The sequence below is a fragment of the Plantactinospora veratri genome, from assembly GCF_036421995.1.
GTDB lineage: Bacteria > Actinomycetota > Actinomycetes > Mycobacteriales > Micromonosporaceae > Plantactinospora > Plantactinospora veratri.
In genome coordinates, this window is the sequence record NZ_JAZGQL010000001.1 from 342559 (window position 1) to 456825 (window position 114267).

At 73.2% G+C, this 114267-nt stretch carries 101 protein-coding genes, 1 tRNA gene and 2 pseudogenes (1 of these 104 only partly in view); 54 read left to right on the forward strand and 50 right to left on the reverse strand.

Features of this window, described 5'->3' with window-relative positions:
* Positions 1-896 carry the 3' portion of a sensor histidine kinase gene (locus tag V1634_RS01550; RefSeq protein ID WP_331205900.1) on the forward strand. It extends 421 nt beyond the left edge of the window, so only the last 896 of its 1317 coding nucleotides appear in the window; its start codon lies off the left edge, out of view; its stop codon occupies positions 894-896.
* Complete coding sequence (locus V1634_RS01555) at positions 893-1567, forward strand: response regulator transcription factor (RefSeq protein WP_331205901.1); 675 nt, start codon at positions 893-895, stop codon at positions 1565-1567. The genes V1634_RS01550 and V1634_RS01555 overlap by 4 nt, the downstream gene beginning before the upstream one ends.
* Before the next feature lie 43 nt (positions 1568-1610).
* Here the strand turns inward: V1634_RS01555 and V1634_RS01560 are convergent, their stop codons facing one another.
* Positions 1611-2069, reverse strand: coding sequence for a MerR family transcriptional regulator (locus tag V1634_RS01560; protein ID WP_331205902.1), 459 nt, complete (start codon positions 2067-2069; stop codon positions 1611-1613).
* Between the two features lie 107 nt (positions 2070-2176).
* Here V1634_RS01560 and V1634_RS01565 point away from each other — a divergent pair, with 107 nt between their 5' ends.
* Positions 2177-3112, forward strand: coding sequence for an oxidoreductase (locus tag V1634_RS01565; RefSeq protein ID WP_331206105.1), 936 nt, complete (start codon positions 2177-2179; stop codon positions 3110-3112).
* Between the two features lie 259 nt (positions 3113-3371).
* Positions 3372-3447: transfer RNA gene (locus V1634_RS01570), tRNA-Arg, on the forward strand.
* 172 nt (positions 3448-3619) lie between these two features.
* Here the strand turns inward: V1634_RS01570 and V1634_RS01575 are convergent.
* Entirely contained in the window at positions 3620-4744 is a 1125-nt protein-coding gene (locus tag V1634_RS01575; RefSeq protein ID WP_331205903.1) for an FAD-dependent oxidoreductase, read from the reverse strand.
* Between the two features lie 139 nt (positions 4745-4883).
* On the opposite strand from V1634_RS01575, the gene V1634_RS01580 reads away from it, so the two are divergent.
* Entirely contained in the window at positions 4884-5516 is a 633-nt protein-coding gene (locus V1634_RS01580; RefSeq protein WP_331205904.1) for a TetR/AcrR family transcriptional regulator, read from the forward strand.
* A gap of 53 nt (positions 5517-5569) precedes the next feature.
* Here the strand turns inward: V1634_RS01580 and V1634_RS01585 are convergent, their stop codons facing one another.
* The 3 genes from V1634_RS01585 to V1634_RS01595 all read right to left on the reverse strand — a co-directional run bounded on the left by V1634_RS01585 (position 5570) and on the right by V1634_RS01595 (position 7511).
* Entirely contained in the window at positions 5570-6187 is a 618-nt protein-coding gene (locus V1634_RS01585) for a GNAT family N-acetyltransferase (RefSeq protein ID WP_331205905.1), read from the reverse strand.
* Positions 6188-6868: 681 nt separating this feature from the next.
* The gene (locus V1634_RS01590) at positions 6869-7072 is read right to left on the reverse strand and encodes a cold-shock protein (RefSeq protein ID WP_331205906.1); all 204 of its coding nucleotides are present in this window, start codon (positions 7070-7072) and stop codon (positions 6869-6871) included.
* A gap of 214 nt (positions 7073-7286) precedes the next feature.
* The gene (locus V1634_RS01595; protein WP_331205907.1) at positions 7287-7511 is read right to left on the reverse strand and encodes a hypothetical protein; all 225 of its coding nucleotides are present in this window, start codon (positions 7509-7511) and stop codon (positions 7287-7289) included.
* 512 nt (positions 7512-8023) lie between these two features.
* Here V1634_RS01595 and V1634_RS01600 point away from each other — a divergent pair.
* Positions 8024-8317 (forward strand): hypothetical protein, encoded by a 294-nt coding sequence (locus V1634_RS01600; protein ID WP_331205908.1) that lies wholly within the window; start codon positions 8024-8026, stop codon positions 8315-8317.
* Positions 8318-8577: 260 nt separating this feature from the next.
* Here V1634_RS01600 and V1634_RS01605 read toward each other — a convergent pair whose 3' ends face one another.
* Positions 8578-9900 carry a hypothetical protein gene (locus V1634_RS01605; protein ID WP_331205909.1) on the reverse strand — a complete coding sequence of 441 codons (1323 nt, stop codon included), beginning with the start codon at positions 9898-9900 and terminating at the stop codon, positions 8578-8580.
* Positions 9901-9909: 9 nt separating this feature from the next.
* Entirely contained in the window at positions 9910-10422 is a 513-nt protein-coding gene (locus tag V1634_RS01610) for a SigE family RNA polymerase sigma factor (RefSeq protein ID WP_331205910.1), read from the reverse strand.
* Between the two features lie 212 nt (positions 10423-10634).
* Between V1634_RS01610 and V1634_RS01615 the strand changes: the two genes are divergently transcribed.
* Positions 10635-14087 (forward strand): S8 family serine peptidase, encoded by a 3453-nt coding sequence (locus tag V1634_RS01615; protein ID WP_331205911.1) that lies wholly within the window; start codon positions 10635-10637, stop codon positions 14085-14087.
* A 76-nt stretch (positions 14088-14163) separates the two neighbouring features.
* Here V1634_RS01615 and V1634_RS01620 read toward each other — a convergent pair whose 3' ends face one another.
* From V1634_RS01620 to V1634_RS01645, 6 genes are all read right to left on the reverse strand, one after another.
* Complete coding sequence (locus tag V1634_RS01620) at positions 14164-14994, reverse strand: ABC transporter permease (protein WP_331205912.1); 831 nt, start codon at positions 14992-14994, stop codon at positions 14164-14166.
* Positions 14991-15950: an ATP-binding cassette domain-containing protein gene (locus V1634_RS01625; RefSeq protein WP_331205913.1), complete on the reverse strand. Its 960-nt coding sequence runs from the start codon at positions 15948-15950 to the stop codon at positions 14991-14993. Before V1634_RS01625 ends, V1634_RS01620 begins: the two co-directional genes overlap by 4 nt.
* Before the next feature lie 29 nt (positions 15951-15979).
* Entirely contained in the window at positions 15980-16825 is an 846-nt protein-coding gene (locus V1634_RS01630) for a DUF4097 family beta strand repeat-containing protein (RefSeq protein WP_331205914.1), read from the reverse strand.
* A gap of 77 nt (positions 16826-16902) precedes the next feature.
* Positions 16903-17436 carry a YlcI/YnfO family protein gene (locus V1634_RS01635; RefSeq protein ID WP_331205915.1) on the reverse strand — a complete coding sequence of 178 codons (534 nt, stop codon included), beginning with the start codon at positions 17434-17436 and terminating at the stop codon, positions 16903-16905.
* 118 nt (positions 17437-17554) lie between these two features.
* On the reverse strand, positions 17555-18475 hold the full coding sequence (locus V1634_RS01640; RefSeq protein ID WP_331205916.1) for a hypothetical protein: 921 nt from the start codon (positions 18473-18475) through the stop codon (positions 17555-17557).
* A 46-nt stretch (positions 18476-18521) separates the two neighbouring features.
* A complete protein-coding gene (locus V1634_RS01645) occupies positions 18522-19319 on the reverse strand; it encodes a MerR family transcriptional regulator (RefSeq protein ID WP_331205917.1) in 798 nt (265 codons plus the stop codon).
* Positions 19320-19500: 181 nt separating this feature from the next.
* Between V1634_RS01645 and V1634_RS01650 the strand changes: the two genes are divergently transcribed.
* Positions 19501-20328, forward strand: coding sequence for a DUF72 domain-containing protein (locus V1634_RS01650; protein WP_331206106.1), 828 nt, complete (start codon positions 19501-19503; stop codon positions 20326-20328).
* A gap of 36 nt (positions 20329-20364) precedes the next feature.
* Here V1634_RS01650 and V1634_RS01655 read toward each other — a convergent pair whose 3' ends face one another.
* From V1634_RS01655 to V1634_RS01665, 3 genes are all read right to left on the reverse strand, one after another.
* Entirely contained in the window at positions 20365-22170 is a 1806-nt protein-coding gene (locus V1634_RS01655) for an Hsp70 family protein (RefSeq protein WP_331205918.1), read from the reverse strand.
* Between the two features lie 131 nt (positions 22171-22301).
* Positions 22302-22907 carry a response regulator transcription factor gene (locus V1634_RS01660; protein ID WP_331205919.1) on the reverse strand — a complete coding sequence of 202 codons (606 nt, stop codon included), beginning with the start codon at positions 22905-22907 and terminating at the stop codon, positions 22302-22304.
* A 36-nt stretch (positions 22908-22943) separates the two neighbouring features.
* Complete coding sequence (locus V1634_RS01665; RefSeq protein WP_331205920.1) at positions 22944-24278, reverse strand: sensor histidine kinase; 1335 nt, start codon at positions 24276-24278, stop codon at positions 22944-22946.
* 621 nt (positions 24279-24899) lie between these two features.
* On the opposite strand from V1634_RS01665, the gene V1634_RS01670 reads away from it, so the two are divergent.
* From V1634_RS01670 to V1634_RS01700, 7 genes and pseudogenes are all read left to right on the forward strand, one after another.
* Positions 24900-26258: a glycoside hydrolase family 5 protein gene (locus V1634_RS01670; RefSeq protein ID WP_331205921.1), complete on the forward strand. Its 1359-nt coding sequence runs from the start codon at positions 24900-24902 to the stop codon at positions 26256-26258.
* A gap of 4 nt (positions 26259-26262) precedes the next feature.
* On the forward strand, positions 26263-28305 hold the full coding sequence (locus V1634_RS01675) for a 3-dehydroquinate synthase family protein (protein WP_331205922.1): 2043 nt from the start codon (positions 26263-26265) through the stop codon (positions 28303-28305).
* The gene (locus V1634_RS01680) at positions 28302-30716 is read left to right on the forward strand and encodes an ROK family protein (RefSeq protein WP_331205923.1); all 2415 of its coding nucleotides are present in this window, start codon (positions 28302-28304) and stop codon (positions 30714-30716) included. The genes V1634_RS01675 and V1634_RS01680 overlap by 4 nt, the downstream gene beginning before the upstream one ends.
* Positions 30713-32164: a hypothetical protein gene (locus V1634_RS01685; RefSeq protein WP_331205924.1), complete on the forward strand. Its 1452-nt coding sequence runs from the start codon at positions 30713-30715 to the stop codon at positions 32162-32164. The genes V1634_RS01680 and V1634_RS01685 overlap by 4 nt, the downstream gene beginning before the upstream one ends.
* Positions 32161-33171 carry a Gfo/Idh/MocA family protein gene (locus V1634_RS01690; protein WP_331205925.1) on the forward strand — a complete coding sequence of 337 codons (1011 nt, stop codon included), beginning with the start codon at positions 32161-32163 and terminating at the stop codon, positions 33169-33171. The genes V1634_RS01685 and V1634_RS01690 overlap by 4 nt, the downstream gene beginning before the upstream one ends.
* Positions 33168-34085, forward strand: coding sequence for a sugar phosphate isomerase/epimerase family protein (locus V1634_RS01695; RefSeq protein WP_331205926.1), 918 nt, complete (start codon positions 33168-33170; stop codon positions 34083-34085). Before V1634_RS01690 ends, V1634_RS01695 begins: the two co-directional genes overlap by 4 nt.
* A pseudogene (locus V1634_RS01700) lies at positions 34082-35083 on the forward strand (Gfo/Idh/MocA family protein); the annotation flags it as partial. The gene V1634_RS01695 and the pseudogene V1634_RS01700, both read left to right, overlap by 4 nt.
* An 87-nt stretch (positions 35084-35170) precedes the next feature.
* Here the strand turns inward: V1634_RS01700 and V1634_RS01705 are convergent.
* On the reverse strand, positions 35171-36115 hold the full coding sequence (locus tag V1634_RS01705) for a glycosyltransferase family 2 protein (RefSeq protein WP_331205927.1): 945 nt from the start codon (positions 36113-36115) through the stop codon (positions 35171-35173).
* Positions 36112-36876 (reverse strand): DUF6071 family protein, encoded by a 765-nt coding sequence (locus tag V1634_RS01710; RefSeq protein ID WP_331205928.1) that lies wholly within the window; start codon positions 36874-36876, stop codon positions 36112-36114. Before V1634_RS01710 ends, V1634_RS01705 begins: the two co-directional genes overlap by 4 nt.
* Positions 36877-37602: 726 nt before the next feature.
* On the opposite strand from V1634_RS01710, the gene V1634_RS01715 reads away from it, so the two are divergent.
* Entirely contained in the window at positions 37603-37803 is a 201-nt protein-coding gene (locus V1634_RS01715) for a DUF397 domain-containing protein (protein ID WP_407951690.1), read from the forward strand.
* On the opposite strand, the gene V1634_RS01720 is transcribed toward V1634_RS01715, so the two are convergent.
* Positions 37800-38669, reverse strand: a complete 870-nt coding sequence (locus V1634_RS01720; RefSeq protein ID WP_331205929.1) for a helix-turn-helix domain-containing protein — start codon at positions 38667-38669, stop codon at positions 37800-37802. The genes V1634_RS01715 and V1634_RS01720 overlap by 4 nt on opposite strands.
* 239 nt (positions 38670-38908) lie before the next feature.
* On the opposite strand from V1634_RS01720, the gene V1634_RS01725 reads away from it, so the two are divergent.
* Positions 38909-40009, forward strand: a complete 1101-nt coding sequence (locus V1634_RS01725; protein WP_331205930.1) for a winged helix DNA-binding domain-containing protein — start codon at positions 38909-38911, stop codon at positions 40007-40009.
* Here the strand turns inward: V1634_RS01725 and V1634_RS01730 are convergent.
* On the reverse strand, positions 39987-41273 hold the full coding sequence (locus V1634_RS01730; RefSeq protein WP_331205931.1) for an MFS transporter: 1287 nt from the start codon (positions 41271-41273) through the stop codon (positions 39987-39989). The two genes, V1634_RS01725 and V1634_RS01730, sit on opposite strands and share 23 nt — an antisense overlap.
* A gap of 43 nt (positions 41274-41316) precedes the next feature.
* Positions 41317-42105, reverse strand: a complete 789-nt coding sequence (locus tag V1634_RS01735; protein ID WP_331205932.1) for a TetR/AcrR family transcriptional regulator — start codon at positions 42103-42105, stop codon at positions 41317-41319.
* A gap of 88 nt (positions 42106-42193) precedes the next feature.
* On the opposite strand from V1634_RS01735, the gene V1634_RS01740 reads away from it, so the two are divergent.
* From V1634_RS01740 to V1634_RS01750, 3 genes are all read left to right on the forward strand, one after another.
* The gene (locus tag V1634_RS01740; RefSeq protein WP_331205933.1) at positions 42194-43213 is read left to right on the forward strand and encodes an ATP-binding cassette domain-containing protein; all 1020 of its coding nucleotides are present in this window, start codon (positions 42194-42196) and stop codon (positions 43211-43213) included.
* A complete protein-coding gene (locus tag V1634_RS01745; RefSeq protein ID WP_407951691.1) occupies positions 43210-44043 on the forward strand; it encodes an ABC transporter permease in 834 nt (277 codons plus the stop codon). Before V1634_RS01740 ends, V1634_RS01745 begins: the two co-directional genes overlap by 4 nt.
* 194 nt (positions 44044-44237) lie before the next feature.
* Complete coding sequence (locus V1634_RS01750; RefSeq protein WP_331205934.1) at positions 44238-45095, forward strand: alpha/beta hydrolase; 858 nt, start codon at positions 44238-44240, stop codon at positions 45093-45095.
* Between the two features lie 13 nt (positions 45096-45108).
* On the opposite strand, the gene V1634_RS01755 is transcribed toward V1634_RS01750, so the two are convergent.
* A complete protein-coding gene (locus V1634_RS01755) occupies positions 45109-45396 on the reverse strand; it encodes a YciI family protein (protein WP_331205935.1) in 288 nt (95 codons plus the stop codon).
* 104 nt (positions 45397-45500) lie between these two features.
* Here V1634_RS01755 and V1634_RS01760 point away from each other — a divergent pair, with 104 nt between their 5' ends.
* Complete coding sequence (locus tag V1634_RS01760) at positions 45501-46178, forward strand: Crp/Fnr family transcriptional regulator (RefSeq protein WP_331205936.1); 678 nt, start codon at positions 45501-45503, stop codon at positions 46176-46178.
* Positions 46179-46251: 73 nt separating this feature from the next.
* Here V1634_RS01760 and V1634_RS01765 read toward each other — a convergent pair whose 3' ends face one another.
* From V1634_RS01765 to V1634_RS01780, 4 genes and pseudogenes are all read right to left on the reverse strand, one after another.
* Positions 46252-47145, reverse strand: coding sequence for an NADP-dependent oxidoreductase (locus V1634_RS01765; RefSeq protein WP_331205937.1), 894 nt, complete (start codon positions 47143-47145; stop codon positions 46252-46254).
* Between the two features lie 232 nt (positions 47146-47377).
* Entirely contained in the window at positions 47378-48100 is a 723-nt protein-coding gene (locus tag V1634_RS01770; RefSeq protein WP_331205938.1) for a methyltransferase domain-containing protein, read from the reverse strand.
* 114 nt (positions 48101-48214) lie between these two features.
* Positions 48215-48463: pseudogene (locus V1634_RS01775) on the reverse strand (hypothetical protein); the annotation flags it as partial.
* A gap of 71 nt (positions 48464-48534) precedes the next feature.
* Positions 48535-48720 carry a hypothetical protein gene (locus V1634_RS01780; protein ID WP_331205939.1) on the reverse strand — a complete coding sequence of 62 codons (186 nt, stop codon included), beginning with the start codon at positions 48718-48720 and terminating at the stop codon, positions 48535-48537.
* Positions 48721-48727: 7 nt separating this feature from the next.
* On the opposite strand from V1634_RS01780, the gene V1634_RS35385 reads away from it, so the two are divergent.
* Positions 48728-48859, forward strand: a complete 132-nt coding sequence (locus tag V1634_RS35385; RefSeq protein WP_407951703.1) for a nuclear transport factor 2 family protein — start codon at positions 48728-48730, stop codon at positions 48857-48859.
* Between the two features lie 74 nt (positions 48860-48933).
* Here V1634_RS35385 and V1634_RS01785 read toward each other — a convergent pair whose 3' ends face one another.
* Positions 48934-50571, reverse strand: a complete 1638-nt coding sequence (locus V1634_RS01785) for an ABC-F family ATP-binding cassette domain-containing protein (protein WP_331205940.1) — start codon at positions 50569-50571, stop codon at positions 48934-48936.
* Between the two features lie 63 nt (positions 50572-50634).
* Between V1634_RS01785 and V1634_RS01790 the strand changes: the two genes are divergently transcribed.
* The 3 genes from V1634_RS01790 (at position 50635) to V1634_RS01800 (ending at position 52329) form a co-directional block, all read left to right on the forward strand.
* Positions 50635-51396, forward strand: a complete 762-nt coding sequence (locus V1634_RS01790; RefSeq protein WP_331205941.1) for an ROK family protein — start codon at positions 50635-50637, stop codon at positions 51394-51396.
* Between the two features lie 246 nt (positions 51397-51642).
* Positions 51643-52011, forward strand: coding sequence for a tetratricopeptide repeat protein (locus V1634_RS01795; RefSeq protein WP_331205942.1), 369 nt, complete (start codon positions 51643-51645; stop codon positions 52009-52011).
* Positions 52012-52074: 63 nt separating this feature from the next.
* Positions 52075-52329 carry a Smr/MutS family protein gene (locus V1634_RS01800; RefSeq protein WP_331205943.1) on the forward strand — a complete coding sequence of 85 codons (255 nt, stop codon included), beginning with the start codon at positions 52075-52077 and terminating at the stop codon, positions 52327-52329.
* A gap of 18 nt (positions 52330-52347) precedes the next feature.
* On the opposite strand, the gene V1634_RS01805 is transcribed toward V1634_RS01800, so the two are convergent.
* Positions 52348-52779 carry a GNAT family N-acetyltransferase gene (locus V1634_RS01805; protein ID WP_331205944.1) on the reverse strand — a complete coding sequence of 144 codons (432 nt, stop codon included), beginning with the start codon at positions 52777-52779 and terminating at the stop codon, positions 52348-52350.
* A gap of 155 nt (positions 52780-52934) precedes the next feature.
* Here V1634_RS01805 and V1634_RS01810 point away from each other — a divergent pair, with 155 nt between their 5' ends.
* A complete protein-coding gene (locus tag V1634_RS01810) occupies positions 52935-53504 on the forward strand; it encodes a dihydrofolate reductase family protein (RefSeq protein ID WP_331205945.1) in 570 nt (189 codons plus the stop codon).
* A 15-nt stretch (positions 53505-53519) separates the two neighbouring features.
* On the opposite strand, the gene V1634_RS01815 is transcribed toward V1634_RS01810, so the two are convergent.
* The 4 genes from V1634_RS01815 to V1634_RS01830 all read right to left on the reverse strand — a co-directional run bounded on the left by V1634_RS01815 (position 53520) and on the right by V1634_RS01830 (position 59200).
* Entirely contained in the window at positions 53520-56732 is a 3213-nt protein-coding gene (locus tag V1634_RS01815; protein WP_331205946.1) for a BTAD domain-containing putative transcriptional regulator, read from the reverse strand.
* Between the two features lie 73 nt (positions 56733-56805).
* Positions 56806-57462, reverse strand: a complete 657-nt coding sequence (locus tag V1634_RS01820; RefSeq protein WP_407951692.1) for an HNH endonuclease family protein — start codon at positions 57460-57462, stop codon at positions 56806-56808.
* 176 nt (positions 57463-57638) lie between these two features.
* On the reverse strand, positions 57639-58022 hold the full coding sequence (locus tag V1634_RS01825; protein ID WP_331205947.1) for a hypothetical protein: 384 nt from the start codon (positions 58020-58022) through the stop codon (positions 57639-57641).
* 221 nt (positions 58023-58243) lie between these two features.
* Positions 58244-59200, reverse strand: coding sequence for an FAD-dependent oxidoreductase (locus V1634_RS01830; RefSeq protein WP_331205948.1), 957 nt, complete (start codon positions 59198-59200; stop codon positions 58244-58246).
* A 587-nt stretch (positions 59201-59787) separates the two neighbouring features.
* Here V1634_RS01830 and V1634_RS01835 point away from each other — a divergent pair.
* Positions 59788-62079, forward strand: coding sequence for a glycoside hydrolase family 9 protein (locus V1634_RS01835; protein ID WP_407951693.1), 2292 nt, complete (start codon positions 59788-59790; stop codon positions 62077-62079).
* Positions 62080-62342: 263 nt separating this feature from the next.
* On the opposite strand, the gene V1634_RS01840 is transcribed toward V1634_RS01835, so the two are convergent.
* Positions 62343-64658, reverse strand: a complete 2316-nt coding sequence (locus V1634_RS01840; RefSeq protein WP_331206111.1) for a M28 family peptidase — start codon at positions 64656-64658, stop codon at positions 62343-62345.
* A gap of 180 nt (positions 64659-64838) precedes the next feature.
* On the opposite strand from V1634_RS01840, the gene V1634_RS01845 reads away from it, so the two are divergent.
* The 13 genes from V1634_RS01845 (at position 64839) to V1634_RS01905 (ending at position 79415) form a co-directional block, all read left to right on the forward strand.
* Positions 64839-65201, forward strand: a complete 363-nt coding sequence (locus tag V1634_RS01845) for a hypothetical protein (protein WP_331205949.1) — start codon at positions 64839-64841, stop codon at positions 65199-65201.
* Positions 65202-65379: 178 nt separating this feature from the next.
* Entirely contained in the window at positions 65380-66624 is a 1245-nt protein-coding gene (locus tag V1634_RS01850) for a PP2C family protein-serine/threonine phosphatase (protein WP_407951694.1), read from the forward strand.
* Positions 66621-68324, forward strand: a complete 1704-nt coding sequence (locus V1634_RS01855) for a sensor histidine kinase (RefSeq protein ID WP_331205951.1) — start codon at positions 66621-66623, stop codon at positions 68322-68324. The genes V1634_RS01850 and V1634_RS01855 overlap by 4 nt, the downstream gene beginning before the upstream one ends.
* Before the next feature lie 29 nt (positions 68325-68353).
* Positions 68354-68806, forward strand: a complete 453-nt coding sequence (locus V1634_RS01860; RefSeq protein ID WP_331206112.1) for a response regulator — start codon at positions 68354-68356, stop codon at positions 68804-68806.
* Entirely contained in the window at positions 68799-69620 is an 822-nt protein-coding gene (locus V1634_RS01865; RefSeq protein WP_331205952.1) for an inositol monophosphatase family protein, read from the forward strand. The genes V1634_RS01860 and V1634_RS01865 overlap by 8 nt, the downstream gene beginning before the upstream one ends.
* Before the next feature lie 324 nt (positions 69621-69944).
* Positions 69945-70988 (forward strand): coiled-coil domain-containing protein, encoded by a 1044-nt coding sequence (locus tag V1634_RS01870; RefSeq protein WP_407951695.1) that lies wholly within the window; start codon positions 69945-69947, stop codon positions 70986-70988.
* Between the two features lie 36 nt (positions 70989-71024).
* Positions 71025-72587: a fused MFS/spermidine synthase gene (locus V1634_RS01875; RefSeq protein WP_331205953.1), complete on the forward strand. Its 1563-nt coding sequence runs from the start codon at positions 71025-71027 to the stop codon at positions 72585-72587.
* Between the two features lie 115 nt (positions 72588-72702).
* Positions 72703-74433: a protein kinase domain-containing protein gene (locus V1634_RS01880; protein WP_331205954.1), complete on the forward strand. Its 1731-nt coding sequence runs from the start codon at positions 72703-72705 to the stop codon at positions 74431-74433.
* A 191-nt stretch (positions 74434-74624) separates the two neighbouring features.
* Positions 74625-75830 (forward strand): substrate-binding domain-containing protein, encoded by a 1206-nt coding sequence (locus V1634_RS01885; RefSeq protein ID WP_331205955.1) that lies wholly within the window; start codon positions 74625-74627, stop codon positions 75828-75830.
* A gap of 3 nt (positions 75831-75833) precedes the next feature.
* The gene (locus tag V1634_RS01890) at positions 75834-76577 is read left to right on the forward strand and encodes an ABC transporter ATP-binding protein (RefSeq protein ID WP_331205956.1); all 744 of its coding nucleotides are present in this window, start codon (positions 75834-75836) and stop codon (positions 76575-76577) included.
* The gene (locus V1634_RS01895; RefSeq protein ID WP_331205957.1) at positions 76574-77353 is read left to right on the forward strand and encodes an ABC transporter ATP-binding protein; all 780 of its coding nucleotides are present in this window, start codon (positions 76574-76576) and stop codon (positions 77351-77353) included. The genes V1634_RS01890 and V1634_RS01895 overlap by 4 nt, the downstream gene beginning before the upstream one ends.
* Positions 77350-78240: a branched-chain amino acid ABC transporter permease gene (locus V1634_RS01900; protein WP_331205958.1), complete on the forward strand. Its 891-nt coding sequence runs from the start codon at positions 77350-77352 to the stop codon at positions 78238-78240. Before V1634_RS01895 ends, V1634_RS01900 begins: the two co-directional genes overlap by 4 nt.
* Before the next feature lie 23 nt (positions 78241-78263).
* Entirely contained in the window at positions 78264-79415 is a 1152-nt protein-coding gene (locus V1634_RS01905) for a branched-chain amino acid ABC transporter permease (protein WP_331205959.1), read from the forward strand.
* A gap of 56 nt (positions 79416-79471) precedes the next feature.
* Here the strand turns inward: V1634_RS01905 and V1634_RS01910 are convergent, their stop codons facing one another.
* Positions 79472-80431 (reverse strand): hypothetical protein, encoded by a 960-nt coding sequence (locus V1634_RS01910; RefSeq protein ID WP_331205960.1) that lies wholly within the window; start codon positions 80429-80431, stop codon positions 79472-79474.
* A gap of 319 nt (positions 80432-80750) precedes the next feature.
* Between V1634_RS01910 and V1634_RS01915 the strand changes: the two genes are divergently transcribed.
* Complete coding sequence (locus V1634_RS01915; protein ID WP_331205961.1) at positions 80751-81497, forward strand: SDR family NAD(P)-dependent oxidoreductase; 747 nt, start codon at positions 80751-80753, stop codon at positions 81495-81497.
* A 122-nt stretch (positions 81498-81619) separates the two neighbouring features.
* Here V1634_RS01915 and V1634_RS01920 read toward each other — a convergent pair whose 3' ends face one another.
* A complete protein-coding gene (locus V1634_RS01920; RefSeq protein ID WP_331205962.1) occupies positions 81620-82420 on the reverse strand; it encodes a hypothetical protein in 801 nt (266 codons plus the stop codon).
* A 163-nt stretch (positions 82421-82583) separates the two neighbouring features.
* Here V1634_RS01920 and V1634_RS01925 point away from each other — a divergent pair, with 163 nt between their 5' ends.
* On the forward strand, positions 82584-84470 hold the full coding sequence (locus V1634_RS01925; RefSeq protein WP_331205963.1) for an AfsR/SARP family transcriptional regulator: 1887 nt from the start codon (positions 82584-82586) through the stop codon (positions 84468-84470).
* A 9-nt stretch (positions 84471-84479) separates the two neighbouring features.
* Here the strand turns inward: V1634_RS01925 and V1634_RS01930 are convergent, their stop codons facing one another.
* Positions 84480-87182, reverse strand: a complete 2703-nt coding sequence (locus V1634_RS01930) for a type 1 periplasmic-binding domain-containing protein (RefSeq protein WP_331205964.1) — start codon at positions 87180-87182, stop codon at positions 84480-84482.
* A 129-nt stretch (positions 87183-87311) separates the two neighbouring features.
* Between V1634_RS01930 and V1634_RS01935 the strand changes: the two genes are divergently transcribed.
* The gene (locus V1634_RS01935; protein ID WP_331205965.1) at positions 87312-89504 is read left to right on the forward strand and encodes a RecQ family ATP-dependent DNA helicase; all 2193 of its coding nucleotides are present in this window, start codon (positions 87312-87314) and stop codon (positions 89502-89504) included.
* Positions 89505-89545: 41 nt separating this feature from the next.
* Here V1634_RS01935 and V1634_RS01940 read toward each other — a convergent pair whose 3' ends face one another.
* Positions 89546-90508, reverse strand: a complete 963-nt coding sequence (locus V1634_RS01940; RefSeq protein WP_331205966.1) for a C40 family peptidase — start codon at positions 90506-90508, stop codon at positions 89546-89548.
* A 139-nt stretch (positions 90509-90647) separates the two neighbouring features.
* Here V1634_RS01940 and V1634_RS01945 point away from each other — a divergent pair, with 139 nt between their 5' ends.
* Positions 90648-91706: a hypothetical protein gene (locus tag V1634_RS01945; RefSeq protein WP_331205967.1), complete on the forward strand. Its 1059-nt coding sequence runs from the start codon at positions 90648-90650 to the stop codon at positions 91704-91706.
* Between the two features lie 44 nt (positions 91707-91750).
* On the opposite strand, the gene V1634_RS01950 is transcribed toward V1634_RS01945, so the two are convergent.
* The 3 genes from V1634_RS01950 to V1634_RS01960 form a co-directional block, all read right to left on the reverse strand.
* Entirely contained in the window at positions 91751-92173 is a 423-nt protein-coding gene (locus V1634_RS01950; RefSeq protein ID WP_331206114.1) for a helix-turn-helix domain-containing protein, read from the reverse strand.
* 221 nt (positions 92174-92394) lie between these two features.
* Positions 92395-93540, reverse strand: coding sequence for a class I SAM-dependent methyltransferase (locus V1634_RS01955; protein WP_331205968.1), 1146 nt, complete (start codon positions 93538-93540; stop codon positions 92395-92397).
* A complete protein-coding gene (locus tag V1634_RS01960) occupies positions 93541-95232 on the reverse strand; it encodes a DEAD/DEAH box helicase (RefSeq protein ID WP_331205969.1) in 1692 nt (563 codons plus the stop codon).
* 397 nt (positions 95233-95629) lie between these two features.
* On the opposite strand from V1634_RS01960, the gene V1634_RS01965 reads away from it, so the two are divergent.
* Entirely contained in the window at positions 95630-96334 is a 705-nt protein-coding gene (locus V1634_RS01965) for a ferritin-like fold-containing protein (protein ID WP_331205970.1), read from the forward strand.
* A gap of 113 nt (positions 96335-96447) precedes the next feature.
* On the opposite strand, the gene V1634_RS01970 is transcribed toward V1634_RS01965, so the two are convergent.
* On the reverse strand, positions 96448-96675 hold the full coding sequence (locus V1634_RS01970; protein WP_101368237.1) for a DUF3107 domain-containing protein: 228 nt from the start codon (positions 96673-96675) through the stop codon (positions 96448-96450).
* A gap of 66 nt (positions 96676-96741) precedes the next feature.
* Entirely contained in the window at positions 96742-97380 is a 639-nt protein-coding gene (locus V1634_RS01975) for a TetR/AcrR family transcriptional regulator (protein WP_107264262.1), read from the reverse strand.
* A gap of 979 nt (positions 97381-98359) precedes the next feature.
* Between V1634_RS01975 and V1634_RS01980 the strand changes: the two genes are divergently transcribed.
* The 8 genes from V1634_RS01980 to V1634_RS02015 all read left to right on the forward strand — a co-directional run bounded on the left by V1634_RS01980 (position 98360) and on the right by V1634_RS02015 (position 107061).
* On the forward strand, positions 98360-100468 hold the full coding sequence (locus V1634_RS01980) for a hypothetical protein (protein WP_407951704.1): 2109 nt from the start codon (positions 98360-98362) through the stop codon (positions 100466-100468).
* A gap of 165 nt (positions 100469-100633) precedes the next feature.
* Positions 100634-101599 carry an alpha/beta fold hydrolase gene (locus tag V1634_RS01985; RefSeq protein ID WP_331205972.1) on the forward strand — a complete coding sequence of 322 codons (966 nt, stop codon included), beginning with the start codon at positions 100634-100636 and terminating at the stop codon, positions 101597-101599.
* Between the two features lie 111 nt (positions 101600-101710).
* Complete coding sequence (locus V1634_RS01990) at positions 101711-102610, forward strand: DUF3152 domain-containing protein (protein ID WP_331205973.1); 900 nt, start codon at positions 101711-101713, stop codon at positions 102608-102610.
* 60 nt (positions 102611-102670) lie between these two features.
* Positions 102671-103522 (forward strand): DUF3152 domain-containing protein, encoded by an 852-nt coding sequence (locus tag V1634_RS01995; protein ID WP_331205974.1) that lies wholly within the window; start codon positions 102671-102673, stop codon positions 103520-103522.
* 127 nt (positions 103523-103649) lie between these two features.
* A complete protein-coding gene (gene moeZ, locus V1634_RS02000; protein WP_331206115.1) occupies positions 103650-104852 on the forward strand; it encodes an adenylyltransferase/sulfurtransferase MoeZ in 1203 nt (400 codons plus the stop codon).
* A 147-nt stretch (positions 104853-104999) separates the two neighbouring features.
* The gene (locus V1634_RS02005; RefSeq protein ID WP_407951696.1) at positions 105000-105971 is read left to right on the forward strand and encodes an ABC transporter ATP-binding protein; all 972 of its coding nucleotides are present in this window, start codon (positions 105000-105002) and stop codon (positions 105969-105971) included.
* The gene (locus tag V1634_RS02010) at positions 105968-106819 is read left to right on the forward strand and encodes an ABC transporter permease (protein ID WP_331205975.1); all 852 of its coding nucleotides are present in this window, start codon (positions 105968-105970) and stop codon (positions 106817-106819) included. Before V1634_RS02005 ends, V1634_RS02010 begins: the two co-directional genes overlap by 4 nt.
* Positions 106819-107061, forward strand: coding sequence for a helix-turn-helix transcriptional regulator (locus V1634_RS02015; protein ID WP_107261056.1), 243 nt, complete (start codon positions 106819-106821; stop codon positions 107059-107061). Before V1634_RS02010 ends, V1634_RS02015 begins: the two co-directional genes overlap by 1 nt.
* A gap of 58 nt (positions 107062-107119) precedes the next feature.
* Here the strand turns inward: V1634_RS02015 and proB are convergent, their stop codons facing one another.
* Positions 107120-108310: a glutamate 5-kinase gene (proB, locus tag V1634_RS02020; RefSeq protein ID WP_331205976.1), complete on the reverse strand. Its 1191-nt coding sequence runs from the start codon at positions 108308-108310 to the stop codon at positions 107120-107122.
* Positions 108311-108381: 71 nt separating this feature from the next.
* Between proB and V1634_RS02025 the strand changes: the two genes are divergently transcribed.
* Positions 108382-108735, forward strand: coding sequence for an MGMT family protein (locus tag V1634_RS02025; protein WP_331205977.1), 354 nt, complete (start codon positions 108382-108384; stop codon positions 108733-108735).
* A gap of 41 nt (positions 108736-108776) precedes the next feature.
* On the opposite strand, the gene V1634_RS02030 is transcribed toward V1634_RS02025, so the two are convergent.
* The 7 genes from V1634_RS02030 to V1634_RS02060 all read right to left on the reverse strand — a co-directional run bounded on the left by V1634_RS02030 (position 108777) and on the right by V1634_RS02060 (position 114176).
* Positions 108777-108953 carry a hypothetical protein gene (locus tag V1634_RS02030; RefSeq protein ID WP_331205978.1) on the reverse strand — a complete coding sequence of 59 codons (177 nt, stop codon included), beginning with the start codon at positions 108951-108953 and terminating at the stop codon, positions 108777-108779.
* Positions 108954-108957: 4 nt separating this feature from the next.
* On the reverse strand, positions 108958-109992 hold the full coding sequence (locus V1634_RS02035; RefSeq protein WP_331205979.1) for a WXG100 family type VII secretion target: 1035 nt from the start codon (positions 109990-109992) through the stop codon (positions 108958-108960).
* Positions 109989-110291 (reverse strand): hypothetical protein, encoded by a 303-nt coding sequence (locus tag V1634_RS02040; protein WP_331205980.1) that lies wholly within the window; start codon positions 110289-110291, stop codon positions 109989-109991. The genes V1634_RS02035 and V1634_RS02040 overlap by 4 nt, the downstream gene beginning before the upstream one ends.
* A gap of 218 nt (positions 110292-110509) precedes the next feature.
* The gene (locus V1634_RS02045; RefSeq protein WP_331205981.1) at positions 110510-111166 is read right to left on the reverse strand and encodes a response regulator transcription factor; all 657 of its coding nucleotides are present in this window, start codon (positions 111164-111166) and stop codon (positions 110510-110512) included.
* On the reverse strand, positions 111148-112281 hold the full coding sequence (locus V1634_RS02050; protein WP_331205982.1) for a hypothetical protein: 1134 nt from the start codon (positions 112279-112281) through the stop codon (positions 111148-111150). Before V1634_RS02050 ends, V1634_RS02045 begins: the two co-directional genes overlap by 19 nt.
* Positions 112274-113506 (reverse strand): sensor histidine kinase, encoded by a 1233-nt coding sequence (locus V1634_RS02055; RefSeq protein ID WP_331205983.1) that lies wholly within the window; start codon positions 113504-113506, stop codon positions 112274-112276. The genes V1634_RS02050 and V1634_RS02055 overlap by 8 nt, the downstream gene beginning before the upstream one ends.
* A gap of 22 nt (positions 113507-113528) precedes the next feature.
* Entirely contained in the window at positions 113529-114176 is a 648-nt protein-coding gene (locus V1634_RS02060) for a hypothetical protein (protein ID WP_331205984.1), read from the reverse strand.
* Positions 114177-114267 lie beyond the last annotated feature (91 nt).

The window sequence follows — 114267 nt, forward strand, 5'->3', positions numbered from 1 at the left end:
TCGCGTTCCGCACCGCCGAGCTGTACGCCGGGGAGGCCGAAGCCCGGCTTGCCGCCGAGCAGGCGGAGCGGGCCCGGGAGTCGGCCCGGCTCGTCCTCGCCGAACGGATCCGGATCGCCCGCGAACTGCACGACGTCACCGCGCACACCGTCGCGGTGGTCGGGATCCAGCTCAACCTGGCCCGGGAACTCCTCGGGCGGGACCCGGACGCCGCACGGGACCTGCTGGACGGCGCCCGTCAGGTCAACGTGGACGCGATCGACGAACTGCACCGGGCGGTACGCCTGCTGCGCGAGCCCGGCGCCGCGACCGCGCCGGAGCTGCGCTCCCCGCCGGACGAGACGCAGCTCGGCACGCTGCTCGAACGGGCGGCCGAGGCCGGCCTGACCACGGCGTTCGAGCGCGAGGGGGAGCCCCGGCCGCTGCCGCCGACGGTCGGGCTGACCCTGTACCGGATCGCCCAGGAGTCCGTCACCAACGTGCTACGGCACGCGGACGCCCGCTCGGTGACGTTGACCCTCCGGTACGCCCCGGACGGCGTCGGCCTCGACATCCGCGACGACGGCACCGGCTCGGACGTCGGTTTCGACGGCACCGGCGGTGGTTCCGCATCGGCACCCACCGTCGGACACGGCCTGACCGGGATGCGGGAACGGGCGACCGGACTGGGCGGCACCCTGCACGCCGGTCCGCTGCCCGACGGCGGGTACGCGGTCAGCGCCTGGTTGCCCCGGACGGTCGCCGCCACCGGCGGCGGGACGTCGGTCGATGCTGACGGTCGGAGCCGGATGGTCGACCCGGACCGGGCGGCGGAGGTCAAGCCGGTGCGGGTGGCGGGGGTCGACTCCGAGCGGGTGGCGGGGGCGACCGGGGAGCCGGGCGGGATGCGACGATGACGATCCGGGTGCTGCTCGCCGACGACCAGCCGCTCGTCCGGGCGGGACTGCGTGGCCTGCTCGGCCTGGACGGCGACATCGAGGTGGTGGCGGAGGCTGCCGACGGTGCGGAGGCGCTGAGACTGGTCCGGCAGATCCGACCGGACGTCGCGCTGCTGGACATCCGCATGCCGGGGCTGGACGGTCTGACCGCCACCGCGCGGATCACCGCGGATCCGGCCACCGCCGGGGTACGGATCATCGTGCTGACCACGTACGAGATCGACGAGTACATCTTCTCCGCGTTGCAGGCCGGGGCGAGCGGCTTCCTGGCCAAAACTGTCAACCGGGAGGAGCTGTGTCACGCGGTCCGGGTCGTCGCGGCCGGCGAGGCGCTGCTGAGCCCGAGCGTGACCCGGCGGGTGATCGAGGAGTTCGGCCGGCGGCCAGGACCGCCTGCGGATGCGGCGGAGCGGCTCGCCGGGTTGACCGAGCGGGAACGCGAGGTGCTGGTACTGGTGGCGGGCGGGCTGAGCAACGCCGAGATCGGCCGGACGCTGCGGATGAGCCCGCTGACCGCGAAGACCCACGTCAGCCGGACCATCACCAAGCTGGGTGTCCGGGACCGCGCCCAGCTGGTGATGCTGGCGTACGAGTCGGGGCTGGTCGCGCCCGGCGGAGCCGCCGGCTGAGTCGCCGTCGATGTGGGTTTGCCGGCGTCCCGGGCCGGTGGGGTCACCGGCGTCCGTCGGCGTCGGGGGCCGGGGCGGTGTCAGGGCCGGTCGACGGGGTGACCCAGAGGCGGTCGGCGTTGCCCTGCCGGACGGCCTCCTCGTAGGCGCTGACCTTGTTGCTGATCAGTTCGAGGCAGTCGTGGAGTTCGGCGATCCGGTTCAGTACCCGCTGCCGGTGCGCCCGGAGCAGTTCGAGGCGCTCGGCCTCGTTGCCCGGGCCCTCGCCGACCAGTTCGGCGAGTCGGCGGATCGTGGCCAGCGGCATTCCGGAGGCCCGGAACTTCGTACAGTTGTCGAGCCACTGCACGTCCCATTCGCTGTAGACGCGACGGCCGCCGCTGCTACGGCGTGGCCGCGAGGCCAGCAGCCCTTCCCGCTCGTACAGCCGGAGGGTGTGCACGCTCAGGCCGGTGCGTTCGGCCACCTGCCCGATGCTGAATTCCACAGGAGTGTCGAGCATGGCCCGGAGCATACGCGCGCGTTGACCTAGACCACGGTCTAGCGAATAGCTTCGCTCGCATGGCAGTGACAGCAGGCAATTGGCATCAAGGTTTCGATGTCCGGGGCGTGATCGGGGCCAGGATAGGAGCTGGGGGGACGGCCGAGTTTGGTGCGCGGAGTACCGCCGAGGAGGTGGTGCGGGGGATCGACCTCTCCGGCCGGCTCGCGCTCGTCACCGGCGGGTACTCCGGACTCGGCCGGGAGGCGACGGCCGCGCTCGCCCGCGCGGGTGCCCAGGTGGTCGTACCCGCGCGGCGACCGGCGGTGGCCCGCGCCGCGCTGACCGGGATCGACGGGGTGGAGGTGGACGAACTCGACCTGGCCGACCTGGGCAGCGTACGGGCCTTCGCGGACCGGTTCCTGGCCTCCGGCAGGGGCATCGACATCATGATGAACAACGCCGGCATCATGGCCTGCCCCGAGACCCGGGTCGGCCCGGGCTGGGAGGCGCAGTTCGGCGTCAACCACCTCGGGCACTACGCGCTGGTCAACCATTTGTGGCCGGCGATCAGGCGGGGTGGGGGAGCCCGGGTCGTGGTGCTCACCTCACGGGCCCAGCACCCGGCGGCGATCCGCTGGTCCGATCCGCACTTCAGCCGGGGCTACGACAAGTGGCAGGCATACGCCCAGGCGAAGCGGGCGAACGTGCTGTTCGCGGAACGGCTCGACACGCTCGGCCGGGAGGTGGGGGTACGGGCGTTCTCGGTGCACCCCGGTCACATCCTCACCCCGCTCCAGCGGCACCTGAGCCGGCAGGAGATGGTCACCGCCGGGTGGGTGGACAAGGACGGCAACCTGTTGGACGCCGAATTCAAGACACCGGAGCAGGGAGCGGCGACCCAGGTCTGGGCGGCCACCTCCCCCCGGCTCGCCGGAACCGGCGGGCGGTACTGCGAGGACTGTGCCGTCGTCGACCAGGAGCTGGACGCGGACGGGGCGGCGCGGTTGTGGGTACTGTCGGCCGAGTTGACCGGCGTCGACGCGTTCGGGACCCGGTCTTGACCTTGGCGCATCTTGAGGGCTCGCTCCGTACCGGTGGGCAGGCGGTGGCTCAGGGGTGCGCGGATCGTCCGGCGCATCATCGGAGACTTGTCCGCCTGCCCCTCGGGCGACCCTCGCCTGTCCGGACCGCTTGATGTCGGGTACGCCTGGCGTGGCGTACCCGACGTGGACGGGGTCGTCGACGGCACGGCCAGTGTTGATCGGGTGCAAGCTCCCTGCGGTACGCTGACAGCCGCCGCCAGGTCGCCTGGCGTCGCCCGCCCTCGTAGCTCAGGGGATAGAGCAACGGTTTCCTAAACCGTGTGTCGCAGGTTCGAATCCTGCCGGGGGCACCAGCACGGGGCCCTGAGTTGCCCCCGAACCCCCCGCAAGCACCTAGACGATCGCATCGGCTGGGTTGTCTGCGGCGACGACGGTCCAGGACATCAGCATTTCGACCCCACCACCGCACGGCGGCTGGCCGGGGTACTGACCATCGTCTCCCTGCGGCTACGGCACCCGTGAGGTCTACTTGTCGTCTGGGTCGAGGCCGAGCATGACGTAGGGCGTGCCCTCGCCGAACAGGAGCTTGTGACCTTCGGTGCCTTCGGCGGCAGCCTCGGTGCTGCGCGGAAACATGGCCTGCTCGTAGGCGGCGATGGCGGCTTCGACGTCGTCGGGGTGGGCGGCGATTGCCTTGGCGAGTTCGGAGCCGTCGTACATGGTCAGGTTGGCGCCCTCGCCGTTCGGGGCCGTGAGGTGGGCGGCGTCGCCGAGCAGGGTCACTCCCGGCACCCGATCCCACCGGTGTCCGATCGGCAGGGTGTAGAGGGGGCGCAGGACCGGCGGAGTGTCGCTGTGGGTGATCAGCGCGGTGAGCTCGGGGGCCCACCCCTCGAACTCCTGCGCGATCCGTGCGGCGGCTGCGGCGGCATCGGTGAAGTCGATGGTGGCGAACCAGGACTGCGGCGCGGTGACGAACACGTAGTTGTGCAGGGTGCCGCCCCTCTCGCGGTGCGCCAGAAGGCCCTTTCCCGGCGCGAGGGCGTACATCGCTCCCTGGCCGACCGCCTTCGCGGTGGTCGGGTGCCGGCGCTCGCTGTCGAACAGGTGGGTTTCGATGGCCGACATGCCGGTGTACTCGGGGGTGGCGTCGGACAACAGCGACCGGACCCGTGACCAGGCGCCGTCCGCGCCGACCAGCAGGCTGGTGACAATTGTGGTGCCGTCATCGAAGGTCACCTCATGGCGGCCTTCGCCGAGGGGAGCCACGCCGCTGACCCGGTTGCCCCACTTGACGCTGCCGGCAGGGAGGGAGTCGAGCAGGATCCGGCGCAGGTCGCCGCGGAGGATCTCGGGGCGCCCGCCCGTGCCGTCGTCGGGCTGGTCGGCCAGGACGGTCCCGTCGGGGAGGAGGAACCGGCTCGCCTGGCGGCCCGCCAGGACGAGACTGCGGAACTCCTCGATCAGGCCGGCCTCCTGCAGAGCCAGTTGGCCGTTGTAGTCGTGGATGTCGAGCAAGCCGCCCTGGGTGCGCGAGGTCGGGGAAGTCTCTCCCTCGTAGACCGTTGCCGGGATGCCGTGAACGTGCAGGACGCGGGCCAGCATGAGGCCGCCGAGGCCGGCGCCGATGATCGTGACGGGAGTGGACATGGTGCACCTCCAGGGTCAAGCGCGCGCGACGACGGACGCCGGGTCGAGGCGTACCCCTTAGTCTCTTCACGAAGCTTACCCGGTCTCTTTACCAGGTAAGCTTACCCAGTAAAGTTAACACGTCGAGGAGTCGCTGCACATGCCCAATCGAGGTGACCGTGGTGGGTCGAAGACCCGGGCGCACATCGCTGACGTCGCGACCGGGCTGTTCCTGGATCGTGGCTTCGACAACGTCACGCTGGTCGAGGTCGCCCGCGCGGCGGGGGTGTCGAAGATGACCGTTCTCACACACTTCGATCGGAAAGAGGACCTTCTGCTCGACCGTCTTCCCGACGTGGTCGAGATCGCGCGGGCCACCGTCCGCGAGCGGGCGGACGATGTCGGCCCTGTCGAAGCGATCCGTCGGACCCTCCTCGCCCTCACCGAGGAACGGCACGGCCTGTCCGTGCTGGAGGAGGGGATCGAACCGTTCATGCGGGTCGTCATGGAGGCGCCGACGGTGATCGCACGCCTTCGCGTGTTCGAGCACGAGATCGAGGCGGCGCTGGCCGAGGAACTCGAATCCGACAAGCGCTTCTCCGGGGACAGCGCGCTCATCGCCGCGCTCGTGGTCGCCGCCTACCGCGTCGTCGCCGTCGCGACCGTCCGACGCCGGCTCGCCGGCGATGACCTCGCCGACATCGCGACGGCCCATCGACAACGATTGAACCAAGCGTTCGACGCGATCGAACACGGCATCTCGGCCGCACCCCGACCCATAGCTCGGCTATGACCCCGGATTCGCTCAGGGGCTGCTACTCCACTCCGTGGCCACGCATCCCTGCCTCAGCAGGCGCCGCGAAGCTCCTCCCACATCGCCCGGGTCATCTCGTACTCGACCTCGCCGAGGTCGGCTCCCGGTGGCGGGGCATCCCAGGTGGGGAAGTAGGTGCGGACGTAGCGCATACCGACGGCGTTCATCACGCCTTGGGACCCGACGTTCACGGTCATGGTCTGCGCGATCACCCGGTGCTGCCCGACGACGTCGAAGGCGTGCCGCAGCAAGGCGCGGGATGCCTCGCTGGCCAGCCCTTTCCGCCAGTACCGGCGGACGAGGCGGTAGCCCAGGTCGGCAACGGTCGGGTCGTCGGGTTGGTCGGGGCCGTGCGCCGGTGGAAGCATCATGAGTCCGACGAAATCGCCCTCGTCCTCACCTGTCGGCGACGTGGAGTCACGCGCGCCGCCGTCAGACCCGAACGCCATCCAAAATCCCAAGCCGTCCACCTTGCGTGCCAGCGCCATCCTCTGCGCGTGGGACGCGACCACCTCGTCCCTGGAGCGCGCCCGGCCACCGAGGTAGCGAAGCACCTCCGGGTCGGAGTCGAGCTGGATCTCCAGCTCGAGATGCCGGTCGACAAGGGGGACCAGCAGCAGGCGGTCGGTGCGCAAGATCGGTTGAGGCACGCGGCAACGATTCCATCATGTGGCCAGCAACGCGACCCGATTTAACGTAGGTCACGCGCGTCCACCGATCGCGACAAGCGTCCACCGATCGCAACAAATTGCGTCTGACCGTCCGTGGCTTGTCTTCCTGCCGACACGGCTGGTGCGACCAGAAGACACTGGGGGAACGAGATTCCGCCTGTGGTTGCAGGTCGGCAATGACTGCGCTTACCGCCGGCTGGTTGGTTCTGAATTCACCCTACCTGGGTGGCCATCGCCGCAGTCGTTCGATGTGGCGTCGCGTCGGCGGTGATGGTGAACGGGTGGCGCAATCGACGCATCGCCACCTCACCGCAGTCGGATACCCGAGGCGCGGGCTTCTCTTCCGCTGCGGTGGACGGAGCGAGAAACTGTGCCGCGCCGTAGGCGACAGCAGGGGTCGGGCCCGGGAAACGCGGGACGCCGGCAACCGGGTGCCGGTCGTCGCTGAATCCGCCGGAGACCGGCCTCGGGTGTGTGTTGGGTGTGCGCGGTGACGTGGTGATCACGGTTGTGCGATGCCTTCCTCGAACGGCACGTCGCAACGAAGGCAGGGGCCGCAGGCCACGGGACATCGCAAGAACGAACCTGGACAAATGATCGGGCTGAAACGCCGAACGGTGGCCCGCTGAACCAGTCGGGCCGCCGCGGTCGAAGCGTGGATCAGAGCGAACGGATATCCGTCGCCTGCAGGCCCTTCGGCCCCTGGGTGATGTCGAACTCCACCCGCTGGTTCTCCTCAAGGCTGCGGAAGCCGCTCGCCGAGATCGCCGAGAAATGGGCGAAAACGTCGGCGCCGCCGTCGTCCTGGCTGATGAAGCCGAAGCCCTTGTCGCCGTTGAACCACTTCACGGTACCTGTAGCCATGTCTGCTCCTTCGCAGGCTGTTGGAGACCGCACTGTGCGGACTCGCACGCCGCCGCGTTGATCACCCGCGTCGGAAACGACACGAAAACGAAAAGCGCCCGATGGGTTTGGATAACCCATCAGGCGCCGAAACGTCTACGGAAATCAAAACTGCAACCGGGTAACCATAGCACACAATCTCTCCCTCGCCGCCGGACCCATGCGCGCGGCTCGCTCACAGCACCGCGCCGCGAGGCGCAACCTCGATCGCTGCGACGCCTCGGCCGTAGAGTACGACGAGCCGATCACCGTGTGTCGTGTGCAGCACTCCCGAATCCTGCGCCAGGGTCGAGATCGCGTGTTCCACCAGCTCGTCCTCGTCGGAGACCTCCGGTTTGTCGTACGTGATGTCCATGCGGTCGCCGCCGATGAGCCGGACGCGTAGCACCGTGGTTGCCATGTCCTAGAAGCTAGTCGAGTGGGGAAGCCAGGGGCAGTGCCGAGGGGAGCCACCTTCGCCGGGATTCAGCCCCCGAGCTGGCGGCGGCACCGCCGCGGGTGGTGCGGGTAGGATGGGTGGTGGATCAGTCCGTCAACATCGTTGGCGGGCCAGCGCCTACCGGGCGTGCTGCCCAGGTCTCGGCAGTGTCCACGGGACAACCTCCAGGTTTGAGGGCCGAGCGTTGGCAGACCATCCGATCGCCATCGACACTTCAGTGTGCTGACGGGCAACGCCGCGTCCGTTGCCGGCGGCGACCAGCGACGGCGTGCGGCAAATCGTCGTGCGCGAAGACATGCCGCGCGTCCAGTGGCTGGTCATCCCCTTCGGGCGGCCCTTCGGAAGACCCTCGGTCCAGGCACAACGCTCCGGCGTCCGTCAGTGATCCTGCCCGGGGCTTGCGGCGCGACTGCGGCAGGTGGGCGCCGACCTGCCTGGCCGAACGAGCAACACCCACACCACAGGAGAAGGACATGACCTTCGTGTTAGCCCCGCCCGCGGTCTCGCCGGCACCCTTGCGCCAGCCCACCAAGACCCTCCGGGAAAAAGGGGCAGACAGTTTTCACGCCGTGCTCGCCGGGGTCCTGGCCGCCGGGCTCGAGGATGCTCTCGAAGCGGGTGACCACCCGAGAGCGATCAGCTTCATCAACCGCGGCTTCGCGGAAGGAAGTCCGCAGCTTGGCTGCGACCTTCTCTGCCGGGCCATTTCGGTTGTCGGGACAGCCCGGACCTGGACCGTGCAGCTCGCGCCCCTGCGGTCACGGTAGCTGCCCCGGTCAGAAGGTCCGTTGCGCCACGAATCGCTGCCACGCGTCTACCGCCCGGCCTTCCGCGACGCATCTGCCGGCGTACGGCCTACCTGACCGGGCCGGAGGGCCCGACACGGTGCCGGTGATTCGCGTACGCACCAGGTCACCTACCTGTCGCCGGCCAGCGGATCGGGGCGCCGACAACGGTGACGCCCCGATCCCCGACCTCCCGACCGGTACGTGGCGGAGCCCGGTCCACCACCGCTATCCAGGTCCCGTCACCGGCAACGCCACACCACAGCCTGGATCTTGCCCTTCGCATCGTCCGACTGTCCGGCGATGACCCGCCCGTCGTCGCTCAACGTGCTCGCGATGGTGGCGAGCCCGCCCGGCGGTTGGCCGGCGAGGTCCGGCAGGACCACCGTGGCGGTGTCGGTGCGGAGTACCGCACGGCCCTGCCGGTTCGTGCCGACCTGCCAGCCGTGCGCGTTCGTCGTCTCGGCTCCGAAGCGCAGTTCGGCGAAGACCCGCACCTCGCCGGTGCGGACGTTCCACCGGACCGCCCGAGCCACGCCTGCCTCGCCGGTGTCGCCGGTGTCGCCGGCACCCTGCAACCCGATCGCCGCTGTCTCGACGCTCGCCACGCCGGCCGCCCAGCCGTTGCGGACACTGAAAACGCTCGCGCTCACCGCCGGCTTGCCGTCGAGGGTCGGCATCGGCAGCGGGCGGTGGGTGCCGTCCGGGAACCAGACGTACGGTACGACCGGCGCGATCCCCGCCGCAGACGGCGCAGCTGTCCCGGCCACCGACATGGTGCCCACCACCGTGCCGTCCTCGTCGATGTCCCGGGCCGTCGCCTTCGACGCGCCGGGCGGCAGCGGCAGCCGGCTCGGCTCGGCGGTCGCCGATGGCCAGACCAGCGCGGCGTCGCTGGAGTCGTCGCCGGCGATTGCTCCGGCGTTGTTGATCGCGTAGGCCGACCCGCGCCGTACGCCGGGCAGCTTGGACACCTTGCCGTCGTGGTAGACGTACGGGACCGGGCCGGTGTCCGCCTCGCCGTCACCCGCGAAGCTCCAGCCGACCGCCGTGCCCGTCGAGTTGACGTCCTGCAACGACTCTTCCAGGTCGCCGGGGAGCATCACCTTGTCGGCCCTGCCGTCGTGCCAGATGACCGCCTGGTAGCCGCCGGCCCCCGGATACGAGCGTCCGACGAGGTACCGGCCGGTGGGGTCGGCGCCGGAGACCAGTGCCGCCGGGGCGTTGTCCGGCGTGGGTAGCCGGTCGAGCGTGCAACTGCCGGGCGGGGTTGCCGCCGGTACGCTCCAGCCGGCGGTGCCGGGAGCCGCGTACGGGGCGGCGACAGCGGTGCCGGAGGTACCGGTCGCCGTGGTCTGTGCCGCGGGGGAGTGCCGGAGCGCTCCCGTCGCGACGGACGCACCGGCGAGGGCGAGCGCGGTCACCGCGGCGGCACCGGTGTACCCGATGCCGCGACGGACACGGCGGCGCCGCCGCCCGTCGGCGATCGCACGCCGGACGTCCACGCTGGACGGACCCGGCGGCTCCCCGTCCAGCGACATCAGCAGGTCAGTATCGTTCGACATGTCGACTCCTCAGTTCAGGGCGGGATGACGTACGAACCCCCGCTCGTCGAGCAGGCGTCGCAGCGTCGCCAACCCTCGGGAGGTCTGGCTCTTGACGGTGCCGGACGAGCAGCCGAGCATTCTGGCCACCTCGTCGACCGGCAGGTCGTAGAAGAACCGCAGCACCAGTACGGCCCGCTGCCGGCGGGGCACCCGGGCCAGCTCCGCCCGGATGACCTGACGGTCCTCGATGCCGTGCTCCTGCGCCGGCTCGGGCTCCGGCACCTTCTGGAACAGCCGGACCCGGGCCCAGGCCAGCCGCCGTTCGTCCAGGTACGTCCGCACCAGCATGGTCCGGACGTACGCGTCGAGATGGTCGGCCGCCTGCGCGCGCTTCCACTTCACGTACAGCGTGGTGATGGTCTGCTGGACCAGGTCGTCAGCGCGGTGCTCGTCTCCGACCAGGAGGTACGCCAGCCGTCGCAGCGCGGGAATCCGCCCCGTGACGTAGTCGACGTACTCCCGCTCCGAGGCATCCCGCATCGTCCGTTCCCCTCCGTTGGGTCATCCCCCCTCAGACGGGTGCGGATGGCCACCCGGTTGTCCGGCCGACGAATATGCCCGGGTGATTTTCCGCATCCACCCGGCCGGGCAACCCCGCGACGGTCCGAACCCTTCTAAGGGACGTGAATCTCTCGATGGATGGTGTGTGGCTGCGCAGGCGCAGGCGCCAACTTACGGTCGGGCTACCCACCGTGGCAGTGTTGCTGGCGGCGTCCGGAGCGGCCCTTCCCGGCACCGCGGACGCAGGCCAGGGCGGTACCCGGGACGCGGCGACCCTCGGCACCCCGGCCTCGCTGCTGGCGGCCGGGCGGACGTACACGGTGACGCTGTTGACCGGGGATGTGGTGACCGTCCGGGGCACCTCGTCGGGCTGTCCCACGGTGAGCGTGCGCCCCGCCGAGCCGAGCGGCGTACTGACCCGCAGTTGCGGCCCGGACGGGCACGTACGGGTGGTACCGGCCCGGGTCGCCCCGCTGCTCGACACGGTGCTGGACCCGGCGCTGTTCGACGTGACCACGTTGATCCTCAACGGCTACGACGACGCCCGTACCCGGGAACTGCCGCTGATCGTCCGTCCCGGCGGGCAGGCCCGGCAGGCGAAGGCCGACCCCCTGGTCGCCGGCCTCAGCGGGCTCCGGGAGCTGCCGAGCATCGCGGCGGTCTCGGGCCGGCGCTCGAAGGCGGCGAGCGCGGCGTTCGTCAGGTCGCTGGCCGCCACCCGCCCGGCCGCGCTCCGCTCGTCCGACTCGTCGCCGAAGGTGTGGCTGGACCGGCGGGTGCGGGCGACCGTCACCGCCCCGGCGACCGCGAACGGAACCGGCACAGCCACCGCGAACGGCACCGGCACCGCGACCGCGAACGCCCCCGTGAACGGGCGGTGGGACCGGAATCTGCGCCAGATCGCCGCGCCGCAGGCGTGGGACGCCGGCTACACCGGCAAGGGCACCCGGGTCGCGGTGCTGGACAGCGGGATCGACGCCACCCACCCGGACCTCGCGGGACAGGTCGCGGAGAAGAAGGACTTCACGGCCGACGGCGGTGACGCGGGCGACCGCCTCGGCCACGGCACCCACGTGGCGGCCACGATCGCGGGTACCGGCGCGGCCTCGAACGGTGCCCGGCGGGGCGTGGCGCCCGACGCGCGCCTCGTCGTCGGCAAGGTCCTCGACGACAACGGCGAAGGCACCGACTCACAGGTGATCGCCGGAATGGAGTGGGCGGCGAGCCGTGCCGACGTGGTGAACATGAGCCTCGGCGGCTGGGAGCCGAGCGACGGCACCGACCCGATGTCGCTCGCGCTCGACACCCTCACCACGCGGACCGGGGCGCTCTTCGTGGTCGCGGCCGGCAACTCCGGACCGCTCTACGGTACGGTCGCCGCACCGGCTGCCGCCGCCAGCGCGCTCACGGTGGGCGCGGTGGACGGCGACGACGTACTCGCCGACTTCTCCAGCCGGGGGCCGCTGGTCAACACCGGTGCCGCCAAGCCTGAACTGGTCGCGCCGGGCGTGGACATCGTCGCCGCCCGGGCCGCCGGGACCACCCTGGGCCGGCTGCTCGACCCGCAGTACGTCTTCATGTCCGGTACCTCGATGGCCGCCCCGCACGTCGCCGGAGCGGCCGCCGTACTGGCCCAGCGCCACCCCGGATGGAGCGGCGGGCGGCTCAAGGCGGCGCTGACCGGTGCGACCGTCCCGGTCACCGACGGCGACACCTACACCAGCGGCAGCGGGCGGCTCGACGTGGTCCGGCCACTGTCCGGAGTGGTCAGCGCCGAGCCGGTGGTCAACCTCGGCACCTTCGGCCATCCGCAGTCCGGTACGACCGAGGCGAAGCTGTCCTGGGCCAACACCGGGACCGGCCCGACCACGGTCGACCTCTCCGTGGCGGTCGCCGACCAGAACGGTGTCGCCGCGCCGGCCGGTGCCGCCGTGCTCTCCGCCCGTCAGCTGAACCTCGCCGCGGGGGCGAGTGGCGGCGTCACGCTGCGCGTGGACCGCGCCGCGTTCGCGGCCCGGCCCGGTCGCTACACCGCGGTGGTCACGGCCGGCACCGGCGGCCGGGTGGCATCGCGTACGCCGGTGACCTTCCACGTGGAGGCACCCAGCCACGACCTCACCGTCGAGACGACCGCCATCCCCGGTGCGCCGGACGGGGCGTCGGGGTGGGCCACGGTGGTGGTGGTCAACCTCGACGACCAGGCCCGCTACACCCAGGTCGACGGCGGTGAACCCGGTGCCACGCTGACCTTCCGGGTGCCCGCCGGCCGGTACAGCGTGATGGCGACTTTCATGTCCTGGTCACCCGAGGACGAGCGTGCGGTCCTGGCCGGCGACCCGGATTTGACGGTCGCGGGCGACACGTCGCTGCGACTCGACCTGACCAGGGCCCGCCCGGTTTCGGCGACCGTGGACGGCGTCGCCACCGAGGCGGCCTCGCTCGGCCTGACCTATCTCCAGTACCCCCGGCGGGGCGTCGGTTGGTACGACTTCGCCTTCGCCTGGGGCGAGGCGGCCAGGGCCGGGAACGTGTCGGCGGTACCGAACGACGGGACCGGCATCGGGACGTTCGACGCGTACGCGGCCTTCGGCCTGGTCGCGCCGGGCGGCGGGCAGAGTCCCTATCTCTACGACCTGATCCACCGGTTCGACAACCGCATCCCGGACAACCCCGTCTACCGGGTCGACGCTGCCGAGCAGGCCACCCTGGCCCGGATCGACCAGCGCTTCCACAGGCTGGACCGCCCGGACTCGGCCACCGGGCACAAGCGGTACGGCTTCGGCCCGGAGGGGGTGTACATCGCCGAGACCTACACCGAGTCGCTCTCCGGCGACCGCGTCGACTACGTCTCACCCGGCCTCGACTGGCTGGACGAGGCGTTCTGGGACGGGATCGTCACCCAGGAGGCGCCGAGGCGGTACGCGCCGGGCAGCCGGCAGTCGAAGGTCTGGGTCCGGCAGCCGCTGCGCTCCGACTGGTACGACGAGCCGGCGGTCTCGCCGAGCGCCTGCGCGCCCCGGGCACCGAGCCGTACCAGTGGCAACCTGCACATCGAGGTCGTCACGCTGACCGACCAGCACGGGCGGTTCGACTGCCTCGCCGACGGTTGGGACCTCGACATCCCGCGTACGCTCACCCTGCAACGTGACGGGCGGACCGTGGGCCAGGTCAACGGCTCGATCGCCGACTTCACGGTGCCACGGCAGGCCGCCGACTACCGGCTGAGTTACGACATCGACGCCAGCGCCGCCCTGCCGGTCTCCAGCCGGGTCAGCACCTCCTGGACCTTCCGGTCCAGCGGGCCGTCCGGCACCGGGAGCGTGCCCCTGCCGCTGCTGGCGGTCGACTACGAGCTGCCGCTGGACGGGGCGAACCGGCCGATCGCGTCCGGCACGGCGACCTTCACCGTCCGCCAGGCACACGGCGTGCCGGCACAGGCCATCACCGCCTTCACCCTCGCCGCCTCCCTGGACAGCGGCGCCACCTGGCAGTCCGTCCGGGCCGACCGGTCGGGCGACGGCAGCTACCGGGCCCAACTGCCGCAGCCCGCCGCCGGCCAGACGGTGTCGTTGCGGGTGACGGCGCAGGGCAGGGCCGGTAGCGGCATCGAGCAGACCATCCTGGACGCCTACCGGGCCGGATGATCCTTCCGGTACCAACAGCCGAGGCCCGCGGACAGCAGTTGTCCGCGGGCCTCGGGCCGGGCGAGGTGGTGCCTGGTCAGGACTCGCGGTTGAAGAGCCGCTTCGACCAGAGGTACCCGCCGAGCGCGATGGCGGCGCACCAGGCCAGGGCGATCCAGGCGTTGTTCCCGATCGGCCCGCCCAGCAGCAGGCCGCGCAGGGTTTCGATGATCGGCGTGAACGGCTGGTACTCGGCGAACCAGCGCAGCCCGGCCGGCATGGAGTCGGTGGGGACGAAGCCGCTGCCGAGGAAGGGCAGCAGCACGAGCGGCATGGGCAGGTTGCTCGCGGTCTCGACGGACTTGCTCACCTGGCCGAGCGCGACGGACAGCCACACGAGTGCGAAGGTCACCGCCAGCAGGAAGCCGGCCGCGGCCAGCCAGCCGCCCAGCCCGGCGGTGGGCCGGAAGCCGACCAGTACCGCCACGCCGATCACGACCGCCAGGCTGAACACCGTCTGGATCATGCTGCCCAGGACGTGTCCGGTCAGTACCGAGACCCGGGCGATGTGCATGGTGCGAAACCGGGTGATGATGCCCTCGGTCATGTCCATGGCGATCGAGATCGCGGTTCCCTGGACCGTGGCGGTCACGGTCATCAGGATGATCGCCGGGGCCACGTAGTTGGCGTACGCGGCCCGCCCGCCGGCCGAGCCGCTCACCGCCCCGCCGAGTCCGGCGCCCAGCGTGCCGCCGAGTACGTAGACGAAGAGCAGCAGGAAGACGACGGGCATCCCGACGAGCATCAGGGTCATCGACGGGTACCGGAGCATGCGCCTGAGGTTGCGGCGCAGCATCGTCGCCGAGTCGCGCAGCGGATGGAGCCGGAGACTCGCCGGGGCGGGGCCGGCGAGGGCGGGGGTACTCATCGAGCGGTCACCTTCTCGTTCGTGGGGTTGCCGGTGAGGGCGAGGAAGACGTCGTCGAGGTCGGGAGTGTGCACGGAGAGTTCGTCGACCTCGACGGCCCGGTCGTCGAGCCGGCCGATCAGGGTCTTCAGCGAGCGCAGGCTGCCGTCGCTGGGCACCCGCAGGGCGAGCGCGTCGGCCTCGCGTGCGGCCTGACCCAGTACGCCCAGCGCGGCATCCAGGTTCTGCGGGTCGGCGAAGCGCAGCCGAACGTGTCCACCGGGGATGCGCCGCTTCAGTTCCTCCGCGGTTCCCTCGGCGACCACCCGACCGTGGTCGAGGACGGCGATCCGGTCGGCCAGTTCGTCGGCTTCCTCCAGGTACTGGGTGGTCAGGAAGATGGTGACGCCGCTGGCCACCAGGTCCCGGACGATCTGCCACATGTTCCGGCGGCTGCGCGGGTCCAGCCCGGTGGTCGGCTCGTCGAGGAAGATCACTTGTGGGTTGCCGACCAGGGTCATCGCCAGGTCGAGCCGTCGCCGCATCCCTCCGGAGTAGGTCGCCGCCGGTTTCCGGCCCGCGTCGGTCAGGTCGAACTGTTCGAGGAGTTGGGCGCTGCGTCGCCGGCCCTCGCCCCGGCCGAGGTGGTGCAGATCCGCCATCAGCAGCAGGTTCTCCTCACCGGTGAGCAGGTTGTCCACCGCCGAGAACTGCCCGGTGACGCCGATCGCGGCGCGTACCGCGTCCGGCTCGCGGGCGAGGTCGTGCCCGGCGACCGATGCGGCACCGGCGTCGGCGTGCAGCAGGGTGGACAGAATCTTGACCGTGGTGGTCTTTCCGGCACCGTTCGCGCCGAGCAGCGAGAAGACCGTTCCCCGTCGTACGTTCAGGTCGAGACCGTCGAGCACGACGTGGTCGCCGAAGGACTTGCGTAGTCCGGTCGCGACGATCGCCGGCCGGGATTGCCTGCTGGTCATGGTTTCCTCTCTCTGGGGCCAGAGGTGGATCAGGAGCGGTGGACGGTGATGTCGCCGTAGGAGGTGCGGCCGCGCACCTGCACGGTCTCGTCGGTCTCGCCCGGGCGGGTGGTCTGCTCCATCAGGTTGCGCACCTGCCCGAATCCGGTGTTCACCTCCAGCCAGGCGGCGGTGCCCTCGGCGACGCCGACCTCCAGGTCGCCCATGGCGGTCTCGAGTACGACCGAGCCGCGGACCACCTCGCCGAGCCGGATGGTGCCGTTGGAGGACTTCGCGTCGACGCCGGCACCGGCCCGCTCGATCCGGATGTCACCGTTGGCCGCGCGCACCCGTACGTCGCCGGTGACCGAGTCGACCGTGGTCTCGCCGTTCGAGTTCTTGATCACTGCGGTGCCCTCGATCTCGCCGATCCGGACCTTGCCGGAGCCGGTGGAGATCTCGGCGTTGCCGGTGATGCCGTCGGCGGTTACGTGACCGGCCGCCGTCTCCAGCCGGAGCGGGCCGGTTCGTTCGAGCCAGACGTTCCCGGCGGAGGTCTTGACCCGGCACTCCCCGAGTCGGCCGGCACAGCGGATGTCGCCGACCTGCATCTCGGCGGAGATCTGCGAACCGCTGGGCAGGGCGATCGAGACGTCGACCGACCTGGACCTGCGGGAGAAGTCGAAGGGACGCGACTTCGGGCCGATCACCCGGAGTATCCCGTTGGTGTAGTCGACGCGTACCTGTGCGGCGGCCTTCACGTCCGACTCGTCGGCCTCGTCGGTCGGGCGGACCTCGACCACGGTGTCGGTCCGGTCGCTGGCGGTGATCCGCACGGCGCCGACGCCGAGTTCGAGCGTGACGGAGATCGATTCGGGCGTCTCGAAATTAGGCATGGTTGTCCCCACATCGTCGGTAGCTGAGTCGTCCCCGCAGGTCGGGGGACGTGGAAGGAAGGAGAAGCGTGGTGTGGCTAGCGCACCCAGCCGCTGAAGCGCTGCTGGGTCCGTTTCCCGCTGGTGTGTGTCTCGGGCCGCGGGGCGCGGTCGGAGCGTTGCAGGCCGGTGGCGGCCGCCCGGACCAGCCAGGCGTTGACCGAGCGGCCCTCCTTGGCCGCCGCCTCCTCGATCGCGGCCTTGAGCTGCTCCGGCAGGCGTACGTTGATCCGCGCGGCGGGACCTTCCTCGGCGATCAGCGGGTCGGTCTCCGGGCCGCCGTCTACCGGTGCCGTGACGTCCTTGGCGGCGGACTCGAGTGGCTCGGCGGGTGGCGGGGTCACGACGAAGCTCGGATCGCGTCCGCGCAGCCGCAGCTCCACCGAGCCGGGCGCCAGGTCCCGGGTGATCTCGTCGGCGGCGGCCGAGAGCGCGTCCAGCAGCGTCATCCGGATCGCCGATTCGAGCGAACCGGTCAGGCGCTCGACCAGCACCCGCGACTCCTCGCCGCCGGCTTCGGCGAGCGTGGCGAACTCACGTCCGAGGTTGCTCACGTACGAGGTCAAATCCATGGTGCCATCATGGCACACGGATGGCACCACTGCCTAGCCATCTTGGCTCAGTCTGGTGCCATGCGTGGTGCCATTCGATGTGTCGAGCCGGATAAGCGCAGCTCAGAGCCCCTATTACTCAGTCGAGGGCGGCGCGCAGCCGGTCGTACGTCGGGGCGAGTTCCCGGAGTGCGGCGGCCGCCGCCGGAAGATCCCCGACCACCATCGGGTACTGCATCGAGCCCACCAGCCGGGCCTGGAGCGCGGCGATCCCGGCAGCGTCGGCATACCCGGCCCGCAGCAGGCAGTCGGCGGTGTCGCTCAGCCGCCGCGCCCCGACCCGGATCGCGAAGTAGACCAGGTGCTCCCGCAGCCCACCGCCCGCACCCGCCTCGATCAGCTCGGCGACCCGCTCCGCCGCCTCGCCGTTGCCGAGACTGCCGGGCGGCATCGCCACCTCGGGCTCCATGGCGAGCCGCTTGATCGCGATCGGGACGATCGACCGGATCGCCTCGGCGTCGGGCACCTCCGCGACCTGCCGGAAGTCGGTACGCATCGTGTACGGGTCGCCGTAGTCCACCGTCTCGGCCCGCCACGCGGCCAGGAAGTCCCCGACCGGCACCTGGGCGTACGGGTAGCCGTGCGGGTCGTGCACGAGCACCCGGTCGTCGACCACGTCGAGGACGACCACGTAGTGATCGACGCCGATCGGCCCGGTCATCTCCGGATGGTGCCGCAGGTGACCCATCTCCAGCGGGCCGACCCAGACCGGCCCCGTCGCAGCCGCCCCGGCGAGCCGGGCCAGCGCCTCGTCGGCGGTACCGCCCCGGCTGACCGTCGACCGCCAGCCGATCGCCGTCAGCGCCTGGTCGAAGCCGAGGTCGGGTTTCCAGCCGTACGCGTCGAAGAACACCGTCCGACCGCCGATCAGTTGCATGCCGAACGGGCCACCGGTGGCGACCTCGATGACGGCGGTCGACGGGGCCCGCTCGCCGAGCAGCATCGCGAACGAGTTGGCGTAGCAGTACGGGCCGCTGCCGACATAGCGGGTGTGGCGCACGGGGAGCCCTTTCGTTGGGGACGGGACCGGAAAATCGGAGGCGAGACTAGGCAGTGACCGGGTACGCGACGTCGAAGAGCGCGTCCGTGCCCGGATGGATCTCGTACGGGTGGCCGACGCAGGTGAGCCCCGGACGCGCGTCGGTCCACGCCTCCACCGCGTCGTACACCCGCAGGATCAGCGGAAAGTCCTGGTATTCCGCCGGTACCGGCAGGTACGCCTCGGTGTGCGCGGGCACCAGGCGGATGTAGAGGTCGTCGGTGGGTTCGACACTTCCGTCGTACGGGACCGCCACCTCGACGGGTCCCTCGCTGTCCGGAGTGACGAGGTCCTGGAAGTACACGAGGGTCGGGCCGCCGTCGGTCAGCCCCGAACGTCGCAGGTGCGCGCGGATGTCGTGCCCGGCCGTCCGGACGAGGTCGTCCAGCACCCGGGTGTCGACGTGGCGGCTCCGGCAGAGGACCTTCGTCGCCGGCACCTCCCGCAGCGCGACGGCGTCGACCAGTGCGGCGTCCCCGCCGTACCACTGCATCGCCGCCACCGCCGCGGTCCGCTCGTCGAGCAGCGTGCGCTGGCCGCGCAGCCAGCCGCGCAGCTCGACCGCCCGGGCCTCGGGGGCGAGGTCGGCGAGCTGGCCGATCCGGGCCAGCGGCAGCCCGAGCCGACGCAGCCGGGCGATCAGCCGGGCCCGGGGCAGCTGGTCCCGGCTGTAGTAGCGGTAACCGGTGGCCGGATCGACGCTGGCGGGCCGGAGCAGACCCTGCTCGGCGTAGAGGCGCAGGGCCTTCGGCGACAGCCGCCCGGCCGCGCCGAACTCGCCGGCCCGCAGGTACTTTCGCTGCACGCCCCGAAGTCTGCGCCGCGCCCCTGGGGCGAGGTCAAGGCGCGAGCGGACCGCCCGGCGGCGGCCGTATACGGTTGCCGTGGCACGGCCGACGACCCGACGGGTGACCCCGGGCGGGCCGGACCGGGTGTGCTCAGATCGGCGGGAGGGATCCGGGATGCGGCTGGCCGTGGGATGTGCGATGTGGACGCACAAGTCCTGGCAGGGACGGTTCCTGGCGCATCCCCTGCCGGCCGCCGAACGGCTGCGCGGCTACGCCGGTTGGTGCGACGCGGTCGAGGGGAACACCACGTTCTACGCGACCCCGACCAGGGAGACGGTGGCGTCCTGGGCACGCCAGACCGATCCCGACTTCCGGTTCGTGGTCAAGATCCCGAAGCTGATCACGCACGAACACCGGCTCACCGACGTCGACGAGCCGCTCCGGGCCTTCCTGGACGCGGTCGAGCCGCTCGGCCCCCGGGCACACGCGCTCTGGATCCAGTTGCCGGGCTCCTTCGCCCCCGGCGACGTCGCGGTGCTCGCCCGATTCCTGCGCCGGCTGCCCGACTCGCACCGCTACGCCGTCGAGGTCCGCGACCCGGCGTTCTTCACCGACCCGGGCGCGACGCGGCTGCTCGAAGGGATACTCGCCGACGCCGCCGCCGAGTGGATCCCGTTCGACACCACCGCGTTCTTCCAGAGCCCGCCGACCAGCGACGCGGAACGGGACGCCTGGACCAAGAAGCCCCGGATGCCGCTCCGGACGGTCGCGCTGACCGACCGGCCGATCGTCCGGTACCTCGGGCGCGACGATCCGGACCGGACCGTGCGGGGTTGGCGGCACTGGGTCGACGTCACCGTCGACTGGCTGCGCGAGGGCCGCTCGCCGACCGTCTTCGTCCACACCCCGGACAACGCCGACGCGCCGATGCTCGCCCGCCGCTTCCACGACGAGGTACGGGCCCGGGTACCCGGACTCGCCGCGCTGCCGGAACCGACCCCGGCCGAACCGCTGACCCTCTTCTGACCCGCGCGGCGCGACCCCTGCCGGGGCGGCGGTCGGTCAGCGGACCCGGATCCACTCGCTGGGACCGTTGCCGAAGAGTCGCATCGTGTCGCCGGTGCAGATGTATTCGGTCGGTTCCAGCAGCAGCGACAGCGGAATGCTGGCGTTGCGGCTGCTGCCCCGGTAGAGCACGATCGTCCCCTTGGCCCGTACGCCGCTGACGTACTCCACGCCGTTGCGGTGGTAGACGTTGGCCGACGCGGTACCCCGGGTCCGCTCCCGCCACCGCACACCCTTGTAGGTCGCGGTCTCGTCCGTGGTCTTGTTGAAGTCCAGCGTCACCCTGCCGTCCGCCGCGTAGGTCTGTATGGTGCCGGCACCGCCGCTGAACTGGACGGTCTGGTTGTCGATCTTCTTGTCCGACTGGCCGCCGAGGCTGCGCCAGGTGCCGACCATGCAGGCGTCCACCCCGGCGGCGGTCACCGTCGGCGTCGCGGACGGCCGGGGCGACGCGCTGCCGCCGGGCGTCGCGGAGGCGCTGGACCCGGCGGCACCGGTCAACTCCGCACCCCGGTTCGGCTCGCCGTCCCCGGCGACGGCGGCGGCTACGGTGGCGGCGGCCAGTACGGCGGCGACCGCCCCGGCCGCACCCGCGACCCGGACCCGCCGGGACCGGGACAGCGCCGGCCACCCGCCGAACCGCCCGCCGGGGGCAGCCGCGCCGGTGCCGACCGTCGCGGGCTCGGCGGCCGGCAGCGGCACCGTCACCCCGACCGCGGCCGGACCGCCGGAGCCGGCCGGGACCCGCAGGCTGCCCTCGGCGACCACCAGTTCCGGCTGCTCCACGACGCTGGGGGCGATGTCCAGGGCCCGGTGCAGCGCGGTCGCCACCGCCGGCATCCGGCTGGACCCGCCGGAGAGGAAGACCGCCGCGACCGCCGACCTCCCGTCGTCGAGCCGGTCGAGCAGGGCACGGGTGGTCGCCACGGTACGCGCGACGACCGGGGCGGCCAGCTCCTCCAGCTCCTCGCGGCCGAGCGGCATGTCCACATCGAAGAGCGGTACGTGCACCAGCGTCGTGGTGCTCCGGGTCAGCATCTCCTTGCCGGCCCGGGCGTTGGCCCAGAGCTGCTGGCTGGCCCGCCGGTCGGAGGTGCTCTCCGGGCTGGTCAGCCGGGTCCACAGCGACTCGTCCCGGCTGCCGATCGTGGCACCGATCCGCTGCACGATCGCGGCATCGACGTCGAGCCCGCCACAGTCGGCCAGTCCCTCGGTGGCCAGCACCTCGAACCCGTCGCCGGTACGGCGTACCACGGTGACGTCGAAGGTGCCGGCGCCGAAGTCGTAGACCACCGCGTAGCGCCCGACCGGCAGCTCCCGGCCGGCCACCTCGACGAAGAAGTTGGCGGCGGCGACCGGCTCGGCGACCAGGCGTACGGTCGGCAGCACCCGGTTCGCCGCGGCCAGCAGGGTGCCCCGGCGGTGCGTACCCCAGGCGGCCGGACAGGTCAGCACCGCCTCGGTGACCGGTTCGGCGGTGATCAGGCGTACCTCGCTGGCCACCCGGCGCAGCGGTGCGGCGAACAGCTCCTCGACCGACATCTCCCGGCCGCCGAGCAGCACGGTGCCCTCGTCGACGCAGCGCTTCGGATAGGGCTCGTAGGACTGTGGCAGCGAGAGCGCGGTGTGCAGGGCGTCCTGGCCGACCAGCAGCCGCTCGCCGGTGTCGGCACAGACCGCCGAGCGCAGCAGCGGCGAGCCGTCGAAGAGCAGGGGCCGGGGTTCCCGGCCCGGCAGCGCCAGCACCGCGACCGTGTTGTAGGTGCCGAAGTCGATGCCGAGTCTCGCGCCCACGCCACGCACAGCCATCACGGTACGGGAGCCGCGCCCCCGCACGCTCGCCCGTTCGGCGCTTCCTCGCCCCGGCGACGACGCCGGCCCGACCGGAGGCCGGCGGGACCCGGTGGGGGAGAAGGCCGGTCGTCGGCGGCCGCTCAGAGCCAGCCGTTGTCGACGGCGATCCGGTACGCCTCCGCCCGGCTGCCGGCGCCGAGCTTGCCGACCACGGCGGCCAGGTGGTTGCGTACCGTGCCCTGCGACAGGGAGGTGCGCCGGGCCACTGCCGAGACGGGCGCGTCCGCGCCGGCCAGCCGGAGCACCTCCAGTTCGCGCGGGGTCAGCGGGCACTCGGGTGCGATCAGCGCCTCCGCCGCGAGCGCCGGGTCGACGTACCGTGCCCCGGCGTGCACCCGCCGGACGACGTCGGCCAGCGCGCCGCCGGGGGCGCCTTTGGCCAGGAAGCCCCGGGCGCCGGTGCCCAGTGCCCGGCGCAGGTGCGCGGGCCGGCCGCGACCGGTGAGGATCACCACCGCGCAGGACGGCAGGGCCCGGGCCAGTTCGGCGGCGACACCCATCCCGTCCAGCGCCGGCATCTCCAGGTCGACCACCGCGACGTCCGGCCGGTGCGCCAACGCCGCCTGTACCGCCGCCCGGCCGTCGGCGGCCTGCGCCACCACCTCCAGGTCGGGCTCCAGGTCGAGCAGGGCGGCGACGGCGACCCGGATCAGTTCCTCGTCGTCGGCGAGCAGTACCCGGATCACGGCCGGTCCACCCTGGCCGGTCCCGGTACGCCCGGCTCACCCGGCACGTTCACCGCCGCCGTCGTGCCCACCGCCGCTGCTGTCACGCCCACCACCGTCGCTCTCCTCCCCGCCACCGTCAACTCCCGTCCGTGCACCCGGAACCCGTGGCCGCACCGCCGCCGACCGTGTTCCCGGATCGCCCCCGTCGGTCACCGCCGGGGCGGGCGCGACGGTCACCGCCGGGGCGGGCACGACGGCCTCGACCGTGAAGACCCCGTCGCGGTGCTCGGTCCGGAGCATCCCGTCGGCGTCGGCGAGCCGGTCGGCGAGACCGCGCAGTCCCGAGCTGTGCCGGTCCGGCGCGGCCGGCCCCGCCCCGTCGTTGGCGACGGTCAGCCGGAACCGGTCGCCGTCCCGACCGACCTCGATGGTGCACCAGGTGGCCCGGCTGTGCCGCAGCAGGTTGGTACTCGCCTCGCGCAGTACCGGCGCCAGGTGGGCGGCGACCTGTTCCGGTACGTCTCCATCCGGCTGGACGACCGCGCAGCGTACGCCGGAGGAGCGCAGTACCTCGGCGGTGGCCACCAGTTGTTCCCGCAGGTCGACCGCGCGGTAGCCGTGCACCGCCTCGCGTACCTCGGCCAGGGCCGCGACGGCCAGCCGCTGCACCTCGGCGGCCTCCCGCCCGGCCCGTTCCGGGTCGACCGACGCGAGTCGGGACGCGAGTTCCGCCTTGAGCGCGATCACCGAGAGGTGGTGTCCGAGCAGGTCGTGCACGTCCCGGGCAAACCGGAGCCGCTCCTGGGTGGCGGCCAGCCGGGCCTGGGCGGCCCGGCCCCGCTGCGCCTGCACCAGCAGGTCCCAGAACCACACCTGGAACCAGCCGATCGCCGCGACGGAGAGCCCGATGCCGCCGGTGATCAGGAGGTGGTCCGACAGCTCGCCTCCGGTCCACCGGGCCACCACGACCGCGACGCCGACGGTCGCCGCCACGACCAGGGTCGCGGTACGACGGCCGAGCAGCAGCGGCGCGGTACCGACGATGGAGGCGCCGAGCCAGGCCCAGGTGGGCCAGTCGCCGCCGGCCACCGGGGCGACCAGCGGTACGGCGGCGACGGCGGTTCCGGCGTACCCGGCCAGTGCCCGGCGCCGGGCCGAGGCGGTCAGCCAGGGTGTGAGCAGGACGTACAGCGCGACGATCTGGGCGGTGGCGACGGCGACGATGCCGACCGAGCCGAGCGCTATCCAGACCGGATCCGACTCGCGGGCCAGCCCGACCCCGGGCATCATCAGCGCGGTCAGCAGCGTGCTGAGCAGCGCGACCAGGGTGGCGATCCGGGGCCGGCGCAGCCGGGGATCACGCCCGGGTGGATCGAGAGGGCTGGCCATCCGGCCGATGCTATGTCCCCGGGGCGGTCGATGCCGACTGCCCGGAGCCCGGTCCCGGGCCGGCCGAACCCGGTGCGCCGGGCGATTCGGCGAATCGCGTGCTAGCTCACTTGTAGAGAAACGGGTCGCGAGGGTTGCGCCGTCGGCGCCGCCTCATCAGGCGACGTACGGCGGATAGGAGCGACCTCAACGCGCTCGGCCAAACCATTTTCCCCCCGAGGGGTGCGGCGGGGACCCGGTGGGTGGGATCGCTAACATCCCCGCCGAAAAATATCGCCTCGGATCGTTCTCGGCAACAACCTGGACCGGTCGACCCCGCCGACTCCTCGGGGTTGCGCTCCCCGCTCCTGGCTCGGCAGGTACGCCGTGGGAGCGCGTCCATTTGATCATGCTGGACCCCTTGACGATTGTCGTTCCATCGTATTGAGTCGATATCGATCCGAACGGGCAATGCACCCGACGACGGGAAAGGCAGGGGGTGGCATGTCCGTGTCCCGGTTTGCTTTGACATGCCCCGGAGGATTTCTCCGGACCAATGGCGATCAAATAGTTGACGGCGACGGACGGCCGGTTATCTGGCGGGGGATTGGCCTCGCCGGTTGGCTCAACTTCGAGAACTGGATGACCGGTTTCCCGGCGTACGAGCAGGGCATGCGGGCCGCCGTGCGGGACGTGCTCGGGCCGGAGCGGGCGGCGTTCTTCTTCGACCGCTTCCTGGAACACTTCTTCACCGCCGACGACGCCCGGTTCATCGCCGGGCTGGGATGCAACGTCGTCCGGATCCCGGTCAACTACCGGCACCTGGAGGACGACCGGCGACCGTTCGAGATCGTGGAGTCCGGCTTCCACCACCTGGACCGGGCCATCGAACTGCTCGCCGCGTGCGGGGTACGCACCATCATCGACCTGCACGCGCTGCCCGGCTGGCAGAACCAGGACTGGCACAGCGACAACCCCACCCACGTCGCCCAGTTCTGGCAGCACCCGCACTTCCAGGACCGGGTCGTGCACCTCTGGCGCGCGATCGCCGGCCGCTACCGGGACGAGCCGTGGGTCGCCGCGTACAACCCGGTCAACGAGCCGGCCGACCCGAGCGGAGAGGTGATCGGGCCGTACTCGCGCCGGCTGGTCGAGGCGATCCGCGAGGTCGACCCGGAGCACATCGTGATCCTGGAGGGCAACCGCTACTCCAACGACTTCGACGTCTACGGCGAACCGCTGCCCAACGTCATCTACTCGCACCACGACTACGCGCCGCCCGGCTACGTACCGGACGGCCGCTACCCCGGAGTGGCCCACCTGACCCACGTCTGGGAGTCACCGGACGGCATCGGCTACGAGCACGGCATCCTGCTGCCCGACCAGTCCCGCGACCAGTACTTCGACGCGAGCGTGCTGGAGCGGACCTACCTCAAGCGCAGCGAGTACATGCTCCGTACCGGCACCCCGGTCTACGTCGGCGAGTTCAACGCGGTCTTCACCGGCGACGCCGAGCAGGACCGGATGCGGCTGGACCTGCTCGCCGACCAGTTCGAGATCTACACCCGGCACCGGGCCAACTGGGCGTTCTGGCCCTACAAGGACATCGGGATCGCGGCCCCGTTGACCGTCGACCCGGACAGCCCGTGGATGCGCCGGCTCCGGCCGGTGCTGGAGAAGAAGGCCCGGCTCGGCGTCGACCTCTGGGGCGGCCGGCACGACCACATCCAGCAGGTGATGCGACCGCTCAGGGAACTCTTCGCCCGGGAGTTCCCCGACTATCTGCCGTTCCCGTTCGGCAGCGAGTTCCTGATCGGCCGGCTGGTGCCGCAGATCCTCTTCGCCGAGGCGCTGCTGCCGGAGTTCGGCGAGCTGTTCCGGGGGATGGGCGAGACGGCGATCGACGACATGATGCGCTCGTTCCGGTTCGACCAGTGCCGGCAGCGCGAGCCGCTGGTCGAGCTGCTGCGCCGGGCCTGCGCCCAGCAAGCGCCGGTGTGAGGCGATGTCGTCGACCTCCGGGGCTCCGGCCCTGGCCCGCCCCCGCGACCTGCCCAGGCCGGCGGCGTACCCGCCCGGGCGCAAGGACGCGCTCCGGGTGAACCTGATCGACACCTTCGAGCTGCGGATGCGGCGCGACCTGTGGCGGCCCGGCGACACCACGCTGCTGCGCACACTCGGCGGCGCGCGTCGGATCCTCGCGGTCTGCGACCGGCCGGAGCAGGGCCGCCGGCTCGACGCCTACCTCGGATACTGGCGGGAACGCGGTGCGCTCGACCAGCACCGGACGGTCGAGGCCGCCGACCTCGCCGCACCGGACGACCCCGATCCGGTACGCGCGGTGGTGCGGGCCGCCGTCGCCACCGGACTCGGCCGGCGGGACGCCTTCGTCTGCCTCGCCGGCCCGTCGACGACCGCGGCCACCGTGCTGGCCGCCGCCATGTACCGCCGGTACGCCCACGCGGTCCGGGTGCACGACGACCTGCCGTCGCTGCTCGCCTCCCTGCACTGGAGCGCCCGGGTGGTGGCCGGCGAGCCCGCACTCGCCGCCGAGACGCGCGATCCCGTACTCCTGGTCGACGTGGACACCCTGCTCGCCGACCCCACCCCGGTACGCCCCGAGGAGGAGGCGGCGATCCGGCACCTCGTCGGCTACGACGACGTACTCGCCGGCCAGCTCGACCGGGTCGCGGAGCCGGCCCTGATCCGGCAGGCGGCCCTGGACGCGGTGGCCCGGCTGCTGCACCGACACGGCCCCGGCGACGAGCGGATCTGGCCGGCACCCCCACCGGCGGCCGCCGCGCCTGCGGTGCTCTCGGCGCCCGCCACCACCGGACCGGGGTGGCGGCCGTCGGTGCCGGCGCCGGTGCGGGCGCACCGGATCCGGGAGCTGGGCTATCCGGTCACCTTCACCGCCGGGGTCCTCGCCCCGGACAACGCGGTGCTCTCCGCCCACCTGCCGGCCGGCGCCCGGGTGCTGGCGGTGGTGGACGACTACTCGCCGACCGTCACCGCCGCCGTCCGGGACGGGCTCGCCCGGCGCTGCCGGCAGGGTCGGCTCGCCGGCTACACCGTGCTGCCGGTACGCAGCTCGCCCCGGGGCAAGACCTTCGACGCCGCCGGGCGACTGCTGCGCCGGGTACGCGAACTGGGCCTCGGGCCCGCCGACCGGATTCTCGCGGTCGGCGGCGGCACCGTGCTCGACCTGGTCGGCTACGTCGCCGCCTGCCATCCCGGCGGTACCCCCTACCTGCGCGTCCCGACCACCCTGGTCGGACTGGTCGACGCGGGCGTCGGGCTGAAGGTCGGCGTCGACCTCGACGGCCGGAAGAACCTGCTCGGCGCCTACCACCCGCCGCTGGCCTGCCTCTGCGACGCCGGGTTCCTGACGACCCTGCCGGAGCCCGAGTTCCGGTGCGGACTGGCCGAGATCGTCAAGATCGCCCTGGTCCGGGACGCCCGCCTCTTCGCCCTGGTCGAGCAGCACCACGCCGGGCTGCGCGACCCCGCCACCGCCCCGGTGCTCGACGAGGTGCTCCGGCGCGCGGTCGCCGCGATGCTGGTCGAACTGGAGGAGAACCCCTGGGAGCGGCGGCTGCGCCGGCTGGCCGACTTCGGCCACGAGTTCGGGCACGTCCTGGAGGAACGCTCCGGCTACCGGCTCCGGCACGGCGAGGCGGTGGCGGTCGGGATGGCGCTCTCCTGCCGGCTGGGCGTGGCCGCGGGGCGGCTGCCGGAACGCCTCGCCGACCGTGCCGAGACGCTGCTGCGCCGGATCGGGCTGCCGACGTACGACGACTGCTGTGACGCCGCCGAACTGTGGCGGGCGCTGCACACCCACGTACTGCCGCACAAGGGCGGCGAACTGCATCTGGCCGTACCGGTCGGGATCGGGGTCGGCGGATTCGTCGACTCGATCGAGGAAATCGGCGCGGCTGACCTGGACCGGGCCTGGTCGGCGCTGCGCCACCGGGCCGGTACCCCGGTCCGGACCACCGGGGGCGGTGGTGAGCCGGTGCTGCCGGCCCGGGCGTGGAGCACTTCGTGACCGGAGGCACCGGACAGGACGGGCAGGCGCGGGTGACGGGGCAGCAGCGGCAGCCGGCCGGGACAGCCGGCACCGGCCGGGACGACGCACCCGGCGCCGCCACCACGGCGGGGAGCGGGCCGGACGGGTGGCCCGAGGCGGCGGCGGAGCGGGGCGTGGTGGTCGACGTCGGCGGCACCTGGACCCGGTTGGCGCTGGCCGAGCGGGGACGGCTGGTCGGCGAGGTCGTGCGGTTCGCCACCCCGACCCGGCGGGACCGGCCGGACCTCCCGCTGGCCGTCGTCCGGGACAACCTGCTGGACCGGATCGCCGCCGAGGCCGACCGGCTGCACCGGGCCGCCGAGCCCGCCGGCCGGCGCGAGGTCGGGGTCGCCTTCGGCGCGGTGGTCACCGCCGAGGGGGTGGTCCGGGACGCCAGCGTGCTCTGGCAGGCGCGATCGGCCGGCTACGACGTACGGGCCGCGCTGCGGGCCCGGCTGCCGTGGGCCCGGGTCACCGTACTCAACGACGTCGCCGCGGCGGCCTGGCACTACCGGCGGCTCGGCCGGTTCGCCCTGCTCACCGTCAGCACCGGCGTGGCGGTCAAGGTCTTCGACGACCGGCTGCCCGGCACCGCCAAGGTGCTCGCCGACCCGGCCGGGCTGGGCGGGGAGATCGGGCACGTGCCGGTGGAGCCGAGCCGGCTCGACGCGGTGCCCGGTGGACCGGCCGCCGCCGCCCGGCTCGGCCGGGCCGCCGCCGCCGGAGACCGGGCCGCCCGCGAGGAACTGGCCACCCTGGGCCTGCCGTGGTGCGACTGCGGTGCGGTGGCCGACCTCTGCGCGTACAGCTCCGGGCCGGCGGTGGTGCGGGCGGCGGCCCGGCGCGCCCGGCAGGATCCGGCCGACTTCGCCGGTTCGGTACTGCACCGGCTGGTCGGCGGCGACCCGGACCGGATCGACGCCGGGGCGCTCGCCGAGGCCGCCCGGGCCGGCGACGCGTTCGTCACCGACCTGATACAGGCGGCGACCCGGCACCTCGCGGTGGCGCTGTTGCAGGTCTGCGCCCAGCTCGGGCTCTGCCGCGTGGTGGTGGTCGGCGGCTTCGCGCACGGCGTCGGCGCACCCTGGTTCGCCGCCCTGCGCGGATGGTTGGCGCAGCTCTGCGTCGACGCCGGCTGGTTCGCCGGCTGGACGGCCGCCGAGCGGGACGGGCTGCTGCACGTCCCCGACGACGCGCGGTCGGCCACCCTGGCCGGGATGGCCGGCTACCTCGCCGCGCGGCAGGCCGAGATCCGCGAGGTGGTCAAGCCGGTCGGCGAGTCGCGGCTGCTCCTGACCACCGGCCGCCGGCCGCGCTGCGGCCGCGAGCAACTGCTGCTCCGACCGAGGTACGCCGGCCTCTGCGGCACCGACCTGGAGATCCTGCGCGGCGAACGGGGCCTGGAACCGGGGGTACTCGGACACGAGTGCGTGGCCGAGGTGGTCGAGGTGGGTACGGCGGTCCCCGGCCCGCGCCCCGGCGACCTGGTGACGCTCAACCCCAACCACCCGACCGACGACTACCTCAAGCTCGGCCACAACCTGCCCGGGGTGTTCCGGGACCTCCTCGTCAGCGACCTGGGTGCGCTGGCCCAGGGGCAGCTCGTCGAGGTGCCCCCGGGCTGCGGCCCGGAGTGGGTGCTGCTGGAACCGCTGGCGGCGGTACTGCGGGCACACCGGGCCCTCGCCGGGGACTGGGCCGGCCGGGACGTCCTCGTCGTCGGTGCCGGCGTACTCGGCCTGCTGCACGTCGCGGTCGCCCGCGCCCGTGGCGCCCGTACCGTGACCGTCGCCGGCCGGAGCGACCGCAGGCTGCACGCCGCCGTCCACCGTGGACTGCCGGCCCCGGACGCGGTGCTGCCGCTCGGGCCGGGACTCGCCGCCGGGGTACGGTCGGCCACCGGCGGCCGGGGCGCCGAGCTGGCCGTGCTGGCGGTGGCCGGTGACAGCGGGCCGGCAGCCGCCGAACTCACCTGGCCGGCGCTGGCCGACGGGGCCGGCCTGCACCTCTTCGGCGGCTTCCGGGCCGGCCGGCCGCTCCGGGTCGGCGACGGCGCGGCCCTGGACCCGGGACCGGTGCGGGCCGGTGAGCGCCGGATCGTGACCAACCCGGCCGGTGGCCGGTGCACCGTGGTCGGCACCCGGGGCGGGCGCGCCGACGACTTCGCCGCCGCCCGTGAACTGCTCACCGAGGGTGGCGCCGCCCCGGCCGGGCTCGACCTGGCGCCGCTGGTCAGCCACCTCGTCTCGCTGCCCGCGCTGCCGGGCGTGGCGACCGAACTCCTCGACCACGGTACGGTCGGCGGCGGCGCGCCACTGCGGGTCGTGGTCGACTTCCGGCTCGACGGCACGGTGGTCTCCCCGGTGCCGGCCCGACGGGGTACGCCGTGACCGGGCGGCACTGGGCGGTCGAGCCGAGCGGCGCCGAACTCTGGGCGTACGTGCGGGCGGCCGCCAGCGGCGAACGGCACGGTCCGGCCGGTACGGTCGCCGCGCTCGCCAGCCTCGCCGGGGTGCCCCGACTCGGCTGGGTACACCCGCCGGCCTGGCCGAGGGTCTCCCGGCTCACCGCCGAGCGGGGCGGCGGTACGCTGCTGCGCGGCTGTCGGCGGGCGGTCTTCGTCGGCACCGGCGGCTGGGCCTTCGGGCTGCGGGCGATCGCCGAGGCGGTGCCGGGGCAGTCCGCGATCCGGGTACTGGACTCGCTCGACCCGGAGACGGTGCGCCGGACGCTGCACGAGTGGCCGGGGCGGGGCGCCGTCGCCGGGTTCGCGGTCAGCGCCTCCGGGCGTACCCGGGAGACCCGGCTGCTGGCCGCCACCCTCGCGCTGGCCCGGCACCGGACCGGCGGGGCGGCCCCGGCCTGGCTCTGCGAGCGCGGCGGGACCCTGTCGGTGGGCGGCGGGCCCGACCAGGTGGCCCTCTACCACGCCCCGCTCTCGGTGCCGGCGCTGCTCGCCGCCCGGATGCTGAGCTGGCCGCACTTCGACGACGCCTACCGGGCGTTCGCCGGCGCGGCCCGGACGATCGGCGAGTGGGCCGGCGAGGAGTCGGGCCGGCTGCCGGCGACCGGCCGGCCCCGGGTGCTGTTCCGGCTGCCGCCCGGCGCCGGCCCGGGGCTGCGGCTCTGGACCCTCCAGGCGGCCCGGCAGGGCTGGGGCGGCAAGTCCGAACTGTTCCGGCCGTGGCCGGACGTGGCGGCCGGGCCGGCCCCCGGTGCGGTACTGGTCGACGTCGCGGCGGGCATCTCCGGGCTGCGCCGGCCCGGTGGACCGGCCGGCGCGGTCGCCGCCGCGATGGCCGCCTGCTACGCGGTCGCCGCCCTGGTCGCCTGCGTCGCGGTACGGCACGGGCTGCGGTTCGCCACCCATGACGCGGTGGACCACTACAAGCGGCTGCTCCCGGTGGCCCCGACCGCCGCCGACCGGCCCACCGGGGCCGACCCGGTCGCCGGTACCGACGAACTCGCCCGGGTACTCGCCGGCTGGCTGGCCCGTCGGCCCGACCTCACCGCCGTGCACGTCGTCGGCTACGGCGCCGGCCCGGCCGGCGCGGTCGGTGCGGAGCGGCTGGCGCAGCGGCTCGGCCGCCCCGTCGAGGTGCACGAGGGCAGCGGCTGGAACCACCACTCCTACCAACTGGTCTGGCACACCCGCTCGGTCGGGGTGGCGGTGCTGATCGACCCGGACCGGCCGGTCGGGACCGGCGACCCGGCCCTGGACGGCGCGCTGGCGGCCCAACGGCACACCCTGGACGCGATCGCCGCAGCCACGCACCGTTCGCTGGCGCCGCGCAGCCTGCTGCTGCACTGGCGCGGTGGACCGGAGCCGGTCCGATGACGTTCCGGATCGGCATCGTCGGCGCCGGCTTCCTGACCCGCCGGGCGCTGCTGCCGGCGATCGCCGCCGCCGACGACCTGCGGCTGGTCGCCGTACTCGACAACGACGAGGCGGCGCTGCGGGCGGTCGCCGCCGAGGTGCCGGGGATCTGGTCCGGTACGGACGTGCGGGACTTCCTGCGTACGCCGCTGGACGGGGTGCACGTGGCCACGCCCAACCGGCGGCACGCCGAGTACGCCTGCCGGGCGCTGGCCCGGGGCGTCCCGACCCTGGTGGAGAAGCCGCTCGCCGACACCGTCGCCGGAGGACAGTGGATCCTGCGCGCCGCGACGGCCTCCGGCGCACCGGCGATGGTCGGCTACATGTCCCGGTACAACGCCTACAACCGGGCGGTGGTCGAGCTGGTCCGCTCCGGGTGGCTCGGCGCGCCCCGGTCGATCGCCGCCTGCCACCTCGGGCACCGGCAGGGGGACTGGCGCAACCGGCGGGCGGAGAGCGGTCTCGGCTGCCTCGGCGACCTGGCGATCTATCCGTTGCTGACCGCGGCCGACATCTTCGACGCCGCCCCGACCGCCTGCCGGGCCACCGGCTATCCCGCCGGTGACCGGGAGCAGACCGAGATCTTCGTCGAGGCGACGGTGTGGTTCGGCGAGGAGCGGCGGCTCCAGGTCGAGTCCTCCTTCACCGAGCCACCGGAGACCGGCGTCTCGCGCTACACGGTCGTCTGCGAGCGGGGCCTGCTGGTGGTCCGGAACTCGTGGGCGATGGACTCCGGCGGCTCGGTGCTGGTCTGCGACGAGCGGGGACGGCGCTGGCTGCGCCCCGAACCGGTGGATCCGTACCTCGCCCAGTACCGGGCGTTCGCGGCCAGCGCGGCGGGGCAGCCGGTGCCGGTCGAGGTGGGTGTCACCCGCGGACTGCGGGACCTGCGGGTGCTGCACGCACTCGAACGAAGCGTCGCCAACGGCGGAGTGCGGTTGGCGTTGACCGGAGGGCAGAACCCATGAAGCTCGTCCTGCACAGCTACACCTTCCGCCGGTACCCCCTGCGGCACGTCTTCGCGGTCGCCGCCCGGCACGGCTGGGACGGCATCGAACTGGTCCACTTCCACTTCGACCCGTCCCGGGTCGAGAGCGAGGTCGCGGCGGCGGCGGCGCTCGGCCGGCGCTACGGGGTCGGCGTGCACTGCGTCGGCTACACCGGGGACTTCGTCGGCGACGACCGGTCGGCCCGGGCCACCTCGCTGGCCCTGGTCGAGCGGACCATCGACGCCGCCGCGGCCGCCGGGATCGAGATGGTCAACGGCTGGTCCGGGACGCTGGAGCGGGATCCGGACGACTGGCGGGTCAACGGCAGCGCCCTGGCCGAGCAGGCGCACTACGAGCGGGCCGCCGAGGGCTACCGCCGGCTCGGCGACTACGCGGCCCGGCACGGCGTACGGGTGGGGGTGGAGGTGTACCCCGGTTCGGTGCACGACACGGTGGCCGGCACCGCGAAGCTGCTGGCGATGGTGGACCACCCGGCCGTGGTCGCCACCGCCGACCCCGGCAACGCCTACGTGATCAGCGAGGCGGACCGGAATCCCGCCGTGCTCGACCAGCTCGCCGGCCGGCTCGGCTACTTCCACCTGAAGAACCTGCACCCCGACGGCGGGCGGGCCGACTTCAACGTGGACACCGCCGACGGGGTGCTGGACAACTACGCCTGGATCACCAAGGCGGACTCGCTCGGCGTACCGGCGATCTGTGTCGAGTACTGCGGTGACGGTGACCCGCACCCGCCGATCGCCCGGGCCGGCGACTACGTACGCGACTGTCTCGCGCTCCGCGACGACCTCGCCTGCCGGCACGCGGCGGCCGAGGCGGAGGCGGTCGGGGAACTGGCCAGCGGGGCTGCGGCGCTGGCGGGGTCCGGCCGGTGACCGGGGCGCGGCCGCCGGTCCGTCCCGCCGACCGGCCGGTCCGGTGGGGTGTGCTCGGCACCGGCTGGATGGCCGGGCGCTTCGTCGAGGACCTGCTGCGGCTGCCGGACGCCGAGGTGGTGGCGGTCGGCTCGCGTACCGGGGAGGCGGCCGAGCGGTTCGCCACCCGGTACGCGATCCCGCGCGCCCACGGCAGTTGGGCCGGTCTCGCCGCCGACGACCGGGTCGACGTGGTCTACGTGGCGACCCCGCACGCGAGCCACCACGCCGCCACCGCGCTCTGCCTCGACGCCGGCCGGCCGGTGCTCTGCGAGAAGCCGTTCACCCTCAACGCCGGCCAGGCCGTCGACCTGGTGGCCCGGGCCCGCTCCGCCGGCCTCTTCCTGATGGAGGCGATGTGGATGCGCTGCGTACCGGCGATCCGCCGGCTGGTGACCCTGGTCCGGGACGGTGCGGTCGGGGTACCCCGGCTGGTGCAGGCGGACTTCGGTCTGGTGGGGCCGGTCGACCCCGGCCACCGGCTGCGGGATCCGGCGCTCGGCGGCGGTGCCCTGCTGGACCTCGGGGTCTATCCGGTGACCCTGGCCCAGTTGCTGCTCGGTGTGCCGGAGTCGGTCACCGGGGTCGCCACGCTGAGCCCGTACGGCGTCGACGAGACCACCGCGCTGGTGCTGGGCTATCCGGACGGCGCGCTGGCCAGCCTCTCCTGTTCGATCGTCGCCGACACGCCGTGGACGGCGACGGTCTGCGGCAGCGCCGGCCGGATCGAGCTGGACCGGGGGTTCTTCCGGCCCGGCCGGCTGACCCTGCGCCAGGGTGACGCCGAGACCCGGGTCGTCGAGGTGCCCTACCAGGGGGAGGGGTTCGTGCACGAGGCGGTCGAGGTGATGCGCTGCCTGCGGGCCGGGCTGACCGAGAGCCCGCTCGCCACCCTGGCCGACACCGTGGCGGTGCTGCGGATCCTGGACGCCGCCCGGGCCCGGACCGGGGTGCGCTATCCGGCCGACGACGACTGGGCTGATCCGGGCGGTCATCTGCCCGGGACGGACGGCGGGCCGGCCCGGGTCGACGCCCGCCCGGCCGGGCTACGGGAAGAGGACGCGGTTGCGCAGGCTGCCGACGATCCGGCCGCAGCGCATCGCGCACCGGGTCACCCAGACGGCGCGGGCCCGGCGGGAGCGGACCAGGTCGGGCAGGTGGCGCAGTAGCCAGCGCCACTCCCGGGCGGCCGGCCGGACCGAGCGGGGTAGCCCGGCGGCGGCGAAGTCGCGGTAGAGCCGGGGATGGCTGAGGCCGTACGAGTAGTACTGCCGGGCCATCTCCGGGAGCCGGCGACGCAGCCGGTAGTGCACCACCGCGTCCGGCAGCGCCCCGATCGGGTACCCGGCGAGCTGTGCCCGCCAGAAGAAGCTGACCTCGTCCGAGCCGTACCGGTAGGCGGGGTCGAAGCCGCCCAGCTCCTCGAAGACGGCCCGGTGCACCCCGCAGTTGGCGCCGAGGGCGTACGGGAGGAAGTCGAATCCGGACTGGAGCGAGCCGGCCGGCTTCTCCGGGCGGGTGGCGAGCGAGACGTCGTCGTTGAGCAGCCGGCGTTCGACGTGTCCGCCGACGGCGGGGAACTCGGCGAGTCCGCGCACCATCCCGGCCACCCAGCCGGGCGCGACGATGTCGTCCTGGTCGCAGAAGAGCAGCAGCTCGCCCCGGCTCACCCGGCAGCCCTCGTTGCGGGCGTAGCTGGTGCCAGCCCGGGCGTCCGCCCGGTGCAGCCGGAGCCCGGGCAGCCGGTCGGCGAAGGCGGCGACGAGTTCCGGCGTACCGTCGGTGGAGCCGTTGTCGACCACGACGAGTTCCCAGCGTCCGGGGTAGGTCTGCCGGGCCAGCGCCGCGAGCTGGGCGCCGATCGTCGCCGCGCCGTTGCGGGCCGGCATGATCACCGAGACCAGCCCCGGCCCGGTCCGGGCCGGCGGATCGGCCGCCGTCTCCGCCGCCGCCGAGGTCGTCGCCTGTACGGTCGTCGCTTGTACGGTCATCGCCGGCTCCGTCCGGTGTGTGGGAAGCGCAGTCGCTCGTCACCGCCGAGCCAGTGCGCCATCGCGGCGGCGAAGTGCTGGTGCCCCTCCCGGAGCGGGTGGTCCCAGTCGCCGAACGGCACCCGGCCGAAGACCATCTCCCGGAAGGTCTGCTCCGGCTTGGGCGGCAACGCTCCGAAGACCAGGTCGGCGCGGAGTGCGCGCATCACCGGTACCGCCTCGGCCGGTACCGGGTCGGGCAGGATCTCCCAGGCGAACGCGAACCGGCTCGGCACGCCGCGACCGGTGAGGTGGTGTTCCAGCAGCAGCCAGTCGACGAAGAAGTTGACCGTTTCTCCGGTGGGGTTGAACAGGTGCCGCAGGTACGCCTTCGACGGCTTGTCTCCCTCGGCGGCCTTCCAGTCGGCGACCCGCTGCCAGTGCAGCTCGCCGGGGAGCGCCGGGCGTACCCCGAGGTCGGGGCGGACCGGACCGTCCTCGATCCCGCTGTCGTAGTACTCGTTGCGGCTCAGCGCGGTCCACATGTTGACGAAGAGGATCTGGTCGTAGTCGATCCCGTGCGCCGCCCGGATCGACTCCAGGTGCTGCACGGTGGTGCGGACGGCCCGCCGGTTGGAGCCGCCGTCGCAGGCCAGGTTGACCACGTCGATCCCGAGCCGCCGCCCGAGTACGGCCGGCCAGGCGTCCCGGTCCGGCTCGGCCAGTTCGGCGCCCCGGGCGAAGCTGCAACCGTTGGCCACGAGCAGCCGGATCGTGCTCATGCGGCCGACCTCCCCCGTTCCGTACCCCGCGGACGTACGGCATGGGAACGCTCCCACGCGATGATGGAGGTAAATATATCCAGTACCGCCGGGGTGGGCAACGAGGCTTGGACGTCATTCGGGAGGGTCGGATGTCCAGGGGTCTCGCCAGCGCCGGGGTTGACCCGACCGCAGCGACCGAAATCTCGTTGTGGACACCGCAAAGCGCCAGGTGGCAGGTAAGGCTACGCAGAACGCTGCATCTGATGGTCTTGCACGGCGGTGCCCGCATATGGGCAGAAAAGACGGGTTAGATGCGATATTGTCGCGTTGTCGTGTCGCGGACCACGAGTTCACCATGTCGTTGAGGCAGTCACTGCCGGGCGCATCTCGGTAGAGCCCTGGCTCCTCGGGTCTCGTCCGTTCGTACAGCGGTTGGAGGTGAATATGGTACGCCGGCCAAGGGTCAGCTGTGGTGCCTTCCTCGAGGAGGGACGGGCTGTCGACTTCCGCCTCTCCGTGGTCCTCTTGCTGGTCCTGATCGTCGTCGCACTCCGGGGCGATTCCGGGCTCGCTGACGTTGTCGCGGTCCTGGGGGCTTACGCAGCTCTCTACCAGTGCGTCTGTCACGTGTCGGCATCGTCGCGTCCCGCGTCGCGGCCTAACGCATCCTGAAACTCGGAACGGTCGGCCTCGCCTGGGGCCGACCGTTCCAGGACGAGACCACTTGGAAAGTCGAGGATTGACTTGAAGGCAATAACCGGCTCCGCCCCACACTGGGTTCGGAGCACGAAGAGTATCGAGGGGAACTGCATCGAAGTGGCGGTTACGTCAGGGGGCGTCCTTGTGCGTGACTCGAAGGACGAACAGGGACCCACGCTCTATTTCCGACGAGGGATGTGGCAGGGGTTCATCGGCGGGGTCCGAGCCGGCGGAACCGCCACCTAGACGTCGGTCATTCCGGCCCAGGTCTGCTCCAGGAACGCACCGAGTTGGTCCGCCGGTGCCGCGACGTCCTCGAGCATGAGGAAGATCTCGAGGAGACGTCTGGTGTCGTCGAGCGAATCGCGGATCACGCTGCCGCCGTGGCTGTTCTCCAGGTGCACCAAGTCGTCGTCGCCGGGGCCGGGGAACTCCAGGTAGACGAAGGGCGTGCCCATCCCGATGTATTCGCCGACGTTGAACGGCACGATCCGCAGGGTGACGTTGGGCCGCTCCGCCACTGTCCGGAGTCGATCGAACTGGCGCCGCATCAGTCTCCGAGAACGCCCGACTCTGCGGTGTAACGCAGCCTCATCGATGATGAACGAGAACTTGCGTTCGAGGCGGTCCAGCGACTCTTGGCGCTCCAGTCGGACCTGTACCATGCGTTCCGCCGCCGAATCCGGCGCCGGGAGTCCCCGGGCACCGCAGATGACCGCCGTAGCGTACTCCTCCGTCTGCAGCAGGCCGGGTATCACGCTGGACTCGTAGGTGCGTAGGACAGACGCGGTAGCCTCGAGCCCCAGGTAGTTGATGAAGGACCGGGGGAGGATGTCCCGATACGGTGTGAGTAGTTGTCGGCGGCTCATCCGGGCCAATTTGACAAGTGCGTCGACCTCGGTCTCGTCAGTCACGCCGTAGTGACTGAGAAGTGCCTTCAGGTCGTTTGTGGAGATTCCCGTTTCGCCATTCTCGATCCTTACGAACTTCGAAACTGACCAGTCGAGAGCCACCGCCACCTCTTTCTGGGTGAGCCCGGCCTGGGATCGGGCTGTCCGGAGCACTGACCGTAGGCGCCGAGCCTGGACGGCTGGATCTTCGCTCTCGTCCACGATCGTGTTCCTCCTGTCGCGACCGCGAGAATTCGGGGAAGAAAACCATAAAGTACGCCGACGCGTAGGGTATACACATCAATCGATCATATTCATCTGTTGCGCGATCCGGTGACCCTGTCACGGTCCTGATCCAGCTGCGGGTGCCCGCGCCCCCCGATACGTTGGCCATCGGTCCTGGCGGAACCCGTCGATAGAGTTCGTGCGGGCCAGGACGTCGAGCAGGGAGCGGGCGAGTCATGACATTGCTGACGCGTAGGGCGCTGAACCGGGCAACCCTGCACCGTCAGCTCCTGCTGGCCCGCTCGGACCGGCGGCCGGCCGAGCTGCTGGAGCACCTGGTCGGCATGCAGGCCCAGACCCCGCACACCTGGTACGTCGGCTTCTGGAGCCGACTGCGCGACTGCCGCCCCGAGGCGGTGGCAGAGCTGCTGACCACCCGGGAGGCGGTCCGGATCGCGCTGATGCGCTCGACCATCCACCTGGTCACCGCCACCGACGCGCTGGCGCTGCGGCCCCTGCTGCAACCCGTGATCGAGCGCGGCACGGCGCACACCTACGGGCGGCGGCTGGCCGGCCTGTCCCGGGACGAGGTCGTCGCCGCTGGTCGCGAACTGCTCGACGAGCGGCCGCTGACCTTCGGGCAGCTCGGCTCGGCACTGGGGCGGCGGTGGCCGGACCGCGATCCGGCCGCGCTCGCGCAGGCGGTCCGGGCCTGGGTGCCGCTGGTCCAGGTGCCGCCCCGGGGTGTCTGGGGGCGCAGCGGACTCGCCGCGCACCAGAGCGTCGAGCGCTGGCTCGGCGCCACGCCACCCCGGGAGGACTCCGTCGAGGAGCTGGTCCTGCGCTACCTGGCCGCCTTCGGCCCGGCCAGCGTGCGCGACGTGCAGGTCTGGTCCGGGCTGACCCGGCTCGCCGAGGTGCTGGAGCGGCTGCGCCCGAGCCTGGTCACCTTCCGCGACGACAGCGGTACCGAGCTGTTCGACCTGCCCGACGCCGTACGCCCGGACCCGGACGTTCCAGCGCCGCCCCGGTTCCTCTACGACTTCGACAACCTGCTGCTCTCGTACGCCGACCGGTCCCGGGTGCTCACCGACGAGTTCCGGGCCCGGTCGGCCGTCCGCAACGGCCAACTGCCCCGGGGCGTCCTGCTCGACGGCGTCACCGCTGGCATCTGGACGACCGCCATCGAGCGGGACAGCGCTCTGCTCACCGTCGAGCCGTTCGTCCGGCTCTCCGCTCCGGACGCCGAGGCGCTGACCGTCGAGGGGGTGGGCCTGCTCCGCTTCCTGGCTGGCCCGGAGCGCCGGCCCGAGGTCAGGATCGTGGCCCCGAGCTGACCGGCTCGGCGGGGCGCGGCCGGTCCGGACGGGGCCGGACCGCTCCGGCGGCCAGCGCGACGAAGAGCGCGAGCAGGGCGGGGATCGTCAGGGCGCGGGGCAGCCCGGAGAGTTCGGCGACGCCGCCGATCACCACCGGCCCGACCAGGAAGCCCAGGTAGCCGAGGCCGGCGACCCGGGCCAGTGCCCGACCGGCCTGGCTCGGGTCCCGGTTGCCGGCAGCCGAGAAGACCTGCGGTGCGATGCAGGACAGCCCGGCACCGAGGCAGCCGAATCCGAGCAACCCGGCGACCGGGTGGTCGAGCACGAGCGCGCCGCCGAGCCCGACCGCGGCGAGGAGCCCACAGCCGCGTACCAGGACGACCGGGCCCAGGGCGGCGGCCAGCCGGTCGCCGACGAGCCGGCCGGCGGTCATCATGATCGAGAAGGCCGCGAACGCGGCGGCGGCGAAGCCGGGGCCGCTGCCCAGGTTGTCGCGCAGATACACGGTGCTCCAGTCGGCGGCGGCGCCCTCGCCGACCAGGCAACAGAACGCCAGTACGCCGAGGAACAGCACCCCCGACGGCTCCCGCCGCTCCCCGGCCGGCCGGGCGTCGACCCGCTCCACGGGTTCGTTCTCGGCGGAGGTGTCGGCGGTGGGCGCGGCGGTCGGCGGTGTCCCGGCCCGGCCGGGGCGGGGCAGGGCCCAGCGGGCGCCCCAGGTGGCGAGACCGAGCGCGACCAGCGCGGTCGTCCACAACGTGGCGACGACGCTGGCGTCGGCGCGGGCGAAGAGCCCACCGAGCGCCGCACCGAGGAAACCGCCGATGCTGTAGACCGCGTGGCACGACGAGAGCATCGGGCGACCCCGCGCGCGCTCCACCTCGACCGCGTTGGCGTTCATCGCGATGTTGAGGGTGCCGTGCACCGTGCCGAAGACGAAGAGCGCCAGGGTCAGCGTGCCGAGGTTGCCGGCGTAGCCGGGCAGCAGCAGGCAGCCGCCCTCGGCGAAGGCCACCGGCACCATCACCCGGACGCTGCCGTACCGGTCGACCAGGCGCCCGGTGAGCTGCATGCCGGTGATGGCGCCGGCGGCGAGCCCGAGCAGGCCCACGCTGAGCCGGCCGTCGCTGAGTCCCAGGTCCTCCTTGACCGCCGGGATCCGGGACGTCCAGGTGCCGATGGCCATCCCGAAGAGCAGGAAGAGCAGCGACACCGCGACCCGGCCACGGCGCAGCGCGGCGGGGTCGTCGAGGGACGGCGGCACGTCACCCCCAGCGGACACGTCGCCCCAGCGGCGAACTGGAAAGGATCTCAGCCAACACCCGTCAGGCGCGCTCGGCAAGCCCCTGCTGCGCGGCCCGGCTCCGGACGAACGACTCGATCCCGTCCAGCACCCGTTGCAACCCGAACTCGAACGACCGGGCCGGGTCGGCCGGGGCGTCGTGCTCGGCACCGGCCGCCGCGCCGACCCGGGCCGCCAGGGGATAGCGCTCGGGGTCGAAGACCTGCTCCAGCAGGGGCGCGAAGCGCTCCCACCACTCCTGGACGGTCATCCCGGTGCGCCGCTGCATCTGGGCGGCCTCCACGGCGCCGCGTACCGCGCCGTGCACATAGTCGGAGACGAGGCCGACCAGGAGGTCCATCTCGATGTCGGTCAGGCCGAGCCCGGCGACGGCGGTGAGTTCCCGGTCGTACTTTGCCACCGAGTTGGGGCCGAGCACCGGAAGGCTGGTCGCGACCTGGAGCAGCCAGGGGTGCCGGCGGTAGCGGTCCCAGTTCTCCCGGGCCAGCCGTTCGAGCCGGCTCCGCCAGTCACCCTGGTCGTCGTCGGGCATGGCGGTCCGGGCGTGCACGGTGTCGAGCATCACGTCGAGCAGCTCGGCCTTGCCCGGCACGTACGTGTAGAGGGACATCGCGGTGACCCCGAGTTCGTCGGCGACCCGCCGCATGGAGAGCGCGGCCAGCCCCTCGGCGTCGGCGATCCCGATCGCCGCCTGGACGATCTGGTCCACCGTGAGCTTGGGTTTCGGCCCTCGGCGGGGGCGTTCCGGCCCGCCCCAGAGCAGCTCCATGCTCCGCTTCGGGTCGCCACTGCCGCTGTACTCGGTCGTCACCTCGCCATTCTCCCCGGACTTGAATTCCTTACAGCGTACGCTATAGTTGCGCGTCAACTCTGTACGGCGTACATGGTTTGGGGTGGTCATGCACGACAACGCTCTGGCGATCCGGACCGAGGGGCTGCGCAAGCGGTACGGCGACCGGCTCGCCCTGGACGGACTCGACCTGCACGTCCCCACCGGTACCGTGCACGGCCTGCTCGGGCCGAACGGCGCCGGCAAGACCACGGCGGTACGCATCCTCGCCACCCTGCTCCGGTTCGACGCCGGACGGGCCGAGGTGGCCGGCTACGACGTGGCCCGCCAGCCCGACCAGGTCCGCTACCGGATCGGGCTGGTCGGCCAGCACGCGGCGGTGGACGAGATCCTCTCCGGCCGGCAGAACCTGGCGATGTTCGGCCGGCTCTACCACCTGCCCGGCGCCGTCGCCGACCGTCGGGCTGACGAACTGCTGCACCGGTTCGGCCTGGCCGACACCGGTGACCGGCCGGTCGGTCGATACTCGGGCGGGATGCGACGCCGGCTCGACCTGGCCGCCGGGCTGATCCTCGCCCCGCCGGTGCTCTTCCTCGACGAGCCGACAACCGGGCTGGACCCGCGCGGACGCAACGAGGTCTGGGAGGCGGTACGCGCCCTGGTCGGCGCCGGCACGACCGTGCTGCTCACCACCCAGTACCTCGACGAGGCAGACCAGCTCGCCGATCGGATCTCGGTCGTCGACGCGGGCCGGATCGTCGCCGACGGTACGCCGGACGCCCTGAAGAGCCGGCTCGGCGGCGACCGGATCGACGTACTGCTGCACCGGCTCGACGACCTGCCGGCGGCGGCCACGCTGCTCGGCCGGATCGCCGACGGACCCGTCGAACGCGACGACGACGACCGGCGGATCAGCGCGCCGGTACGGGACCGGATCGGCACCCTCACCGCGCTGGTACGCGGCCTCGACGAGCACGGCATCGCGGCCGAGGACATCGCGCTGCGCCGGCCGACCCTGGACGAGGTCTTCCTGCACCTCACCGGCAGCCGGTCCGGCACCGGACCCGATCCGCTCCACACCGGACCCGACGGGCGGGTCGACGACGAGCGGCGGAAGGTGGCACCTTGACCACGACGACGATGATCCCGTCCCCGCCCCGGCACGCCCGGCACCGGCTGCGCTGGGCGGTCGCGGACGGTTGGACGATCACCCGCCGCGACCTGGCGCACTGGGCCGGGCAACCGGTGCAGGTCGTGCTCGGACTGCTCTTCCCGATCATGGTGGTACTGATGTTCGGCTACCTGTTCGGCGGCGGCATGGTGCTGCCGGGCGGTGGCGACTACCGGGAGTTCCTGATGCCGGGCATGTTCGCGATGACCATGCTCTTCGGCATCGAGTCCACCTACACCGCGGTCGCCACCGACGCCTCCCGGGGGATCACCGACCGTTTCCGGGCGATGCCGATGGCCCGCTCGGCGGTGGTGGTCGGCCGCTGCGTAGCCGACCTGCTCAACGCCGCCCTCGGCCTGGCGGTGATGGTCGGCTGCGGACTGGCGGTCGGCTGGCGCTGGCACGGTGGTCCGGGCGCCGCGCTGGCCGCCTTCGGACTGCTCCTGCTGCTCCGGTTCGCGGTGCTCTGGGCCGGCATCTACCTCGCGCTGCTGTTGCGCAACCCGGAGGCCGTGGTCGCGATGCAGATCCTGGTCTGGCCGGTGCTGTTCCTCTCCAACGCACTCGTCTCGCCGGAGACCATGCCGGGCTGGCTCGGGACGGTGGCGGAGGCGAACCCGCTCTCGGCGACGATCTCCGCCACCCGGGAACTCTTCGCCAACCCGGGCTGGGGCAGTGACTCCTGGACCGGTCGGCACGCCGTCGCGCTGGCGCTGGGCTGGCCGGTACTGCTGACGGCGATCTTCCTGCCGCTCTCGGTACGTCGCTACCGGCGGCTCGACCACTGACCGTGGCCCGCCGGCCGTACGGTCCGCCGCTCGCGGGCGTACGGCCGGCCGGGCCGGGGTTGGGGTAGCCGGTCAGGGGTATCCGGCAGCGGACGGTCGAGCCACGGCGAGATCGCAAACCGCCGTCACCCGGCGGCAGGTGCCGGAAACCCAGGCCGGAAGCGAAGCGGCCACCGAACGCGGAAGAGGACATCATGCCCCTTCTCCCCGCCGAACCGAGCCGACCCGACACCGTCGTGCTGATCCACGGCCTCTGGCTGACCTCCCGGAGTTGGGAGCACTGGGCCGACCGGTACCGCCGTGCCGGGTTCCAGGTGCTGACGCCGGCCTGGCCCGGCATGGACTCCGACGTCGAGGCGTTGCGCCGCGACTCCGCGTCGATCGCCGAGCTGACCTCGGACCAGATAGTCGAGCACCACGAGCGGATCATCCGGGATCTGCCCACCCCGCCGATCATCATGGGGCACTCGTTCGGCGGCGCGTTCGCCCAGATGCTGCTGGACCGGGGACTGGGCGCGGCCGGAGTCGCGATCGACTCGGCGCCGGTCAAGGGAGTGGTCCGGCTGCCGCTCTCCACGCTCCGGGCCAGCCTGCCGGTACTGCGCAACCCGGCGAACCGGCACCGGGCCGTACCGCTGAGTCTGGACGAGTTCCACTACGCCTTCACCAACACGATGTCCCGGGCCGAGGCGGAAGAGGTCTACCGGCGCTATCACGTACCGGCCGCCGGAGGCGTGCTCTTCGAAGCGGCACTGGCGAACCTGAACCCCCGGGCCGCGATGCGGGTGGACTTCGGCAACGAGCGGCGGGCGCCGCTGCTGCTGATCGCCGGCGGCGCCGACCGGGTGGTACCGCCGTCGATCACCAAGGCGACCGCCGGCCGCTACCGGAAGTCCACCGCGGTCACCGGGTACAAGGAGTTTCCCGGCCGTCCGCACTACACGGTGGGCCAGCCCGGCTGGGAGGAGGTCGCCGACTACGCGCTCAACTGGGCCGTGTCGGCCGCACAGCCGAGGCAGCCCCAGTCCGGCCAGCCGCGTTCCGGCCGGTAGTGGAGGGCGTGGTTCAGGCCGCACCCCCCAGGCTCGCCGGGCCGCCGACGACCGGCGTCCAGGGCCGTACCGCGACCACGCTGACGCCGGGCGCCCGGTAGTAGGGGTCGGCGTCCAGAGCCTCCCGTACCGCCGGTTCGTCCGCGTCGAAGATCAGCAGGGCGCCGGAGTCGTCCGCCCACGGGCCGGCCGCCAGCAGTCCGCCCTCGGCGTGCAGCCGGGCCAGCAGTTCCCGGTGGGCCGGCCGGGCCGCCAGTCGGGCGGAGGGGTCTCCGGTGAAGCGCAGTTCCACAACGATCATGTGCAGACCCTACGGCCGCCCGAGGGATGGCCGCAGTAAACGCTGATACAGCCGCTTCGGACCGGGCCGGGCGGCCGCCCTGGCCCGTCCGGAACAATCCAGGGATGGAAGCGACGGAGCTGCGCCGGCTCGCCGACGTACCCCTCTTCGCCGGGCTCGGGCCGGCACAGCTACGCCGGCTGCTCGACCGTTCGGTACCCCGGACCGTCGAGCCCGGCGTGGTTCTGGCGGTACGCGGGCAACCCGCCGAGCACGTGATCGTGGTGGAGGCGGGCACCCTGACCGGGGTGCACGAGACGGCCGACGGGAAGCGGCTGCGGCTCGGCGACTTCGCCGGCCCGTGCGCGGTCGACAAGAGCGCGGTGCTGGACGGCGGCGGGTACACCGCGACCTGGCTGGCCGCCACCGTGTTGCGCTACCGGCTGGTGCCGGCCGGCGAGCTGCTCCGGCTGATCGACGACGTACCGGCGGTGCGGCGGCACGTACTCGGACACCTGGCCGGGCGGCTGCGGGACGGGCAGGCGGAGCTGGTGCGTACCTCGTACGCCGATGCCGGGACCCGGGTGGCGGCCTGGCTGGTCGCGGCGGCCGGCCGGAGCGGGCGCCGGGTGCCGCTCCCCGGCGCGCAGCAGGGGCTGGCAGAGGCGGTCGGGATGACCCGGGTGACGGTCAACCGGGCGCTGCGCACCCTCGCCGACGCCGGGCTGGTCCGGGTCGAGCCGGGTGCGGTGGTGGTGCTGGCACCCGAACTCCTGGCGGCGCGCGCCACGACGGCGATCTGACGGGTGCGGCGATCTGACGGGTGCGGCTAGCCAGCCCGGCCGGTCAGCGCCGCGTCGCCGCCCGGCCGCGCCGCTATCCGGCCGAGCCGATCGCCACGGCGAGCTTGCCGACGGTACCGCTGTTGTTGAAGTCGGCGAAGGCCTGCGGAACCTCGTCCAGCAGATAGGTGCGGGCGATGGAGGGGCGCAGCCGGTCGGCTGCGGCCTCGGTGGCGAGGTGGTCGAGCACGATCCGGTCCGGGATCGCCTCGATGGCGGTGACGTTCAGCGCGCGGTCGCCGAGCTGCTCGGAACTCACCCCCAGGCTGGAGGAGAACTTGCCGTCCGGGGTGACCAGGTCGGCGATCAGTTCCGGGTCGCCGGCCAGGTGCACCGCGCTGTCCACGCCGTTCGGGGCGAGCTGCCGGACCTGCGCGGCCAGGTCGGCCCGGTGGTCCACGGTGTGCGCGGCCCCGAGTTCGTGCAGCAGGTCGGCGGCGGGGCCGGCCTCGGCGGTGGCGATCACCGTGGCTCCCCGTGCGGCGGCGAGCTGGACGGCGTAGTGGCCCACCCCGCCGGTGGCCCCGGAGATCAGCACCGTCTCGCCGTGCCCCGGTGCGACCGCGTCCACGCTGGCCAGCGCGGCGACCCCGGCCAGGCCGAGCACACCGGCGGCCCGGTAGTCGACCCCGGCCGGCAGCGGCGCGAGGCCGATCTCCTCCGGTACGACCACGTACTCGCCGAACGAGCCGTCGCCGAGCCCGGGCTTGGCCACCACCCCGAACACCTTCTCGCCGGGCATGAACCCGCTGACGCCCGGACCGACCTCGGTCACGATGCCGGCGAAGTCCCGACCGAGCACGACCGGGAACTGGTGCTCGACCTCGCCCGACAGGAAACCTCCGGCGAGCTTGGCGTCGAAACCGTTCAGGGACGAGGACTGTACCTCGATCTTCACCTCGCCGTCCCCGGGCGTCGGCTCCGGCATTTCCCGGACCTCCGGCATGGCCCCAAAAGACTCAGACATCACGGCACGCATCTACCGGCCTCCCCCGAACGCTCACCCGCTCCGACACCGGTGCTTTCCCGCCGGGCCCCGCGACATGCCTTCCAGCTCGGCCCGTCACCGGGGCGCTGCGGGCCGGAGACGACCACGGTTCGGCCGGCCGCGACCGGCAGCGGCGTCTACCGGTTCGGCCGAACAGACGGACAAGGTGGGCTCAGTCGAAGAACCGGGCCAGGTGGCCGGGGTCCGGGCCGGGGTCGTCCGGGCCCAGCGGAGTCAGGTCGGCGAAGATCGACGCGCCGTCGCAGCCGGCGTGCAGCGGGTACCACCGGGGCGCACCGGGGTGGCGCTGGCACATGTGCTTGATCGTCTGCACGTCCAGCAGGCGTACGTGGGTCGGGTCGGCGACCGCGTTGACATGCCCCCACCACGGGCTCATCACGTGCAGTACGCCACCGGGCCGGAGTACCCGGTGGCACTCGTCGACCAGGGTCAGGAAGTCGATCAGGTGCTCCAGGATGTGCACCGTGAAGATCACGTCGACCGAGTCGCCGGCCAGCGGCAGCGGGCCGGAGAGGTCGGCCTGGGCGTCCACCCCCGGAGCTACCCGCAGGTCGAGGCCGAGGTTGCCGGGGTACTGCTTCGCGGCGCCACAGCCGAGATCCATCACCACCGGGTCCCGGCCGGCCACCCGTACCCGGGACCAGACGGCCAGTACGCCGTCGAGCCGGCCGACGAGTCGCCGGATCAGCGCCAGCTCCTCCCGGTCGGCCACCTCGCCGGTCAGGTGGGCGACGCCCCGGTCGAACCGTACCTCCACCGCCGTGCCGCGCAGCCGGTCGTCGTGCTTGACGAGGTCGGCGTAGGCCATGCCGAGGAACTCGTCGATCGCCCGCAACCGTTCGCCGGAGGGCGCCCTGTGCAGTTGCGCGACCATCACCACCTCCCGGACGGGGCTACCCGGAATCGTCCGGTCTACGCCTCACCCGGTGGTGGCGCGTCGGGCGGCCCGCCCCAGGTTGCGCATCCTCGGCCGGGACGCGACCGCCCGGAGTACCCGTTTGAGGTGGTAGCGGTGCAGTTCGGCGCTGCCCTGCATGTTGCTGTCCTCGGTCACCGAGACCAGCTCCCAACCCTGGGCGCCGGCCCGGTTGAGGTGGGCGAGCGCGGTGTCCCCGTACGGGGAGACGTCGAGCACGGCGCCGTCCGGGCCGTACCAGGTGTAAGCGAGTTCCCAGCCGGTGTCGTCGAGCCGGGGCTGGCGCCGGCGCACCAACAGGGCGTACTCCCATCTGAGCATGGAGTAGTTCTTGCCCAGCCGGGCAGCGACAGAAACGGGGGTCGATGGGCGGGCTTCGCCGGGACCCCGGTTCAGCGGCGGCGCCGCCGTTCGGCGGTGGTGCGGCGGATCTCTTCGGTGGCCCGGGTGAAGGCGGGGGCGGCCCGGGCGAAGTAGTCGAAGAGCACCGCCAGCTGCTCCGGGGCGTAGCGGGGTCGGTGACCCGGCACCCGGCTGGCCGACGAGATCGAGCGGATCCGGTTCCTCGGCCCCGACACGGCGGTACTGACCGGGCGCGGCGACACCTACAAGGGCCGTCGGCCCAGGCGGCTCGGCAAGGTGCAGACCTACCTGCTGGTCCGCGAGGAGGACGGCCGGTGGCGGATCGCCGCGTTCCACAACACGAAGCGCCGTTGATGGAGGCGATCATGTTCCGTACCGAGCCGCGTACCCTGCCGGGCGGCGACCGGGCCCGTCGCTGACCGGCCGGGTCAGGCTTCGCTGACCCGGCCGCCGTCGACCCGGACGTGCCGGTTGGCCCGGAGCGTCTCCAGCATCCGGCGGTCGTGGGTGACCAGCAGCAGCGTTCCCGGGTACGACTCCAGCGCCGATTCGAGCTGCTCGATCGCCGGCAGGTCGAGGTGGTTGGTCGGCTCGTCCAGGACCAGGAGGTTCACTCCCCGGGCCTGGAGCAGGGCCAGCGCCGCCCGGGTCCGCTCGCCCGGCGAGAGGGTGTCGGCGGGCCGCAGCACGTGCGCCGCGCGCAGCCCGAACTTGGCCAGCAGGGTCCGCACGTCGGCCGGGTTCAGCTCCGGTACGGCGGCACCGAAGGCGTCCAGCAGCGGCTCACCGCCGACGAAGAGTCCCCGCGCCTGGTCGACCTCGCCGACCACCACCCCCGGGCCGAGCGAGCTGTGCCCGTCGTCGAGCGGCAGCCGGCCCAGCAGGGCGGCGAGCAGCGTCGACTTCCCCGAGCCGTTGGCGCCGGTGATCACCACCCGGTCGGCCCAGTCCACCTGGAGGTCGACCGGGCCGAGGGTGAAGTCGCCGAGCCGGACGAGGGCGCCACGCAGCGCCGCCACCACCGCACCGGCCCGGGGCGCGGCGGCGATCTCCATCTTGAGCTGCCACTCCTTGCGCGGCTCCTCGACCGCGTCCAACCGCTCGATCAGCCGTTCGGTCTGCCGGGCCTTGGCGGCCTGCTTCTCGGTCGCCTCGGTCCGGAACTTCCGGCCGATCTTGTCGTTGTCGGTCGCCTTCCGCCGGGCGTTCTTGACGCCCTTCTCCATCCAGGCCCGCTGGGACCGGGCCCGGGCCTCCAGCGCGGCGCGGGTGTCGGCGTACTCCTCGTAGTCGGCGCGGGCGTGCCGGCGCGCCACCTCGCGCTCCTCCAGGTAGGCCGCGTAGCCGCCGCCGTAGTGCCGTACCTGCTGCTGGTGCAGGTCGAGTTCGAGGACCCGGGTCACCGTCCGGGTCAGGAACTCGCGGTCGTGGCTGACCAGCACCGTGCCGGCGCGCAGCCCGGTGACGAACTCCTCCAGCCGGTCCAGGCCGGCCAGGTCGAGATCGTTGGTCGGCTCGTCGAGCAGGAAGATGTCGTAGCGGCTGAGCAGCAGCGACGCCAGTCCCGCCCGGGCCGCCTGACCGCCGGAGAGCGAGGTCATCGGCTGCTCCAGGTCGACCGCCAGACCCAGCTCGGCGGCGATCTGGTCGGCCCGCTCGGCCAGGTCGGCGCCGCCGAGGGCGAGCCAGCGCTCCAGCGCGGTCGCGTACCGGTCGTCGGCTCCGGCGACGCCGTCGGTCAGCGCCTCGGTCGCGGCGTCGAGTTCGGCCTGCGCGGCGGTCACCCCGGTACGCCGGCCGAGGAAGGCCCGGACCGTCTCGCCGGGGCGCCGGTCGGGTTCCTGCGGCAGGTGTCCGACGCTCGCCGACGGCGGGTTGAGGGCCAGGGTGCCGTGTTCGAGCGGTTGCAGCCCGGCCAGGGTACGCAGCAGCGTGGACTTGCCCGCGCCGTTGGCTCCGACGACCCCGATCACGTCACCGGGGGCGACGACGAGTTCGAGATCGGCGAAGAGGACCCGGTCGCCGTGCCCGGCGGCGAGGTCCTTGGCGATCAGTGTGGCGCTCATGAGACTTCAGATGCTATCCGCCCGGGCAGGTGCGAGTCGGCGGTGGAGGAGCAGACTGATCCTGTGATGACCACGTTGGCGATCGACTGCGGCGGCGGCGGCATCAAGGCGTCCGTACTCGACGACGCCGGCACGATGCGTACCCGGCCGTTGCGGGTGCCGACCCCGTACCCGTTGCCGACCGCGCTCTTCGTCAAGACCCTGCTCGCGCTCGGCGGCCGGCTGCCGGCGGCGGACCGGGTCACCGTGGGGATGCCCGGGATGCTCCGGCACGGCGTCGTGGTGGCCACCCCGCACTACGTCACCCGGGCCGGGCCACGGACCAGGCCGGACCCGGAGCTGGTCGCCGAGTGGTCGGGCTTCGACGTGCGCAGCGCGCTCACCGACGCGTTCGGGCTGCCGACGCTGGTGCTCAACGACGCCGAGGTGCACGGCGCCGGGGTGGTCGCCGGTACCGGCCTGGAACTGGTGCTGACCCTCGGCACCGGGCTGGGCTGCGCGCTCTTCGACGGCGGGCAGCTCGCCCCGCACCTGGAGCTGTCGCAGGCGCCGGTCCGGTGGGGGATGAGCTACGACACCTACATCGGCGAGCACGAGCGGCGCCGGCTCGGCGACGCGTTCTGGTCCCGCCGGGTCCGGGGCGTGGTGGACGGGCTGCGCCCGGTCTTCCTCTGGGACCGGCTCTATCTGGGCGGCGGCAACTCCCGGCTGGTCCGCCCCGAGCAGGTGGCCCGGATGGGCGACGACGTGGTGGTGGTGCCGAACAGCGCCGGCATCATCGGCGGGGTACGCGCCTGGGAGCTGCGCCGCCCCGGGTGGGGCTGACTCCGACACCGGCGACGGCCCGGCGAGGTCACCGGCTTCGCGGGGTGCTTCCACCGGTACGGACCTGGACGGCAGAGGCGTCACCCGACGGCGGTAGCGCACCTGCTGTCCAGGTCGACGGCGTGCGGGAGTACGCCGGAACCGGACACCGTGCTCTCGCGATCTCGCCCGTCGGAACAGTCGCGGTACTGGCGGTGTTGTGCCAGCGTCGGGGGAAAGTAGTCGCGACACGAGGAGGTGGGTCTAGTGGATCTTCTGGCCGAGTACCGGCGGGCGACCATGTACTTCGAGACCGGGGACCCGTCCGAAGCTGCCCGGTTGCTGGAACCCATCGTCGAGGCCGAGCCCGACAACGCCTCCGTACGCCAGTTGCTCGCCCGGGCGTACTTCCAGACGGCGCAGCTCGCCCGCGCCGAGGAGCAGTTGCGCACCCTGGTGCAGCGCGACCCGAGCGACCACTACGCGCACCACGTGCTGGGCCGCACCCTGGAGCGGGTCGGCCGCCCGGAGGAGGCCCTGCGGCACCTCCGGATCGCCGCCGCGATGTACGCGGAGAACGACGACTACCGGATCGCCCTGGAGCGGGTCGAGACCCGGGTCGGTGGCCGGCGGTGACCGCCGACCGGCTGCTGCGCCTACCATCGGGGGCATGGACGCTGCCCGGCCGGTGACCCGCCGATGAAGCTCAAGCTCGACCTGCACGACATCTTCAACCGTGGCCAGGACATCGACCGGGCGTTGCGCGGGATCATGGACGAGGCGGTGGCCAAGAAGGCGACCATGGTCGAGATCATCCCGGGCAAGGGGTCGGGGCAGCTCAAGAAGCGGGTACTGCGCTTCCTCGACCAGAAGGAGATCAAGCAGCTCTACCACCGGGTGGAGAAGGACTCCAAGAACTTCGGCCGCCTCTTCGTACACTTCCGCTGGAAGTAGCGCGCGGCGAGGCTGAGGTCACCCGGTCGACAGTGGCTTGACCCAGCGCGACCACTCGGCCTGCGGCTGGTAGCCCAGCGCCCGCCAGGCCCGGTGTGCCAGCGCGTTGTCGTCGAGCACCATGGCGTCGACCCGACTCCCGCCGAGCTGCCGGAACCGTTCCTCCGCCGCCTCCACCAGCAGCCGCCCGACGCCCTGGCCACGGCACTCCGGCGCCACCGCCAGCCGGTAGAGGTGACACCGCCACCCGTCCCACCCCGCGACGACCGAGCCCACCAGCACCGAGTCGCGTACGGCGAGGATCAGCGCCCCGGGATCGCGCGCGACGAGCCCCCGCACGGCCGCCGCCGTGTCAGCGGGCCGGTGCGCGTCCTCCGCCGCCCTTCGCCACAGATCGAGTACGCCAGGAACGTCGGCGGCATCTGCCGTCCGAAGGGTCACGTCAGCCACGGAAAGCACCGTAGGCCACGGCCCGCAGCACCGTAAGCGCGGCCTGCGGCACCGTAGGGCCGGCGGAAGGAAACCGTAAGGAGACGGCGGCAGAGTGAGGTCATCGGGCGGGCGGCAACGGGAAGCGCCGGCACGGACCACAGGGAGCAGAGACCATGCGCAAGATCATCGAGTCGACCTTCGTTTCGCTGGACGGGATCATCGACGACACCCGCCCGTCCACCGCGTCCCGGGCGCAGCCGCAGCACTGGGGCCAGCCGTACTGGGACGACGCCCACGCCGGCTACGCGCAGAAGCTGATGGACTCGGGGGACGCCATGCTGCTGGGCCGGCTGACGTACGAGGGGTTCGCCGAGGCGTGGTCGTCCCGGGCCGGCGACCCGCACGCCGACGTGATGAACGCGATGCCGAAGTACGTCGCCTCGCGCACCCTCACCGAGACCACCTGGAACGCCACTTTGCTACAGGGTGACGTGGCCGAGGAGGTCGCCAAGCTGAAGGAGCAGCCGGGCCGGAACATCCTGAAGTGGGGCACCGGCGAGCTGGACCGCACGCTGGTGCGGCACGGCCTGGTCGACGAGTTCCACTTCTGGTATTTCCCGGTGGTCGTCGGCGCCGGCAAGCACCTCTTCGAGGGCGCCGGATTCGACACCACCCACCTGAAGCTCGCCGACGTCGAGCGGTTCGACTCCGGCATCGTCGTGCACGTCTACGTACCCAAGTAGGCCCGGCAGCCGACGTCAGGCCCGGTCCCCGTCCACCAGGGACCGGGCCTGAGCCGTCGTGAGACCGCCACCATCGGCGAAGAGCGTGTCGAAGTCCGGGCCGGTGGCGGCCCGGACCGTCGCCGTGAGCCGGTCCAGTTCGGCCCGGTCCGGGTCGGAGAGCCGGTAGTCGGACTTCCGGCGGGCGGCGTCGGCGGCGCCGAGCAGTTGCCCGGCCAGCTCCGCCCGCCCGGCCCGGACCAGCGCGTCGGCCATGCCCGCCAGCGCGGACGCCATCTCCGGCCCCGAATCCTGCGCCCGGGCCACCTCGAACGCCTCCCGGTGCCAGGCCAGCGCCGCCGCCGGATCGCCGCGCTCCCCGGCCAACAGACCCAGCTCGATCAGCACCATCGCCAGGTACGGCGGGTGCCCGTCCCCGCTCTGCTGTTGCCGGCCCGTGGCGAGCAGCCAGCGCAGGTGCCGCTCGGCCAGGTCGAGCCGGCCGTCGCGGCGGGCGGCGAAGGCCAGCGTGATGGTGGCGAAGACCTCGCCGGAGAGTTGCCCCTGCTCGGCGGAGAACCGCCGTGCCTGCTCGGCGTACTCGATCGCCCGCGGGTGGTCCCCGAGCCGCGTCGAGATCCAGCCGAGCCAGCCGAGCCGACCGGCCACATCGGACCAGAGTCCCAACTCCTCGGCGATCCGCAGGCCCTGCTGGCTCAGCCGGGCCGCCTCGGCCCGGTCGCCGGTCAGGTCGGCGAGGCCGATCAGCCAGTCGGTCGCCTGGAGTACTCCCCAGTCGTCACCGATCTCGCCGAAGAGTTCGGCGCCGCGCCGGGCGTCCGATTCCAGCGCGGCCGGGTCGGCCCGGATGTGCCCGAGCATCGCCCGGTTGCTCAACACCGCCGCCTCGCCCCACCGGTCCCCGGCGGCCCGGAACGTCTCCAGCGCCCGGCCGAGCAGCTCGGCGGTGGCGACCAGGTCCCCGAAGTCGATCGTGGACATGGCGAGGAACCATTCCGCCCGGGCCCGGCCGAGCGGGTCCGCCACCTTGTCGTAGCCGCGGAGCACCTCCGCCGCCAGCTCCGGACCGGCCTGACCCTGCCGGATCGCCAGCCCGGCGTGCCACGCTTCGGCGCCGGTCCGGACCACCTCCGGCACCTCACCGGGTACGCCGAGCGCGCCGGCCAGCGCCCGGCGGGCCTCGGTGAGCCGGCCACGCAGGAACCGGTACCAGACCAGGGCCGTGGCCAGCCGCAGTGCCGGCTCGGCCGCACCCGTGCGCCGGAACGTCTCCCCGGCGGCCCGCAGGTTCGCGGCCTCGGCGTCCAGCCGGCGCAGCCACTCCCGCTGCCCGGGGCCGCGCAGCTCCGGGTCGGCCCGCTCGGCCAGTGCCAGGTAGTGCTCGGCGTGCCGGCGTCGCAGCGGCTCCTCGTCGCCGGCCTCCCGGAGCCGGACCAGGCAGTACGCGGAGACCGACTCCAGCAGCCGGAACCGGGGCCCGTCGCCGGCGGACGGCGCGGTGGCGCGTACCACCAGCGAACGGTCGACCAGCCCGGCCAGCAGGTCCAGCACCGCACCGGCCGGCGTACCGTCCCCGGCGCAGACCGCTTCGGCGGCGGTCAGCGTGCAGCCGCCGGAGTGCACCGCCAGCCCGCGCAGTACCGCCCGCTCCGGCTCGGTCAGCAGTTGCCAGCTCCAGTCGATCACGGCGGCCAGGGTGCGCTGCCGGGCCGGTGCGTCGCGCGGGCCGGTGGCCAGCAGCCCGAACCGGTCCTGTGGCACCTGCAAGCGGGCCGCCAGCTCGGCCACGCCGAGCACTGGTACCCGGGTCGCGGCCAGCTCCAGCGCCAGCGGGATGCCGTCCAGCCGCCGGCACACCTCGGCCACTCCGGCCACCGTCTCCGGTGCCGGTTCCAGGCCGGCGCGGGCCAGGAAGAGCCGCACCGCGGCCGACCGGGCCAGCCGGTCCGGGTCGTCGGTGTCGGGGAGGTCGAGCGGCGGCAGCTCCCAGCGGGTCTCGCCGCGCAGCCGCAGCGGCTCCCGGCTGGTCGCCAGCACCCGCAGCCCGGGTGCGGCCGGCAACAGCTCGCCGACCAGCCCGGCCACCGGCTCGACGACGTGTTCGCAGTTGTCCAGCACCAGCAGCGTCCGCCGCTCCCGCAGGGCGGTCGCCAGCCGTTCGCCCGGCGGCTCCGCCCCGCCGGGGCCGTCCGGAATGGCGAGTACGGCGAGGAGCGGCTCGGCCGGCTCGCCCGACCCGTCCCAGGTGGTCAGGTCGACCAGCCAGATCCCGTCCGGGTACGCCTCGGTCAGCGTCCGGGCGACCTCGGTCGCCACGCTGGTCTTGCCCACCCCGCCCGGTCCGGTCAACGTGACCAGCCGGCCGGCGCTGAGCAGTTCGCGTACCCGCCGCACGGCGTGTTCGCGGCCGATCAGCTCGGTCACCGGCGCCGGCAGGGCCGGGCCGGCCCGCAACCGCCGCCGGACCGGTGCGGGCGGGTCCTCGGCCGGGTCACCGGCCAGGATCGCCCGGTGCAGCGCCGCCAGCTCCGGCCCCGGATCCAGTCCCAGCTCGTCGGCGAGGCCGCGCCGCAGCTCCTGGAAACTCTCCAGCGCCTCGCCGGTCCGGCCGGCCCGGTGCAGCGCCCGGATGTGCGCCGCGCGCAGCCGTTCCCGGTACGGGTGCCGGGCCACCTGCTCGGTCAGCTCGCCGACGAGTCCGGCGTGCTCGCCGAGTTCGAGCCGCACCTCCGCGTACGCCTCCACGGCGGTGGCCCGTTGCTCCTCCCAGCGGGCCACGGCGGTACGGGCGAACTCCTCGTCGGCGAAGTCGGCCAGCGCGTTCCCCCGCCACAGTGCCAGCGCGTCGGCGAGCAGTCCGGCCCGGGTACCCGGATCGTCGGCCGCCTGTGCCTGTCCGAGCAGTGCCGTGAAGGTCGTCGCGTCGACCGCGTCGGGGCCGGCCCGCAGTTCGTACCCGGGTGCCTGCGAGACCACCAGGTCCCGGGCGTCCGGCTCGGCGCCGGCCAGTGCCCGGCGCAGTTGCGAGACCCGTACGTGCAGCGCGGCGGTCGGGTCGGCCGGTGCGGCCGTACCCCAGAGGTCCTCGACCAGCCGGTCGACCGAGACCGGTCGTCCCGGCGAGATCAGCAGGTCGGCCAGGAGGGTTCGCACCTTCCGGCCGGGGATGGTGACCGGCGCACCGTGGTCGGTCCAGACGGCCAGCGGCCCCAACACCCCGAATCGCACCGACCCAGGCTACGGAAGTCGTGGGCGAACGTCGCCACCACGGCGGCGACGTTCGCCCCGATCGTCGGGCCGGTCAGGACGAGCAGGTGTTCAACATGGTCTGCAGGGCGCTCTTCTCCGCCGACTGCAACCGCAGGCCCCAGTTGTACTTGGTCCGGATCCACATCTTGGCGTACGTGCAGTGGTAGGCGGTGCGGCTCGGCTTCCAGGTGGACGGGTCCTGGTCGCCCTTGGCCTGGTTCACGTTGTCGGTGACCGCGATCAGTTGTGGCCCGTTGAGGTCGTTGGCGAAGGACTGCCGGCGGCTGGTGGCCCACGAGCTGGCCCCGGAGCGCCACGCCTCGGCGAGCGGCACGATGTGGTCGATGTCGACGTCGGCCGGGTTCGTCCAGGTCGCCCCGTCGTACGGGCTGAACCAACTGCCCGAGGTCGGGTAGCAGGAAGTGTCCACACCCACCCCGCTGCCGTCGCGCCGCAGTACCGTCTCCCGGGTGTTGCAGGCACCGCTGGTGGTGATCCAGTGTGGGAAGAGGTCGCGGCTGTAGCCGGTCATCGACCCCTGGGCGGCGACGGTGAGCGCGTTCAGGTTGGACTGGGCGGTGGCCTTGGCCGGGATGCCGGGTGGGGTGGCGCCGGCCGGGGTGGCGACCAGCAGGGACGCGGTGATCGCCGCGATGGCGGCGGTGGCGGTGAGGATGGGCCGGATGCGGCGACGTCGGACGTGCGGCACGGATGCCTCCCGAAGGCTCTGGGGGTACGGGAGGGATCAACGTAACTGATCATCGTGACCGGAGCGCCACCGTCACGTAACGGAGCATCGACGCGGGCCGTAATCCCGGGCGACCGGTGCCGGGCGGCGGGCCCGTCCGGTCCAGGACGGGCCGCGCCCGGCGCCGACCTGGTCGGTCAGGCCGGCTGGCTGCTGGCGGGGGTGGGCTGGCGGGGCGTCGAGTTGCTGGTCCCGTTGTTGGAGGTGGCCGGAGCCGCGCCGACGCCGAGCACGGTCAGCGCGGCCAGCAGCAGCGCGATCCACTCGTTGGAGTCCAGTCCACCGAGGATCACCGTGGCCAACACCTGGAGCACGCTCAGCACCACGGCGACGGCTGTCTTGCCCCACCGGTACTGCGGGGTCAGCGGCACCAGGTAGACCCCGACCGCGGTGGCGGCGGCGATGGCGATCTGCACCGCCTCGTCCGGCTCGACGCGCTGGTCGCCGGAGAGCGCGCCGTACGCGACCGTGAGCGCCGCCCCGGCGACGGCGGCGAGAGCCTTGCCGTACTTGCGGATCATGGGTTTCGCACCGTGCCTCTCCGGTGGCGGACCGTGGTCCTGCGGGTGGTGGGTCAACCGGGCGCGGACCTCGCCGGCTGTCGTGCCGTCATCGTGTTACAGCCCGCCGCCGCATGTCAGTCGGATATCGGCAGCTCTGCGGTCGACTTCCCGCCGGACGGCACCGGGCGACCGCCATTTCCGCGGTCCATTCCGAACCGGGGGTGAATTGGCGGCCCCGGTCAGGCCAACTCGCTCAGCGCCAGCACCTCGTCGGCGCATCCCCAGGAAAGGGCGAGCCCGGAGCCGCCGTGACCGTAGTTGTGGATGAGGACATTGCCGTCGACCTGGTCACGTTCGATCCGTACGCTCGGCCGGCTCGGCCGGAGCCCGACCAGGATGCGCCGGATCGGGGCGTCGCGGAGCAGCGGCTCGACGGCCGCGCACCGTTCGACGATCGCCGCTGCCCGGGCGGGGTCCGGGGTGAGGTCCTCCGAGCCGGGCGTCGCGCTGCCGCCGAGTACGACGTGGTTGCCGTGCGGCAGGATGTAGGTCATGTCCTCGTGCTCGGCCCAGTCCTGGAAGAACGTCTCTATTCCCGGATTGTCGACGACCACCAATTGTCCCCGAGTGGGATAGACCTGGTCGTCCGGGACCAGATAGCGGGCACCGAGTCCGGTGCAATTCACCAGCACTCCGGCGGCCCCGGCGAGTTCCTTGAAAGAGCCGACCGTGCCGATTTCGATATCGCCGCCCTGGCCGATGAGGCGCTCGGTGAGATATCCCAGATAGGTCGGCATGTTCACCAGTGGACTGGTGTAGCGCCAGCCGTTGACGTAACCGGGCGGCAGTTCGTCGGGGCTGCACAGTTCGAAGTCGCTCAGCTCGCGGACGCAGGCCGGCGGCTCCAGTGGAAATGGTGCCACCTCCAGGCCACGGACGAGCCGTACTCCGGCGGACGGGTCCTCGGCGATCTTCTCCAGGGTCAGCCGGGTCTGTTCGCTCCAGTGCAGTACGCGTTCGTCGGTCAGTTCGTACGGCCCCCAGCTCGCCCCGGCGGAGGCGGAGGTGGTCTCCTGCGGCGGCCGGGCGGCCCGGATCTGGACCGAGAGCCCCGCGTCGGCGAGTCGGACCGCGGTGGACAGTCCGATGACGCCCGCGCCGATAACCAGAACGTCGGGCCGTCGGGATGTTGCCATTAGGCCATATTAACGGAGGTCTTACCCGTCGAGCGGTCGCCTGCTGCCGGATACCTGGTTGCGCGGGCGCCGCTGGACAGCTCGACGCGTCATTACGGATTCGCCGGCCGGCGCGGAAGCTGGAAATTGCGGGCGTGAATTACCGTCGGTGGTGAAACTCCGGGGCGAGCGGTCGGTCGAATTCGCGAAGACCAGGGAGTTCATTCGACTGCGACCTCCATTGACTACTGTCAGTAATTGCAGGGCTTCGTGTGGTTGCGATGCCGGGTCCGGCTCCGGGGTGGTGTGCGGGTCGGCCGGTGCGCCGGTCGCCCTCGCTGCCGGTCCGCCGGTTCCGGTCGGTGGGTGGCCGGTGGGCCGATCGGTCGATCGTCCGGGGTGGACGGGGCCGGGCTGTCCCGCTTCGGCGGGATTTATCGCGGTCATCCGCCGCGGTGGGCGCGCCGAGCCGGTTGACAGGCCGGAAACTCGATGTCAATCTCCCGGTATTCTCGGACTGGGAGCGCTTCCATAGATCTTGGTCCACGTCGTACCACCCCGCCCGGCGGTGCCGGCCACCGGTCACCGCGCCCACCGGAAGGAATGACGTGCTCAGACCCCGCTCGCCGCGTACCGTTCCACTCGCCGCCGCCACCGTCGCGGCCCTGGCCGCCACCGTGCTGACCGCACCCGTCGTCTCCGTCGCCGCCCCGGCCGACGAGGCGCCGGAGCAGATCGTCAACGGCACCTTCGACGACGGCCACGCCCCCTGGTGGGGCACGGCCAACCTCACCCTCGACTCCAGCACCGGCCAGCTCTGCGCCGGGATACCGGGTGGCACGATCAACCCCTGGGACGCGATCATCGGCCAGGACAACGTCGCGCTGGTCGCCGGTGAGTCGTACGAGTTCCGGTTCTTCGGCCAGGCCACCCCGAACAAGGTCGGTCGGGCACTGGTCCAGTTGCCGGTCGACCCGTACACCCAGTACCTGTCGGCCAGCCCCGAGCTGAGCGTCTCCGGCAACGAGTACCGCTACACCTTCACCTCCCCGGTCGACCTGCCGAACGCCCAGGTCGTCTTCCAGCTCGGCGGCAGCGCCGAACCCTGGACGGTCTGCCTGGACAACGTCTCGCTGACCGGCGGCGCCGAGCCGGACGTCTACGTCCCGGACACCGGCCCGAGGGTCCGGGTCAACCAGGTCGGCTACCTGCCGAAGGGGCCGAAGAACGCCACCGTGGTCACCGAGGCGACCAGCCCGCTGCCCTACCAGCTCCGCGACGGCGCCGGCCGGCTCGTCAAGCAGGGCCGGACGACGCCGCGCGGCCTGGACCGCTCCTCCGGGCAGAACGTGCACACCATCGACTTCGGGCACTTCACCCGCGCCGGCACCGGCTACACGCTGACCGCCGACGGCGAGACCAGCCGGCCGTTCGACATCAGCGCCGACTTCTACGAGCAGCTCCGCACCGACGCGCTGAAGTTCTACTACACCCAGCGCAGCGGCATCGAGATCTCCGACGCGCTCCGCCCCGGCTACGGCCGTCCGGCCGGACACGTCGGGGTGGCACCCAACCAGGGCGACACGGCCGTACCCTGCCAGCCCGGTGTCTGCGACTACACCCTGGACGTCTCCGGCGGCTGGTACGACGCCGGCGACCACGGCAAGTACGTGGTCAACGGCGGCATCTCGGTGCACCAGCTGATGAGCGAGTACGAGCGCTCGACCCGGGCCCGCACCGGGCAGCCGTGGCGGCTCGGCGACCGGACCCTGGCCCTGCCGGAGAGCGGCAACCGGGTGCCGGACATCCTCGACGAGGCACGCTGGGAGCAGGAGTTCCTGCTCAGCATGCAGGTGCCGGCCGGAAAGCCGCTGGCCGGAATGGCCCACCACAAGATCCACGACGACTCGTGGACCGGGCTGCCGCTGCTGCCGCACCTCGACGAAAAGCGGCGCGAACTGCACCCGCCGTCCACCGCCGCCACGCTCAACCTGGCCGCCACCGCCGCGCAGGCCGCCCGGGTCTTCAAGCCGTACGACCGGAGGTTCGCCGAGCGGAACCTCGCCGCCGCCAGGACGGCCTGGGCCGCCGCGCTGGCCAACCCCGAGCGGTACGCCGACCCGGCCGACGCCAACGGCGGCGGTGCCTACAACGACGCCGACGTCACCGACGAGTTCTACTGGGCCGCCGCCGAGCTGTACCTGAGCACCGGGGCGAAGGAGTACCGCGACTTCGTGCTCGCCTCGCCGCACCACACCGGCGACGTCTGGCGGGAGCGCGGGATGGACTGGGGCAACACCGCCGCGCTCGGCCGGCTGCAACTGGCCACCATCCCGAACAACCTGCCGGACCGGGCCCGGGTACGCGCCTCGGTCGCCCAGGGCGCCGACCGCTACCTGGCGACCCTCCAGGCCCACCCGTACGGCATCCCGTACAACCCGTCGGACAACCTCTTCGACTGGGGCTCCAACAACCTGATCGTGAACAACGCGATCGTGCTGGCCACCGCCTTCGACCTGACCGGCAAGGACCGCTACCGGGACGGCGTGCTGGAGACGATGGACTACATCTTCGGCCGCAACGCCCTGAACCAGTCCTACGTGACCGGGTACGGCGAGGTGGCCTCGCGCAACCAGCACAGCCGCTGGTACGCCCGCCAGCTCAACCCCGACCTGCCCAACCCGCCCCGGGGCACCCTCTCCGGCGGCCCGAACTCGGCCATCCAGGACCCGGTCGCCCAGCAGAAGTTGCGCGGCTGCGCGCCGCAGTTCTGCTACATCGACGACATCGAGTCCTGGGCGACGAACGAGCTGACCATCAACTGGAACGCCCCGCTGGCCTGGATCGCGGCCTTCATCGCCGACCAGGACAACGGCGACGCCGGCAACCGCCGGCACTGACCGCCCGACGGGCGAAGCCCCCGGTCGGCGGGTGACCGCCGGCCGGGGACCGCCCCACCGCACCTGGCCCGTTGTGGGTCGGTGGGTCCTCGACCCGGCCGGCCGGCGTCTCGGCGACCCGGCCGGATCGCAAACCTGGGTGCGGCCGGAACCGCCCGCCGCAGGGCAGGCGTTCGTCGGTGGACGGTTCCGGCCGCTGACCTTTCATCTCGTGTAGTACAGCGCCGGACCCGCCTCCGGCGTCACATCCGCGCGGCACCGCCTCAGAGCGGGTACGTCCGGGCCACCGCGACCAGTTCCGAGCTGTGCGATCCGACGACGCCGACGCCGGGCGGGCGGGGCTGGAAGCCGGGCAGTCCGGCGAGGCCGTCGCTGCCGTCCATCGCCCGCAGCCGCACCGGACCGCCCCCGGCCGGGCGCAACCGCAGCTCGATCTCGATCCCCTCGGCCGGCGGGGCGTGGAACACCACACCGAACGGCTCCGGACCGTCGACCCGGACCTCCCGGCCGGCGACCTGGGCCGAGACGACCTCGGCGGTCGCGGGGTCGACGTGCAGCGCGGCGAACCGTACCGGCCGTTGCGGTACCAGCCGGAGGCGCACGGTACGCAGCCCGGCCTCGGTGACGTCGCCGAGCGGGTCGAGCCGGGGCGGGGGCAGGGTGGCCGGTTCGGCCGGGCCGGCGCGCAGCTCCTCGTCGCCGAAGAACGGGAAGGTGTCGCCGATCCGGGTCGGGCCGTCGACGTACCGGTCGGTCCACGGCTGCGGGTCGGTCTCCTCGCTGAGCCAGCGGGCGGTGCCGGTGTCGGCGTCCAGCGCGTACATCAGGTGGGTCGGCACCGGGTGCCCGGCGTCGAACCGGTCGACCGCCAGGCCGGTACCGGCGCAGAGCACGGCGCCGAGCAGCGCGGCCAGCGCGGGCAGCGCGCCGCGCCGCCGGGCCCGGAGCGCGGCCATCCCGCGCTGACCGCCGGCCGCCGGGTGCAGCAGGTCCACCACCGGCAGCGCGGCCAGCCCGAGCAGCACCGCGAAGAGCGCGCCGACCCCGGCCATCGTCATCCCGAGCGCCGGGAAGAGCAGCACGACGGTGGGGAGCAGCACGAGTACCCCGACCGCCGCGCCGGTGGTCACCGCGACCACCGGCCACGGGCCGTTCCGGGGTACGGCCAGCGCCGCCAGCCCGGCCAGCACGCCGGCCAGGGCCGGCAGGGTGGCCAGGTACGCCCCGCCGGGCGCCACGGCGGCGAGCAGCACCCCGAGTACGGCCAGCCAGCCCAGCCCGCCGACGGCGAGTGCCGCCGGGCCGACACGTCGACGGGTCAGCGCGTACCAGCCGAAGAGCACCGCGGCGGCGAGCGCCAGCACCGCCAGCCGATACCACAGTGGACGGTACGGGTCGAGCAGCGTCGCGTAGCCGGGCCGGATCGCGGTGATCCCGGCCCAGAGCAGTTGCGCCCCGACCGGGGCGAGCACGATCGGCAGCAGCGCCAGCCCGAACCCGGCGGCCAGCCGGGGCCACGAGGCGCGTCCCGTCCGCCGGACGGCCCAGCCGAGTACGCCGACCCCGGCCAGGGCCAGCAGCGCGAGCGGCAGGGTGAGCCAGCCGGGATACCGGGCCAGCCCGCCGGGCAGCGGGAAGTAGGTGGCGTCCCCGTCGGCGTCCAGCCGGGTCAGGTCGACCGCGCCGAACTCCCGGGCCAGCCCGAGCGCGTTCGCCCCGTGCTGTTGCAGGCTGCCCCGGTCGACGTTGGCCGGGGTGTCCAGCGGGGTGTGGTAGAGCGCGGCGCCGTCGATGTAGGCGGCGTTCAGCCCCGTGAAGCCGTGGTCCAGGAAGGCGGTGAAGTCGGTGTCGTTCGGCAGCAGCCGGTAGACCTCGACCGCGAACGAGGTACCCACCGGGTACGGCGCGGCCCGGCCGAAGACCTCCACCAGGCCGGCATTGCGCAGCGAGGTCTCGAACATGATCACCGGACCGGTGCTGCCCCGCGCCTCCAGGTTGAGCACCACGCCCCCGTCGGCGGCCAGCGGATGGTCGGCGGCGAAGGCCGAGGCACCGCAGAGGCAGGCCTCCTCGGCGTCGGTGAAGACCAGTACGACGTCGTTGCGGGGGCGCTCGCCCACGGTCAGCGCGCGGGCCACCTCCAGCAGCGCCGAGGTGCCGGCCCCGTCGTCGTTGCCGCCCGGCCCGACCTGCACCGAGTCGTAGTGGGCGACCAGGAAGACCCGGCCGGTGGGATCGGTGCCGGGGATCCGGGCGATCACGTTGCGTACCCGGGTCAGCGTCGCACCGCCCGAGCCGCCGCTGAGCTGCCCCGCCTCTCCGGCGACGGTGTCCTGCGACTCCGGGCTGAGACCGAGATCACGCAGGGTGCTCTCCAGGTGGCTCCGTACCCGCTCCGCGGCCGGGCTGCCGGCGGGGTGCGTCTCCGCCGCCACCGTCCGCAGGTGCTGGTACGCCCGGTCCGCGCTGAACTCGTCGGCCGGCGCGTCGAGGCCGGCCGGGTCGGGCGTACCCACGCCGAGCACGGTGAGCGCGCCGACCGCCGCCAGCGCGGCCAGGGCGGCCAGCGCCGCCGCCATCCGGCGCCGGGGCCGGGCCAGTGCCCGTTCGGCAGCGGGCAGATCGACGGGGGAGTGGGAGGTGTCGGGGGTGGGCACGGGTGCCTCCAGGGGTCGGCAGCGACTGTCATCATCGCGGTTCGGTCGTCGCCCGCCCGGCCGGGTCACCCTGCTGGCGGCCGGTCGCATAGCGTGATACCCATGTCCACGTACCGAGTGACCGATCCCGTCGCCGTACTGCGCGATTTCGTCGCCCGGGTGGCGCCGTACGACCCCGACCCGGCGGCGGAACCGGTCGGCGTCGTCGACGTCCGCTCCGGCGGCGAGGCCGGGACGATCACGCTCACCCCGCATCTGGCCCGGGCCCTTGCCGAGGCGCTGGCCGGCTACCGGGACCGGGCCGACCGGGGCAGTTGCGCGAGCTGCGGGAGCCGGCGGCTGGACGAGAACCTGCACTGCCTCGACTGCGGCCGGTTACACGGTGTGCTCGGTCAGGTGATCGCGGACCAGGCGGAACGGGTGCGTCGGCGGGACGCTCCCGGATCGGCGGAAGCCCCGAGGTGACGTCCGGGCACCGTGTCGGCGCTACCTGTGTTGTGTGGCAGCGTTGGGTGGTACAGGATCGGCGCGGATTGTCGTCGTGGGCGTGGGCCGGACACGACCCCACGGGAGGCGGAGGACCCCGTGCCGGAGCGGGACGGTCGGGGCGGCGAGGAACGGAGCGAGGAGGCGTCGTGACCGGATGGGTGGGGGCGGCCCGGTGACCGGGTCGTCCGTCGTGCCCGCGCCGTCGTACCCGCACGGCGGGCTCGGGCGGCACGCCAAACTGCCGCCCCGGGAGCGGCTGCGGGTGCTGCTGATCGAGGACGACGACGCCGACGCCTTCCTGGTCGGAGAACTGCTCGCCGAGACCGGCGAGGGGATCGACCTGCTCGTCGCGAACAGCCTGAACGGTGCCCGGTCCAAGATTGCCGGCGTCGACTGCGTACTTCTCGACCTCGGTCTGCCGGACGCGCAGGGCCTGGACGGGCTCCGTCAGGTGCTCGGGATGTCCAGCAACGCCGCCGTCTGCGTGCTGACCGGCCGTTCCGACGAGCACCTCGGCATCGGCGCGGTTGCCGAGGGTGCCCAGGACTACCTGGTCAAGGGCCAGGTCGACGGGGTGCTGCTGGCCCGGGCGCTGCGCTACGCGGTGGAGCGCAAGCGGGCCGACGAGAACACCCGCCGGCTGCGGGAGGTGGAGCTGCGCCAGGCCGAGTCCGCCCGGTTGGAGCGCGGCCTGCTGCCCCAGCCGTTGATCGACACCGACCTGGTGCAGGTGCACCCCTTCTACCGTCCCGGCCGGCACGAGGCGCTGATCGGCGGCGACTTCTACGACGTGGTGCAGACCTCCGCGGACCGGATCGACCTGATCGTCGGCGACGTCTGCGGGCACGGTGTCGACGAGGCGGCGCTCGGCGTCGAGCTGCGGGTCGCCTGGCGGGCCCTGGTGCTCGCCGGGGTGCCCGACGAGCAGGTGCTGCCGGCGCTGGAGCAGGTGCTGATGAGCGAGCGGTCGCGACGGGAGATCTTCGCCACCGTCGCCGCCGTCCGGTTGGACCTGGCCGGCAACCGGGCCACCGTCCGGCTCGCCGGACACCCGCCGCCGCTGCTGCTCGCCGGGGGCCGGGTGGCACCGGTACCGGCCCCGCACGGGCTGCTGCTCGGCGTACGGCCCCGGCCGCCGGTCGCCCACGAGTTCAGCTTCGACACCGAGGACTGGTCATTGTTGATGTACACGGACGGGCTCATCGAGGGCCGGATCGGCGACGGCGACGAGCGGCTGGACGTGCCCGGGCTGAGCGGGCTGGTGGGTGATCCGCGGGCCCGTGGGGTGGGCCTGGGGGAGCTGCCAGGCTGGCTGGTGGAGCGGGCCGAGGAGCACAACGGCGGCCCGCTCTCCGACGACGTGGCGATGCTGCTGGTCAGCCGGGGGGAGGGGCGGTGAAGGCACGGGTTCGGTGGACGCTGCGGCGCCGGGTCGCCGTACTCTGCGTGGTCGTCGGGGTGGTGCTCGGCCTGCTGGCGGTCAGCGCGGCGGTCGTCGCCACCAGCAACCGGCAACACCTGGACACCCTGCTCACCAAGACCGGCCCGCTGCGCACCGACGGTCAGGCGCTGCTCAGCGCACTGGTCGACCAGCAGACCGGGGTACGCGGCTACGCCGTCACCGCGAACGACGCCGACCTGGCGCCGTACCGGGACGGGCTGAAGCGGGAGACGGCGCTGATCGCCTCGATGGACGCCCTGCTGACCGACCAGCCGGAGATCCGCCGCGAGCTGCACACGGTGCGGGAGCACGCCCAGCAGTGGCGGGAGGCGGTGGCCGAGCCGGCGATCGCGCTGACCGTGCGGAGCGGTCCGGAGGCCGCGCAGGCGCATCTGACCGCCCAGACCGGCGCCCGCTTCACCGAGCTGCGCGGCGAGGTGGAGGCGTTGCAGGGGTCGATCCTGGAGCTGCGCAACAGCGTCGCGAGGAACGCCCGGGCGACCGGCAACACCCTGGTACTGCTGCTGATCCTGGCCGCGATCGTGGTGGTGCTGGCCGGGCTGGCGCTGATGACCTCGCTGAACCGGCTGGTCATCGGCCCGGTCACCACGCTGGCGAGCCAGGTGCGGGAGGTGGCCGGCGGGGCGTACCAGCGGGAGATCGAGCAGGTCGGCCCACCGGAGCTGGCCGCGTTGGCCGGCGACATCGACGGGATGCGGCGCCGGATCGCGGCCGACCTGGACGAGGTACGGCAGGCGCGGGAGCGGATCGAGTGGGTCAACAGCCAACTGGAGAAGCAGGCGGAGGAGCTGGTCCGGTCCAACCGTGACCTGGAGCAGTTCGCCTACGTCGCCTCGCACGACCTCCAGGAGCCGCTGCGCAAGGTGGCCAGCTTCTGCCAGCTCCTGCAACGCCGGTACGCGGGCAAGCTCGACGAGCGCGCCGACCAGTACATCGCGTTCGCGGTGGACGGGGCGCAGCGGATGCAGCGGCTGATCAACGACCTGCTGGCCTTCTCCCGGATCGGCCGGCTCACCAGCGGCTTCACCGAGGTGGACCTGAACGCGGTGATGACCGAGGTCGCCGGCCAGACCGAGCCGACCCGCCGGTACGTCGGCGGCGAACTCACCTGGTCGGAGCTGCCGGTCATCCGTGGCGAGGAGACCCTGCTGACCAATCTGCTGGCCAACCTGGTCGGCAACTCGCTCAAGTTCCGCCGCCCGGACGTCGCGCCGAAGGTGCACGTCTCGGCGCGGCGGCTGGGCGACGAGTGGGAGATCAGTTGCCAGGACAACGGGATCGGCATCGAGCCCGAGTTCGCCGACAAGATCTTCGTGATCTTCCAGCGGCTGCACGCCAAGGACGCCTATCCGGGCACCGGGATCGGGCTGGCCATCGTGAAGAAGATCGTCGAATACCACGGTGGCCGGGTCTGGGTCGATCCGGGCGCGGTCGCCGAGGGCACGATGATCCGGTTCACCCTGCCGGCACCGCCGGAGCTGCGGGAGTCGGCCGAGCCGTCCGAGGCCCCGGGTGTGGAGAGGACCGAGTCGACCCCGTCCGCGCCGGACGCCGGGGCGGTGGCCGGGAGCGAGGCCGAGGCCACACCGGCGGGTGAGTCGGCCCGGCCGGCCGGCGACATGAAGCAGACTGTGTGACGGATGAGCGGATCGACGAGGAGGGGCCGATGACGGCACCGGCGGACGGCAAGAGCCCGATCGAGGTGCTGCTGGTCGAGGACGACCCGGGCGACGTGCTGATGACGCAGGAGGCTTTCGAGGAGCACAAGCTGCGCAACCGGCTGACCGTGGTCTCCGACGGCGCGGCGGCGTTGGCCTACCTGCGTCGGGAGGGCGAGTACGCCGATGCCGTACCCCCGGATCTGATCCTGCTGGACCTGAACCTGCCGCGCCGGGACGGCCGGGAGGTGCTGGCCGAGATCAAGCGGGACGAGCAGCTCTGCCGGATCCCGGTGGTGGTGCTGACCACCTCGCAGGCCGACGAGGACATCCTGCGCAGCTACCAGCTGCACGCGAACGCGTACGTGACGAAGCCGGTCGACTTCGACCGGTTCATCTCGGTGGTGCGGCAGATCGACGAGTTCTTCGTCAGCGTCGTGAAGCTTCCGCCGCGTGGCTGACCCCGATTCGCGGCTGGTGGAGGAGGTCGGGGCGCTGCTCCGGCGGGCCGCCGCCGACGCCATCCTGCCCATGTTCCGGCACCTGGCCGACGCCGACGTCTCGGAGAAGGCGCCCGGCGAGGTGGTGACGGTCGCGGACCGCCGGGCCGAGGAGATCATCGGCGCCGAGCTGCGCCGGCTCCGGCCGGACTCCGAGGTGGTCGGTGAGGAGGGGGTGGCGGCCGATCCGGCGGTACTGGACCGGCTGAGCGGGCCGGCCGAGGTGTGGCTGGTCGATCCCCTGGACGGTACGGCCAACTTCGCGGCCGGGCGGGAGCCGTTCGCGGTGATGGTGGCGCGGCGGCGGGCCGGGCGTACCGAGGCGGCCTGGATTCTCGATCCGATGGCGGACCGCCTGCTGGTGGCCAGGGCCGGGGACGGGGCGTACCGGGACGGGGAACCGGTGCGGACCACCGCCGAGCCGCTGGCGGCCCGGTCGCTGCGCGGTGTGGTGGCGACCCGGTTCCTGCCGGTGGAACTCCAGGGGCGGGTGGCCGCCGGGGCGGACCGGATCGGTGCGGTGCTGCATGGACAGCACTGCGCTGGTCAGGAATATGCCGATATTGTGGACAATCGACAGCAGTTCGCGATCTTCTGGCGGACGCTGCCCTGGGACCACGCGCCGGGAGCGCTGCTGGTCGAGGCGGCCGGCGGAGTGGTACGGCGGCTCGACGGCAGCCCGTACGACCCGGCCGACGGCCGGGCCGGGCTGCTGGTGGCCGCCAACGAGTCGATCTGGGACACGGTGCACCACGCCCTGCTGGCCGAGTCCTGACCGGAGCGGTCGAACCGGCCGCGACTCAGCCAGAGATAGCGGTTCGCCGGCTATATTCCGTTTCTTATGATATTGCGGTACCTCGTGCGTGGGCCGACAGCGCGGCCGGCTTCCGGTAGGCTGACCGGCGGTCTCCGCCAGGTGGCACCGCCGAGGGTGCCGGCGGTGGCCGCCGCCGAACGAACCCTTTCCACCTGAACCGCGCCGCGCTCACGTACCGCGTCCGACCCTGCGGTCCGGCGGAGCGCGCGGGGGAGGTGGAAAACGGTTCACTGGTCAGTGTGGACCCTCCGGGGTCGGCGGCCTACGGAAGGAACGGCTTTCGTGCGCACAACGGCCATCGTCCGGCTGCGGCGTCCATTCACGGCGCTGCTCGTCGCCGCCGCGCTCCTCGCCGGCACACCAGCGGCCCTGGTCGGCACCGCCGCCACTCCGGCGGCCGCCGCGCCCAGTTCGCCGGGCGACGAGGGTGGCACCAAGAAGCTCCGGGACGCCCTGGAGTCCGCCTCCAAGGGGCACATCGAGGCGACCGCCAAGCTGAACAGCTCGAAGAAGCGGCAGAGCCAGCTCGGCACGCAGCTCAAGCAGGTCCAGGCCCGGATCGCCACCCTCACCCAGGAGGTGGGGGTGATCGCCGCCGAGACGTACCGCCGGGGCCGGCTCACCCCGATCTCGGCCCTGCTCAACAGCGCCTCGCCGCAGTCGTTCGTGGAGCGGGCCGCCGGGCTCGAAGTGCTGGCCCAGCGCGACGACCGGAAACTGCGCGAGCTGGCCGACGCGCTGGACCAGGCGACCCGGGCGAAGAACGCGATCGACGCCGAGGTCCGCGAGCAGCAGCGGCAGGTCGAGGTCATCGCCCGGAAGAAGAAGGACGCCGAACGCGCCCTGGCCGCCGTCGGCGGCGGCGCGGCCGGCGGGCTGATCAGCGCCAACTCGCCGCTGGCCAAGCCCGCCCCGCGCAACTCCGACGGCTCCTGGCCCAAGGAGTCGTGCAGCATCAAGGACCCGACCACCAGCGGGTGCATCACGCCGCGCACCCTGCACGCGCTCAACCAGGCCAAGGCGAACAACTTCAAGCGGCACGCCTCCTGTCACCGCAGCGGCGGCGGAGGCGAGCACCCCAAGGGGCGCGCCTGCGACTTCTCCGCCGCACCCGGCGGCTTCGAGAACGTCGACGCGAGCGGCGGCGACCGCACCTACGGCAACAACCTGGCCGCCTTCTACGTGAAGAACGCCGACCGGCTCGGCGTGCTCTACGTGATCTGGTACAGGCAGATCTGGATGCCCGGCAACGGGTGGCGGGCGTACAACGGCAACGGTGATCCCGCCTCCGACCATACGAACCACGTTCATCTGTCGATGTTGTAGCCCGAAGCCGCCGGTGGGATGCGTACCATCGCTGCGATGGACTCTTCACCACCTGAGGTGGCGGACACCACCGTCGCCGACGAGCCACCCGGGTCACCGGCCCGGGCCCTGCCGACCGGCCTGGCGGCCACCCTGGTCTTCGTCTCCAGCGGTGCCGTGCTCGTGCTGGAGACGGCGTCGCTGCGGCTCGTCGGCCCGTACGTCGGGGTCACCCTCCAGGTCACCAGTTCGGTGATCGGGGTGGCGCTGGCCGCGATCGCGTACGGCGCCTGGATCGGCGGGTGGCTCGCCGACCGCCGGGACCCGCGCCGGCTGCTCGCCCCGGCACTGGTGCTGGCCGGGATCTGCACCGCGCTGACCCTGCCGATCGTCCGGTACGCCGGCGAGGTGCTGCGCGGCGGTGCCGCCGTCGGCATCCTGCTGCTCACCGCGCTGGCGATCTTCCTGCCGGCGGCCCTGCTCGCCTCGATCACCCCGCTGGTGGTGAAGCTGCAACTCGGTGACCTGCGGCAGACCGGGCAGGTGGTCGGACGGCTCTCCAGCATCGGCACGCTCGGCGCGATCACCGCGACCCTGGGCACCGGCTTCGTGCTGGTCGCCGCCCTGCCGAGTACCGCGATCATCATCAGCCTGGCGGTCCTGCTCGGGGTGACCGGGCTGGTGCTCGCCGGCTACCTGCGCCGGCAGCTCCGCGGCGCGCTGCCGAAGCCGTCCCGGCTCACCGCCGCCGCGGCCGTGCTCGGCCTGGCCGGCGCATCGCTCACCGCCGTCGCACCGACCCCGTGCGACGTGGAGACGGCGTACCACTGCGCCTCGGTCGAGCCGGACCCGGACAACTCCACCGGACGGCTGCTGGTGCTCAACTCGGCCTGGCACTCCTATGTGGACCTGGCCGATCCGGGGCACCTGGAGTTCGAGTACACGAAGTGGATCGGGGCGGTCGCCGACGTGATGGCGCCGGCCCGGGCACCGCTTCAGGCCGTACACCTCGGTGGGGGCGGCTTCACCATGCCGCGCTACCTGACCGCGACCCGGCCCGGCACCCGCAACGAGGTCTACGAGATCGACGGCGAGCTGGTCGAGCTGGGCCGCCGCGAGCTGGATGTGCGAACCGGCCCGGAGCTGCGGGCCCGGGTCGGCGACGCCCGGATGCTGATCGGGGAGCGGGCCGGGCAGAGCGCCGACCTGGTGGTCGGGGACGCGTTCGGGCATCTGGTGGTGCCCTGGCACCTGGCCACCCGGGAGATGGCCGCCGAGGTCCGCCGGGTGATCCGCCCCGGCGGCATCTACGCGCAGAACGTGATCGACCACCCGCCGCTGCGCTTCATCCGGGCCGAGGTCGCCACCGTGGCCGCCGAGTTCCCGCACATCGCCCTGGTCGCACCGCCGGCCGCGCTGGCCGGTTCGCAGGGCGCGAACTTCGTGATCCTCGCCTCCGACCGGCCGCTGCCGGTGCAGGAGGTACGGGAACGCCTGATCACCTCGGCGGAGGAGCCCGTCACCGTGCTCTCCGGCCCCGCGCTCGACGAGTTCGTCGACGACGCGATGGTGCTGACCGACGAGTACGCCCCGGTCGACCAGCTCCTCGCCACCGCCTGACCCGCCACTCAGTTCGTTGTTGGACGGCGCCGTGCCCGGAATCCGTCGACCACCGGCGGAGACGAATCCCCTCCGGCAGGTGTAGCCGGGCGCCGTCCGGGCAAGAGAGATCCTCATGACCGGGTGGGGCAGGTGGGGCGGGTCGCAGCGGCACGGCACGGAGCTGGTCGGTGACCGCTACCGGCTGATCGAGGAACTCGGCGAGGGCGGCATGTCGGTGGTCTGGCGGGGCCACGACGAGGTGCTGGGCCGACCGGTGGCGGTGAAGATGCTCGCCCCGAGGCTCGCCACCGACCGGGCCTTCCGGCACCGGCTGCGCACCGAGGCCCGGGCCGCGGCCCGGCTCTGCCACCCGCACATCACCGGGGTCTACGACTACGGCGAGTCCGTGCGGTACGGCCGGACCGTCCCGTACGTGGTGATGGAACTGGTCGACGGCGAGACGCTGGCGAACTGGCTCGACCGCGAGGGCACCCTGCCCTGGTGGGACGCGGCCGTGCTCGGCGCCCAGGTGGCGGCCGCGCTGGCCACCGCGCACGCCCGCGGAGTGGTGCACCGCGACATCACCCCGGGAAACGTCATGCTCACCGCGATGGGGGCCAAGGTCGTCGACTTCGGGATCTCGGCGCTGGTCGGCGAGCGGGACGGCGACGGCGACGGCGGGCTCTACGGCACCCCCGCGTACGTGGCTCCGGAGCGGCTCAACCTGGGCGAGGTCTGCCCCGCCACCGACGTGTACGCACTCGGCCTGCTGCTCTACCGGGCGATGACCGGCCGGATGCCGTGGCGGGCGTCGACCCGTACCCAGACGCTGCGGGCGCACCTCTACGCCGAGCCGGCGCCGATGCCACCGGTACCGGGGCTGCCGGCCGAGGTGGCGGAACTCGTCGCGAGCTGCCTGGCCAAGGCGCCGGAGGATCGGCCGGAGAGCGCCGAGCTGGCCCGTACCCTGGCCCGGGCGGCCGGGGTGATACTGCCGGTGACGGCCGGTCCGACCCCCGCCACGCCGTCCCGGCAGGCCGAGCCGGACGACCCGGCGCCGGCCGAGCGCCAGCCGGCCGATTCGGCGCACCCGGACACCGCGATGCTGCCCCGGTCGGCGACCGACCCGCTGCCACTGCCGGTCCGGCTGCGCAGGCCGGCGGCGCGGCTCGGCAACCGGGCCCGGGTCGCGGCGGTCGGGGTCGGCCTGCTCGCGGTGAGCGGGGCGGTCTGGGCCGGCGTCGGTGGCGGTTCGGGACCGGCCGGCGGGACGACGAACCTGGCGATGGGTGGCACCGCACCGTGCCGGGTCGACTACGTGCTGCGCGCGGACACCGGCCGGTCGTTCCAGGCCGAGGTCACCGTCACCAACCTGGGCGCCACGGCGGTCCGGGACTGGACGCTGCGCTTCGCCTTCCCGGCCGAGCAGGTGCTCACCCGGCACCCGTCGCCAGAGTCCCGGCAGCAGGGCCGGGAGGTGTTGCTCCGGCCCGCGTCCGGCCCCGAGACGACCCTGCCGGCCGGGGGCGCCACCCGGTTCGGGCTGGTGGGCAGCCATGCAGGCAGCAACCCGCTGCCCGTCGAGTTCCGGCTCGGCGAGACCGCCTGTGCGGCCCGGGTCTCCAGCGTGCCGGGCGAGACCGGCGGTACGGCGGCCGGCAGCGCGGTCGGCGTGGTGGCACCGGCGACCCCGCCTCCGCCGGACCGGCCCGCCGGAAAGCCCGGACCCGCCGCCGGCGCGAAGAACAGCGGCGCGAAGGGTGCCGAGTCCAGGGGTGCCGAGTCCAGGGGTGCCGGGCCGGAAGGTGCCGGATCGAAGGGCAAGGGCCCGGGCAAGCCGCCGAAGGGCAAGGGCCCGAAGTAGGACCGCGACGCCTCCGACTCGGACGACGCCGACGACGAAGACTGAGCCGTGACGCGTCACCGGGTGCCCTGGCTGTGCCGGCCACCCCCTGCCGGTTACTTGTGGGTTGCAGCCACATAGCACGTGCGTGACGTCACTTCTACCGTGGGCCGACGATGCTTCTCCCACCTTCACCCCCACGTGGAGCGATGATGACGGTCCGGACGACGCGGCGGGTACTGGTCACCGCCGCCACGCTGCTGGTAGGGGCGCTGGCCACGACAGCCTGCGGCAGCCCGCAGGAGACCGCGAACGGCGGCGGCGACAGCGCCGCACCGGTCAAGGTCGGTCTGGTCTACTCCCAGTCGGGAGCGTTGGCCAGCTACGGCAAGCAGTACATCGAAGGGTTCCGGGCCGGCCTGGCGTACGCCACCGACGGCACGAACAAGATCGGCGACCGTACGGTAGAGGTGAGCGAGGTCGACGACGCGGGCGACCCCGCCAAGGCGGTCTCGGCGGCGAAGGACCTGATCGGCAAGGGTCACAAGATCCTCGCCGGCTCGACCGCCTCCGGCGTCGCGCTCCAGGTCGCGCCGATCGCCGCGCAGAACAGGGTGCTCTTCATCTCCGGGCCGGCCGCCACCGACGGCGCGACCGGGGTGAACAAGTACACCTTCCGGTCCGGGCGGCAGTCGTACCAGGACGTGCTGACCGCGAAGTCCTTCATCGGCGACGCGGCCGGCAAGAAGGTCGTGGTCTTCGCCCAGGACAGCGCGTTCGGCAAGAGCAACGAGGCGGCGGTCAAGGCGGTCATCGGCGGTGCCGGTGCCACCGTGAGCAGCGTGCTCGCCCCGGCCAGCGCCACCGACTTCACCCCGTTCGCCAGCCAGTTGACGGCGGCCAAGCCGGACCTGCTCTTCGTGGCCTGGGCCGGCACGACGGCCCCGGCGATGTGGCAGACCCTCGACCAGCAGGGCGTACTCGGCTCCACCACCGTGGTCACCGGGCTGGACATCCGGGCCTCCTGGCCGACCTTCGGGGCGGCCGGCACCAAGATCTCCTTCCTGTCGCACTTCTTCGACGGCGCCGCCGACAACCCGGCCGCGCAGGCGGCCAAGCAGGCCGTACCCGCCGGTGTGCTGGACCTCTTCCACCCGGACGGCTTCACCGCCGCCCAGATGGTGGTCCGCGCGGTGCAGGAGGGCGGCGACGACGTCGACAAGATGGTCACCGCGCTGGAGGGCTGGAGCTTCGACGGGGTCAAGGGCAAGCTGACGGTCCGGGCCGAGGACCACGCGCTGCTCCAGCCGATGTTCCAGGCCAGGCTGAGCGGCACCGGCGACGCGATGAAGGCGGAGTCGCAGAAGGTGCTCACCCCGGACGAGACGGCACCGCCGGCCGTGGCGATGAAGGGCTGAGGTGTGCTCGCCACCCGCGACCTGACCTGGCGGATCGGCGAGGTCGCCATCGTCGACGGCGTCGACCTGGAGCTGGCCCCCGGCGAGTTCCTCGGGGTGATCGGCCCCAACGGGGCCGGCAAGACCTCGCTGTTCAACCTGGTCTCCGGCCTGCGCCGGCCCACCGCCGGCCAGGTGCTGCTGGACGGTACGGAGATCAGCGCGCTGCCGCCGTACCGGCGGGCCCGGCTCGGGCTCGGCCGGACCTTCCAGGCGTCCTCGGTCTTCGGCTCGCTGAGCGTGCGGGAGAACGTCCGACTGGCCGTACAGGCGCACCGGGGTGGCTCGATGAAGCTGTGGCGGCGGGCGGCGGCCGACCGGGAGGTGGTCGCCGCCGCCGACGCGGCACTGGACCGGGTCGGTCTGGCGCACCGGGCCGACGCGCTGGCCGGCACCCTCGCACACGGCGAGAAGCGGAAGCTGGAGATCGCGCTGCTGCTGGCCGGCGAGCCGAGGGTGATGCTGCTCGACGAGCCGATGGCTGGGGTGAGCGCCGAGGACGTACCGGAGCTGGTCGCGGTGATCCGGTCGTTGACCGGCGACAGTGACCGGGCCGTACTCATGGTGGAACACCACATGGACGTGATCCTCGGGCTCGCCGACCGGATCGCGGTGATGCACCACGGCGCGTTGCTCGCCTGTGACGTCCCGGCGACCGTGATGGCCAACCCGGTGGTGCAGGAGGCGTACCTAGGTGAGTCGTTGTGAGTGAGAGTCCGATCCTGGCCGTCGCCGACCTGTCGGTACGGATCGCCGGGCTGCACATTTTGCAGGGCGTCTCCTTCACCGTGGCACCGAGCGGGGTGACCGTGCTGCTCGGCCGCAACGGGGTCGGCAAGACGACCACGCTGCGGGCGATCCTCGGGCTGACCCCGCGCGGCGGCGAGGTACGCGGCACGGTGCGCATCGGCGACCGGTCCCTGGCCGGCGAGCCGACCCACCGGCTGGTCCGGGACGGCCTCGGCTACGTACCCGAGGACCGGTGCGTCTTCGCCGGCCTCACCGTCGCCGAGAACCTGCGGCTCGCCGAGCGGCGTGGCGGCACCCCGGCGTACGACCGGGTCTTCGAGCTTTTTCCGGAGCTGAAGCGGCGCGGCCGGCAGCGGGCCGGCTCGCTCTCCGGCGGTCAGCAGCAGATGCTGGCGATCGGCCGGGTGCTGCTCAACGACAACCGGCTGCTGCTGGTCGACGAGCCGACCAAGGGGCTGGCGCCGAAGGTGGTCACCGAGGTGGCCGAGGTGCTGGAGCGGGTCGCGGTCGCCGTGCCGGTACTGCTGGTCGAACAGAACCTCGCGGTGGTACGCCGGCTGGCCAGCGACGCGGTGGTGCTCGCCGCCGGCCGGGTCGCCTGGTCCGGCGCCGCCGCCGAACTGCTGCGGGAGGCGGAGTTGACCAGATCCCTGCTCGGGGTCGGCGTGGCCGGCGAGCCGCACGGCGCACCGGCCGGCGAGCCGGGTGCCGCCCGGGAGGTGCCGGCCGGATGAGCACGATCGTGCTGCTGACGCTGACCGGGCTGGGCCTGGCCGCGCTCTACTTCCTGGTCGCCTCCGGGCTCTCCCTGGTGTTCGGCCTGGCCGACGTGCTCAACTTCGCGCACGGGCTCTTCCTCTCCGTCGGGGCGTACGCCACCTGGTGGGCGGCGGGGAACCTGCCCGGTGCCGGCCCGTCCGGCTTCGGCTTCGTCCTCGCGGTCGCGTTCGGCGTCGTCGCCGGTGCGGTGGTCGGGATCGCGGTCGAACTGGTGATGATCCGCCCGCTCTACTCCCGCACCATCGAACAGGTGCTGGTCACGGTCGGGCTCTCGCTGGCCGGGGTGGCACTGCTCCAGGCGACCTGGGGTGCGGACCCGCGACCCTTCCCGCGCCCGGACTGGACCCAGCGGGTCACCTCGGTCCTCGGCGCCAAGGTGCCGAACTCCGGCCTGCTGCTGATCCTCGCCGCCGCGCTGGTGCTGGCCGCACTGCTCGGCTTCCTCCGCTACACCCGCTACGGCCTGGTGATCCGGGCCGGGGTGGAGAACCGGGAGATGGTCACCGCGCTCGGCATCGACGTACGGAAGGCGTTCACCCTGGTCTTCGCGATCGGTGGGGCGGCTGCCGCGCTGGCCGGGGCGCTCGGCGGGGTCTACTTCGGATCGGTCTCGCCGAGCCAGGGCGGCTCACTGCTGATCTTCGCCTTCATCGTGGTGGTGATCGGCGGGATGGGTTCGGTCGTCGGGTCCGCGTACGCCGCCGTCGCCGTGGGACTGCTCCAGCAGTTCGTCAACTACTACGGCACCTCCGGGGCCGGAGACATCTGCGTGGTCGCGCTGCTGGCGGTCGTGCTGCTGCTCCGCCCGCAGGGCATCGCCGGAAGGGCGGCGACGACGTGACCGCGCCGAGCGAGGGAACGGGCATGACCGGGTTGAAGACGGCGGCGGCGGACAACCCGCCGGCCGCACCGCCGACCGCCGGTGCCGCGCCGGCACCCCGCCGGGACCGGCGGTCGGCCCTGCGGACCTGGTCACCACTGCTGGTACTGCTGCTCTTCGCGGTACTGCCGTACTCGACGGTCTCCGTACCGGGGGTCTTCGACGGGCCGCTCAACGGGCCGGGAACGCTGCAACTGCTCGCCATCTGCCTGGTCTTCGGTGGCCTGGCCGCCGGCTACGACCTGCTCTTCGGCCGGACCGGCATGCTCTCCTTCGGGCACGCCCTCTATTTCGCGGCCGGCGTCTACGGCACCGACATCCTGGTCACCCGGGCCGGGCTGCCGCTGTGGCAGGCGGTACTGCTGACCCTGGTCGGCGGCACCGTACTGGCCGGGCTGCTCGGCGCGATCGCGTTGCGTACCGCCGGGATCGCGTTCGCCATGGTGACGCTGGCGTTCGCCCAGGTCGGCGCGATCCTGGTGGCCCGGGACTTCGGCGGGCTCACCGGCGGCGAGGAGGGACTGTCGCTGGACGTGTCGGGGCTGCCGGCGATGCTGGTCGGGGTCGGCAACACCGTCAACCTGTACTGGCTGGCGCTCGCCTATCTGGCCCTGGTCGTCTTCGTGGTGCACCGGGTTGCCGGCTCGCCCACCGGTCGGGTACTCGCCGGGCTGCGCGACGACGAGCGGCGGATCGCGGTACTCGGACTCGACCCGTACCGGTTCAAGTTGCTCGCCTTCACCCTGGCCGGCGGGCTCGCCACCGCAGGCGGGGCGATCTACTGCCTGCTGGTCGGCGGCGCCTCGCCGCACGTGACCTCCTCCGAGCTGACGCTGTCGCTGCTGGTCATGGTGGTGCTGGGCGGACCGGGTACCCGGTGGGGCCCGGTGCTCGGCGGCATGCTCTACATGTATCTCGACCACCGGCTGACCGCCTTCGGCACCTCCTCGGCGGTGGACTCGCTGCCCGGCGTGCTGAGCGCCCCGCTGTCGCAGCCGCTCTTCGTGCTCGGCACGGTCTTCATCCTGGCCGTCTACTTCTTCCCCGGCGGCCTGGCCAGCCTCTCCACCCGGCTGGCCCCCCTCCTGACCCCCCTCCGCGCCGCCCTACCCACCCGCCCCCGCACACCCCGCTGACCCTTCCGTTGATCCCGTAGCGTCCGGCCGGCCACGGCGAGCCGGACGCTACGGGATCACGAGTCGGCGAGGGGGCAGGTGGGGGTGCAGGGGCGGGGGTGGGCGGACCAGCCGTTGCGACGGAGGACGTCGGCGACCTGGCCGGCCACGCCGCACGGGTTGTCGGTGGTGTCCGTCCAGCCGTACCGCAGGGTGGTCTCGCCGCCGGCCGCTGCCGCGTTGTCCCGGTGCGCGTCCCGCCACCGCCGGTCGGCCGGATGTGCGGCCCGGCCATCCAGTTCGACCCGGACCCGGTAGTCGGGGTAGTGGACGTCGTCGTACCACCGTCCGCCACTCCGGGTCCGGGCGGCCTGGCGGATCCCGGCCGGCAGCCCGTGGGCCCGTTCAACGTTTCGCAGGTAGCGCAGCTCCAGCAACGAATGGCAGCCGTCCGCGATGTCGACGAGTGCCGCCTGCAACTCTGGCCGCCAGCGCAGCTTCGCCCGCTGCCGCATCGCTCGGGCGATCCGGTGCGGCGGGCTCAGACGCCGGCCGATGGCCCGGGCCAGCCAGCCCAGCGCCTCGTCGAGGCTGGTGGCCTGCTGGGTCAGGTCCAGCACGGTCTCCTCGACCCGGGTCTGCGGCGGCGATCGGGTCGGATGCCGAGCCGCCTCGGGCGCGGCCCGCAGGTGTACCGCCACCCCCGGGATCCGCCGAATCCGCCGTTCACCGGGAACGATCAGGTGGACGGTGCAGAGGCGCCGGTCGGTCAGGCCCTGCAACTCGGCTGCGGTGTGGTGGCTCAACATCGCGCCTCGGCCGGCACGCAGGAGCGCGGCCCACAGCACTGCCTCCCGGGGTGGCGGGCCGGAGAAGGTGGCGAAGACCCGTCCGGCCATCGGCCGCCAGCGACCGGTACGCACCCGGTGCTCGACCTGCGCCTTGGTCAGCCCGCAGGCGTACGCCTGCTGCCGGCTGAGCACCCCGCACTGGCCCCGCACCAACTCCTCGAACCCTCGCACCAACTCCTCGAACATGCCCACCGACCCTGCCCCCGACCCCGACCCTTCGCCACCCCACCCACCCGCACCTGTGGACAACCCCCACCACCATCCACAGGCTCGATTTCCGTGATTCCGTAGCGTCCGGCTCGCCGTGGCCGGCCGGACGCTACGGGATCACGGGACCGGGGCCGGGGGTGGGTGGTGCCGTCCGAGTCGTGGATGGCGCGCGATGTGGCGGGTAGCGTGGCTCGCCGGTCCGGGCGGACGACCCGGGGCCGTGGCGTTCCGCGCCGGGCCGCTGGGAAATCTGACCCGGTCCGCGCCGTGGGCACGACGGGAGGCGGGGAAACGGATGCCGGAAAGACTTGCGGTGGTCAGCGGCGGCGCGACCGGAATCGGCGCGGCGATCGCCGAGGGCATGGCCGAGGACGGGTACGACGTCATCGTGGTCGGCCGCCGGGCCGAACCGCTGGTGCAGACCGCCGCCCGGATCGGGGCGCGGCTCGGTCGGCCGGGCTCGGTCGAGGCGGTGCCGGCGGACCTGACCGACCCGGCGCAACTGGCCCTGGTCACCGAGGCGGTCGGCGGACGCGTCGTCGACGTGGTGGTGAACAACGCGGGCGGTTACCTCGGCGGCGATTCGTCCACACTGGAGGCTGTGGCCGCGCGGTGGCGGGCAAACCTCGACAGCAACGTGCTCACCGCCGTACTGCTGACCGAGGCGCTCCGGCCGGCACTGCGCCGGCCCGGTGGCCGGGTGGTGCTGCTCAGCTCGATCGCCGCGCAGCGGGGCGGCGGCGGGGCGTACTCGGCGGCGAAGGCGGCGCTGCACGGCTGGGCGTACGACCTCGCCCAGGAACTCGGGCCGGAACAGATCACTGTCAACGTGGTGAGCCCCGGCTACGTCGTCGACACCGAGTTCTTCGGTGACCGGATGACGCCGGAGGGGCACCAGCGGCGGGTCGACGCGACCCTGGTGGGACGGGCCGGCGAGCCGGCCGACATCGCGGCGGCGGTCAGATACCTCGCCAGCCCGGCCGCCGGCTACGTGACCGGTCAGGTGCTCGGAGTGAACGGCGGATCGGTCTTCGGCCGCTGACCCGGCCGGGGAGCAGCCGACCTCTCTGTCCCGGCCCGGCGGACGCGTCCCGGCCCGGCGGACGCGTACGGGCCGGGTGGTGTCCCCCGTGGCCACCACCCGGCCCGCAGGCCCCGCTACGGTCAGCCGTTGAGCAGCTCGTACGCCAGCGCTGGCGCGTTCTGCGCCTGCCCGCCCGCCGGTGCGGCGACCTTCGGCGCGCTGCCGAAGTCCCGGTAGTTCACGACATACTGGAACGCCTTGGCGCTGCCGGCCGCCGGCACGTCGAGGGTGAGCGAGGTCAGCCGCTGCTCACCGTCGACCGTCGCGGTGAACGGCACCTGCTTCGCGGCCTCGCCGAGCGGAGTCATCTGCTCCGCCGTCAGCACCTTCGCCGCCTCCCCGGAGGTGAGGTCGATGCTGCCCGAGTACTTGCCGCTGCCGTCGTCGGTGACGGAGGTGGCCGCCTGGAGCAGCGGGCCGGCGTTGCCCGGGTCGGTCCCCTCGTACTTCGGCACGTTCTCCGTGTCGGTGAGCTTCGCGAGGTCCAGCTTCAGCCACTTGTTGGGGAGCTTGGGCAGCCCGGTCAGCCCTTCGGCGCCGGTGAAGGAGATCTTCGTCCAGGTGTCCTCGCCGACGACTCGGAAGGCGATGGTGGTGGTGAAGCCGTGCTCCGGATCCTTGATCGCGGTGGAGAGCTCCAGTCCCTTCGCCGCCGGGTCCACCGAGCCGGAGACGTCGTCCGTACCGTCCTTGCCGCTGAACCGGAACGGTCCCTCGCTGCCGTCCGGCACCGTCTCCAGCAGCGTCTGCTTGGCCGTGACGGTCGCCACTTCCTCCTTCAGCTTGCCGCAGCCGCCCAGCAGGACCGCCACGCCGAGCAGTGCGGCCGTCGGGCCGGCGGTACGCCGGACCCAGCGTGCTGCGCGGATATCTCTGTTCATTGCTTTCCCTTCACCGGGGGCCGTAGTTCGACGCCGGAAATGTTGCCCCCCGGGACTGCCGTCGTACTGACCAGTCACTGCGTAGCCGCACCCGAGCACTGCCGTTATGCTGCCGTCGGACTGCCGTGCGCTGGTCCGCGAGCAGCCGGGGGGTGATGGGCGCATGGTGGAGGCGGTGCGCTTCGAGATCCTCGGACCGTTGCGCGCCTGGCACGCCGACCGCGAACTCGAACTCGGGCCGGGTAAGCAACGGGCCGTGTTGACCGTGTTGCTGCTGCACGCGGGGCGCCCGGTCCCGACCGGTCGGATCGTCGACGCGGTGTGGGCCGAGGAGCCCCCGGCGAACGGGCCCAACGTGGTGCAGAAGTACGTCGCCGGGCTCCGCCGGGTGCTGGAGCCGGACCGGTCGCCGCGCACCCCGGGACAGGTGTTGAGCCTGACCGACGCCGGCTATCTGCTGCGGGTCGACCGGGACGACGTCGACGCCCTGCGGTTCGAGCGGGCGACCCGGCAGGCGACGGCGGCCCGGGACGCCGGCCGGCGGCAGGAGGCGGCGGCCGGGCTGCGCGCCGCGCTCGACCTCTGGCGGGGCGAGCCGCTTCCCGGCCTGACCGGGCCGTTCTTCGACTCCGCCCGGCACCGGCTGGTGGAGATGCGTACCGGCGCCCTGGAGGTCTGGGCCGAACTCGAGTTGCGACTGGGCCACCATCACGAGCTGGTCGGCGAGCTGGCCCGACTGGTCGCCGAGTTCCCGGTACGGGAGCGGCTGCGCGGCCTGCTGATGCTGGCGCTCTACCGGGAGGGACGGCAGGCGGAGGCGCTCAACACGTTCCGCGAGGTGCGTACCCTGCTCCGCGACGAGCACGGGCTGGAGCCCGGTGAGCAGCTCCAGGAGTTGCACCGCCGGATCCTGCGCTCCGACCCGACGCTGGCCGTCCCCGACCCGGCCGCGCGTCCCGCGCCACCGCAGGCCACCCCGACCGCGACCGAGCGGCGCACCGCCGACCCGTCACCGGCCCCCGCCGCCGACCCGGTTCCGGTTCCGGTTCCGGCTCCGGCTCCGCAGACTCTCCCGGACGGCTGGTCCCCGGCGGCCGGGACGCCGCCCCGGTCGCCCGAGCCGGCGACACCCGCCCCGGCCGGACCCGGACCCGGCACGCCGGCCGGACCCGCCGAGGCGGCCGGACCCGGCACGCCGGCTGATCGGCTCGCGCCGGTCCAGTCCGCGGCACCGGCGGCACCGGCTCCGGGTACGCCGCCGGTTCCCGTTGCGGTGCCCCCGCCGGTGTTGCTGCCACCGCCGCTGCTGCCGATCGCCCCACCGCCGGGAGCCGGCGAGCAGGGTGGGCGGCGCTGGCCCAGCACCGTCGGCACCGTACTCGGCGCCGTCGGCATCCTGCTCACCTTCGGGCTCCTCACCTGGCTGGTCGTCTTCGTCTACGCCTGGCGGCGGCGCAGCAGGTGGCTGGTGGCGGCCGGCGTCGGGTACCTCGCGATGGTGGTCGGATTCGTCCTCGGGATGGAGAGCGGCGATCCGGACCCGGCGGCTCCGGCGAGCACCGGCCAGATGTTCGCGATCCTCGGCCTCTTCCTGGTGAACTGGCTCGGCGGCATCCTGCACGTGATCCTGCTCAACCGTGGCGTGCAGGGCGTACTCGGCGGCGGGCGGCGCCAGCGCGTCCCGGCGGTCCCGCGCGGCGCCACCGACCAGCGGGTACGCCGGGAGCATGCCCGGTACCTGCTCTACCACTACCCGACGGCCCGTACCGAGCTGCGGATCGGTCGGCCGGACCTGCCGCGCAACTTCGACGACGGTGGTCTGATCGACATCAACGCCGTCGGTGAACACGTCGTACTCGGGCTGCCCGGACCGTCCCCGGAGCAGAGCCGGCACATCCTGGTGGACCGCCTGGTACGCGGGCCGTACGCCTCGATGGAGGAGTTGGTCGCACGCTGCCTGCTGCCGATGGACGTGGCCGACTCGCTCCGCGAGGTGCTCGTCTTCCTGCCCCCGCTCGGCCAGCCCGCCACCGCCGAGCGGGACGCCTGACTCCTCCGGTCAGGCCGCCGGGCCGGGGCGGGCCGGTCGGCAACGGTGCTCGGCGGGGTCGTCGGCCGTACCGCAGTGGAAGACCTCGACCGGTTCGGTGTCGACGTCGGTCACCCGGTCGACCCGGACCAGGGAGAGCCGCTTCGCCACCGGCTCGCCCGAGTCGGCCGCGAACCGGATCAGGCCGCTGACCCCCGGGTAGCCGTTCTCGGCGTTCTGCCGCAGCACCTCGGTGTGCACGCCGGCCGGGTTGACGGCCCGGGGATCCCAGGTCTGGCGCGGACTGCCGTGCCGCAGCCGGGCGGCCAGGCTCTCCACCGCCCGGACCACCATGGTCGCGGCGTCGTAGGCGAGACTGACCCGTTCCCCGACCTGGGCGCTCGGGCCGCCGTCCCGGCAGCGGGGTGGGGCGAGCAGGTCGTCGGCCTGGATCCAGGAGAGGAAGCTGCCGCGTACGTCGTCACGCTGGTCCCGGGCCGTACGCAGCGAGGCGCAGGTGGCCAGGGCCGCTTTCGAGACGTACGTGACCGGGAGGTTGCCGGGTGCGCTGGCCCGTAGCGCCGGATTCGCCATGTACCGGTTCACCGAGTCGTCGCCGACCAGGTGCCGGGGCGGGTTCGGGCCGCACTCCTTGAGCGCCCGGAGGAAGCCGTCGAACTCGGACCACCGGCCGGCGAAGACCAGCACGCCGGAGTAGCCGCACTCCTGGGTCATCCGCTGGCCGGTACGCCACTCCTCGACCCGGGTCAGCCGGTCGCCGAACCGCTGGCGCAGGTCGGCGACCAGGGTGCCGACGTAGAGGTCCTCGGTCAGCGAGCTGTTCTCCCCGGTGGTGTAGTAGACGTGCGCTCCGTCGACCCGGAGCACCTGGCGGGCGTACTCCTCGATCAGCGCGACCTGGTCCCGGTTGGGTGCGGAGATCTGGAGATAGAGCCTGGAGTTCTCGTGCATGCCGTCGGCGGAGAGCGTCGGCGCCAGCGCCGGCAGGCCGATCCGGTTGAGTTCCCGCAGCGCCGCCGCGGTGCTGGTCCGGCTCTCCACCAGCCCGACCACGCCGAGCACGGTCGGGTCCTCCCGGACGAGTCCTTCGAGCATCGCCACCGCCCGGCCGGCGTGCCGCATCTGCTGTCCGGCGTTCGCGACCACCACCCGGAGCAGCGCGGCACCGTCGGCGCCGGCCGACTCGCGCAGCAGCGCGTACTGGGCGGTCGCCATCCCCTCCAGTTCCTCCCGCTCGGAGACGTACGACTCCTCGTCGGCCCGGGTCCGGTTCCCGGTCAGCGTGCCGAGGTAGACCAGGGTGACCAGCGGGCGGCGTTGCGCGCTGCGCTGCCAGACCTGTTCGGCGGCGGCGTTCTGGGCGAAGATCCGGCGCTGCACCGCCCGGAGCCGGTCCTGCCCCGGGTCGCGGTTGAAGACGTGCCCGGCCGTGTCGCTGTAGCCGACGCACTCGCCGCCGACCAGCTCCACCGAGACCGCGCCGTCGAACGGCCGGGGATGGCAGTCCAGGTTCCAGCGCGAACTCGCCCAGAGCCCGGCGGCGGCGACCAGCAGCAGCGCGAGCGCGCCGGGCAGGAACCGGCGACTCCACCACGGCGGGCCCGGCGGGGTGAAGTTGAGCAGTCCGCCCCTCGGCTCCGAGCCCGCGCTCGGGTCGCCGAGCAGCAGGGCGATCAGCCAGGCGGCCGGCCGGCGCAGCCGGCGGGTCTCCGGCAGCACGTCCACCCATTCGTCGTACGCCTCCTCGGCGTCGACCAGGGCGTACGGCTCGGGCAGCTCCGGCGGTGGCTCGGCGCCGGCCGCGACCACCAGCAGCGGGTCGTTGCGGCCGGTCTCGTTGCGGACGTCGTTGACCAGCCGGACCAGGGTGTGCCCCGGATCGCCGGTGCCCACGTTGTTCAGCAGCAGCACCGGGTACGCCGTCCGCCGCCAGCTCGACGGCCGCCAGAGCCGGCGCCGGTACGCCTGCCGCAGGTCCTCCAGGAACGCGTGCACGAGCAGCTTGTTCACCTGGTCCGGCTGTTCCCCGTCCCGCCAGCCGGCGGTGAGCCGTTCGGCGAAGCCGAGGAAGGTCACCGACTGCCGGGGCGCCAGGTACTGCTGCCGCATGAACCACCGGTAGTGCGGCCCGAGCAGCGGCACCCGACCCGAGACCGCAACCCGGAACACGGCGCTCGGGATCGCCCGGCGGACCAGCCAGAACGCGAGCTGGTACGCGGTGGAGAAGAGGTCGCCGTCGCCGGCACCCGCCGGGTCGCCGCCCGGCCGGGCGCCGCGCCGGTCCCGGAGCTGTCGGGCCAGGGCCGGCCGGCGGTCCTCGCCCGCCTCCGCCGACTCCGGTGCGGGCTGGTGCAGCAGCCAGTCAGCCAGCGGGTAGTGCCGGAACCGCAGCCGCTCGCCGCCGAACGCCTCCAGGGAGAGCTGCCGGTGCACCTCGCGCAGTTCGCCGGCGATGTCGGTGGCGGTCAGCTCGGCCAGGTCGAGGACAGCGTGCGGGATCCGCCGCCGCTGACCCCGGCCGAGTACCCGGCGCAGCAGGGCGATCAGGTCCGGCGAGGCCGCCGAGCGGACCAGCCAGACCAGCGGCAGCCGCCGGTCTCCCCGGCGCGGCCGGCGCACCAGCCGGGCCAGCAGGGCGAGGAACTCCGAACCCCCGGACGGCAGCCGTTCCCGTCCCGAGGTCGGCTGTCCCTGGCTCGCGACCGAACGCATGCGCACCTCCTGGCGTTGCTATGCGTGTTGCACAGATCACCACAGTGTCCCGGGCGCCGACAAGGCCGGACGGGCCTCACCCCGGTAACGGTGCGCCGGGTCGTCGTGGCTCCCTGGTAGAAAGGCCGGATGGACGGGAACCGGACACCGGACGAGGACGAGCGGGCCGGCGCGGAGCCGGAGGAGCGCGGGCCGGCCGGCGCGGTACGCGAGCGGGCCGAGGCCGTACTGCGCCGGTTGGCCGGTGAGCACGCCCGGCTCCGGGAGGACCAGTGGCGGGCCATCGAGGCGCTGGTGGTGCAGCGGCGCCGGGTGCTCTGCGTGCAGCGGACCGGTTGGGGCAAGTCGGCCGTCTACTTCGTCGCGACGGCGCTGCTGCGGCAGTCCGCCGGGGCGGGGGCCGGGTCTGCCGGGCCGACCGTGATCGTCTCGCCGCTGCTGGCGCTGATGCGCAACCAGGTGGAGGCGGCGGCCCGGGCCGGGATCCGGGCCCGCACCATCAACTCGGCCAACCTCGACGAGTGGGACGAGATCGTCGCCGAGATCGGGGCCGGCACGGTCGACGTACTGCTGATCAGCCCGGAGCGGCTGAACAACCCCGACTTCCGGGACGGCGTACTGCCCCGGCTCGCCGCCACCACCGGGCTGCTGGTGGTGGACGAGGCGCACTGCGTCTCCGACTGGGGGCACGACTTCCGTCCCGACTACCGGCGGCTGCGTACCTTCCTGGCCGGGTTGCCGGCCGGTACGCCCGTGCTGGCCACCACCGCCACCGCGAACAGCCGGGTCACCGACGACGTGGCCGAGCAGCTCGGCGACGCACTGGTGTTGCGCGGGCCGCTGGACCGCGAGTCGCTGCGGCTGGGCGTGCTGGAGCTGCCGAGCCCGGCGCACCGGCTCGGTTGGCTGGCCGACCAGCTCGACCGGTTGCCCGGTTCGGGGATCATCTACACCCTGACCGTGGCGGCGGCCGGCGAGACCGCCGAGTTCCTGCGCGGCCGGGGCTACGCGGTCGCGTCGTACACCGGTCAGGCGGACGACGCCGACCGGCGCGCCGCCGAGCAGGACCTGCTGGACAACAAGATCAAGGCGCTGGTCGCCACCTCGGCGCTCGGCATGGGGTTCGACAAGCCGGACCTCGGGTTCGTGGTGCATCTCGGGGCGCCGCCGTCGCCGATCGCCTACTACCAGCAGGTGGGTCGGGCCGGTCGGGCCGTCGGGGCGGCCGAGGTGCTGCTGCTGCCCGGTGCCGAGGACCAGGCGATCTGGCGCTACTTCGCCTCGCTGGCCTTTCCGCCGGAGGAGCAGGTCCGGGCCGTCCTCGGTGCCCTGCATCCGGAGCGTCCGCTCTCCACACCGGCGCTGGAGCCGATCGTCGACCTGCGCCGCACCCGGCTGGAGCTGATGCTCAAGGTGCTCGACGTGGACGGCGCGGTACGCCGGGTCCGGGGCGGCTGGCTGGCCACCGGCGAGCCGTGGCACTACGACGCGGCCCGGCTGCACCGGGTGGCGCAGGCGCGTACCGCCGAGCAGCAGGCCATGCGGGAATACACCGCGACCGGCGGCTGCCGGATGGAGTTCCTCCGTCGCTGCCTGGACGACCCGGCGGCGACCGCCTGCGACCGCTGCGACCGGTGCACCGGGGCCCGGTTCGCCGCCGAGGTGTCGGCACCGGCGCTCGCCGCCGCGCAGGCGTTCCTCGGCCGCCCCGGCGTGGAGATTCCGGCGAAGAAGCTCTGGCCGACCGGGCTGGAGGCGGTCGGGGTACCGCTGCGCGGCAAGATCGGGCCGGCCGAGCAGGCGTACCCGGGGCGGGCCGTCGGGCGGCTCTCCGACCTCGGCTGGGGTGGTCGGCTGCGCGCGCTGACCGGGCCGGAGGCGCCGGACGGCGAGGTGCCGGAGGACGTGGCGTCGGCGGTGGTCGAGGTGTTGAAGGCGTGGGCGCACGGGGACGATCCGTGGCCGGCCCGGCCGGTCGCCGTGGTCGCCGTCGGTTCGCGGCGACGGCCCCGGCTGGTGCACGGGCTGGCTGACCGGATCGCCCGGGTCGGCCGGCTGCCGCTGCTCGGCGAGGTGCCGCCCCGGGAGGGCACGGCGGCCGGCGCCGGGCCGCGCGGCAACAGCGCCCAGCGGGTACGCGCGCTGCACGACGCCTTCGAGTTGCCGGAACCGCTGGTCGCGGGGTTGGCCGGGCTGGCCGGTCCGGTCCTGCTGGTCGACGACCTCGTCGATTCGGGCTGGACCATGACGGTCGTCGCCCGGCTGCTGCGCCGGGCCGGCGCCCCGGGCGTGCTCCCGTTCGCGCTCGCCGTCGCCGGCTGACCGGTCCCGTCGCCGGGGAGGGGCGCTGGCCGGAGGGGGCGCTAGCCGGGTCGGCCGTACCCGGCGATCGGCTGGTAGTCGACCCGGTCGATCCGGATCCGGGTGCCGGTACGCGGCGCGTGGATGATCTTCCCGCCGCCGACGTAGATCGCGACGTGGTGCAGATCGCGATAGTAGAAGACCAGGTCACCGGCTTGCCGGGCGGCGCGGCTGATCCGGGTCACCGCACGGTACTGCCGAGCCGCATTGTGCGGCAGCCTCACCCCGGCAGCCGCCCAGGCGGCCGAGGTGAGCCCGGAGCAGTCGTACCCGTCGGGGCCGTCCCCGGCCCACCGGTACGGCTTGCCGAGCTGGGCGTACGCGAACCGCACCGCCTTGCCGGCGGCCCCGGTGACCGGCTCGGGCAGCCGGGGTACGGCCCCGGCGGGCGGCTCGTCCGGGTCGGGCAGCCGGGCGAGCCGGGCCAACTCGGTCTCGATCGCCAGCTTCCGGGCGGCGAGCTGCCGCTCCTGGCCCCGTTGCCGCGCGGCGAGCGCCTCGACGCCGCGCCGGGCCTCGGCCAGCCGGTCGTGCGCCTCCGTCAGCGCGGCGATCACCCGGTGCTGCTCCCGGCTCAGCCGGTCGAGCAGGAGCAGCGGGTCCACCAGGTTCTCCCGGGTGGTGGCGCCGAGCAGGGTGCCGAGCATCCCGAGCGCGTGGGCGTCGCCGGTGCGGTACGCCCGCGCGGCGATCATGCTCGCCTCGGTCCGGTGCGTCTCGATCGCGCGCTCCAGCGGCCCCATCTCGGCGTGGATGGCGGCGCTGTTCGCCCGGGTCTCCCGCAGCGCCTCGCGCAGGTCGTTGTACTGCTCGACGACGATCTCCAACTGCTCCGCCGCGCTGGCGATCCGCTCGGCGGGATCGGTGACCGGTTCGGCCCGCCCCGGTACGGGGGCGAGCGACAACGCCACGGTCATCCCGGCGGCGAGGGCCGCGGCGCGACGTGGCAATGCGGTGGTCGACACGATCTATCTAACGATCGATGTCGACCGTAGGCCACGCATCGAAGCCGCTGGGTTTCGTACCGTGACGGGCGTCGCTCTCCGGAGCTTGTCGGTGACCGGCCCTGCCACGACGCCGGGGCGGGACGGTAGCCTGCCGGTCGTGACGGGTGAGCAGCCGGCGGCGCCGGAGACCGATCGGAGCGGGGCGGCGTCCGGCGCTGCCCGGCGGACGGCGCCCGACCCTTCCCAGCACCGCCGACCCGCCGCCGACCCCGTCGAACCCGTCGAGTCGGCCGTGCCGGACCGGGGCACCGTGCGGCTCGCGCTCACCGTGGGCGGGCTGGTGCTGGCCCTGCTGGCCGGCTTCGGACTCGGCCGGGTGAACAGCGGCGACACCCCGGCGGCCGGCGGTGGCGCCCAGCCCGCGACCAGTGCCGCGGACCACACGCATGCGCCGGGGACGGGGCCGCACGAGCATCCCGCCGGGGCGCCCGCCGGACCGGGCGGCGGTGCCGAGCCGGGCGGCCTGAGCGTCAGCACCGCCGGCTACACCCTGGCACCGACCAGCACCACCCTGACCGCCGGCCGGGTCCAGGACTTCCGCTTCCAGGTGCGCGGCCCGGACCGCCAGCCGGTGACCGGGTACGCGGTGGTGCACGAGAAGCCGCTGCACATGATCGTTGCCCGTCGGGATCTCAGCGGCTATCAGCACCTGCATCCGACGATGGCCTCGGACGGCACCTGGAGCGTGCCGCTGACCCTGCCGTCCGCCGGCATCTGGCGGGCGTACGCCGACTTCACCGCGCTCGACCCCAGCGGCGGGCAGCTGCCGCTGACCCTCGGGGTGGACCTGGTGGTGGCGGGCGACTATGCCCCCCGACCGCTGCCGTCGCCGGTCCGGGAGGCGACGGTCGACCGGTTCACCGTCACCTACGAGGGCACCCCGCAGGTCGGGGCCAGCCAGCCGCTGCTGTTCCGGGTCTTCACCGGCGGCAACCCGGTCACCACCCTGGAGCCCTACCTCGGCGCGTACGGGCACCTGGTGGCGCTGCGCGAGGGTGACCTGGGCTACGTGCACGTGCACCCGGAGACCGAGCTGGCGGGCGGGGCGGTGAAGTTCTGGCTCGCCGCGCCGAGTTCCGGGCGGTACCGGATGTACCTCGACTTCCAGGTGGCCGGCGTGGTGCACACCGCCGAGTTCACCCTGACGGTGCCCTGAGGCCGAACCGGGGCGAGGCCGGCCGGCCCGGTCAGCCGGCCAGGTCAGCCGGCGCGGCGGACCTGCCGGTGGGCGAGATAGCGCAGCATGTCCCGGATCAGCTTCTTCTCCTCCGGCGGTACGCCGGGGTCGGCGAGCCGGCTCATGATCACCCGAAGGTCGGCCTCCACCGGCGACTCGATCCGGTCCCGCCGGGGCGTGCCGGGCTGCTCGCCGTCGGGCAGGCCGAGTGCCCGGAAGGCCACCCCGACGGGTACGTCCAGGGCGGTGCAGAATCCGCGTACCTTCGCCAGCTCCGGATAGTCCTGCCAGTCCCCGGCGAGCCAGCGGAACAGGGTCGAGCGGCCCACGCCGGTGTGCGCGGCGACGTCGCTGACGGTCCAGCCGCGCTCGCTCTTGGCGTCGTCGATGGCCCGCCGGACGAAGCGGGCGAAGGCCGCCTGCGGCGAGTCCTGTGCGGCACCGATGCTCAGCGGAAAACCCTTTCGCCCGGACCTCGGGTGGTCCTTCGAGAGTAATCCGCAAGCCCGTCCGGCAACCCGACTGATCGCACCCACCCCGCCCGTACCATCGGTCGGCCGGCATCGCCCCCGGTTACCCGATCGTCCGGAGAGTTCCGCCGGTACGGCCGATGAACCGCCGGTCGGCGGTCCGGCCATGGGCCGTCGACCGGGCGCGGGGGTGCGGATCAGGGCGAATCGAGCAGGGTCTGCAACCGTGGCGTGAGCTGCCAGTCGCCGATCAGCGCCCGGTAGTCGTCGCGCTGCCGGTCGGTCGGCTCGGCGCCGGTGTGCCGGGCCCGGAGCAGCAGGTTGCGCGGGGTGTGCTGGGAGTCGACGAACTCCACCACCTCGACCCGGTAGCCGTGCAGCCGGAGCAGCGCCGCCCGCAGCGCGTCGGTGAGTACGTCGGCGAAACGCTCCCGCAGGATGCCCTGCCGGACCAGCGCGTCGTACGGCCCCGGGGCCGGGTGCGCCCGCAGTTGCGCGGCGAGGTCGTGGTGGCAGCACGGGGCGGCGAGGATCCAGCGGGCGCCCCAGCGCACCGCCCGGGCCAGCGCCTCGTCGGTCGCGGTGTCGCAGGCGTGCAGCGCCAGCACCAGGTCGGGGGCGGGTTCGACGGCCGCCTCCGCGATGGTGCCGGCGACGAAACGTACCCGGTCGGCGTAGCCGAGCCGCTCGGCGAGCGCGGTGTTGCGGCGCCGCTGGTCCTCGCGTACGTCCACGCCGACCAGTTCCACCTCGATGCCCCGCTCGGCGAGGTACCGGTACGCCGCGAAGCTCAGGTACGCGTTGCCGCAGCCGAGGTCGACCACCCGGAGCGGACCGGTCAGCTCGTCCGGCAGGGTGGCGCCGAGGGCGCGCAGGAACGCGTCGACCTGCCGCCGTTTGGCCGCGCTGCCGCCGATCTCGGCGAAGAGCGGGTCACCGGGGTCGATCAGATGCTCCCGGACCCGGTCGTGCGAGCCGGGCGCTGAGCCGGGCCGCTGCGCGGCGACCCGGTGCAGTTGTGCCTCGCCCCGCTTGGTCACCCGCAGTTGCAGGGTGGCGGTCTCGGTCTCGACGTGCCAGTTGCCGAAGGGTTCGGCCAGCAGCGCGTCCACCGCCGCGTCCGCCTCCGGGCCGGGGGAGACGTTCCGGGTGAACGGCCGGGCGCCGTCGTCGGTGACGATCTGGAGCCGGGCACCCGACTTGAGGGCGACCGGGCGCAGTTCGGCGCGTACCACGGTGGGGAGCTGCCCGCGCCGCCGCCCGGCGGCGACGGCACGGGTCAACCCGGGGTCGAGTAGCAGCGCCCGCACCTGCGCGAGCGCCGCGTCGAGCTGTTGCGGCATCTACTCGCCGGCGGGGGCGTCGCCACCGGCGCCGGAACCCCGGCGGCTGCGGCGGCGCCGACGGCGCGGCTTGGCGGACCCGTCGGCGTCGACCGCGGTCGACGCGCCGCCACCGGTGCCGGCCTCGGTCGTCTCGGCCTGGGGCGCGCCGGCCTCGACGGCCTCGGGCGAGCCCGGCTGGCCGGCGACGACCTCGCCCGCCCGGCGCCGACGCCGCTGCCGGCGGCGCGGCTCGTCCTCGCCGCCGACCCCGGTCTCCGGCACGGTCGGGTCGGCGGTGCCGGCGCTGCGGCTGCCGCCGCCACGTCGGTCGCGGGACCGGCCGGCACCCTCGCCGCGCCCCGGCCCGCGCCGGCCCCCGGTGCTCCGGGACCGGCCGCCGAGATCCTCCTCGACCTCGGCCGACAGCCCGGCCCGGGTCCGCTCGGCGGACGGCAGGGTGCCGGCGACGTCGGTCGGGATGTCCAGGTCGGTGTAGAGGTGGGCTGAGGTGTGGTACGTCTCCGGCGGCTCCGGCATCTCCAGCCCGAGGGTCTTGTCGATGATCCGCCAGCGGGGCATGTCGTCCCAGTCGACGAAGGTCACCGCGACACCGGTGGCGCCGGCCCGACCGGTACGGCCGATCCGGTGCGTGTAGGTGTCCTGGTCCTCCGGACAGTCGTAGTTGATCACGTGGGTGACGCCGGTGACGTCCAGCCCCCGGGCCGCCACGTCGGTGGCGACCAGGATGTCGATCTTGCCGGCCCGGAACGCCCGCAGCGCCCGCTCCCGGGCGCCCTGTCCCAGGTCACCGTGCACGGCCGCGACCGCGAAGCCCCGGAAGTCGAGATCTTCGGCGACCCGGTCGGCGGCCCGCTTGGTACGGGTGAAGATCATCGTCAGGCCGCGTCCCCGCGCCTGCATGATCCGGGCGACGATCTCGACCTTGTTCATCGAGTGGGTGCGGTAGACCAGTTGCTCGGTCTGCGGCGACGGCCCGGTCTCGGCGGTGTGCCCGGCGTGGATGGTCACCGGGCGCCGGAGGAACCGGCGGGAGAGCGCGACGATCGGGTCCGGCATGGTGGCCGAGAAGAGCATCGTCTGCCGGTCCTCCGGCAGCATCGCCAGGATCTTCTCGACGTCGTCCAGGAAGCCCAGGTCGAGCATCCGGTCCGCCTCGTCCAGGACGAGCGCGTGCACCCGGTCCAGCCGGATCTGCTTCTGCTTGGCCAGGTCGAGCAGTCGGCCCGGCGTACCGACCAGGATCTCGACGCCCTTGCGCAGCGCCTCGACCTGCGGCTCGTACGCCACGCCGCCGTAGATCGGCAGCACTCGTACGCCCCGGGTCTTGCCCGCCGCGGCGAGGTCCTTCGCCACCTGGAGTCCCAACTCCCGGGTGGGTACGACGACCAGCGCCTGCGGCAGCCCGTCGCTGCCCTCGCCGGGCGCGAAGACCCGCTCCAGCAGCGGTACGCCGAAGCCGAGGGTCTTGCCGGTGCCGGTCGGCGCCTGGCCGATCAGGTCGGTGCCGCGCAGCGCGATCGGCAGGGCGTATTCCTGGATGGCGAAGGCCCGGGTGATGCCGACCGCTTCGAGCGCCTCGACGGTCTCCCGCCGGGCGCCGAGCTCGGCGAAGGTGGGTGCCTCGGGTCGGACCGGTGCGTCGGCGGCCAGTGCCTGGCCGGCCATGATGTTTTCGATGTGATCGCTCATGTGGTTGTGGGGGTGCCCTCTCGTGGTGCGCCCCGTTCGTCCGTAGGGCGCGATTCTGGTATGGCGCGGGCCACACGGTCGACGGCTGAACGCCGAGTAGAAGACCGGGCCGCACGCGCGCGCCGCAGGACAGATTTTCCGGTGATGGTGGAGACCCTCCGGACCTCTGCCTCCTTCGGCAACTGATCCATGCTACCTGAGCCCGGCAAACGACGTCCCCAGTCCGGGGATACGACCGGCGACCGGGGTCCGACGATGTGATATCCGTTACACATCCCACCCGCCGGGTCACCGACGGGTGGGTGCCGGCCGGGTTGCGTTTGCCGGTGACGGCACGCTGCCCGGACCTGCTTGGCGTCGGCGCCCGCTTCGGGCGGTCCGGCGGTACCCTGCGGGCGTGTCCGCCCCCGCAGAGCCCGCCCCCGCCCCCAGCCCGTCCCCCGCCCAGCCGGTTGGCGCGGCCGTCCCGGGCGCCGTCGTCGACCTGCTCGGCCTGGTCGCGTACGGGGAACTGGTGGCTTTCGACCGGATGGCCGCCGATGCCCGATTGGCACCTGACCTGACCAGACGTGCCGTGTTGAGCGAAATGGCCGCCGCCGAGATCGCCAACTACCGGCGGCTCGCCGACCGGCTGACCGAACTCGGCGTACCGCCCGGCGAGGCGATGGCCCCGTTCGTGCCGGCGCTCGGGTCGTACCACGACTCGACCGAGCCGAAGGACTGGCTGGAGGCGCTGACCAAGGCGTACGTCGGGGACGCCATCACGGACGACTTCCTCCGGGAGATGGCGGCGCTGCTGACCGAACCGGACCGGCAGCTCGTGCTCGACGTGCTGCACGGCTCCCGGTACGACGAGTTCGCCGGTCAGGAGATCCGGCTCGCCATCCAGGCCGACCCGAAGGTCGCGAACCGGCTCTCCATGTGGGCCCGGCGGCTGGTCGGCGAGGGACTCTCCCAGGCGGGACGAACCGCCAGCGAGCGGGCGGCGCTGACCGCCCTGATCGCGACCGGTTTCGACGACCAGGTGGGGGTGCAGGCGCTGTTCAAGCGGCTGACCGCGGCGCACACCGCCCGGATGGCGGCGGTCGGACTCAACAACTGACCCGGCGCCGCCCGGCCGGACGACCGACCCGGCTGCGGGTCAGCGGTCCGGCTCAGCGGCGCCGGCTGCGCGAGCCCCGGCCACGCCTGCGGCTGCCGTTCGGCGAGCCCGGCTCAGCGGGCGACGAAGCCGACAGCGCGGGGCGAGGCCTCGGCGATCTCGACGTAGGCCACCTTGCCGACCGGCACGATGACCCGACGGCCCTTCTCGTCCGTCAGTGACAGCGTCCCGTCGTTGGTGCTGAGGGCGTCGGTCACGATCTGCTCGATCTCGGCCGGCGTCTGCGCGCTCTCCAGGACCAGCTCGCGCGGCGCGTACTGCACGCCGATCTTGACCTCCACGTGGCCTCCTCGTTCGGGGCGAAAGATCCGCCGTCGGAAAGGCTATCCGATCCGCGCCGGTTACGTTCAGGCTGACTCGCCCTGCAACGGAAAGCTGGCGATTCCCCGCCAGGACAGGCCGGTGAGCAGCGCCTCGGCCTCGGCCTTCGGCACCTGTCGCCCGCCGGCGAGCCAGAACTGGGCCGCGGTCTCGGCCGCGCCGACCAACCCGGAGGCGAGCAGTTCGGCCCGGGACCGGCTCACCCCGGTGTCCGAGATGATGGTGTCGGTGATGGCGGCGATGCAGCCCTGCTCCACCCGCTCGACCCGCTCGCGTACGGCCGGCTCGTTGCGCAGGTCCGACTCGAACACCAGCCGGAACGCGCCGCTCTCGTGGTCGACGAAGTCGAAGTACGCCCGGACGGCGCCGCTGACCCGCTCCTTGTTGTCGGTGGTCGCGGCCATCGCCTCCCGGACCTTGGCCACGATCGCGTCGCAGTGCGTGTCCAGCAGCGCCAGATAGAGCTCCAACTTCCCGGGGAAGTGCTGGTAGAGAACGGGCTTGGAGACACCGGCCCGCTCGGCGATGTCGTCCATCGCGGCCGAGTGGTACCCGTGGGCGACGAACACCTCCTGGGCCGCCGCCAGCAGTTGCTTACGCCGTGCCGAGCGCGGCAGACGCGTTGGGCGGCCGGCCGTCTGCGCGCCGTTTCCCACCTGGGTCATGGTCACCTCCGCTTCACCTCGCACGCCCTCGACCTCATTCCGACCGGAGCAGGGATCGATCACTCGACCGCCGAATTAGCCCGCCGCTGTAACTTATCGGCACTGCCACCACACGGTAGCCTCAGCGGGGGCGACCAAGGAGCGCACGGTGGACGAAACAGGGCAACCCGGAGCCCCCACACCGGGAGAGCACGGCAACGGGGCAGGTCCGCACGGTGACCCGGCCCGTCCGGCCAACGGCTGGGCGGCCGACCCGGGCTGGTCCGGCGCCGAGACCGGCGTCGATCCGAGCGGACGGCCGTGGCACCAGGCGGTCGAGCCGGTGGCGAGTCGCGGTTGGGGTGACCACGCGGCGTACAGCCCCCGACCGCTACCGGCGTCGCCCGGCATCCCGCTCCGCGAGCTGCGGCAACCGGTCAACGGCGTACACCTCGGCGAGGCGCCCGAGCCGGAGCGGGGCTGGGGCGGCGGAGCCGGCTACCCGTACGAGCCGGAGGGGGGCGATCCGGCCAGCCGGCAGGGGGCCGTACCGGAGTTCCCGAGCGGCGTCGGCCCGGACTACCCGGGACAGCCGGGGTCGCTGCCACCGGCCGAGCCGGATCTGTCCGGCACCGCCCGGCACGCCTTCGGCGAGGCCGGCTACGGAGAGCCGGAACGTGCCGGCATCGGGCCGGCCAACCAAACACCGCGCTGGGGGGAACCGGCGCAACCGGTACACCCCAATCCGACCTCGGCGCCGCCGGCAGCGGTCTCCGGACCGCCCAGCGCCCCGCCGGTACCGCCGGTGGTGACATCCGGCCCGCCGGCCGTCGTCTCCGGTCCACCGGCCGCCATCTCCGGGCCGCCGCTCGGGCCCCCCGGGCAGCTCGGCGGCCCGACCTCACCCGAGCACCTGGTCGCGGCGGACTTCGAACGCGGTCGCGGCTTCCGGTCGCCGTCCGAGCACGACCACCCGCCGGTGACCGAGATGACCGCGCTGATGCCCGCCGTACCCCGGCAGTCGGACCGTTCCGCGGCCCCGCCGGCCGGTCCGGAGCAGGCTGGTCCGGCGGCACCGGGCTGGCGTCCGGCCGAAGCGGACGAGCGCGGGCCGGCACCGGCCCAGCCGGCCGACCTCCGTGCCCAGGAGCAGCCGAACTGGTCGTCCGGCTGGGCTCCGCCGTGGGCCCCGGCCGCTCCGGCGCCGGAGCCGGAGGGCGGCCGGCACCCGGAGAGCCAGTACCCGGCCGAGGCCGTCGTACCGGCCGAGCCGCCCCGGGAGGTGGAGAGCCCCGGCGGACGGGAGCAGCACTGGTCGCCGAGCTGGGCCGACCAGTCGGCGCAGCGGGTAGCCGAATCGCCCACCGGGCCGATCGCCCGGGAGGGCGCCGCCCTGCCGCCGCTGGCCGGGCCGGCCTTCCCGGCGGGTCCGGCGGCCGCCCGGAACGCCCCCACGGCGCCCGAATCCGCGACCCGGCGGTCCACGGCGAACGAGCACACCGGCTACTCCGGCCCGGCCGCGCCCGGGCCGGAGGCGACGGGTTACCTGGCGCCCGGGCCGGAGGCGACGGGTTACCTGGCGGCCGGGCCGGAGGCGACGGGTTACCTGCCGGGTCCTGGCGGACTCTCCGGTCCGCCCGGGCCGGAGCCATCCCACTACCCTGCCGGCGCCGCCGGCCCGGTTCCGTCGGGGCCGGGCGGCGAACCGCCGGCCGCGCCGCCCGGACCGGACCCGACCGTGGAACCGGCCGGTCACCCGGCGGCCGGACCCACCCCCGGCGCCGATCCCGCCGGCTACCCGGCCGGGCCGCCCGGACCGGCCGCGGCCGTGGAGCCGGTCGGTTATCCGCCGGCTGCGGAGCCGGTCGGTTATCCGCCGGTCGGGCAGGCGACCGGCTACCCGTATCGGCGGGAGGCCCTGGCGTTGCCGACCGGGCCGAGCTATCCCGGTGCGCCATACCGCTATCCGGAGCCGGTGCCGGCGGAGCCCGCGCCCGCCGCCCGGCCGGCGGACCCCGGTGACGTGTTGCCGCAACGCGTCCCCGCCGAGCCAGACGTGCCCACCGTGCCGGAGCCGCCCGCCGTGGAGCCGCCCGCCGAGACGCCCGAACTGGCCCGGATCGCCACCCATCTGCGTCGGGAGGACGGAGCGGCACAGCTGCGCGAGCGACCGGACGGCTTCGACGTCAACGCGATCCTGGACGCGGTCCGGGGAGTCGCCGGGGTACGCGACGCCTCGCTGCGTACCACCCCGGCCGGGGCGCACAGCCTGCGCCTGGATCTCGCCGACGGTGCCGATCCCGCCGAGGTGAGCCGGCACGTGGCGCGACTGCTCCAGGAACGGATGGGGCTCGCCGCAGCTCCGCAGAACCTGCCCACCGGGCCGACACCGACCCCGCCGGGCTTCGCCGGGACCGCCGCGCCGACCCGCCCCGGGCCGGCGCAGCCCCGGCACGCGCCGCCGGCCGAACCGGAACCGCGGACCGAGCCGGCGACCGAGGAGCCGCGTCGACGGCACCAGGCGCCGGGTCACCGGGGCCGGGCCACCGTCGGCGAGCCGGCGACGGCGCCGCCCGCAGAGGGTGGCCGGGGCGGGTCCCCGCTCGGCGCCAGCTCCAGCACCGTGGGCAGCTCCTACTCCGGCAGCCCGGTGACCACCACCGAGACCGCGCCGTCCCGGCCGCTGAATCCGGGCTCGCCACCCGGTCCTCGGGTGATCATCGATCACGTGCAGGTGAGCACCTTCGGGTTGGACGCCACCGTCGAGGTACGGCTCGCCGCCGGGAAGCAGCCGGCGGCCGGGCTGGCCACCGGGCCGGCGGTCGACGGGTACGTGCTGCGGCTCTGTGCCGTGGCTGCGGCCGCCGCCATCGACGAGCTGCTCAGCGCCTCCACCCGGGTCACCGAGCGGGGCCGCTGCTTCGTCGAGCACGCGGCCGTGGTGCCGTTCGGCAGCTGTGAGGTGGCCACCGTGGTGGTGCTGCTGGTCTGCGACGGCTGGGTCGAGCAGCTCGCCGGCTCGGCCCTGGTCTCCGGCGACCCGCGACAGGCGGTGGTCCGGGCCACCCTGGCGGCGGTCAACCGCCGGCTTGAGGCGTTGCTCACCTGACCCGGCGCGGTTGAGGCGTTGCTCACCTGAACCGGCCCCCGGCCGGTCCGACCGACGGTGCAAACGGAGCAAACGGGGCGGAGGCATCCTGTCGATGCCTCCGCCCCGGACCCTCCCCGCCCCGCCCCGGCTCCGCGATCGTCATACCGGCGGCACACTTGACCGATGAAGCGTGCGCTGCTGACGGCGGACGAGTCGTTCGCCCGGGACGAGATGCCGCCGCCCTGGCCCGGCCGGGGGGTACGCATCGACGGCTCGATCACCTACGTCCGGGAGACCCCGGCCACCCGGGAGGGCGCCGAACCGGCGCTCTACGTGCACGGGCTTGGCGGCTCGGCCCAGAACTGGACCGACCTCGCCGGCCTGCTCGCCGACCGGCTCGACGGGCACGCGATCGACCTGCCCGGCTTCGGGCGGAGCGACCCGGCCCGGAAGTACACCATTCCGGCCTTCGCCGACCGGGTGATCCGGTACATCGAACACTCCGGTCGGGGACCGGTGCACCTGTTCGGCAACTCGCTCGGCGGAGCCGTCTCGGTACGCGTCGCGGGGCTCCGCCCCGACCTGGTCCGTACGCTGACCCTGGTCTCACCGGCGATGCCGTTCCTCGACCCGCGCCGGTCGCTCCAGGGCCGGTTGGTCCCGCTGCTGGCGGTGCCCGGGGCGGAACGGCTCGCGTCGCGCTGGCTGACCCAGTTGCCCCCGGAGGAGATGGCCCGGCAGGTGATGGAGGCGTGCGTCGCCGACACCGACCGGATCTGCGACCAGCGCCGTCTGGAGGCGGTCGAGGAGATCCGGATCCGCTACACCGCCGAGCACTACGCGGCGGCCTATCTGCGTACGCTGCGCGGGCTGGTCGGCAGTTTCGTCCGGGCGTACCTGCCGGGGTCCGGCTCGCTCTGGCGGATCGCCGGCCTGGTCACCGCGCCGACGCTGGTGATCGGCGGCGGTCAGGACCGGCTGGTGGACGTCCGGGTACCGGCCCAGGTGGCCCGGGTGATCCCGGACAGTCGGCTGCTGATGCTGGACGGCGTCGGGCACGTCCCGCAGCTGGAGGTGCCCCGGATGGTCGCCCGGGCGGCGCTGGCGCTGCTGGACGAGACCAGTCCGGCGCCGACCGCCGCCCGCTGACCTTCGTCCGGTGACCGCACCGCCCGGCGGTGGCCCCGATCCGCGGACTCCGGTGGGTGATCCCGGGCCATGCGTGCAACCGAGCGGGTGGGTCAGGCGTACTAAGTAAGCGTGTGGATCAGAGATCGTCGCCGACCTCCGGCACCGGGTGCCGCGGCACCGGTCGCCGGCTCGGCGCACCGGCGACGTACCCGGCGGTTCCGCCGGGGTCGGGTGCTGGCGGTGGTGCTGCTCGGGGTGGCCGGCGCGGTCGGGGTGCTCGGGATCCTGGTGCCGCCGGCCGAGCGGCTGACCGGGGAAGATCCGAGCGCCGCCGCCCAGCCGGCCGGACCGGCGACGCCGTCCGCCGTGCCGACAGCCAGCCCGACGCCCACTCCCACGCCGAGCCGGGCACCGGCACCGGTGCTGCGGCTCACCGACCCGGTGCCGTCGACCGGGCCGGGCAGTTTCAGCTACGCGACCGGTCGGGGCGAGGTGCTGGGCCGGGCCGGTACGGTGCGACGCTACCGGGTGGCGGTGGAGCGCAACGTCGACGCGCACATCGCGGAGTTCGCCGCGAAGGTCGACGCCTCGCTGGCCGACCCGCGCAGTTGGATCGGCAGCGGGCGGCTGCGGTTGCAGCGGGTACCGGACAAGGCGGGCCACGACTTCACGGTCTACCTGGTCACCGCCGGTACGGCCCGGGAGATGTGCGCCGCGTCCGGAGTGGACATCCGGGTCGGTGGCAAGCCGTACACCTCGTGCCGGGGCAGCGGACGGGTGATCATCAACCTGGACCGCTGGATGCGTTCCGTCCCGCACTACGTCGAGGCGAAGGTGCCGCTGGACCGGTACCGGACGTACGTGGTCAACCACGAGGTCGGGCACGAGTTGGGGCACGGGCACGAGCGCTGTCCCCGCTCGGGTCGGGCCGCCCCGGTGATGATGCAGCAGACGCTCTTCCTCAACGGCTGCGTGCCGAACCCGTGGCCGTACCTGAAGGGGGAGCGGTACGAGGGTCCCTCGCTCTAGCCGGGGCGCCAACCCGGGCCCTGGACGCTGACCCGTCGGCATGGAAGGCTGAGGCCCGCCATGACGAATCCGGCAAACCCTCCCGACCATGGCCGTTTTCCCGCGCGCTCCGGCGGCCGCCTCGAACGGCACCGGGTGGCCGCGGCCCAGGCCCGCCGACGGCGCCGCCGCACCGTCGCGCTGGCGCTGCTGGCGGTCGCCGCCGGCCTGCTCACGGTCGGGTTGGTGCAGACCCGGCCGGACGGCCCGGGGTCGACCGTGGCGGCGGCCGGCCGGGGTGGTGTGGTCGCCGGGGCGAGCACCGGGGCCGGGCGCGGCGGCCCGACCACCGATCCGGACGCCGGCTATCCGACCACCGGGCCGGGTTCCTTCGAGTACGCGGCCGCCGGCCGGGTCCTCGGCAGGGCGGGTACGCTGCGTCGCTACCACGTCGCCGTGGAGCAGGGCATGGGGCAGCAGGTGGCGACCTTCGCCGCCGCCGTCGACGCGGTCCTCGGTGACCCGCGGGGCTGGACGGCGTCCGGGAAGCTCCGCCTCCAGCGGGTGGCCAAGGCGACGAAGGCCGAGTTCACGGTCTTCCTGGCCACGCCGGGGACCTCGGAGAAGATGTGTGCCACCGCCGGGCTGCACACCGAGCGGTACGGCTCGTGCCGGCTGCCGGGGCAGGTGGTGCTCAACGTCGCGCGCTGGCTGGCGGCGGTGCCGGACTACGGTGCGGCGCTGGAGGTGTACCAGGCATTCGCGCTCAACCACGAGGTCGGGCACGAGTTCGGCGAGGAGCACCAGGGCTGCCCCCGGCCGGGTGCACCGGCGCCGGTGATGCTCCAGCAGACGTACGGGCTGCGCGGCTGCGCGCCGAACGGCTGGCCGTACGTGGACGGGCAGCGGTACGTCGGTCCGCCGATTCCCTGACCGGCGTTCCTATTCCCCGCTCCCGGATTTCGGGCAGGTGTTTCAGCTCATGGCCCATCCGCGCTCCGGCGAGGAACAATGGCCGGACATGCCACTGTCGATGCGCTCAGCCGCCGGCTGAGCGAGGATCCGAACCGGGGAGTCCACCGTGTCACTGCCCCCGCTCGTCGAACCCGCCGCCGAGCTGACCGTTGACGAGATCCGCCGCTACTCGCGCCACCTGATCATCCCGGACGTCGGGGTCGAGGGGCAGAAGCGGCTGAAGAACGCCCGGGTGCTCTGCGTCGGCGCCGGCGGCCTCGGCTCGCCCGCCCTGTTGTATCTGGCCGCGGCCGGGGTCGGGACGCTCGGCATCATCGACTTCGACACCGTCGACGAGTCGAACCTCCAGCGCCAGGTCATCCACGGCGTGTCGGACGTCGGCCGGTCCAAGGCCGAGTCCGCCGCGTCGAGCATCCGTGAGATCAACCCGCTGGTGCAGGTCGAGATCCACAACACCGCGTTGGACCGGGACAACGTGCTGGAGATCTTCGGCCAGTACGACCTGATCGTGGACGGTACGGACAACTTCGCCACCCGCTACATGGTCAACGACGCGGCGGTGCTGCTCGGCAAGCCGTACGTCTGGGGGTCGATCTACCGGTTCGACGGGCAGGCGTCGGTGTTCTGGGCCGAGCACGGCCCCTGCTACCGCTGCCTCTACCCGGAGCCGCCGCCGCCCGGCATGGTGCCGTCCTGCGCCGAGGGCGGGGTGCTCGGCGTGCTCTGCGCGTCGATCGGCTCGATCCAGGTCACCGAGGCGATCAAGCTGCTGACCGGGATCGGCGAGCCGCTGGTCGGCCGGCTGATGGTCTACGACGCGCTGGAGATGTCGTACCGGAAGATCAAGGTGCGCAAGGACCCGAACTGTGCGCTCTGCGGTGAGAACCCGACCGTGACCGAGTTGCTGGAGGACTACGAGGACTTCTGTGGCGCGGTCTCGCCGGAGGCCGAGGAGGCGGTGGTCGAGTCGACCATCACGGCCCGGGAGCTGAAGGACTGGCAGGACGCCGGCAAGGACATCTTCCTGGTCGACGTCCGGGAGCCGGCGGAGTACGAGATCGTCCGCATTCCGGGCGCGACGCTGATCCCGAAGGGCGACATCCTCTCCGGCGCGGCGCTGGCCTCGCTGCCGCAGGACAAGCAGATCGTGCTGCACTGCAAGTCCGGGGTACGTTCCGCCGAGGCGCTGGCCGCGCTGAAGGCCGCCGGCTTCCGGGACGCGGTGCACGTCCAGGGCGGGGTGCTCTCCTGGATCAAGCAGATCGACCCGTCCCTGCCGGCCTACTGACCGACACCGGGCCCGGCCCGGTACCCCGACGCGGGGCAGTTCCTCTCCGGAACTGCCCCGCGTCGCGCTTCTGGCTGCACCCTTGCTGCCTTGTGTAGTAGATGTACTATCTCCTCGCGTAGAGATTAGACGAGGGGGTGTAGATCTATGACCATCGCCGAGACTCCGGGCCGGACCTCCGAGCCCGCCGGGTCACCGGTCGAGCAGCCCGTGCTGGACGTCCGGGATCTGCGGATGCGTTACGGCAGCACCGACGTGCTGACCGGGGTAACGTTCACGGCCCGCCCCGGTGAGGTGCTGGCGCTGCTCGGACCGAACGGCGCCGGCAAGACGACCACCATCGAAATCCTGGAGGGTTTCCGGATGCGGTCGGCCGGTGACGTCGCCGTGCTCGGCGTGGACCCGGCGCACGGCGACGAGCGGTGGCGGGCCCGGCTGGGCGTGGTGCTTCAGTCCTGGCGCGACCACGCCAAGTGGCGGGTACGCGAGCTGCTCGCCCACCTCGGCTCGTACTACCGGCCCTACTCGACCGACCGGATCCGCCGCCCCTGGGACGTCGACGACCTGATCGACGCGGTGGGGCTGAATCCGCACGCCACCAAGCGGATCGGCCAGCTCTCCGGTGGGCAGCGACGCCGGCTGGACGTCGCGATCGGCATCGTCGGCCGCCCCGAGCTGCTCTTCCTCGACGAGCCCACGGCCGGGTTCGACCCGGAGGCCCGGCGCGAGTTCCACGACCTGGTGCACCGGCTCACCGACCTGGAACAGACCACGATCCTGCTCACCACGCACGACCTGGACGAGGCCGAGAAGCTGGCCGACCGGATCCTCATCCTGGCCGGCGGCTCGATCATCGCCGACGGCTCGGCCGAGCAGCTCTCCCGGCGGATGTCCTCGGAGGCCGAGGTCAAGTGGAGCCGGGACGGACAGCGGTTCGTGCACGCCACCGCCGATGCCACCAGGTTCGTCCGGGAGTTGTTCCAGCAGTACGGCGACGCTGTCGCCGACCTTGAGGTCAGGCGGGCGAGTCTGGAGGACACCTACATGGCACTGGTCCGCGAGGTCGAGTCCGGGCGGAGCCTCGCCACGCTGCGCGAGTTCGAGGAGGCTGGCCGGTGAACCCGACGGCGCTCGCCCTCCGGGCCGGGGTACGACGCGGCTGGATCGAGGTACGGCAGAGCCTGGTCAGCGTGCAGGACCTGTGGAACTACTTCTTCCCCAACCTCTCCTTCCTGGTCGTCATGTTCTTCATGCGGGACGCCACGGTGCCCGGCACGAACTTCTCGCTCGGCGCCCGCACGCTGCCCAGCGTGCTCGGCGGCGGGCTGGCGTTCGGGGCCCTGGTGACGATGATGATGGCGCTCACCGTGGAGCGCGAGGACGGCACTCTGCTGCGGGCCAAGGCGATCCCGAACGGGATGCTCGGCTATCTGGTCGGCAAGGTGGTGCAGGTCTCCGGGATGACGCTGATCAGCTCCGTCATCCTGGTGGTACCGGGAGTGTTGCTGGTGGACGGCGTGCAACTGCGCGGTCCGGGCGCCTGGCTGACCCTGCTCTGGGTGCTCGTCATCGGCCTGGTCGCCTGCCTGCCGCTCGGTGCGATCCTCGGTTCGCTCTTCGCCAACCCCCGCAACGTCGGGGTCATCATGCTGCCTATCATGGGCCTCGTCGCGACCTCCGGGATCTTCTACCCGATCACCTCCTTTCCGGTCTGGTTGCAGTGGATCGGCCAGGCTTTCCCGGTCTACTGGCTGGGCCTGGGCACGCGGTCGGCGCTGCTGCCGTCCGAGCTGGCGGCGGTGGAGATCGGCGGGTCCTGGCGGCACCTGGAGACGTTCGGCATGCTCGCCGGCTGGGCCGTACTGGGCCTGGTGGTGGCGCCGATCGTGTTGCGCCGGATGGCCCGGCGGGAGTCCGGTTCGAGCGTCGCCGCTCGGAAGGAGAAGGCGATGCAGAGGATCAACTGATGAGCGAGGCGATCTACAACCGCATCGCGGTGCTCCGGGCCGAGCGCGGGATCTCCCGGCGGGATCTCGCCGACGCCCTCGGGGTGCACTACCAGACGGTCGGCTATCTGGAGCGCGGCGAATACAACCCGAGCCTGCACCTGGCGCTGCGGATCGCGCGGTATTTCGAGGTCCCGGTGGAGGTGGTCTTCTCCACCGAGCCCTTTCCCCGGATCGGCGCCGCCGAACGGGCCACCGCCTGAGCCGCCGAACGGGACACGGCCCGAGCCGGCGGTGCGGGGGGTCGACGGCCGTTGGTGGTCAGACCAGCAGCACGAGGTCGTCGCGGTGCACGACCTCGCGCTCGTAGCCGGGCCCGAGGGCGGCGGCGAGTTCCGAGGTGGAGCGGCCGAGCAGGCCGGGCAACTCCACCGCGTCGTAGTTGACCAGACCCCGGGCGATCGCCGCCCCCGCGTCGTCCACCAGGTCCACCGGATCACCGGCGGTGAAGGCGCCGTCCACCGCCGTGATCCCGGCCGGCAGCAGCGACTTGCGCCGGGCCACCACCGCCTGCACCGCGCCGGGGTCGAGGTGCAGCCGCCCCCGGGGTGAGGTCGCGTGGGCCAGCCAGAAGAGCCGGGCCGCCGGGCGTTGGCGTACCCGGTGGAAGAAGGTGCCGACCGGCTCGCCGGCCAGCGCCGCCGGTGCCAGCGGCGCGGCGGTCAGCACCACCGGGATGCCGAACCCGGTGGCGATCCGGGCCGCCTCCACCTTGGTGACCATGCCGCCGGTACCGATCCCGGCCCGGCCGGCCCGGCCGACCGCCACTCCGGCGAGATCCTGCTCGTCACGGACCTCCTCGACACGTGCCGTGCCGGGGCGGGCCGGGTCGCCGGTGTAGAGGGCGTCCACGTCGGAGAGCAGCACCAGCAGGTCGGCGTGGACCAGCGCGGCCACCAGGGCGGCGAGCCGGTCGTTGTCGCCGAACCGGATCTCGTCGGTGGCCACCGTGTCGTTCTCGTTGACGATCGGCACCGCGCCGAGGTCGAGCAGCTTGCGCAGCGTGCGGTAGGCGTTGCGGTAGTGCGCCCGCCGGGTCACGTCGTCGACGGTGAGCAGCACCTGCCCGACCGTGCGGCCGTGCCGGGCGAGACCGGCCGAGTAGCGGCCGATCAGCAGCCCCTGCCCGACGCTCGCCGCGGCCTGCTGGGTGGCGAGGTCACGCGGGCGGGCGGCCAGCCCGAGCGGGGCCAGGCCGGCGGCGATCGCCCCGGACGAGACCAGCACCAGCTCTCGGCGGTCCGCCGGGACGACCCGCTTGCGGCCCACCCCGGACGGTCGGGCACCGGGCTCCGTCGAAGGGGCGCCGGCCGACCCGCCGGCCAGCCAGCCGGCGAGTACGTCGGCCAGCGCGTCGACCCGCGCCGCGTCCAGGCCACCGGCCGCGGTGGTCAGCGAGGACGAGCCGACCTTGACCACGATCCGGCGAGCTGTGGTAACTGCTTCCCGCACCCGCCCATTCTGCGGTGCCCGGATCGGCCCGCCCCGCCGGCCCGCCCCGCACTCCCATATCGTGGCAGCTCATGACCCCCGAGGAGTACGTCGAAGAGGTGCTCGCGCTGGTCGAGCGGATCCCGCCCGGCCGGGTGATGTCGTACGGCGCCATCGCCGACCACCTGGCCGACCGCTCCGGCCGGGCGTCGGCCCGGCTGGTCGGCTCGATCATGGCTCGGCACGGTGGCGCAGTGCCGTGGCATCGGGTGGTCAACTCGGCCGGCCGGCTGCCGCCGGGGCACGAGGCCGAGGCCCGGGCCCGGCTGCTGGCCGAGGGGACCCCGCTGCGCGGCGCCGGGGTCGACATGGCGGCGGCCGACTGGCAGCCGAACGACCGGCAGCCGAACGACCGGCAGCCGAACGACCGGCAGCCGGCCGACTGACCCGGCTGGCCGCCCGTCGCCGCGGTCCGCCCCGGCGGGACTCATTCCTCGCCGTGCCGGCGCCGCTCGATCCAGGTCAGCAGGATCTCGGAGATCAGGTCCATCCCTGCGCTGTCCGGACTCTCGTCGTCCGCGTAGAGCCGGTCGAGCATGGGGCGTACGTCGTGCAGCGGATCGGGCTCGCCGTCGGCGTCGTACCCGGCGACGCCACGGAGCACACCGTCAGACCCCGGGTGCGTCATAGCCCGCCACCCCCACTCCGCGCAGCGGTGAACTTCCTGTTCCGGCCGTGGCACCGAAGATTGTGGCGATGGCGCCACGTGCGGTGAGCAGAGTCCAACTGAAGTACCCGATGTACTTGACGAGTTTGAACATCTCGAACGCCGCCGCCGCCTCGGCGAAGGGTCCGCCCTTCCGGCGGGCCACCAGGATCAGTGCGATGTCGATGGCCATCTTGATGGTATCGACCACCAGCGAGGCGGTGTACATCGCGAACTCGGCGAACTCCTGGTACGTCTTGTGCACCTTGGTGAACCGCGACAACATGTCCTTGAAAACGTTGGCGAGCGCCTGGAACGTCGCGTACGCCGCCTCGCTCGCGCTGCCCTCCCAGGCCCGGTCCAGCGAGGCGAGTCCCCGGTCGATGTTCTTGCCGATCCGCTCCAGCGCCTCACCGATGGCGCGCCAGGCTCCGGCGGCCTTGCTGTACGCCTCCCAGTTGCCGGCGAAGAACCGGCCCGCCCTGTCCAGCGGATTGACCCCGGTCACCTCCTGGATGAAGTTGAGCACCGTCCCGCTGATGCTGGTCGCGTCACCGATCTTGTCGAGGATCTTGGTGGGATCGGAGAACTCCTTGTAGGCGGGCGTTCCGCCCAGCACGTCGAGCGGGTTCATGTAGTCGGCGAAGCCGGAGTGACCCGCCTCCCAACCCTCCCGGGCGGTCGGGTTGCTGTACTGGTGCTCGAAGCGTTCCTTCGCCGCCTGGTCGCTGCCGTCGTAGAGCGTGGCGGCCTTGGCCAGCTCCGCCGCCGAGCCCCGCAACGCCCGGCCGAGCTGGGTGATCAGGTTCTCGGCGTCGGCGTAGATCCGGTCGTGGAAGTTCAGCGCCTTCGCCAGCAGCCCTTCCGAGTCGATCGCCTGCATCTCCGCCCCGCACCACTCGCGCAGGTACGCCAGGACCTCGTCGTTGTGCTCGGCGTTGCGGTTGAGCAGTGCGACGTACCCGCGCAGGTCCGCGGTCTTCACCTTGACCGTCATCGCTGCTCCTCCTCCCGGGCCGCCGCCATGGCCTCCCCGCCCTCGACGCGCAGCCGTTCCCGCTCCTCCTCGGAGAGTCCGTGCCACCAGCTCGCGTACTCCTCGGACCGCTGGGCGAAGACCTCGCCGTAGACGCTCGACGCCGCCGCCTGGTAGAGCGTGATGTTGCCGGCCAGCACGTCGCGGGCCATGTCCCGGGCCAGCGGGTCACGGTCGTCTCGGGCCTGCTCCGCCAGTGACTCGCGCAGCAGCCGGTCCGCGACCGGGTCCCGCAGGTGCGGCAGCAGCGGCCTATCCACGGCGCACCCGCCGACCCCGGACCGGTTGATGGCCATCCCGATCCCCCGAGCGTCCTCCGCGACCGGCCGCTCTCGCTCCGGCCCTGTCCGACCTCTTCCCGACCATCCCGTCCTCCACTCCTGCCCTGCCCTCAACCGGAGGTTAGGTCGGAAGCCGGAACCGCCGTGACGGTTGTTCACCCCACAGGTCCGGGTGGATCTGCGGCGGCAGCGGACTGCTACAACTCGTCGAGCCGGACCAGACCGTCCTGGATGGCGCGGGCCACCAGGGCCGCCTTGGTCGAGGCGGGACGCCCGGCGTTGGCGTACCTGATCCGGACCCGGTCGAGATAGCTGTTGACGGTGCGTACGGAGAGGTTGAGCTTGCGCGCCACCATCTCCTTGGACTCGCAGGCGAACCAGTTGACCAGTACGTCGGTCTCGCGCGGGGTGAGCCGTGGCCGGTCCGGCCGGTTGTCGGTGCCGATCGCGCGAGCCATCGCCGGCGGCGTGTAGGGCAGGTTCCGGCTGGCGGTATGGATCGCCCGGACCAGGTGCTTCGGCCCCTCGGTCTTGGCCAGGCAGGCGAAGGCACCGAGGTCCAGACAGCGCAGGATGGTGTCCCGGTCCTCGCGCATCGTGTAGACGATCACCGAACGGCCGGCGTCGACGAGTCGCCGCAGGTCGGGATAGGCGGGCACCTCCCGGTTGAGCAGCAGGTCGAAGACGACGACGTCGGCGGAGAGGCCGGGATCGGTCCAGGCCACCGCCGGAGTCGTACCCGAATCGAGAACCTCGATCGGCGGATCGGCCGCGGCACACCAGGCACGGATGCCGGTGACGATCGCCGGGTGGTCGTCGATGACCACCGCCGTGGTCAGCTCTTCGCCTGCCATCTGGCCTCCACCCACACTCTCGACCCGTCGACGAGCCGGGTGACGGCCACCCCGTCGGTGCCGCCGGGGCTGGCGGTCGCGGCCACCGGGTCGTCGCCGGCCGGGTCGTCGAGCCCAGCGTCGGCGACGACGCTCACAGTGACGCCGCCGGGGGAGCCGAGCAGCGTCACCCGGACCTCGGAGGTCGCGGTTCCGATGATCCGCAACGCCGGCTCGGTCAACGCCCGCCGGGCCGCCAGGGGCGGAGTCGGCCACTCTCCGCAGGTGCCGAGGTAGACCGCGACCCCGGTGCGGTCGGCCAGGTCGAGGCAGGCGCGCAGCTCGTGCAGGAGCGGATCGACCGCCTCGTCGTGTTCCGCGAAGAGTCGGCGCAGCCGGGCCGCCGCCACGGCGTAGCGGCGGCGTACCCGCTCGTCGCGCAGGTCGGCCGAACCGGTGCTCAGGTCGGTCAGCAGCGGTACGCAGGTGGTGGCGAGTTCGGCGTAGCGGGCCCGGCGGTCGGCGTGCAGGTGTTCCGCGATGGCCTCGGCGGTGCGTACCCGCTCGGCGTCGGCCGCGGCGGCGGAGGCGGTCGCCACCAGTCCGCGCAGCGTCGCGGCGCCGGCCAGGACCGGAAGCTGGCAGCCGAGCACGATCGCGGCGACGACGACCAGGTCGGCGATCTCGTGCGCCTGCCCGACCAGGGCGAGTTGGCCGAAGCTCGCGACGGTGTGCGCACCCAGGAACGTGGCCGTGGCCGCGACGCCGTGGTCGACCAGCAGGAGCAGCCCGAACCAGCCGATCACGCCGAAGGACCACTCCTGCTCCGACATCAGCGCGTCGGCGGATATCCCCGTCACGGCCAGCGCCGATGCCCCGACCACGGCCGCCACCATCACCCAGCGCGTCCGGCCCAGCGACCGGTTCCGGACGATCCGCACCCCGGCCAGCACGGCGACGGCGGTCAGCAACGCGAACGCGAGGACCTGCTGTGCCAGGCTGCGGTAGGTCCCGGCATGGGTCAGCAGCAGCGGTAGGGCGAAGCCGAAGAGCGCGGTGACGGCGATGGCGAGGGTGGCCAGGCGGAGCCCGTGCAGGAGCCTGCCCACCGGGAGGTGCCCGGCCGGCTCAGCCATCCGGCACCTCCAGCCGGATCCGGGTACCGGCACCGGGGATTGCGGTGACGACCGCCCGGCCGCCGACCCGGGCCATCCGTTCCCGGATGGAGTGCGACAGCCCGCGCCGATGTCGGGGTACCCGCTCCGGCGTGAAGCCCCGGCCCCGGTCGACGACCTCCACGAAGGTCCGGCCGGCAGCGCGCTGCACGACGAGTTCCGCCGTTCCGACTCCGGCGTGCCGGCCGACGTTGGTCAACGCCTCCCCGACGGCGGCACCGATCGCGCTGGTGCGGGCGGTCGGCAGCAGGAGCGTCGGTGGCGACCGCAGCTCCACCGTGACGGCGGCGTTCCGGGCCACCTCGCGCAGCGTCCGTACCAGGTCGGTGCTGGTCTCGGAGAAGTCCGGACGGGCGGAGATGGTCGCCAGGTCGCGGGCGGCCTGCGCGGCGAGCCAGGGCTCGGTACCGTCGACCATCCGCGCGCCGACCGCGAGCAGGGTGCTGGCGGCGGTGTCGTGCAGCACCGCCAGGTGTTCCCGTTCGTCCGCCCACCGCGCGGCGGCCACCGCAGCCTCGGACCGGGCCCGTTCGCGTTCCCTGACGGCCAGGTCGGTCTGCCGGGCACCGGCCCGGACGAGCAGGAACAGTACCCGGGACAGGCCGGCCTCCACGAAGGTCCAGAGTCCGACCGGCGCGGATTCCGACCAGGTCCCGGGCGAGGCGAGGGCGTTGCCGGCGAGATGCGCCAGCACGATCGCCGTGGTCAGCAGCGCACCTCCGGTGGCGGTGCTGAGCCACTGGTGCGCCACGGCGGTGATCGCGGCGACGGCGAGGACCCAGTTGGTGCTGTCGGCCAACGCCTCCGGCGGCACCGTCCAACGCTGGGTCAGGCACAGCAGCACGATCAGCAGGGTGTCCACCGGCACCAGCCAGCGACGGGAGTTCGATCGCAGGTACAGCACGCTCCAGGCGCCCAGTGCCGCGACCACGCCGCCAACCAACGCCCGCCGCTCCGGAACCGCCTGGAAGAGCGCGGCGCCGCCGGCACAGACCAGCGTCGCGCTGCGGATCACGACCGCGTACCGGCGGCCGAGTCGGCGCAACCCGCGTTCCGTACCGCCGATCCGTCGGGTGCCGTCGGCCGCCGCCCCGCCGTCGGTCCCTTCGGCGACGCCGGGGTCGGCGCCGCCCCGTGCCTCTGGTGGCGGTGGTGGCCGTCGCCACCGGTCCCGCACGGCCCTCACGCCCCGGATGTTAGTGCGGCGGTCAGCCCAGCAGGGAGACCGGCTGGGCGCTGCGGCGCAGGATCCGTTCCTTGTCCGGGCCGCCCGGCACGGTCACCAGCAGGCAACCGGAGCGGGGCGCGACCGAGGCCGGCGAGCCGAGCAGCTGGGCGCTGCGTACCAGCACCGCCGCGAGTTCGGTGTCGCGGATGCGTACCCCGAGGATGGTGGTCCGGACGTGCCGGCCGGCGGCCAGCAGCGCGGCGCGCCAGGCGGCGGCGGCCAACGCCTGCCGGCGGGCGTTGCGGGGCGCGGAGGCGCCGACGGCGGCCGGGTCGAGCAGGGCGGTCCGCCCCTGCCGCCAGCCCATCGACAGTACGGCGGGCTGCCCCGGTTCGGTGAGGTGCAGCCGGTGCAGTTCGTAGCGGCGGCGGACGCCCGCGGTGATCCGTTCGCTCCGGGCCGGGGTGCCGAGCCGGGCCAGCAGTTCGGCCAGCCGAGTGGCGGCAGCCTCCGAGCTGAACTCGGCCACCATGGTGGTCGGCTGCCGCCCTCCCTGCACCCGGATGCACCTGATCAGGCACGCCGCCTCGAAAGCGTCCGCCAGCGACGTCCGGTCCAGCAGGCTGGTACTGCCGGACGGCCGTAGGGGCGGCCGCGTTGAGGCGTACACCCCGGTGCTCCAGACCATCTCTGTCGCCCCCCGTACTCGCGACGACCAACTACTTTCAACGGTGGCCGTTACCGCGCCGAGGCGGTAGACATCGGTTGAAGGCTTGAGC

What these genes read in the sequence shown, in the direction of transcription:
- V1634_RS01975 (WP_107264262.1), bottom strand. Translation starts at nt 97,380, where the DNA reads ATGACCCAGGTGGGAAACGGCGCGCAGACGGCCGGCCGCCCAACGCGT.
- V1634_RS01825 (WP_331205947.1), bottom strand. Translation starts at nt 58,022, where the DNA reads ATGATCCGCAAGTACGGCAAGGCTCTCGCCGCCGTCGCCGGGGCGGCG.
- V1634_RS01915 (WP_331205961.1), top strand. Translation starts at nt 80,751, where the DNA reads ATGCCGGAAAGACTTGCGGTGGTCAGCGGCGGCGCGACCGGAATCGGC.
- V1634_RS01555 (WP_331205901.1), top strand. Translation starts at nt 893, where the DNA reads ATGACGATCCGGGTGCTGCTCGCCGACGACCAGCCGCTCGTCCGGGCG.
- V1634_RS01710 (WP_331205928.1), bottom strand. Translation starts at nt 36,876, where the DNA reads ATGAGCACGATCCGGCTGCTCGTGGCCAACGGTTGCAGCTTCGCCCGG.
- V1634_RS01705 (WP_331205927.1), bottom strand. Translation starts at nt 36,115, where the DNA reads ATGACCGTACAAGCGACGACCGTACAGGCGACGACCTCGGCGGCGGCG.
- V1634_RS01905 (WP_331205959.1), top strand. Translation starts at nt 78,264, where the DNA reads ATGACCGGGTTGAAGACGGCGGCGGCGGACAACCCGCCGGCCGCACCG.
- V1634_RS01860 (WP_331206112.1), top strand. Translation starts at nt 68,354, where the DNA reads ATGACGGCACCGGCGGACGGCAAGAGCCCGATCGAGGTGCTGCTGGTC.
- V1634_RS01740 (WP_331205933.1), top strand. Translation starts at nt 42,194, where the DNA reads ATGCACGACAACGCTCTGGCGATCCGGACCGAGGGGCTGCGCAAGCGG.
- V1634_RS01830 (WP_331205948.1), bottom strand. Translation starts at nt 59,200, where the DNA reads ATGGCAACATCCCGACGGCCCGACGTTCTGGTTATCGGCGCGGGCGTC.
- V1634_RS01980 (WP_407951704.1), top strand. Translation starts at nt 98,360, where the DNA reads ATGCCCGCCGTACCCCGGCAGTCGGACCGTTCCGCGGCCCCGCCGGCC.
- V1634_RS01925 (WP_331205963.1), top strand. Translation starts at nt 82,584, where the DNA reads ATGGTGGAGGCGGTGCGCTTCGAGATCCTCGGACCGTTGCGCGCCTGG.
- V1634_RS01880 (WP_331205954.1), top strand. Translation starts at nt 72,703, where the DNA reads ATGACCGGGTGGGGCAGGTGGGGCGGGTCGCAGCGGCACGGCACGGAG.
- V1634_RS02005 (WP_407951696.1), top strand. Translation starts at nt 105,000, where the DNA reads ATGACCATCGCCGAGACTCCGGGCCGGACCTCCGAGCCCGCCGGGTCA.
- V1634_RS01930 (WP_331205964.1), bottom strand. Translation starts at nt 87,182, where the DNA reads ATGCGTTCGGTCGCGAGCCAGGGACAGCCGACCTCGGGACGGGAACGG.
- V1634_RS01610 (WP_331205910.1), bottom strand. Translation starts at nt 10,422, where the DNA reads ATGCGGGATGCCTCGGAGCGGGAGTACGTCGACTACGTCACGGGGCGG.
- V1634_RS01910 (WP_331205960.1), bottom strand. Translation starts at nt 80,431, where the DNA reads ATGTTCGAGGAGTTGGTGCGAGGGTTCGAGGAGTTGGTGCGGGGCCAG.
- V1634_RS02015 (WP_107261056.1), top strand. Translation starts at nt 106,819, where the DNA reads ATGAGCGAGGCGATCTACAACCGCATCGCGGTGCTCCGGGCCGAGCGC.
- V1634_RS01635 (WP_331205915.1), bottom strand. Translation starts at nt 17,436, where the DNA reads ATGGATTTGACCTCGTACGTGAGCAACCTCGGACGTGAGTTCGCCACG.
- V1634_RS01560 (WP_331205902.1), bottom strand. Translation starts at nt 2,069, where the DNA reads ATGCTCGACACTCCTGTGGAATTCAGCATCGGGCAGGTGGCCGAACGC.
- V1634_RS01595 (WP_331205907.1), bottom strand. Translation starts at nt 7,511, where the DNA reads ATGGCAACCACGGTGCTACGCGTCCGGCTCATCGGCGGCGACCGCATG.
- V1634_RS01650 (WP_331206106.1), top strand. Translation starts at nt 19,501, where the DNA reads ATGTGGACGCACAAGTCCTGGCAGGGACGGTTCCTGGCGCATCCCCTG.
- V1634_RS01760 (WP_331205936.1), top strand. Translation starts at nt 45,501, where the DNA reads ATGGAAGCGACGGAGCTGCGCCGGCTCGCCGACGTACCCCTCTTCGCC.
- V1634_RS01850 (WP_407951694.1), top strand. Translation starts at nt 65,380, where the DNA reads ATGGGTGGGGGCGGCCCGGTGACCGGGTCGTCCGTCGTGCCCGCGCCG.
- V1634_RS01920 (WP_331205962.1), bottom strand. Translation starts at nt 82,420, where the DNA reads ATGAACAGAGATATCCGCGCAGCACGCTGGGTCCGGCGTACCGCCGGC.
- V1634_RS01800 (WP_331205943.1), top strand. Translation starts at nt 52,075, where the DNA reads ATGAAGCTCAAGCTCGACCTGCACGACATCTTCAACCGTGGCCAGGAC.
- V1634_RS01600 (WP_331205908.1), top strand. Translation starts at nt 8,024, where the DNA reads ATGACCTTCGTGTTAGCCCCGCCCGCGGTCTCGCCGGCACCCTTGCGC.
- V1634_RS01580 (WP_331205904.1), top strand. Translation starts at nt 4,884, where the DNA reads ATGCCCAATCGAGGTGACCGTGGTGGGTCGAAGACCCGGGCGCACATC.
- V1634_RS01960 (WP_331205969.1), bottom strand. Translation starts at nt 95,232, where the DNA reads ATGAGCGATCACATCGAAAACATCATGGCCGGCCAGGCACTGGCCGCC.
- V1634_RS01995 (WP_331205974.1), top strand. Translation starts at nt 102,671, where the DNA reads ATGACGAATCCGGCAAACCCTCCCGACCATGGCCGTTTTCCCGCGCGC.
- V1634_RS01590 (WP_331205906.1), bottom strand. Translation starts at nt 7,072, where the DNA reads ATGGCTACAGGTACCGTGAAGTGGTTCAACGGCGACAAGGGCTTCGGC.
- V1634_RS01935 (WP_331205965.1), top strand. Translation starts at nt 87,312, where the DNA reads ATGGACGGGAACCGGACACCGGACGAGGACGAGCGGGCCGGCGCGGAG.
- V1634_RS01765 (WP_331205937.1), bottom strand. Translation starts at nt 47,145, where the DNA reads ATGCCGGAGCCGACGCCCGGGGACGGCGAGGTGAAGATCGAGGTACAG.
- V1634_RS01665 (WP_331205920.1), bottom strand. Translation starts at nt 24,278, where the DNA reads ATGGCCAGCCCTCTCGATCCACCCGGGCGTGATCCCCGGCTGCGCCGG.
- V1634_RS01840 (WP_331206111.1), bottom strand. Translation starts at nt 64,658, where the DNA reads ATGGCGGCGGCGCTGGCCGCCCTGGCCGCGCTGGCGGCGGTCGGCGCG.
- V1634_RS01725 (WP_331205930.1), top strand. Translation starts at nt 38,909, where the DNA reads ATGACATTGCTGACGCGTAGGGCGCTGAACCGGGCAACCCTGCACCGT.
- V1634_RS01770 (WP_331205938.1), bottom strand. Translation starts at nt 48,100, where the DNA reads ATGGTCGCGCAACTGCACAGGGCGCCCTCCGGCGAACGGTTGCGGGCG.
- V1634_RS01985 (WP_331205972.1), top strand. Translation starts at nt 100,634, where the DNA reads ATGAAGCGTGCGCTGCTGACGGCGGACGAGTCGTTCGCCCGGGACGAG.
- V1634_RS01955 (WP_331205968.1), bottom strand. Translation starts at nt 93,540, where the DNA reads ATGCCGCAACAGCTCGACGCGGCGCTCGCGCAGGTGCGGGCGCTGCTA.
- V1634_RS01810 (WP_331205945.1), top strand. Translation starts at nt 52,935, where the DNA reads ATGCGCAAGATCATCGAGTCGACCTTCGTTTCGCTGGACGGGATCATC.
- V1634_RS01885 (WP_331205955.1), top strand. Translation starts at nt 74,625, where the DNA reads ATGACGGTCCGGACGACGCGGCGGGTACTGGTCACCGCCGCCACGCTG.
- V1634_RS02045 (WP_331205981.1), bottom strand. Translation starts at nt 111,166, where the DNA reads ATGGCAGGCGAAGAGCTGACCACGGCGGTGGTCATCGACGACCACCCG.
- V1634_RS01675 (WP_331205922.1), top strand. Translation starts at nt 26,263, where the DNA reads ATGTCGTCGACCTCCGGGGCTCCGGCCCTGGCCCGCCCCCGCGACCTG.
- V1634_RS02050 (WP_331205982.1), bottom strand. Translation starts at nt 112,281, where the DNA reads ATGGCTGAGCCGGCCGGGCACCTCCCGGTGGGCAGGCTCCTGCACGGG.
- V1634_RS01900 (WP_331205958.1), top strand. Translation starts at nt 77,350, where the DNA reads ATGAGCACGATCGTGCTGCTGACGCTGACCGGGCTGGGCCTGGCCGCG.
- V1634_RS01690 (WP_331205925.1), top strand. Translation starts at nt 32,161, where the DNA reads ATGACGTTCCGGATCGGCATCGTCGGCGCCGGCTTCCTGACCCGCCGG.
- V1634_RS01875 (WP_331205953.1), top strand. Translation starts at nt 71,025, where the DNA reads ATGGACTCTTCACCACCTGAGGTGGCGGACACCACCGTCGCCGACGAG.
- V1634_RS02025 (WP_331205977.1), top strand. Translation starts at nt 108,382, where the DNA reads ATGACCCCCGAGGAGTACGTCGAAGAGGTGCTCGCGCTGGTCGAGCGG.
- V1634_RS01670 (WP_331205921.1), top strand. Translation starts at nt 24,900, where the DNA reads ATGACCGGTTTCCCGGCGTACGAGCAGGGCATGCGGGCCGCCGTGCGG.
- V1634_RS01755 (WP_331205935.1), bottom strand. Translation starts at nt 45,396, where the DNA reads ATGATCGTTGTGGAACTGCGCTTCACCGGAGACCCCTCCGCCCGACTG.
- V1634_RS01575 (WP_331205903.1), bottom strand. Translation starts at nt 4,744, where the DNA reads ATGTCCACTCCCGTCACGATCATCGGCGCCGGCCTCGGCGGCCTCATG.
- V1634_RS01695 (WP_331205926.1), top strand. Translation starts at nt 33,168, where the DNA reads ATGAAGCTCGTCCTGCACAGCTACACCTTCCGCCGGTACCCCCTGCGG.
- V1634_RS01630 (WP_331205914.1), bottom strand. Translation starts at nt 16,825, where the DNA reads ATGCCTAATTTCGAGACGCCCGAATCGATCTCCGTCACGCTCGAACTC.
- V1634_RS01785 (WP_331205940.1), bottom strand. Translation starts at nt 50,571, where the DNA reads ATGAGCGCCACACTGATCGCCAAGGACCTCGCCGCCGGGCACGGCGAC.
- V1634_RS01625 (WP_331205913.1), bottom strand. Translation starts at nt 15,950, where the DNA reads ATGACCAGCAGGCAATCCCGGCCGGCGATCGTCGCGACCGGACTACGC.
- V1634_RS02060 (WP_331205984.1), bottom strand. Translation starts at nt 114,176, where the DNA reads ATGGTCTGGAGCACCGGGGTGTACGCCTCAACGCGGCCGCCCCTACGG.
- V1634_RS01845 (WP_331205949.1), top strand. Translation starts at nt 64,839, where the DNA reads ATGTCCACGTACCGAGTGACCGATCCCGTCGCCGTACTGCGCGATTTC.
- V1634_RS01605 (WP_331205909.1), bottom strand. Translation starts at nt 9,900, where the DNA reads ATGTCGAACGATACTGACCTGCTGATGTCGCTGGACGGGGAGCCGCCG.
- V1634_RS01750 (WP_331205934.1), top strand. Translation starts at nt 44,238, where the DNA reads ATGCCCCTTCTCCCCGCCGAACCGAGCCGACCCGACACCGTCGTGCTG.
- V1634_RS02035 (WP_331205979.1), bottom strand. Translation starts at nt 109,992, where the DNA reads ATGACGGTCAAGGTGAAGACCGCGGACCTGCGCGGGTACGTCGCACTG.
- V1634_RS01620 (WP_331205912.1), bottom strand. Translation starts at nt 14,994, where the DNA reads ATGAGTACCCCCGCCCTCGCCGGCCCCGCCCCGGCGAGTCTCCGGCTC.